The organism is Fibrobacter sp. UWB1 (assembly GCF_002210325.1).
Taxonomy (GTDB): Bacteria; Fibrobacterota; Fibrobacteria; order Fibrobacterales; family Fibrobacteraceae; genus Fibrobacter.
The window spans coordinates 1-115,343 of record NZ_MWQL01000003.1 but is presented as its reverse complement, the minus strand read 5'-3'; the positions used below and the strand labels follow the sequence as shown (position 1 = coordinate 115,343).

Sequence of the window (115,343 nt, the reverse complement as noted above, 5' to 3'; positions counted from 1 at the left end):
CAAGCTGTTCGGTAGCAAGCCAAGGACGCACTTTGGGTGTAGAAATCCCGACAAGAATGCAGCGTTCTTTTTGTGGCTTGTGTTCAATGGTCAAATCCTTCATACGAGCTACATATTAGAAAAAACTTTTTGTTATAATTGCTGTATACAATTTGATTTGCCATGAAAAAGTTTAAGTTAAAACGTTGGATGCCTTTAAGCCCAGCCATTATCGCGGTTGCGATTGCGGTGGTTATTCTTGTTGTTGTTTATGCCTTGATTGCTCGCGAAACCTATTTTAAGCAGGTCGAAGAATCGATTGTGCAAGATACGCGTCGCATGTCTTCGGAACTGACTGAAAAACTGAAATACGCAAAAAGCAGCATTAAGCTTGTTTCTCATTCCGTGTCCAAGAAAATGGATGGCCCGGAACTTCGTCGTCCGGAATCGGCGTTCTTGTCGATGATGGACGAGGTCCCTTTTTCAAGGATTGAGTATATTCGTAAAGACGGCCTAAAGCTTTCTTACGACGAGGAACCGATTGATGTTTCTGAAAGTGATTTTTTCCGTCAGGGAATCATGGGGAGGTCTGGTGTTTGGATCGATTACAAAGCCAAAACCTTCAGTGAATCTAAAATCAACGTATATACCCCTCTTTATTACAACAATTCCGTGATTGGCGTAATTTCCGGAATCTTGGGTGGTCAAAAAGACCTTTTGCCCTTGCTCAAGAATACGGTGAATGGGGAATCTACGGTGGCGCTTGTATGTGACGGCGAACTGCACATAATCACGTCAAACATTGTCGAGAACGATTACGGAAAATCTTTTGAAGAGCGTGCCCAGGATTTTTTCACGGCAGATATTTTTGACATGTTCAAAAAGAATGCCGTTCTCAAGGAACCGAAGGCTTTCAGGTTTACTACGGAATATGGTACGTCGATTGCATGCGTTATGCCGGCAAACGAACTGGGGTGGTTCGTGGTACAAATGGTGCCTTACCATGTGCTGACTGGTGTAACCAAGATTATTATTCTAAAGTCTTTCTTTGCGCTCTTCTTTGTCCTGCTCTTCTTTATCATCTATATCCATTCGGTTTACCGTACCAATCGTCGCTTGCGTAGCGAATTAGAAGGTAAGCACCTGAACGTCATCAATGCGCTTACGGATTCATATGGGAGTGCCTTCGTCATTGATTCCAAGACCGGTCAAAGCGAAAGCTATTGCATTAACGAGAATGTATCGCGCTATATGCAAGACGCTTTCGACAAGTCTCCGCATTATGACCAACTGACGTCTCTATACGTTAATCGCATGGTGCTGCTTGAAGATCGCCCGCTTTTTGACCGCGTTATCAACTTGGAACGCCTAAATCACGAATTTCTGAAGCATAACCGTTTTGAGTTCATTTACCGCATTTCCAGAGGCGGTGTTATCCATTACATGCAGGTTCACTATGTCAAGCCCTCCAAGGATCGCCCGGAATTTGTCATGGGTATCAAGCTTGTCGATGAATCCATGAATGCCGAACTTGAAAAACGCAAGGAACTGAACGAACAGCGCGTGGCGCTTGTGAAGGCGCTCGACCGCGCACAACGTGCCGACAAGGCGAAATCGAACTTCTTGTTCAATATTAGCCATGACATTCGAACTCCGATGAATGCGATTCTTGGCTATGGAATTCTTGCCCAAAAGTATTTGCTGAACTTGAACTTGCCCGAAGCTCAATCTTCGATGCTGAATTACTACATGAGGGGGATTCAGTCGGCAGGCACGCTTTTGCTCGATATGATCAATTCGGTCTTGAACCTTACGACAATCGAATCAGGCTACGAAAAACTTGAAGAACACCCGGCATTGACCGCTACGCTAAGCGAAGACCTGATATCGACTTTTGAACAGACTGCTAGGCAAAAGAGTGTCATGCTGCAGGTTTCTCGCAATATCAAGTCCCGCTGCGTGTATGTGGATAAGGTCAAGTTCCACCAGATTCTCTTGAATATCGTGAGCAACGCCATCAAGTACACCCGCGCGGGAGGACTTGTCCGTATTTCGCTACGCGACTTGCCGCACGAAACTCCGGGAATGTGCTACATCGAAATGATTGTCGAAGATACGGGCGTGGGCATTTCGGAAGAATTCCTGCCGAAGGTCTTTGAACTTTTTGAACGTGAGCAGAGTGCGCTTACCCGCGGTATCGATGGCACCGGCCTTGGACTGAGTATCGTGAAAAAGCTAGTCGACTTGATGCGCGGAACAGTGAAGATTACAAGTCGAGTGGGCGAGGGTACCCGAGTCGTGGTAGTAACTCCGCACCAGATTGCCGATGACCAGATAGAAGAAACTCCTGTCGAGGAATCTCCGTTTAAGAAATCCCTTGCAGGAAAGCGAATCCTGGTGGCCGATGATGACCCGCAAACGATTGAAATCGTTTCGAGCATGCTTGAAACAGTCAATGCCGATGTCGTCAGTGTCAATACCGGTAACGACTGCTATCGAAAAATCGATATGTCTCCGGCAGGTTCGTTCGATGTCGTGCTGATGGATATAAAGATGCCTAAGGGTGACGGCCTAGAAACGACTGCTCGAATTCGTAAAATGGAGGATCGCCGCAAGTCGAGGTTGCCTATTATCGCCTTGTCGGCAAGTGCATTTGAAGAAGAAAAACAGACTGCTTTTGATGCCGGCGTCAATGGATACGTGACAAAACCGATCGATTTCGCGCAATTGTTCGCGTTGATTATGCGATTGTTGAAGTAATGGAATTGCCTTTTAATAAATTTGTTGCATGAAAATTCGCCTGACACAAGAAACCTTGAATCGCCTGAAGCGTTTCCGCAAGAACAAGCGGGCTTTCTGGTCGCTTGTGGTGCTTGTGGTGGCGTACCTGTTGTCGCTCACGAGCCCTTGGACCGTTAACGACGAACCGCTTCTGATGCGCTACCAGGGAAAGACGTATTTTCCGGCGTTTGTCCGCTATAGTGATGCGGATTTTGGCGGAGAATACCAGACTGAAGCCGATTACGGCAAGTTGTTTGCCGCGGTGCGAGAATGCGAGGAAGATGCCGCCGAGGGCTTTACGCGTGCCGGAGGCTGCCCCGAAATCTGGACGATTATGCCCCCGATTGCGCACGACCCGCTAAAGGCGGACTTGAGCGAAGACGGAACGCCGCCCTTTGCTCCCAGTGCAAGACATTGGCTTGGAACCGACAGCAATGGCCGCGATGTGCTGGCTCGTCTGATTCATGGGTTCCGCATTTGCATTAGCTTTAGCCTGCTTTTGACGGTGCTGGGAACCTTCCTGGGCATTGTGATTGGCGGTATTCAAGGTTATCTTGGCAAGTTCTGGGACACGGGTATGCAGCGCTTTATCGAAATCTGGTCGTCGCTCCCGATGCTTTACGTGGTGATTTTGATCGGCAGCATTTATGGCCGTAGCTTCTGGCTTTTGATTTTGATTATGGCTGCCTTCAACTGGATTTCGCTGAGTTACTACATGCGTGCGGAATTCTTAAAGTTGCGCGGTATGACTTACGTGCAATCGGCCAAGGTCTTGGGCATGGGGCATCGCCATATATTCTTCAAGGAAATCTTGCCGAATGCAATGACGCCTGTGGTCACGTTGTTCCCGTTTACGCTGATTGGCGGAATCGGTAGCCTGACTTCGTTGGATTTTTTGGGCTTTGGCCTGCAACCGCCAACACCTAGCTGGGGTGAACTCATGAGTCAGGGCCTCAACAACCTTTATGCGCCGTGGATTTCTGTAAGCACGGTGGCAGCTTTGTTCGTCACGCTGCTCCTCACTACGTTCGTAGGCGAAGGCGTGCGAGATGCAATGGATCCGAAGTCGGGAGATAGATATGTCTAATTCTTTGCCGGTTTTGCAGGTGCGCGATCTCTCGGTGGCTTTCGGTTTCGACAAGAAGGGCAAACCCCGCGAAGGCGTTAAGCCGTTGCAGGTGACAGACAAGGTCTCGTTCAAAATCAGTCAGGGCGAATTCTTTGCGCTGGTGGGCGAGTCCGGTTGCGGAAAGAGTGTGACGGCCATGAGCATTCTGCGCTTGTTGCCGCAACCGAGCGCGCAAATTGTCGAGGGCTCGGTGTTGTATCGCGCAGACGAAAATGCATCGCCGGTAGATCTCGCGAAGTTGCCGCTTGCAGACTTGCAAAAAGTCCGCGGCTCCGAAATCGCATGCATCTTTCAGGAACCCATGCAGGCCTTGAATCCTGTACTGACCATCAAGAAGCAACTGCTGGAGGTTTTCAAGTTCTGCGGCATCAAGGGCGATAGTCTTGCGACTATCCGCGAAATGCTTGCATCGGCAGGCTTCAAGGATATCGACCGTGTGCTGAATTCGTATCCGCATGAACTTTCGGGCGGCATGTTGCAACGTGTATGCATTGTGATGGCTCTGCTTTCTAAACCCAAGCTCATTATCGCCGACGAACCGACGACGGCTCTCGATGTTACGGTGCAGGCACAGGTGCTTGCAGTACTCAAGGATATGGCGAACCGCACAGGGACTGCAGTGCTCTTGATTACGCACAATATGGGAATCGTGTCGCAATATGCAGACCGCGTCGCGGTCATGTACGCCGGGCGTATTGTTGAAACAGGTGCCGTTCGCGACGTGATTGATTCTCCGATGCACCCGTATACGCAAGGGTTGCTGGCTGCCATTCCCGAGAACCACAGCGATATGCGAACAATGAAGTCTATTCCAGGCTCGGTGCCGCATCCGCGCGACTTTGCGCAGGGGTGCCGATTTGCGGACCGCTGTGAAAAATGCACCGAACAATGCCGCAGCGAAGTTGTTCCGCCAAAACAAAAAGCTCCGGGCTCTTCGAACCACGAAGCAAATTGTTTTATGATTTGATTGAATTTTTTGTCACACGAATTCGAAAAAGCTAACGCTTTTTCAAAAAAAGTCTTAAATAGATTTTACGTTAGTAAAATCCCAATCGTGAGGCTCCAAAAGAATCTTGTTTCTGGGATTACTTGAATTCCTTGCACCACTTGGGCACAATTTCTGTCGCCTTGCCTTCCACAAAAACATCGGTGTACGGGTCGCTTGTCGGAACTTCCAAGTTCAAACAAGTCACCTTTGCGCCAAAACTTTTCGCAAAACTCTTGAAACCGGCGGCGGGATAGACTACGCTACTCGTGCCAATGTACACGAATTCCTTGCAATGCCTTAGGGCGTCCTGGATTTCTTCCATGTAAAGAGGCTGCTCGCCAAAGAAAACGATATCCGGGCGGCTCATGCCACCACAGAACGGACAGCGCGTATCCAGCGTTTCTTCGCCCTCGAAAATGAATTCATGCTTCGGATTTTTTTCGCAAGTAAGACGCATCAAGTCGCCGTGCATGTGCAATACGCGCTTGGAGCCCGCGCGCTCATGCAAGTTGTCTACGTTCTGGGTCACGAGCAAAAAGTCATCGCCCAAGCGTTCTTCAAGTTCTGCAAGCGCAAAGTGGGCGGCGTTCGGTTCGTGCTCCTTCAGTCCCTTGCGTAAGAAGTTGTAGAAATCCTTCACACGCTTCTTGTCGCGGTAGTAGCCTTCGGGCGTGCACACGTCGTCAATGTTTTCGTGCTCCCACATGCCGTCGTTGCCGCGGAAGGTGCGCAGTCCTGATTCAGCGCTGATGCCTGCACCAGTTAAAACGACAAGTCTTGGAAATTTGGTAGAACTCATTCGCAGATTCCTCCAAAGAAAAGGGTTTCGGCAACAATACCGTGCTCGAAGTCGGGCAGGTAAAGGCTTTCGTTTTCGCCGTGGGCGTTGCATTCGGGGTCTTCAAGCCCAGTCAGCAAAATAGGAATGTCTCCGAAGGTATTGCGGAACAGTTCTGCGCCCGGAATGCTTGCTCCGCAACCAATAAATTTGGTCTCGGTGTTGTATGCCTTTGCCATGGATTCGCTCATCTTCTGGAAGAAGGGGTGAGTGGTATCGGTCACAAAGGGGTTTGCGCCATCTTCGGTAGTGATGCTGCATTGCAGGCCGTAGGGGACTTGCGCCTGCAAGAATTCCACTAGCTGCTGGGTAGCGACATCGGCGTTCATGCCGGGGGCAAGGCGAATGCCGATGCGTGCGTAGGCAGAGTTTTGCAAAACGTTACCGGCGTTGGTACGGCTGCCGACTTCCATGGCGGTCACCACGACCGAGGGCCTGCGCCACAGTGACAAGAGAATTTCGTCTTCGGGCACTTTCAGTTTGACGCTTTCCAGAATGCCGCCGTCGTTGCGGAAAATCTTTTCGGTCATGCCGAGGCTCTTGTACGAGGCGAGTTCTGCTTCGGTCGGCGGCACCAGGGTGTCTTCGAAATTCGGAATCAAGATGTTGCCCTTGCCATCAGTCAAGCTTGCAATCATGCGGCAAAGTACTTGACCGGGGTCAGGAATCGGACCCGACCAGCTTCCGGAATGGAGCGGAGCCTTGGTTGCCTTGAGTTCCACGTTCACCGCACTCATGCCGCGGAGTGTCGTGGTAATCGAGGGGGTGCCCTTGGCGAAGTTTCCGAGGTCTGCTACAATCACGGCGTCGCATTTCAGGAGTTCGGCGTTCTTCTTCAAAATGACTTCAAAGCCGGCACTTCCGGATTCTTCTTCGCCTTCAATCAAAAACTTGAGATTCGGACCGTCGTTCTTTTTCCAGGCGCGCACCTGCTCGAGGGCGGCCAGGTGGGTCACGATGCCCGCTTTGTCGTCGGCGGTGCCGCGGCCATAGAGTCGGTCGCCTTGGTGGCTTGCTTCAAAGGGCTTGGTGTTCCAAAGTGCTTCGCGCATGGGAGGCTGTACGTCGTGGTGAGCGTACAAAAGCACTGTCGGCTTGTCGGGGCTGGTCAAGCTTTCGCCGTATACAGACGGGCGACCGCTTGGCGGCAGCAAAAATTGCACGTTGGTTAGTCCTGCGTCCAAAAAAAGCTGCTTCACGGCTTCTGCGGATTCCAGTACGTATTTTTGGTCAAAATTGTCAAAACTAATGGAGGGAATACTCACCAGATCGCTTAAGGTCTTGATGTATTCCGGCATTTTCGTGTGTATTGCCGAGACAATAGAATCAATCATTTTCTGTTCCATTTTTAGCCCTCTTTCGCCTAAACAAAATAGAAAACGAATTCCCAAATGGTCGCCCAAGGGTGATATTTTCTATTTTTTTGATATAAGTTTCGGCAAAAGGAATTCCCATGTCTTTCAACTGCGTGAATCACGAATATTACCTGAACTTTGGCGACCGTGTTTTGGCGCTCATTCGCCGCATTTTTCACAAATATCCCGAATTCCGCCACGATTCTTTGAAACATGCAGCCCGGTTTGCCCCCTACATTCCTTTTATGGGTGGTCGCCCCGACTTGAGCAAGACTCTCAAGCGCGTTATCTCATTCCCGGACCACAGCAATTCTCTGTATCTCGGTTGCCCCATCATTTTGGCGGCCGGAGCCAACAAGACTGCCAAGCGCATTTGCGATTATGCGAATATGGGCTTTGGTGGTATTACGGTTGGGACTGCGACCCGCAGGTTCCGTGAGGGCAATACGCACCGCCCGCGTATCGGTTTTTTGGAAAAAGACCGTGCTATCCATAATAGCATGGGCCTGAACAATGAAGGCGTCGAAGTCATCGCTCGTCGTGCCGACGAACAGCTGACCAAGGCCCACAAGGTCGGTCTTTGCGTAGGCGTGTCCGTGGCTGAAACTCCGGGCCTCACCGATGACGAAGAAAAGCTGAAGGACTTGCTCGAAAGTTTCGCTATCGCCTACAAGGCCGGCGACTTTATCGAAATCAATTTGAGCTGCCCCAATACCGGCGAATCCCGTGTGGACATGGACTTGTCGCTGACCGAACGTATTTTCGGTGAAATCATGAAGTACCGTAATGCGCAGGCCATCCGTAAGGCCGTGTATGCCAAGATTAGCCCGGACCTGTCGGAACGTCACCTGGTAAACGTGATGGACATGATTGTTCGTACGGGCGTGAACGGCGTGGTGGTGGGCAATACTTACCCGACCAAGAAGATTAGCGAGCTCCCGGTTGAAACCAAGTTCGAAGACTTGACTCCGCTTCGCGCCGATGGTGACTGCGGCGGCATGTCGGGCAGGCCGCTCTACGAAAACATGATGTGGAATGTAACCTACATCCGCAAGCATTACCCCCAGATTAGCGTGATTGCCTGTGGTGGCATTGACCACGGATTCAAGATTTTTGACTTGATCAAGTTGGGTGTCGATGCTGTGGAATGCTATTCGGTGGTGGCCTTCCGCTGGATGGCGGCACATGCCATGCGTAAGGAACTTGAAGCGGCCCTATTTGAAACGGGCTACAAGACGCTTGCGGACTACGACGACCACAACCCCAAGCAAACTAAAGCCGTTTAGTTTCGTTCAAGACACAAGTGCAATTTGTAATGTGAAATGTGTAGTGTGAAATTAAGATCTCATCTCACATTCCACATCTCACATCTCTCATAAAATGAAACCATTACTTCTTTTTCATAAAACCTTATTTTTCTTGCTTCTTGCAACAGGAATCTCCTTTGCAGTCCCGTGGCTCGGTGTTACCTTTAAAAAGGCGAGTTTCGAAAATCACCTCGCCTTGAACGTTATCGGCGTGCATCCGGAATCGGGCTGCTTTACGGCGGGCATGGTTGCGGGCGACCAGATTATTGGCGTCGAAGGTCAAACGCTTACCGCTATGGCTCAGATTCAGTCGGCGGTTGCTGGCCACAAGGCCGGGCAAAAGGTCAAAATCGAAATCGTGCGCGAGGGTAAAAAGAAAACGCTGACGGTCGCCCTCACAGAACGCCCCGATGACATCAGCAGTCTCACGGGCTCCGCCATCGGCAGTAAAATCGCCAAGTTTGGCGAAAACTTCTACAAGAACGGTGAAAAGCGTAAGGCAAAACCGAAGGCCACCTTGCTCGACTTTTGGGCTACCTGGTGCGGTCCTTGCCGCAAGACGCTCCCGGTGCTGGCAAACATCTATAAAAAGTACAGCGACAAGGGGGTCGAAATCATCGGTATTGCAGACGAATCTGTAGACGTGCTGAATGATTTCTACGCTCACCAGCATGCGTCGCCGTATCCGCTTTATCGTGACGCCAAAAAAGAAATGTGGATGCGCTATGGCATCCACGCTGTTCCGACACTCATGCTGTTAGATAAAGATGGTTACATCAAGCGGGTCTGGAGCGGAGCTCCGACCGAATACATGATTGAACAAATCCTGAAGGACGTTCTGGATTAATTATTCAATAGCCGCTTTTTTCTGAGAAGCGAAGATATCTTCGTATTCTTCTTTGCTGATGCGGGCGTAACCCGTGGTAATGCCGCCGAATTCATAGTAAGCGGAGTCACCCTTCACGCTCATGCAGTATGGCATGTCAAGTGTATTCTTGCCGCAAAGCTTGCCTTCTTGAATGGTGGCGGAGAGGTCTCCGTTTACGTTGCGAATCGTAAAGTCTTGGTTGTTTTCACTCAAGACTTCAAAAATCATATTGGCTTCGCCCTTCCAGCAGCCAGTATAGTTGGCGTTGTCGCCGCAGCCGAAAAGGAACATCGAGGAAATAAGAGATGCGGAAATAAGAATAACTTTCTTCATGCCCATAAAATAGTATTTTTGAAAGCACTAAAATGCAATTTTTTGTTAAACATTTGTATTTGCTTGCTCCAATATTGGCGATTCTAGCCTTATTTGGGGTATATCGACTCATTAAGGCCAATGATCGACCGATTCCGCATTACGAGCCCAAACAGGTCGAAGACACTTGGTCTGCCGAAGAATACATGCGCCATTTGAACCTGAAACCCTTCAACCAGCGCGAAGTCCATCGCTTGTTGCTCAAACGTACTCGCCAGAAAGAAGGTGTTTATCTGGAAAGCTTGCTTCCGGTCATGGATACTGCTGGTCTAGAAATCATTCGCTGCTACCATAAAGTGATGGGTGATGATTACGTGCCTGTGATTACTAGCGGAAACGATTACCCTTACCACAAGAAAAATTCAAAGCATTACAAGAATGCGGCGATGGATTTCCGTATTGTCGATATGCCTATGGACAAGCGCCGTCAGGTTGTAGAAATGGCCCAAGATAAACTCGGGCCGCGATTCAAGGTGCTCTGGGAAAAAGGTGAAATGGAGCACCTGCATGTGGAGATGACGGAATAATTTCGAACTCCGAATTCTGAAATCCGAATTTACTTACAGCACCTGAACCCTACGTTCGGGTACTGGTTCTGCGGGTAGAAACTGAACTTGTTGTCGGTGCACTTGCTTTCGTTGTTGGTGTTCCAGGCACCGCCAGCGACCAGGTACATGTTCGGGTGATCCTTGCTCGTGGTCGATGTCCATTCCCAGAGGTTTCCGTTCATGTCGTACATGCCGTACCAGCTGCGGCACTGTTCCTTACGGCCGCTGCGCTTGGCGGCTTTGGTGTTGGTGTTGCACTTGTTCTGCTTATAGCTGTCGCCGTAGCTGTAGCGCGTGTTGTCCTTGCTCTTGCAAGCGGCCTGCCATTCGGCGAGGCTGCAGAGGTGCTTGCCCTCTTGCTGGCACAAACTTGCGGCCTGTTCCTGGCTCACCATGTCGCGGGGGAGTTCGTCGGCCTTGTTCGGGTATTCGTAGGCGTCTACGCAAACGGTCTTGCCTCCGAGCGGAACGGGGTAGGCGTTCTTGCCGCAAACGTTGTCGCTGGCCATGTCGTACTTGGCTTCTTCCCAAGCGGAGCGGTTCCCCACGGAGTCTACGGCGTAGAAGAATACGCTTCCGGTCTTGTTGTATTCAATGGCTTTGCCCGCTTCTTGGGCGTGGAGCGTATCGCCAATGGAGAGGAATGTCTTGCACTTGATTTCTTCGCACTTGACCTTGAGCTTGATGGGGTCGTAGTAGCGGCCTGCGGGCGGTGCGATTTCGGCAACGGGCGGCACTTGGTCGGCGGCGCGAATACTGTCTTGAATGCGCTTCTTTTCGAGAGAGTCGGCTTTGGCTTTTTCGATGACGGCCAAGGAATCGGCGATGCGCTGCAGGCTATCCTGGCGAGCCTTTTCGATAGCGGCGAGGCTATCCTTGATGCGGTTCAGACTGTCACGTACATGGCGGATGCTGTCGCGGTTCACGTTGTTCTGGAGAGCCGCTAAAGAGTCTGCAATGCGCAGACTATCGGCGATGCGTGCGCTGTCGGCGCTAAGTTTTGCTAAAGAATCTGCCATACGGATGCTGTCGGCGCGGGCCTGTTCCAAGGCGCGCAAGCTATCAAGCGTGTGGCGGCGCTGTATTTCAAGGGCTGTCTCTTGTTCCTTCGCGAGCGCGTCTTGCTTAATTTGGTCCAGGTGGCACTGCACAATAAAAAGGGTCACCAGCAAGAGGAACATCAACACGAGAATCGCAATATTCTTTTTCTTGCGTTTATTCTTCAACTGCTCTTCGTTGTTTTTTTCAGTCATAAAATTTTCCTTAGATTCCTCATTCCTCAAAGCGAAGCGACCTCAAACCTCAGTTCCTCGCACCTTCTTCTGCAATTTCGGTCTTAGCAGACTCACGCACGTCGTTAAAGAGTTCGCCCCAGTGGCGGATAATTTCTTGCTTGAGTTCAGCAACGCTGATGTTTCGGCGCAGCGTGTTACGGTAGGCGATAGAGATATAGCCCGTTTCTTCGGACACCACGATCACGAGGGCGTCGCATTCGGCAGCCAATGCCTTGGCGGCGCGGTGACGCATACCGTAGCCCGCTTCTTTTTCGGCGTTACCCGTGGGCATGGGCAAAATACAGCCGGCGGCAATAATGCGCTTGGTGTTCATGATGACTGCACCATCGTGCAAAGCGGAATTCGGGAAGAAGAGGGCGCGCAAAAGTCTAGAACTGATTCGGGCGTCCAAGATTTCACCGGTGTCGGCGTAGTTACGCAGGCCCACGCGCTTTTCAAGCACAATCAGGGCTCCCGTGTGCGTTTTTGCCAAGTCCTGGCAGGCGCTAGCGATTGTCTTGGTGATTTCGTCGAGACCGCTGGAATGGAAAAACAGGTTGTGAAAGTCGAGCTTACTGGCGGCCTGACCGATACGGGTGAGGGCGCTTCGAATTTCGGGCTGGAAAAGAATCACAAGCGCGATAATACCGAGGGTTGCAAGGTTACTGATAAGCCACACGACGGTATGGAGTTCCCACCATTGCGCAATAATCCAGGCGAGAATCAAAAGCAAACCACCGAAAATCATCTGGGCGGCGCGGGTTCCGCGGAACAGCAAGAAGATGTAGTAGATGATAATCGAAATCAGGAGCACGTCCAGAATATCTGCCGGACGCACATCGATAATCCCGAATAGCTTAAACAGAATCATGTTCTCAGAGCCTCCAAATAAAGCAGAGATTCCTTGGCCTCTTTCACGTCATGCACGCGAATGCAGCTGGCGCCACCGAGTACGGCAACGATTCCTGCCGTAACGGTCGGAATCAGGCGGTCGCTTGTTTCGAGGCCGGGCATTTTTCCAATATAGGACTTGCGAGAGGTTCCGATGAGAACGGGGTAGCCGTCTTTCAAGAATTCTTCGGTGGATTTCATCAAATCGATGTTGTCCTGCGCGGTTTTCCCGAATCCAATGCCCGGGTCGATGCAAATTTTTTCGCGCTCGACGCCTAGGTCCAAAAGCTTTTTCACCTGCGACAAGAGTTCTTCGCGGACTTCCTGTACCACGTTCGTGTACGGTTTGAAGTCCTGCTGCATGGTGCCGAAGTTTCCGCGGATGTGGTTGAGTACTACGGCGGCCTTGGTGTCAGCGACGGTCTGGAGCATATTCGGGTCCATGGCGCAGGCGCTGATGTCGTTGATGATGTGCGCTCCGAGTTTCATGGTTTCGGCAGCAACCTTTGCTTTGACCGTATCGACCGAGATGTAGAATTCGCGTTCCTTGGCGAGTTTTGCGAGGCGTTCAACCACGGGGCACACGCGGTCCAGTTCCTCTTGCAGGCTGACTGGTGCGCTTCCTGGGCGGCTGCTTTCGCCACCGATGTCCAAGATTTCGGCGCCTTGCTCCAGGAGCATCAAGGCGTGTTCGTAAGCGGCGTCAGGCTTGTTGTGCTTGCCACCGTCAAAAAAGCTGTCCGGAGTCACATTCACGATACCCATGATTAGCGGGGTCTTGCAAGGCAGAACCTTGTTGCCGATTTTCCAGGGGAGAGAGCGGCTATGATCCAGAACTTCTTTGAACATTACGAATTTTCCTGTTTTGCGTCTTCAGAGGATTTCAGCGTTTCGGTATGGGCGTCATCGCTTGCCGGAGTCGTTCCGGCGGCGGGCGCGGGCTTGATTTCGGCTACGGGTGCATCAGTGACCGGTGCTACCGGCGGCTGTTTGCCCGGGTCAGGCGGCGGCGTATTTTCGCGCTTCTTCTTTTCTTCCATTTCTTCGAGCGCCTTGTACTGGCGACTCTTCTTGGTGCCGGTCAGTTTCTCTCCAGCCATTACGCGGTCAATTTCTTCGCGGTCGAGCACTTCGAATTCAAACAGCGCTTCGGCGAGGTCGATGAGTTTGTCCTTGTTCTCTTCGATGAGTTTCTTGGCGGCCTGGTTCAGACGCTTGATGAGGTTGTTCACCGCATTGTCGATCTTTTCGGCCATCATTTCGGACATTTCCTTCGGCTTGCTAATTTCGCGGCCGAGGAACACTTCGCCGTCGGTGCGGCTGTAGCAGACCGGCCCGATTTCGTCGTCGAAACCCCATTCCGTCACCATCTTGCGGGCAAGCTCCGTGGCGCGCTGAATGTCGTTGCTGGCTCCCGTGCTCTGGTGGTTGAAGAAGATGAGTTCGGCGAGGCGGCCAGACATCATGATCATGATGCGTTCTTCGGCGTATTCGCGGCTGTAGCTCACCTGGTCGCGTTCGGGCAGACTCATGGTCACGCCGAGGGCGCGCCCGCGTGGAATGATCGTAATCTTGTGGAGCGGGTCAGAATGCTTGCACAAGAGCGTCATCAAAGCGTGGCCTGCTTCGTGGTAAGCGGTGTGGCGCTTTTCTTCGTCGGTCATCAGGAGCGTGCGGCGCTCGGCACCCATGCTGAGCTTGTCGCGGGCTTCTTCAAAGTCGAGCATCGTGACTTTCTTGTTGTTGAAGCGTGCGGCAAGGAGGGCTGCTTCGTTCACCAGGTTTTCGAGGTCTGCACCTGCAAGACCAGGAGTTCCCTTTGCGACAGCCTTCACGTCCACGTCGTCGGCCAGCGGCACCTTGCGCTTTTTCAGGTGCACCTTCAAGATTTCTTCGCGGCCCTTCAGGTCGGGGAGTCCCACCACAATCTGGCGGTCAAAGCGACCCGGGCGCAGCAATGCCTTGTCGAGCACATCCGGACGGTTCGTGGCGGCAATCAAAATCACGCCTTCGTTGGCGGTAAAGCCGTCCATTTCCACCAACAACTGGTTCAAGGTCTGTTCGCGTTCATCGTGACCGCCACCGAGACCAGCGCCACGCTGGCGACCGACGGCGTCGATTTCGTCGATAAACAGAATGCACGGGGCGTTTTTCTTGCCGGTTTCAAAGAGGTCGCGCACGCGGCTTGCGCCTACGCCCACGAACATTTCCACAAAGTCCGAACCGGACATGCTAAAGAATGGTACTCCTGCTTCGCCTGCAACTGCACGGGCCAAAAGCGTCTTACCGGTACCCGGAGGGCCAACCAGCAAAGCGCCCTTCGGAATGCGTCCGCCGAGGGCATCGAATTTCTTCGGGTCCTTCAGGAATTCCACGAGTTCCTGCAAGTCCTGCTTGGCTTCGTCGCAGCCGGCCACGTCGTTAAAGGTGGTCTTCTGCTTGCCGTTCAACTGTTTTGCCTGGCTCTTGCCAAAGCTAAACGGACCCTTGCCGCCGCCACCCATCTGGCGGTTCATCATCAGGTAGAAGAATACAATCAGGAGAATCGCGGGCAGGAACGCGACAATCGTATCGAGCCAGGTGCTGGATTCGTGAATGACCTTGACTTTGACGCCCTTGTACATTTCCCAGGCGGTAATTTGGTCGTTGCTCACTTCGAGCATGTGGCTGCGGAAAGATTTCGTGTTGCCGTTGTCGGCCGATTTGGTGAAACGGGCGAGCGCGCTCTGGCTCTTTTTCGCTTCGGCCTTTTCTTCGGCACTCATTTCACGCTTGCCTTCAATAATCACGCCATCGGGGGTCTTTTGCAAGGTGAGTTCGGTAATCACCTTGGTGGAGTCACCCATCATGGCCAAAAATTCGGTGCGTGTAATGTCCGATTCGCCATCTTTCCCGGCGAGCGGGAACATGACGAACAACAAAAGAATCATCACCAGTAAAATGATAAAGTTCTTGCTACGGTAGGGAGGGGTCGGTTTTCCTTGACTCATAAAATCCTTTTATACGTTCACTTGCAAGATACAAATTTTAGGGCTGCCTCAACGCTTTCAAATTCGCAAATCAAGATGGTAGAGCCCTTTTTGACGATAGAACGCTTGCGGTAAGCGGCGCGTACGGGAATTTTAACATGGGCGGGCTCCGTTTGGCTGTAAAAGAAGTCAATCGGAAAGCGGAATCCCTGTTCCGAAAGCCATAAACGGAACATTTCGGAAAGGTCGGCACTGGAGTGGGCGAGCAAGATTTTGCGGAGAGCCTTCTTGTTCAAAGCGATGATGGTATGAGGTGTGAGGTCGGTCGCTTCGCTCCCTTTGAGGTGTGAGAATGGAGCCGTGTCACCCTGACCCTGAACTTGTTTCAGGGGAAGGGTCTCTTGAAACATCGCGTCGCATTCTTCAATTACTTTCGCATACGCCTTGTCTGCCAACTGGGTAATTCTGCATAATTGCATCGAGGCGCCGGGGCATTCTTTTTCTAGCTGCGGAAGGAATTCGTGTCGCACCTTGTTCCGTGCAAATTTTACGTCGGAATTGCTCTCGTCTTCACACCACTCAAGATTATTTTCGCGAGCATACGCAAGAAGCTCCGCCCGAGTCGTGTTTAGCAAAGGACGGTAGATAAAATGTGTAATGTGTGGTGCGTAATGTGTAGTGATCTCTTTTTCATTCCACATTTCACACTCCACATCGAACAATTCTCTTGTTTCTTGGATTCCTCTGAGTCCCGCAAGGGTCGTGCCGCGGCGGAGTCGCATGTACATGGTTTCCGCTTGGTCGCCTGCATGATGCGCAGTGACAATGGGGGCTCGAGGTGTGAGGTCGCAGCCTTCGGCTGCTTTGAGGTGTGGGGTATGGGGTATGGGGTCGGTCGCTTCGCTCCCTTTGAGGTATGGGGTGTGAGGTGTGGGGTGTGAGGTGTGTGGCGTGTCATCCTGGAGCCTCGCAGAGGCGATAGGATCCAGGGCAATCTCAACTAATGCTTTGTACCTGGCTTCTCGTGCGTTTTCTTCGAGCGAACCTTCGGCACTTTTCAGCGATTCGCCATCCAAACGTTTCAAGAAAAACGGGACGCCGTGCGCTTTTGCAAAAGCCTCCACAAATGCAGCATCCCTGTCGGCTGTTCCGACCCGCAGTCCATGATGTACATGCGCAATTCCCAGCCATTCAATCCCGAGCGTTTCGCGATTCTTGATGAAATAATGCGCCAGGCAAATAGAATCTAGACCGCCCGAAACTGCAAGCAACAAGCGTTTGAATCCATGACGTCGAATATTTTGCGTTAAATCAAGACTCAATCAAATAGACTCTCTAGGCAGGCGTTGAATTCTTTTTGGTTGCCTTTTGCGTAAGATGAAACATATCCATCGAAATCGTCAATTTGAAGATAGGGAAGATATTCTTCGGAACAGTATTTAGACGACTTGATCGGTGTGGTTTCCGATATTAAAACGCATTCTTTTTTATCTGTTGACAAGGCAATTTTTGTATAAATTGTTTCGTTGCTGTTTATAATTTTTGTTGTTATTTCATCAATAGACAATGTACCCTTGTCTTTAAAGCTTATGAGTGTTTTAGTGCCTGTGGAATCTATCGAGATTCCATTTTCTGCATATTTCGTGGCACGTTGTGCGGCGCTCATTTCATCGTAGATTCCTAATCTAGAATGCGAGACTTTTTCGATAAATTTGAATATTTGGTAGTTATAATCGATGGGATAGGTTAGGCTGTTATAGATGGTGTCTCTTGATATGAGATAGGAATATTTTTGAGTGCAGCTGGTATAGTCATCATTTAGGTTGTAATAGCAAAGGCGTTCCCATTCGCTTTCGAGGTTTGTATTCTTTCCGTAATAGGTCTCCTTTGCGCTGGGCTCTTCATAAGAACCTGCAAGGACTTTGTCTAAATCCACATGGTAAAGGGTGAGAGTGTCGTTGGCGATTTCGTAGAAATAGGCGTTATCAGAGGTATCTGCCTTTATGGAGAAAACATTGTTTTTATAAGTACATCTTGGTTCTGTTGTGTAAAAATAGGGCTTGCCGTCTAGTTCCCCGAATGTAGGAACTAGTTTTATGACGATTTTGTTGTCGCCGAAATCTGGAATGGCTTGATTATTTGAAGAAGACGAGGATTGTTCGTTTTCTGTACTAGAGGAACTGACTTCTTGAACGCTAGACGATGATTCCCCCTTGTCGCTAGAAGAACTTGCCTCATGAACGCTTGAAGAAGAATTCTGTTCTTCCTTTTTTTCAGAAGACGAACTGACGATTTCCTCGTCCGTAGACGATTCGATAGAGGTTTCTTCCGAAGAAGATGAAAGTTCATTGTCGTTGGCTGACGAAGAATTGTCGTCACCGCAGGCGACCATCAGTAGGGCGGAAAACAGAACGCAATATGCTTTTTTCATATCAATCCTTTGTATGTCCTAAAAATAATTTATATTTACCCCTTAAGGAGGCCCCTATGGCTAAAAACAGAGCGAAAGCGGCGGGCAAGGTTGCCGATGCCGCAACAGAAAGCGCAAGAATGCGAACGCTACGCATAGACGGCTCCCAGAATGGAGCCACCCTGCGGACTAGAATCGTCCGCGACAAAACCAAGTACTCGAGAACCCTTAAACACAAAAAGTCCCTCGCCGACGCGGGGGATTTCCCTTTTATACAGGCAGTCGCAGGTTATTTGCCCGCTGCAATCTTGCCGTAAAATTCCTTGACGTCTTCCCAGCGGTAATACGGGACGGCGGGGCAGTTCTTTACTGTTGCTGTATCGCATGTCACGGGCAGCTTCTGCTCGATTTCGTTGAGCATCACCTTCACAAGAATCGGGGTGTCCTTCTTGCTGGACTTGTAGAATACGAGCTGTACGTTGGCGGCCATCGGGCTGATTTCGTAGTCGCGCCAGACCTTGTGCAGGTTTTCCATGTCGGCAGTTTCGATGCCGGTGTTCTGCGTGCCGTTTTCTAGCTGTAAAAGCACTGCGAACGGGAAAATCACCGTATCGTGGCCGAAGCGGAGCGTCGCGGTGGTCTTTTTCGCGGGCTTTGCAGCTGTCTTTGCGGTTGCTGAGCTTGTCGAAGCGTCTGCTTTGGCGGTGTCTGCGGCGATTACTTTGTCTGCTTCGTCAAGAACATTTTTTAAGAGCGGGCGGGCGTTGTCGAGCCCCTGCTTCTTGGCGAATGGATTGTTGCCCAACACGCTGTACCACCAGGCGTTCTGCGCGTGCCAGCGGGCGGCGAGATCCTCGTCTGTCCACAGGTCGTCGAAGCTGAATTCGATTTCGGGGCTGCCTTGCAGGCTGTTGCCGATTTCATAAATCTTGCTGAAGAGGTCGCCTGCGTCTACATTCTTCTTGATGTAGTTGGAATCGTTGAAAATCGCGCGCATCATGCGGGTCGGGTCCACATGGCTGTAAAGCTTTTCGTTTTCTTTTTGCCATGCGGGTGTGTTCGATTCGCCGATGATTTTCCCGAAGTCGAGCGGGCTTATAAATGCCATCAGGTACTTACCCGATTCCTGGTGAATGTCGAGCTTGGGCTTCTGCGCGCGCAGTTCCTCGAGGAAAGCCGCCATGCTCACGACGCAGCGGGTCGAGGTGCTGGCATAGGCTTCGATGTAGGCGTTGTTCTTGAACAGTTCGGGGAAGTTCTTCACCATGCGCTTCGCGATTCCCTGGTGCTGTGCCACGCCGAGCTGGGTCAGGTCGCCAGCGCGTGGGGCGGCATATTCGTCCAGGAACTTGGCGCGTTCAAGCAGACTCTTGCCGAGGTCGGTGAGCTTGCCTGCGGAATCGGCTTTTGCGAGCGTATTGTACAGCGCATGATAGTGGTCGGCGGGCTGGTGGAAGCGGCTGCCGTGCCTGCCGTAGTGGCTCAGGTAAAATGGCTTGTAGCCTACGGGTGCCTTGGTGTATTTAGCTGTCGGAGTGGGGTAGGCGTAATAGTTGCTGCCCATCTGGTGACGGTCCTGGGCGATTCCTGAAATCGCCATTGTGAGCAACAGCGCGAGAATTTTTTTCATACTGCTAACCACCTGTTATTGGTGTGGAATGTGAAATGAGGAATGTGAAGTTTCCCATCTCACATCGCACACTACACGTTACACATTGCGGCAAAGCCGCTTACATTTCACCTGATTGTCTTACTTTTCGCACGTCTTGAAGAAGCAGCTGCGGGCGCCCGTGTGGCAAGCGACTTGCGGACCTTGCATGCGGACCTTGAAAAGCAAGGCATCGCTGTCGCAGTCGGCGGCCCATTCAACGACCGTCATCACGTTGCCGCTGGTGTCGCCCTTGTGCCAGTATTCCTTGCGGCTACGGCTCCAGAACACCATTTCGCCACATTCGTGGGTGCGGCGGAGCGCTTCCTCGTTCATCCAGGCCATCATGAGTACGTCGCCCTTGTCGGCATCCTGTACGATTGCCGGCGCAAGTGCAACACCGTCCACGACCACTTCAAACTTAATTTCTTTGATTAAATCTTCAAATTTCATAACTAGTTAGCAGTTCTTGTTTATTAAAGGAGATTCCCGTCTTCGCGGAAATGACATTTTATTCCCAAAATCCGAACTCTGAAATCCGAATTCCGAATTATCCTCTCACCTGGCCGTTGCCGCGCAAGACCCACTTGTAGGTGCAAAGGCTTTCCACGCCCATGGGGCCGCGGGCATGCAACTTGTCGGTAGAAATTCCCACTTCGGCACCGAGGCCGTATTCGCCACCGTCGGCAAAGCGGGTGCTCGCGTTCACCATCACGCTGCTGCTGTCCACGTTCGCGACAAAGTAGTCTTGAACAGAGGCGTCTTCGGCGACTATCGCTTCAGTGTGACGGCTGCTGTTCTTTTCGATATGGTCGCAGGCTTCGGCCACGTTATCGACAAACTTGACGCTTGCCTTGAGGGCCAAGTATTCGTGGTGGTAATTGCTGTCATCGCCGATGTCCTTGATACGGCTGTCGTGGCTCTGGGCGTCCTTGTTGCCGAAGAGTTCCACGCCACGGTCGGCGAGGCAATCCAGGAGTTTCTTGACGGTTGCCGCGTCAATGTGGCGGTCAATAATCACGCATTCCATCGCGTTGCACACGCCGGTGCGCTGTGTCTTCGCGTTAATCAAGATGTTTACGGCCTTGTCCATGTCGGCGGACTTGTCCACGTACACGTGGCAGATGCCGTTGAAGTGCTTGATCACAGGAATCTTGCTCTGTTCCACCACGGCGCGAATCAGGCGTTCGCCACCGCGGGGAATCACCAGATCGATACAGTCGTTACGCTGTAAAAGCATGCCCACCAGGTCGTGGCTCGTTTCGGTCACGAGCTGCACGGCGTCTTGGTCGATGCCTTCTTCGGCGAGGGCTTCGTGGAAAATGCCGGCGAGGCACTTGGCGGAATTCAGCGATTCCTTGCCGCCGCGCAAAATCACGGCATTGCCCGCCTTAAAGCAAAGGCATGCGCCGTCAATCGTCACATTCGGGCGGCTTTCGAAAATGAAGAATACGGAACCGATAGGTACCGCCACGCGGCTAATCTTGATGCCGTTCTTCAGTTCGCGACTTTCGAGCACCCGGTTCAGCGGGTCGGTAAAGGCGGCGATTTCTTCGGCGCCCTTGGCCATCGCTTCGATGCGGGCGTCGTTCAAAGTCAGACGGTCCATCTTGGCGTTGTCGAGCTTTCCGGCAGCGGCTTCGAGGTCTAGCTTGTTTGCAGCAAGGATTTCCGGCTTACGGTCGCGCAGAATCTGGGCGACGCGGTTCAGCACGGCGCTACGCTTTTCGCCCGGGAGGGTACGGAGCGCCTTGCTTGCCTTCTGGGCGTTTTTTGCCAAAAGGTCGGAGTATTCTTCCAAGTTGGAATATTTCAAATTGGAGCAAGTCATAAGCCGTTTTTATCCTTTTTTGTGCAATCCATGTGGATGTATAAATTGTTTTACATTGTAAAACTTGATTTTCATCACATTGGAGTATAAGTTAGTATCGTACAGGTTTGTTTTTACCCGCGACGAGGGTTTATAGTCGCAAGGTATCGGACTTGGGTGTTTAGACTCGGTGCAATCCTTCTCTCTCGGGGAGCACCGAGTCTTTTTTTGTTCGAATCTTTTACAGCAAATTCACGATAGTCGCGAACAGCTTGTCGGCGAGCACGTTCGTTTCCAGGCCTTCGAATACGTTGAACTGGTTGAACATGATCTTGCCGTTACCGAACGGGTAGAGCTGCAGGTCCGAACCGGTCTTCACTTCGCCATCCTTTAGCGTGACGGAGCGTGCGAACACCTTGGCGCCCGGCAGTTCGTTCAGCGAAATGCTCGGCATCACGGCGGCTGCATTGCTGTCGAGAACAGATGCTTCACCGAATACCGGTGCAAGTTCAGAACCCTTGGGCAAGTAGTGCAGGCTGAGTTCGTTTGCGCCCGTGCTCCAGTGAGATTCGATGTTGCAGTCGAACTGGTGGCTCTGGTTCATGTAGTCGATATCTTCTTGCGTGAGGTCAGACAGCAAGAGCGTCTTGCCGCCGTTCTTCACCACGTCTACAATCTTGTCCAGAATTTCATCGGGCCAGGAGCTCAGGTTTGCAGTAAAGATGACCTGTTCCGGACCCGTGAGGGCAGCGAGGGCGTCGCTCGATTCTTCGCTGTTGTCCAAGAAGCAAACCTTCCTCATGGCGCCCTTCACGTCGGCTTCGGCAATCACGATCAAGTCTTCTTCGGTCGTGTGAATCTTGTTGCCGTCGTTGATGAGGGTGACCTGCAACTTGTAGCTGCCTTCGGTGCGCGGGGCCATCATGGTGCAAATGCCCATTTGCGTAAGGCTTGTCTTGCCGGCAGGTTCTTCAGGGGAAATCTTGTCGGTGGCGAGTTCCTTGCCGTTGTCGTCAACGAGCTTGACTTCGACAGAAACGTCTTCGTAACGGCTGTTGTTGAGGAGCGTCACCTGGAAACTGATTTCGCTCTGCGGGGCAACCACGTGTTCCAGTTCGCTCACGAGGGCGCGGCTCGGGGTCGTGATCTCCTTCGAGAATTCTTCAAAACCCTTGCTTACGCGGTTTTCGTCGCACAGACCGTCAAATTCGGTGCCGCAGTCGGCCCACTGGTCCAAGAAGAAACCTGCAATCTGCGGGTTGCTCTGGAGGGCGGTAATCTGGTCGAGCTTACTCTTGATGGCGATGCGGTTTGCATCGGCCACAAAGCTCTTGTAGTCCTTCCAAATGGACATGTCGCTTTCCACGAAGGTTTCTACGGCCTTGATGGCGTTCTTGATGGCCTTCTGGTTTTTGGCGCTACGCGGTCCCTTGATGTTGGTGGCCGTTTCCGGGAGGAGAGTGTGGTTCTTGAGCGTCACCAGCATCTTGTTGTTGATGTCGCTCACTACATTTTCTTCTTCGTCCTGGAAGTGGCTGTCGCCAAGGCCAGTGTCGGGCACGGAAATTTCTTCGGCGTCGCGGTCAAAGCTGTGTGCCAAGAAGTGCGTGTAAGCGGCGTTCGGCGTCATGCGCGGGTTCATGCGCAGAGTGGCGTAAGTCGAAATCTTGTCGACCGTAACCGGCAAGAGTTTGCCAGTATCCTTGCGGAAGTTTCCTTCGTTGTCGATATAGATACTGTTCAGGTTGCTGATTACCGGGCGAGTCATGTCGACCGGGCTAATGGCGTTCAAAAGCTTGTTGCCGTTCTGTAGCAGCAGAGTTCCGTTTTCGGCACCCATGACCCATGCGCCAATGCAGGGGTGGTGGTGCTGTTCTGCCACGATGTCGTTGATCAGTTTCTTGACGATTTCAAGACCCTGGGCGGTAGACCTCATGGTGTGGATCGGGAATTCCTGGAACACGATAAGACCGAGCTTATCGCAAATGTCGAGTGCCTGGGTAGAAAGCGGAGCGCCGCAGCTACGAATGGCGTTGTAGCCGGCAGCCTTCACAGCCTGCAGGTCCTTTTCGAGCTTCGGGTTGTCGAATGTCCAGAGGCCGCCTTCGCTCCACTGCTGGTTGTAGGTAATGCCCTGGATCTTCAAAATCTGGTCGTTCAGGTAGTAGTCGCCCTTGAGGCAGTCGAACTTGCGGAAACCGAAGGTACGCACCACGGGGAACGCGTATTCGGCGCGCTTGATTTCCTTGCCGTCCTTTTCCTTGCCGGCCTTGATTTCCATCTGGAATTCAATGGCGTAAACGTTCGGGTGTTCGGGGCTCCACTGGAACTTGTGGCGCTGCTGTTCCTTGACTTCAAAAACAAAACGCTGGGTCATGTTTTCCTTGTCGAGCTTCAGGTTGTTCACGAACTGCTCATAAACGTCGCCATCGGGGTTACGCATGAGCACGCGGAGCCTGGTCTGGAAACCGCGGGGGTTGTTGAAGCTGATTTCGCAGGCGATACGCTGGGTGTCGGCATCGGGTTCGAGCTTCACGTCAGAAATGAAGGCTGCGGTACCCAAAATCAGGTCCACGTGGCCAAAAATACCGCCAAACGGGTACTGGGTCCAGGGGAGGCCGACAGGCAGTTCGCCCGGGTGAACAAAGCGGTCATCGGCGCCGTCGGCGCTTTCGCGGCCAAAGTCGATACGGCTGTTCAGGGCACCCATGTTGGCGACACGCACGCAAAGCACGTTTTCTTCGCCGAGCTTCAAGGCCTTCTGCAGTTCAATAATAAAGGGGGTGTAGGCACCGAAGTGCGTGCCCAAAAGTTTGCCGTTCAGCCAAACGGTGGCGTGGCTTGCAATGCGTTCAAAACGCAAGAAAATGCGCTTGGCAACCTGTTTTTCGTCGTCGATGGTGAAACGCTTGAAGTAGAAGGCGCAGTCGTGCGACATCAAAAGCTTGTCAAATGCCCTTTCCCAAATATGGGGAACTTGCACTGTCTGCGTGTCTTTGGGGTAAGTAGCGTACCAACGATTAGAAATACCGGCATCTTCGGTGTCCCAAATCATCTGCCAGTCGCCATCAAGGCTCAAAATCTTGCTCATTCGAGTTTCCTTTATGAAATTTTGGGTGAAAAGATAGAAAATTAGAGCTTAGAACTTAGAGTTTAGAACTTAGAAAAGCTTGTTTTTGGTGCTTGCCAAAGGGCCAACAAAGTTCTATCAACTAAGTTCTACCAACTATTTTTCCACAATCCCTTTACACCGAGTGGATTTTTTCTATATTTGGGGTCCCAATAGCAACCAAAAAAGGATTACAAAAATGTATTCTATTGTTGAAACAGGTGGTTTCCAGTATAAAGTTGAGCTGGGCAAGGCTTACAAGGTCCCCACGCTCGATGCCGCTGTTGGTTCCGAACTGGAGCTCAAGTCCGTTCTTCTTTTCGCAGGAAAAGAAGTGCAAATCGGCACCCCTGTCCTGAATGACGCCTCCGTGAAGGTCGAAATTCTTGCCCACGGCAAGTATGACACCGTCATCGTTTACAAGAAGAAGCGTCGTACTCGTTACGAACGTCGTAACGGTCATCGTCAGGGCTATACCGAGGTGCTGGTTACGGAACTTCGCTCCGGCGCAGAATCCGCAAAGGTCGACTCCAAGGTTATCGATCGCAACCGCGCTCGCGTGGCTGCCCTCGCCAAGCAGAAGGTGCAGAATGTGCCTCTGACTCGCAAGGAAAAGATTGCCCAGGGTCTCCCGAAGCCCGCCAAGGTTAAGAAGAACTCTCTGCGTAAGGCTAAGGAGGTATAATCCATGGCTCATAAGAAAGGTCAAGGTTCAGTACGTAACGGCCGCGACAGTAACGCCAAATATCTTGGTGTGAAGAAGTATGCGGGCGAAGTCGTCAAGGCTGGCAACATCATCGTTCGTCAGCGCGGTTCTCACTTCCACAAGGGCACCAACGTTGGTATGGGCAGAGACTTTACTCTGTTCTCTCTCGTTGATGGCAAGGTGAAGTTCGAACGCCTCGATGCAAAGCGTCAGAAAGTTTCTGTCTACCCGGAAGAAAACTAATCGGTTTTGAATCGTTTAGAGCCGACGGTACCACAAGTACCGCCGGTTTTTTGTTTTATCGCGCTACTGCCTACTTCCTACTGCCTACTTCCTACTATGTTTTTTGCTATTTTATGAATAATGTCTAGGTTTATGACGATTCGTTATCTGTTTGTTGGCGTCCTTTTTTCGATGGCGGCTGTTTTTTGGGCTTGTTCTGACGACGATAGCTCTGTTGAATTTAGGGTAGAACGCGAAGTTTCGGATATTTCGACCTTGTTGCAGTGCGCCAAGGGTGCCGATAGCGGCGCCTACTGCTTTATGGTCCGTTTCCGTTATCCGGACGATACGGAGAGCCTGGACAGCATTTACCTGTGGGTCGGCGACGATGTGCTGGACGATACTTCAAAGACTGTTGGTGACAAGGAAAAGTCGAAGGCGACCGATCGCTTTGCATTCCCCAAAAAGACTGAAGAACTTTTCGACACGATTGACGTGACTCCGTATATCCAGGATTACGTGGAGGAACGCGAAAGCCTGATGGTGGCGCTCTATTGCGACTATTCGGGTGGACGTCCGGGAACGGTTCAAAGAATTTATTTGTATTTTGGCGACAAGATTGCGCCGTCCGATATCAATATCTCTGATTCTACATGGACTACCGGAGCGCTTCTGGAATGGACACGTCCGACAGACCAGACAAACCACTACAAGCCGAATGAACTTTCGGGACCGATTCTTGGTTACAATATCAGAATCTATAGCGAAAACAAGAACGAGGACTTGCGCAAGCTGAAGATCCGGCTTGAATCACCGGACGGAATCGATTCTACCGGCGAAACGCTTTACTTGCGCCACAAGGGCTACCATTCCAACGTGGATTCCGTGTTCCTGCAATCTAAAGAACATGGCGACAGCCGCAAGAACGAGTTGTTCCTGGCCATTCCAGACGGCAAGGGCTACAACAACGACAGCCCCGATTCCAATATTTTCCGTTTGACGATTGAAGGCCTCAAGGCTGAGGCCGAATACAAGATTGGTTATTCGACTTGGGATACTTGTGGCAACTATACGGGTGTAGACCGTTCGGACATGCGCGCATGGCTTACCATCAATACGACGGATTCTGTCGCTCCCTTGATGCCCACCAAGATATTTACGATGAAGGATACTTTGTACCCCGAAATGGCAAGGCTTGACAGCAATAACCGCCTGCTCATTTTCTGGAGCCAAAGCGTAGACCCGTACAAGCGCGAACACGACATCGAGGTCGATACCGTTCTGACGATTCCGGATACATGCCTTGTCAACTTGTGCTACGACAAGGTGATAAAGTACAGGGTTGAATATTGGGACCGTTACACCGAACAGTGGGTGATTAGCAGCGATGTAGATACCCTGGACCGCTACACCAAACTTTACAAGCCTTCGGGCGACACCATGAAGGTTTCCGCTACGGGCAAGTTCATTTCTGACACGATCCGTTATGTCGCCCCGGGCGATACGCTTGTGCTTCGGATTATTGCAATCGATGAATCCGGTTACTGGTCTGTACCGCTGGTCGACACGATTGCGGTTTCTCCGGGAGCAATCGCAAACGAAATAGAATGCCCTGAAGGCTTTGTCGCGGTCAAGGCTTCCGATACCAATTACTTCTGCATGGAACGCATGGAACACCAGAATGATTCGGGCGAATTCATGACGAACGTTTTGCATTCCGAAGCTCTTGCAACTTGCGAAGCGATTTCGGCAAGCGGTTTCAAGGTGAGTCTGTGTAACGAACGCGACTGGGAACTCGTTTGCCTTTCGGGCGGAACGCTTGCCTATGGCGTGGTTCAGGACGATACTGTTGAAACGGCTGAATTCTTGTTCAAGTACTGCAATGTGGCGACTAACGATTCTGCATCGGCGGCCAATCCTGTCAAGCGCAGTTCCCGTTGCATGAACCCGATGGGCATTCGCGATTTGCCGGGCCAGTACCAGGAATGGGTGAGGGGCCGCTCCGAAGATACGATTGCTGTGGTCAAGGGTGGTTCTTACCGCGTGATGGGCGGGCTTGAAAGTGGCGAGTTTGGCCGTGAAACGCAGGCTCTTTGCACGAACCGCTATTTCCCGTATTTTACCCGTTTGGCCTATACGACTGATTCCGTATTCCTGTATCGTGAGGGCACCAGGGTCGATACCGTTTATACCGCCGATACTTCGAGAACCTTGTACAAGGTGCTCACCAAGAAAGATTTCAAGGACACTTTGCAGTTCTTTGATATTCAGGATTCTAGCGGAAATTCCGTGGGCACGGACTATGTGCCTTATGCAGAATACAAGCAGGGCGGCGATGAATGGCTTGAATCCATTTCCAACGGCATGAAATATGTGCCGGACCATATCGAGGTCGTGTTCCTAACGGGCGAGCGTGTCGCTTACCGCGGGGCGTCGAACTACTACAGGTCTACAAGCATCGGGTTCAGGTGCTGCGCATACAAGGAATAATTCGGATTTCGGATTTCGGAATTCGGAGTTGATTACAAATGGAAAATCAAGATTATTTAAAAGTTGCAGAGGCGCTTGCTAAGGAAGCGGGGGCTCTTTGTCTTGAAATACAGCAGAACTTGGGCGGTGTCAAGTACAAGTCCAAGAAAGATGTGGTGACCCGTGCAGACATAGCAAGCGAGAAGCTGATTGTCGAAGGACTCCGTAAGGCGTTTCCGGAACATTCCATTCGCACCGAAGAAGCTGGCGTTATCGAGGGGGTGGATCCGCGTTACCGCTGGATTATCGATCCGGTCGATGGTACCGTGAACTTTAGCCGTGGAATTCCGTTCTGGGGAATTTCGATTGCGCTTCACTTTGAAGGCAAGCCCCTGGTTGCGGTCGTGAATCTGCCGCGTCTGGGTGAACTCTATACCGCGATAAAGGGCGAGGGCGCCTTCATGAACGGCAAGCCTATCCATGTGAGCGACGAGTCGGACCCGGTACACGCGATTGTATCTAACGGCGACTTTAACGTGGGTGACGTGGCCAAAATCAACGCCCAGAATTCCAAGAATTTCGCTCGCGAGGCAGAAACTTTCGAACGTGTCAAGTGCTTTGGTTCGGCGGTGATCGAAGGTTGCTTTACGGCCTGCGGGCGCCTGGACTGCTTTGTGATGACCATGAGTTACCCGTGGGATATTGCGGCCATTGCCTTGCTTGTCGAAGAGGCCGGTGGCAAGTCGACTCATATTGACGGAACTCCCATGCAGTTCGTAGATGCCGAACAGGTTATTTTTAGTAACGGAATTTTACATAAAACGTTGATAGATACTATCTTGTAAACTTTCTTTTCGTGTGAAAAATCTTCAAAATATGCTATATTGGCTTTGGGTTTGCGGTGTGGTCAATTTTGGAGAAAGTCATGAATTGTAAAAAATACCTTTTTTCGGGTCTGGCCTTTTTGGGCTTGGCCACGACAACGGCTTTTGCAGCGCTCAGCACAGATGATTATGTAGAAGCAGCTTGGATGACCACCCGCTTTTTCGGGGCGCAGCGTTCAGGTGAAGGCCCCAACTGGATTCTGGATGGCACCAATCACCCAACCAGTTTTACAAAGGATAGCTACAACGGCAAGAATGTGAGCGGCGGCTGGTTTGACTGCGGCGACCACGTGATGTATGGTCAGTCCCAGGGCTTCGCCTCTTACGTGCTCGCTTTGGCTTACGCTGAATTTACCGAAGGTTTCTACGACCTTTATACGGGCGACTATTCCGACTACAAGGCCAGTAAGGACTATTCCATGAAGGGCGGCAAGCCTAACAAGGAACGTGACTTGCTCGAAGAACTCCGTTATGAAGCGGACTTCTGGGTCAAGGCCGCAATCGATGGCAATAACTTTGTGACCGTGAAGGGTGATGGCAATGCCGACCACCAGAAATGGGTCACCGCCGGCATGATGAGTACGCTGGGTTCCGGCGAAGGTGGCGAACCTCGCTCGATTACCGGTAATGCAAACGATTCTTACACGCCGGGTATGGCTGCCGCTATGCTTGCCGTGATGGCCCGTATGGATCCCGAAGAATCGAACCAGAAGAAGTACCTTGATGCAGCAAAGGTTGCATACGGTTATTCCAAAAACCATAAGGGCGTGACGACTTCGGGTGGTTTCTATGAATCTACCTGGTGGGATGGCCGTACACAGGACGGCGTGTTCCTTGCCGCCTTGGAACTTTACCGTACGACAAAGGACGAGTCCTACAAGAAAGACGCTGAAAAGTATTTCAATGATCTTCAATTCTTGAAGGGTATGTATACCCGATTCTCTTACAGTAACGCAGTTCCGCTTTCCGTGGTGATGGGTGCCGGTGCCCTTGGTCTTGAACCCGGTGGACAGTACAGAGATGTGGAACGTTTCCTGGAAAAGCTTTACCAGGAAAATATGTCCAATGACGTGTTCAAGGGTGAAACCAGCAATAGCGACCATTTCCATGTGCGTACCCCCTCTGGCGGCGCCTTCCTCTATGCTCTTTATTCCAAGCTGTTCGACGATGATTCCTACGATAGCATGATTGAAAAGAACGTCGCTTACTTGCTCGGCGACAACAGCAACAAAAAGTCTTATGTGGTGGGCTTTACCAAGAATGGTGCCAATGCTCCTAAGCGTCCGCATCATCGTGGCTACTATGGCAACGAAGATCCGGGTCGTGAAGTTGGCGGCATGGGCGATGCTCCTGAAAAGAACAAGTATCTGGGCGGCATGATTGCTGGAAACTTTAACGACGGCAACCACAGTGGCGATGTGTCGAACTGGCAGCTTAATGAAGTCTGCGTCGACATGAATGCTCCGATGGTGGGTGCTCTCGGCTACATCTTGAGTAAGAAGGCTCCGAAGACCGACGAAGAACTTGGTGTCAAGTCTGTTGCCAAAAAGGACACCGTCAAGAAAGATACCGTTAGCAAGGATACAGTCAAGAAGGACACCACCAAGAAAGATACCAGCGATGCAATCATCCCGCGTCTTTCTTTGACCAAGAATTTCAATCTGGCCTCGAGCGGTTCCATGGTGAGCGTTTCTCAGGTCTTGAATATGCCTTTCAGGGTGCAGGTCTTTGACCTGACCGGTAAGCTTTTGCAGGAAATCAAGGGCGAAGGTCACAACCTTCAGTTCAAGATTCAGGGTAAGGGTGTATTCCGAGTGCGGGTTATCTCGGCTCGAGCGAGCGAAATGTTCACGGTGAAGGCTTACTAGTAGTCGCGAATAGACATCGAAAATTTGCTTAAAAACCCGCCTTTTGAGGGCGGGGTTTTCCATAATGTGAAATCTAATTTCTACTAAACTTTGTAAAACTTTATTTGCATTTTATTCGAGAGCGACTAAACTTACAAAAATGTAGGTTTCGTGGTTTGCGTGCCTTGAAATTTAAAGGAAAAAGGCAATTTTGAAAACTTGCAAAATACTAACTTACAAAAATGTAAGTTTTTGAAGATTTTTGCCCGCTTTTCACTATTTGTCATGCCCCTTTGCTATCTTTACAAGCGTTAAAAACATTAACAATCAAAACTCTCAACGGAGATATATAAAATGGCAATCAAGAATGCTTACCTTCAGAAAGTCTATGACAAGGTCGTCGCCCGTGATCCGGACCAGGCCCTCTTCCATCAGGCTGTCCGTGAATTCCTCGAATCCCTCGACCCCGTCCTCGAACAGGACAAGTCCTGGGAAACCAACGGCGTGATCGACCGCCTCGTCGAACCGGAACGCGTGATTACCTTCCGCGTGCCTTGGCTCGATGACAAGGGTAACGTTCAGGTGAACCGTGGCTACCGCGTGCAGTTCAACTCCGCCATCGGCCCGTACAAGGGCGGTATCCGTCTCCGTAACGAAGTGACGCTTTCCATGCTCAAGTTCCTCGGCTTCGAACAGATCTTCAAGAACAGCTTGACCACGCTCCCCATGGGCGGCGGCAAGGGCGGTTCCGACTTCGATCCTAAGGGCAAGAGCGACAACGAAGTGATGCGTTTCTGCCAGTCCTTCATGACTGAACTCTGCAAGCACGTCGGTGCCGACACGGACGTTCCGGCTGGTGACCAGGGTACTGGCGCTCGCGAAATCGGTTACATGTTCGGTCAGTACAAGCGCATCCGCAACGAATTTGTGGGCGTTCTCACCGGTAAGGGCCTCTCCTACGGTGGTTCTCTCGCTCGTACCGAAGCTACCGGTTACGGCCTCTGCTACTTCACTCGCGAAATGCTCAAGGACCTCGCTAACGACTCCTTCGAAGGCAAGACCGTCGTGATTTCCGGTTCCGGTAACGTTGCCCAGTTCGCTTGCCAGAAGGCTACTCAGCTCGGTGGCAAGGTCGTGACCATGTCCGACTCCAACGGCTACATCTACGACCCGAACGGCATCAACCTCGACGTCGTTCTCGACCTCAAGAACGTGAAGCGCGCCCGCATTAGCGAATACGCCAAGCTCGTTCCGGGTTCTGAATACCACGAAGGTTCTAAGGGCGTTTGGACGGTCAAGTGCGACATTGCTCTTCCGTGCGCAACCCAGAACGAACTCGACCTCGAAGGTGCCAAGGCCCTTATCGCTAACGGCGTGAAGGCCGTTGCCGAAGGTGCTAACATGCCGTCTACTCCGGAAGCTATCGAAGCCTTCCAGAAGGCCGGCGTTCTCTTTGGACCTGCCAAGGCTGCTAACGCTGGTGGCGTGGCTACCTCCGGTCTCGAAATGTCTCAGAACTCCGAACGTCTCTCCTGGACCTTCGAAGAAGTGGACAAGAAGCTCGAAGGCATCATGAAGAGCATCTACGCCGCAGCTTCCTCTGCCGCTGTCAAGTACGGCCAGAAGGGCAACCTCGTCATGGGTGCAAACATCGCCGGCTTCCTCAAGGTTGCCGATGCCATGAAGTGGCAGGGCGCGGTGTAATAGTTCTGAGTAATCAGTTCTCAGTTGTGAGTAACAACTCAAAGGCCTCCGGTTCAAAGCCGGGGGCTTTTTATTTAGAATAAAAAAGTTTACGCTTATTTGTCCTTTAGGCTTTTTTGAGTATATATTGCTTGGTAAGAGGGCGAAAATGAAGATACAGGCGTTTTTATTGGTGATGTTGTTGGGCGGAGCGGGACTTGCGAGTGCGCATGTCCTGAAAATGCCCGATTTCAAGGACAAGCGCGACGGACGCGTGTATAAGACGGTGCAGATCGGAAACCAACGCTGGTTTGCCGAGAATTTGCGCTTTAACGTGAAGGGGAGCTGGTGCTACGACAGTCGCGACTATAATTGCGAAACGTATGGCAGGTTGTACAATTGGGCGATGGCGATGCGCCTGGTGGATTTTTACAACAACCATTCCATTGCGAACATTGATTTTACCCAAAAGGACTGGAAAACGTATCATGACGCCTGCCCTGCGGGGTGGCGCTTGCCGGCCAACAAGGACTGGGTGACTTTAAAGCGTTATGTGGGGCGAATCGGTAAGAGTGATGGCGTCGGTTTGAGCCTTAAGTCTCCTGAATTGTGGGAAAAGGAACTGCGCGTGCCTGCGGGTTCCGACGAATTCGGCTTTAATGCCTTGCCGGCGGGTGTGCGTAACGAGTATACCGGCTTTATGGACTTGAAGTCTTCGGCGCAGTTCTGGTCTTCGTCCGAAATTGACAACGTGGGTGCGATTTACTGGGGGCTGCTGTACGATTCTAGGTCTTTCGATAAAATCTACGCATCCAAAGACGACGGCGCCTCTATCCGCTGTATCGAAAACAAGGTGTACCCCTTTAGGGAACCGCCTCCTCCGCCACGCTCGAAGGTGATTCCGCAGGTGGTCAATGTACAGAACAAGGCCGTGCTTACGATTCATATTGGCGATCAGGTGTGGATGGTCAATAACTTGAACGTGAAGGTGCCGGGTAGCTACTGCTACGACGACAGGGAAGAAAACTGCGAACGTTTTGGACGCCTTTACACGTGGGAGGCTGCGACCAATATTACGAAAGCGGCGAAGATGAAGGACGTCTGCCCCAACGGTTGGCATGTGCCGACATCGCTTGATTTTTACAGGCTCAATATTTACCTGAAGGATATTGACGATGCGGTGGGCGTGGGTACGAACTTGCGTGCCCGAGAAACCTGGATGGAAAGCGATCTTGCTCTCATGGGTGAAAACGGTTTCGGGTTTACGGCGCTGGCCTCCGGTGTGCGCGATTCCGCTGATACTGTTTCTGCGTATTCTGGAATTGGAACCTTTACAGGGTTCTGGACGGTGAATGAACTTGATTCGTCGCGGGCAATCGTCTGGACGCTTCCGAATAACAACGATGACTTCGTGATGGATTCGAGTCTGAAGAATAAGGCGTATCCGGTACGTTGCTTGATGAATCCGCCGGACATTGATGAAATTTATGACAGTACCTCGATTTACGACAAGCGTGACGATAACCGCTATAAGACTCTAGCTGTGGGCGAAGATGTCTGGATGGCGGAAAATCTGCGCTTTGCCGCGCCGGGGAGCTTTTGCTACGAGGACAAGGATATCCGTTGCCGCAATTACGGAAGGCTTTATCCGTGGCATGTGGCGATGAGACTCCCCGAAGACTTTATCGAGAATTCGCTGGATAGCGTGTCGCAGGGGGCCGTTGTCGAAGAACATCAGGGTATTTGCCCCGATGGCTGGCATATTCCGCGGCAAGAGGAATGGATGCGACTTGGACAGTTTGCAATTAACAAACGCAAGGGCTTGGCTGCGGCCCTCAAGAGCCGCGAAGGCTGGGCGCAGGGCGACATGACCAAGAACAACAATGCGAGCGGCTTTAACGCTTTGCCGGCGGGGATTCGTTTCCGCAACGACGGCGAATACACGGAACTCGGGACGAGTGCGTATTTCTGGGCGGCCGAAGGCGGTGGTGGCTCAGGAGCCGCTTACTGGTATGTCGTGAACAGTAAAGATGATTTCAAGAACGAAGAAGATTTCGACGGGAACGCTTATTCGCTTCGGTGCGTAAAGAACAAGAAATAGGGCATGGAATTTTAATGTGGGATGTGGAATGTGTGATGTGAAATTACTCATCTCACATTACACACTTCACATTGCGCCGTAGACGCTAACATTACACATTGCGGCTTTGCCGCTAGACGTCGCCGACTTCACCTGTGGCAACAAAATTTCGCACAGCTCTTGTGATGCGCATGCTGCAGAAGTTCGGCCCGCACATGCTGCAGAAGTGGCTTGCCTTGGCCTGGCTGCCGGGGAGCGTCTTGTCGTGGAATTCCATCGCCTTCTCGGGGTCGAGCGATAGCGCGAACTGGTCGTTCCAGCGGAAGTCGAAGCGGGCGCGCGAAAGGGCGTCGTCGCGGAACTGCGCTGCGAAATGGCCCTTTGCAAGGTCGGCCGCATGGGCGGCGAGCTTGTAGGTGACTACACCTGCGCGCACGTCGTCGCGGTCGGGGAGCCCGAGGTGTTCCTTGGGCGTCACGTAGCAGAGCATCGCGGTGCCGTACCAGCCGATCTGTGCTGCGCCGATGGCTGACGTAATGTGGTCGTAACCGGGGGCAATGTCGGTGGTAAGAGGGCCGAGCGTGTAGAACGGGGCACCGTGGCACTTTTCGAGCTGGCGTGCCATGTTGTCCTGAATCTTGTGCATGGGCACGTGGCCCGGGCCTTCGATAATCACCTGCACACCGTATTCCCAGGCAATCTTCGTGAGCTCGCCGAGCGTGTCCAGTTCTCCGAACTGGGCCGCGTCGTTGGCATCGGCGAGGCTTCCCGGACGCAGACCATCGCCCAAAGAAACGGCAACGTCGTAGGCGGCGAGAATCTCGCAGATTTCGCGGAAGTGCGTGTACAAGAAGTTCTGCTGGTGGTGGCGCATCTGCCAGAGGGCAAGGATGGAACCGCCGCGGCTCACGATACCCGTGGTGCGCTTGGCTGTCAGCGGAATGTGTTCCAGCAACAGGCCCGCGTGAATCGTGAAGTAGTCCACGCCCTGTTCCGCCTGCTCAATAAGCGTGTCGCGGTACAGTTCCCACGTAAGTTCTTCGGCCTTGCCGTTCACCTTTTCTAGCGCCTGGTAGATAGGCACCGTTCCGATAGGGACGGGGCTGTTGCGGATAATCCATTCGCGCGTTTCGTGGATGTGCTTTCCGGTGGAAAGGTCCATCACGGTGTCGGCGCCCCAGCGCACGGACCAGGCCATCTTTTCGACTTCTTCTTCGATTGAAGAAGTGATGGCGGAGTTTCCGATGTTGCTGTTGATTTTCGTGAGGAAGCGGTTGCCGATAATCATCGGCTCGCATTCCGGGTGGTTGATGTTCCCCGGCAGAATCGCGCGGCCCGCGGCGATTTCGTCGCGCACAAATTCCGGCGTAATGGGGGAGCCTTCAATCTTGATCTTGCCCTGGGCCTGCAACTCGTCAAGGCGCTGGTTTTCACGTATTGCTACGTATTCCATTTCCTTGGTGACGATTCCCTTGCGGGCATAGTCGAGCTGCGTCAGGTGGTGCCCGGCCTTCGCGCGGAGCGGGTGGTGTTCCGCATTAAAGCGCAGGTGGTCGAGTTCGTGGTTTGCACGGCGGGCGCGGCCATAAGCCGACGTCATGTCGTCGAGCTGTTCGGCGTCGCCACGTTCCATAATCCATGATTCGCGGAAACGCTCGATGCCCTTCGTCACGTCGAGCTTGGCGTCTACATCGCTGTAAGGGCCGCTCGTGTCGTATACGGGAACCACCGGCGTCTCGGGGTCTTCTGTCAAAATTTCGCGCATTCCCACGCGGATGTCCGGGTACATTTTCCCCGGAACATACACCTTGCGGGAATTCATGAAGGGCTTCAGCAAAGAGTCCATTATATTATCCTAAGTGTGTCATCCTGAGCGAAGGGCGTTGCCCGTAGCCGAAGGATCTAGACACGAATTACTTTACTCCAATCAGAGACAAATCGCGCACGGCACCCTTATCTGCGCTTGAGGCCATTGCCGCATAAGCCTGCAATGCCTTGCTAACAACGCGGTCGCGGTGTTCCGGCTGCCAAGCCTTGGCGCCGCGGGCTTCCATTTCCTTGCGGCGGGCGGCAAGTTCGTCGTCGGTGAGCTGCACGTTGATGCTGCGGTTCGGGATGTCGATTTCGATGACGTCGCCCGTGTGCACGAGTCCGATGTTACCCTTGTTGGCGGCTTCCGGAGAAGCGTGGCCGATAGAGAGACCGCTCGTACCGCCGGAGAAACGACCGTCGGTAAGGAGGGCGCAGGACTTGCCGAGGTGACGGCTCTTGAGGTAGCTGGTGGGGTAGAGCATTTCCTGCATGCCGGGGCCACCCTTCGGGCCTTCGTAGCGGATCACGACCACGTCGCCTGCCTTCACCACGTTCGGGTCGAGAATGCCCTTCACGGCATCTTCCTGGCTTTCGAACACCACGGCGGGACCGGTGAACTTGAAGATGGATTCGTCGACGCCGGCGGTCTTCACGATGCAGCCGTCCATGGCGAGGTTTCCGTACAGAACAGCGAGGCCGCCGTCCTTGGTGTAGGCGTGTTCGCCATCGCGGATAGCGCCCGTAGCGCGGTCGAGGTCGTGGTCGGGGTACATGAAGTTCTGCGAGAAGGCGACCAGATTGTACTTGCGGCCCGGGCCTGCGAGGTAGCGCTGCTTGGCTTCTTCGCTCGGGTTACGCTTGAGGTCGTTCACTTCCAGAGCTTCGCCCATGGTCTTTGCGTGGACGGTCTTCGCGTCCTTGTGGAGGAGTCCCATGCGGTCCAGTTCACCGAGGATGCCCATGATGCCACCGGCGCGGTTCACGTTTTCGATGTGGATGTTGTGAACGGTGGGGGCCACCTTGCAGATGCACGGCGTGTTGCGGGAAAGGCGGTCGATGTCCTTCATGGTGAAGTCCACGCCCGCTTCCTGGGCCACGGCGAGCAAGTGGAGCACTGTGTTGGAGGAACCGCCCATGGCGATGTCAAGGCGCATGGCGTTCTCGAAGGCGTCCTTCGTGGCGATGCTACGCGGGAGGATGCTGTCGTCGTTCAAATCGTAATACTGGTGGCAGAGTTCCACGATGCGCTTACCGGCGGCTTCGAACAGCTTCTTGCGTTCGGCGTGGGTGGCAACGATGGTGCCGTTACCCGGGAGGCTAAGGCCCAGGGCTTCAGTCAGGGAGTTCATGGAGTTTGCGGTGAACATGCCGGAGCAGGAACCGCAAGTGGGGCAGGAGTTCGCTTCGATGGCAGCCACTTCTTCGTCGCTGATGGTGCTGTCGGCGGAATCGATCATGGCGTCAATCAGGTCGAGGGCGCGGTCCTTGCCGTCCTTCGTGGTCACGTGGCCAGCTTCCATCGGGCCGCCCGAGACGAAGATTGCCGGAATGTTGAGGCGCATGGCGGCCATGAGCATACCCGGAGTCACCTTGTCGCAGTTGGAGATGCACACGAGGGCGTCGGCGCGGTGGGCGTTGGCCATGTATTCGGTGGAGTCTGCAATCAAGTCGCGGCTGGGGAGGCTGTAGAGCATGCCGTCGTGGCCCATGGCGATACCGTCATCGACTGCGATGGTGTTCATTTCTTTGGCGACACCGCCGGCGGCTTCAATCGCGCGTGCGACCACCTGGCCCAAGTCCTTCAGGTGGACGTGGCCCGGAACAAACTGGGTATAGCTGTTCACCACGCAAATCACCGGCTTGCCAAAGTCTTCCACCTTGGTTCCTGTTGCGTGCCAAAGGGCGCGTGCACCGGCCATTTCACGGCCTTCCATAGTCTTGAGCGAACGAAGTTTCGGCATAATAATCCTCTTTTTGTGTCTTTAAAATCTGCGGCGTTACTCGTAAAAAATGCGGGTAAAAAGACGCCAAATTTCGGGCTAAAATGTAGAAAAAGTAGACAGTAGGAAGGAAGATGGTGTTTTTTCAAAAAAACTAAAATTAGGTTTGTGAGATTTCTCTCGGTAAAAGTACGAAAAGTGATTTTTGTCACTTCTGACCCCCGAAATTTCGCTAAAAACGGCACTTTCAAAGTAGTTTATTTGTTACAGAATGCTTAAAATTATATTAAAAACGCTTATTTTAAGCAAAAAACGGCACTTGATGAATTTTATACAACAAAACGTTGTCCAAAAACCCTTTAAACCGGTGGGGAATAAGTCTATATTAAGCCCGACTTCTAAAAAACGAGGTTGGTTTGATGGAAAAAAATATTCTCACGAATAGATTTTGTGGCGTATTTGTATGCGCTTTTATGTTGTTTGTAACACATGCTTTCGCTGCCTGGGACGGAACTTCGATGGAAGAGCCGGAAATTCAAGAGATAGAAGGCAAAAACTTTTATTTGATCAATAACGAAGCCAAATTGGCATGGTTCGCTAACGAAACCAATAAAAATCCTGGCGCTAGGTTGAACATTAATGCCAAATTAAATGCTGATTTGGACATGGGCCACAAATTGTGGACTCCGATGGTTGCCGGTAAGGGCGATGTCGCGTTCGAAGGGATCATTGATGGCGATGGTCACGTTATTTCGAATTTGTACATCAATAGCGAAGAAATTGCACAAATTAAACCGGTGTATGCTCAGAACCTTGGTTTTGTAGGTGTCTTGGGCAATGGCTCGGTGAAAAACATCGTCTTTGAAAATGTGGACATTGTAACTTCGACTAGCGCGGGTACTATTTTGTCAAACACAGCAAACCAGATTTCAGTGGGCGCTGTAGTGGGTTGGTTGGCCGATAAAAAACCGGGTGGAGTGGTATCGGCTTGCTATGTGTCTGGAAAGATTAGCGCTACTGGTAATGGCCAGGGAATTGGAGGCATTGTCGGAAACGGCAAAAATGGTACGATTGAACATTGCTTGAGTGCTGTTACGATTCAAGCTGAAGGCAATGATGCTTTTGTTGGCGGTATTATTGGTATTACGAAGGCGACCTTGTCGGTGAAATCTTGCGTGTACAATGGTGAAGGCTTGATCAATACGGGGAACGGTGCTACGGGTGCTGTTGTCGGAAACCATTTAAGCGGAGCGCTTACTACCTCTAATAATTACTATGATGAAGACTTGAAGGGTGTTGGCAAAGGTTCTGAAACCCCAAATACCAATAAAAAGGTTAATTTGGTCAATGCTGACGATATCGCTTGCGCTTTGAATGGCGGCGAAATGCTTGACGGCTATTGCACCGTTGCGTCTCCGTGGTCTGTGGGTAAAGATAATCTCGCCTTGAACGGTTATGGTGCGGAAACCATTTCTATCCTGACTGTTAAGGAGACCCATTATGGTGCTGTGACGATTACTGAATATTCCGACAAGACTGTTGCTGAAATTGATGGTGATTACACTGGTCCTGATACTATTGAAATTAAGAAGGATATCCTTGTGGATCAGGTGGTGTTCAATAGAAAGTTCACTATCGGTAAGATGTCCACGATTATGCTTCCGTTCTCGATTGATACTTCTAAAGTGAAGGGTGGAACGTTCTATAAATTCAATAGAGTTGTTGAAGAAAATGGTGTTCGTAAAGTTAAGATAGGTCTTGTTAAAACTCAACAACTGGGTGCTAATACGCCGTATCTAATTATGCCGAAAGAAGAAACGCTCACATTCAGTGGTGAGGTGACTTTTAATACCGAAACAGCCCCGATTGAACAGCTGGTTAATAATTCGTGGGAGTTCGTGGGAACCACATCATTCAAATCGTTCGATGAAGATCCTGAATTAGGTAATATTTGGGGCTTTGCAGGAACAGCTCAAGAAGGTGTGAAAGTGGGTCAATTTGTAAGAGCCGGAAGTGGTGTGACAATCAAACCTTTGCGAGCCTATTTGGTGGAACATCAGAATGTAGCATTGGCGAAGTCTGCGAGTGGATCTCTGAATTCTATGAATTGGGATGTCTCATACGAAATTGATGTGGAAATTGTTGATGAAAATGACAATGTTATAGCGTCTGGAAAGATGAATGCTGTAACTGGTGAAATTCGTATGAATAGCTGGTTTGATTTGAACGGACGTAAACTGAATGCCAAGCCCACGACCCGTGGAACATATTACCATAACGGTAAACGAGTGATTGTTAAGTAAGGGAGTGCAAAATGAATTCTGAAATGGTAGAAAAGAAAGCATATGTTTCTCCTTCTATGGAAGAAATTGATATGGAATGCCAGAAGAAGTTCTTGTGTGGCAGTGGCGAAAATAACGATGATTGTATGGATACTGAGATTGAATAATGGTTAAAACCAGTTTTAAAGAAAAAAAAGACTATTTGCCTCCTTCGATGGAGGTAGTTTCCCTTCGTCAACAAATTCCGCTGATTGCTTATAGTGGCGGAGAATTCAACTTGAACGAATCCGAAAAAAAATACTTTGCTTAATTTTACCAGGGACCGAATTCGGCCCCTTTTTTCTATCTTTGGGCCATGGGTTTAATTCTGAAGAAAACAGACAAGCTCCTGTTTAAACTATTGCAGCTTGCGCTCGATACGACGGGCGCTTTGCAGGGGCTTGAGGAGGCGCCTTCCGAAGAGGAATGGAAGGCGATTTATAAGCTTGCCAAGCGCCAGAGTGTTTTGGGCGTCGTTTTTAACGCGGTCAAGAAACTTCCGGAAAATTTCAGGCCTGCAAGGGCTCTTTTGCTGCGCTGGTCCATGGATGCCGAGGGCACCGCGGGCATGAACAAGCTGTTGAACCTGGAGGCGGCGCGCTTGACGTGGGTTTTCGAGGGCGCGGGTCGCAAAAATGCAATCTTGAAGGGCCCCGCCAATGCAAGACTTTATCCGGATCCGCTGAGTAGGCAGTGTGGCGATATCGACATTTGGGTCGAGGGCGGCCGCAAGGGTGTAACCGAATTGCTTTATAAGTTGAATTTGTTGAATGCGGAAAACGATGACCATGCCTATTCGCGGCACCATATTCACTTGCCCCAAAATAAGGATGGAGTCACGGTGGAGGTGCATTTCAAGCCTGCATCGGGAATCCCGTTCCGCAATGGGGCGCTTCAAAAATTCTTGAATGAAGAAATCCGTAAAGCGACGCTTGTTCCCGAGGGCTTTTATTCGCCGTCAATCAAATTTGCACTCGTGATGCAGCTTGCGCATTTGCAGCAACATTTTTATTCGGGCGGCCTCGGATTCAGGCAGTACACCGACTACTTGATGCTGCTCAGGCATTCTACCGAGGGCGACCGGAATGCGGCTGTCGATGTCATGAAAAATTTAAGCATGATGCGTGCTTGCGGTGCTGTAATGTGGGTGTTGCAAGAGGTGTTCGGGCTTGAACGTGAATTGATGCTTTGTGCGCCAGACCGCAAACGTGGCGAGCGACTTTTGAAACTTGCTCTTGCGGGCGGTAATTTTGGACAACATAAAGAAGTTCCTAAACCCAAGAATGTTTTTGCTCGCTGGTTCAAGGATCGTTTGCAAGCCCTTTCGTGGTTGACGTTTGATCCGGTGAATGCGGTTTTCAAGGAGCTCAAATACTGGCGTGCGACTATTTCGTTGATTCCAAAGCGCATTAAGCGCAGGAGGATTGCCCTATGATTTCTGCCGGAAACGCACGCCGTTATCAGGTGGCGCTTCATTTGTTTGAAGTTTCTCAAAATATTAGCGAGAATTTTTTTGCAGACTGCATGGACAATTATGCTCCGTTTGCTACCGAAAAAGCGGGTGAAGGGCTTTTTTTAATGCGTGTGGAATATGGCGAATCTCCTGCATATACCGAAGAACTTTGCCAAGATGAAGAGGGCCAGCAGATTGTTTGCGGACTTACCGCCGGGCAAAATTCGGTGTTTGATTTTCGTTTGCAAAAGAAAAAAACGGGTGTGCTAGTTTGTTCAAAAGACTACAAGACGGCAACCCTGTTTATACCGCAAGGTACGGCTGCGGCCTTGCTCAAGTTTGCCGTGAACAATGCGCTTATGGTGCTTTACGCGATTGCATCGGCGCCTTATAATACGGCGCTGTTCCATGCGGCTGTCGTAAATTACGAGGGCAAGGGTTACATGTTCCTGGGCAAGAGCGGTACGGGTAAGAGCACGCATGCAAGGCTATGGCTCAAGTACAACGAGGGCTCGGAACTTTTGAACGACGACAATCCTGTGGTGCGCATTGAAAAAGATGCGGAAGGGAATGGCGTTACGCGCGTTTACGGGTCGCCTTGGAGCGGAAAGACGCCTTGCTACAAGAATGAGGTTTATCCGTTGGGCGGCTTCGTGATGCTTTCGCAGGCTCCGTACAACAAGATTGAACGTTTGCGCGGCGTGCGAGCGTACGCTGCTTTGGTCCCTTGTATTTCGGGCAAACGCTGGGAATCGGTTATTGCCGATGGCTTGCATAAGACAGAAAACGCTTTGGCGATGAATGTGCCGGTGTGGTACCTGGAATGCTTGCCCGACGAAGATGCGGCAAAGCTGTGCTGCGAGACGATTTCGGGCTAACGGGAAATGAAATGCAAAAGAAAGATGATTCGATGATTCTTTCCGAGGCAATTCGCCTTGTGGGCGAAGGGCTCGAGGTGATTTTCCCGGTGAACGGAAAAAGCATGAGGCCTTTTATTGAAGGTGGCCGTGACAGTGTTGCGCTTGTTCGTCCGGAAAACGTGAAACCGATGGATGTGGTGCTTGCGAAGACAGATGACAACCGGTATGTGATTCACCGTGTTATGGAAATGGCGGGCGACCGTGTGACTTTAATGGGTGACGGCAATTTACAGGGCCGAGAACATGCTGAACGTAAACAAATTTATGCTAAAGTAACGCATGTTGTGCATCCAAATGGTTACAAAAGATCTCTTTACACGCCTTTTATACAATTTGTCCAAAAATTGTGGGTCAATTTTTTACCTTTGCGTCGTTATTTGCTTAAATTATATAGAGTCTACATTCGAATCCGGAATTTCTAGAAGGAGAGTACACCATGCACATCAAAAAAGGATTTGTTCTGCGCGAAGTTTGCGGTGAACAGGTGATTATGGGCGAAGGCGTTGGCGCTCTCGATTTCGGGAAGCTCCTTTGCCTAAACGAAACGGCTTCTTGGCTGTGGCAACGCGCGAGTGAACTCGGCGAATTTACGGTCGAGGCGCTTGCCGATGCGCTCTGTAGCGAATACGACGTTGCCGCCGACGATGCCTTGAACGATGTCAAGGGCATTGTTTCGCAGTGGCAAAACGTGAACGTAGTCGAATGAAATACCTTTCGTGGTTATGGAATAGGACGGATGGATTCCGCCTGAACATTGCGCTCCGCATTGTATTTGGCGTGGGGCGAATCTCGCTTGGGCTGTTAATGGTATGGCTCAGCAAGCGTTTTATAGATGAAACAATTCGCACGGGTAGTCAAGACGACATCGTGCAAATGATTGCACTGCTTGTGGCAACGGTCGTGGGCGCGATTGTTTTGCGTATCCTGTTTTATTATATGACGAATGTGGCGATGGTTCGTCAGTCGAATCGCTTGCGCTTGCAGGTGTTCGAAGGTTTGTTCCTGCGTAAGCTTTACGCGGGGGCAGAACTGCATTCGGGTGATGTGGCGTCTAGGCTTTCGAAAGATATCGAGTCGGTGTCGACCACGACCATGGAAACTTTGCCGCAAATGATTGTGACAACGCTACAGCTGGTGGGCGCGTTCCTTTTGATGCGCTGGTTTGACCCGCGGCTCGCTTGGGCGTTGCTGTTGCTTACGCCGGTGGCGATTGTGCTCGGCAAACTGGTGTCTCGCAAGCTCAGGAACATGACGCTTGCAATTCGTGAACGCGAATCTAAAATCCAGATGCAGGTGCAAGAGGGTGTAGAACACAATGTGCTCATGCGTTCGCTCGAAAGCGAAAGCTGGGTGGCAGGCCGCTTGGGTGACATGCAACAACATTTGGAAAGCGACGTGTTGCGCCGTACGCGGTTTACCACGCTTTCCCGTTTTGCGCTCGGGTCTGCCTTTGGGCTGGGTTATTTGCTCGCCTTTATTTGGGGTGGCCTTGGCCTGCGCGATGGAGCGATTACCTTCGGTATGATGACTTCGTTCTTGCAACTGGTGGGCCAGATTCAGCACCCGATTCTTTCGATTTTGAACATGGTGCCGCAAGTGGTGCATACGACGGCGAGCATTGACCGCTTGGAAGATCTTGAAAAATCCAAGGAGCCCGAAGTGGACGGAACGCCTGTGGCGCTTGATGGCTCGCTCGGGGTTCGACTCGAGAACCTGCATTTTGGCTATGCGGCGGGAAGGCACGAGGTCCTGGAAGGATTCAGTCACGATTTTGAGCCTGGCTCCAAAACGGCGATTATGGGCAAGACTGGTGCCGGAAAGACGACTTTGTTCCGGCTGCTGCTCGGCTTTGTAAGGCCTGATAGCGGGCGAATGCTAATTTATTCAAATTCCGAGGTGTGCGCGATTGGCAAAGAGACCCGCACGAATTTTGTGTACGTACCGCAGGGTAATACTTTGCTGAGCGGGAGTGTTCGCCTAAATTTGCAGTTGGCTAAGCCCGATGCGAGCGAACAAGAAATGATGCAGGCTTTGCACGCGGCGTGCGCCGACTTTGTGCTGGATTTGCCCGATGGCTTAGATACAGAAATCGGCGAGCGCGGTCGCGGCTTGAGCGAGGGCCAGGCGCAGCGAATCGGAATTGCCCGCGGGCTTTTGCGGCCCGGGAACGTATGGTTGTTTGACGAGGTGAGTTCTTCGCTCGATGAATCGACGGAGCGCGAATTGTTCGAAAGACTGTTTGCAACTTACCCCGACAAGACCATGATTTTTGTGACGCACCGTTCGGCAATGTCAGAAATTTGCGACGAAGTCGTCCGACTGTGAAAAACATGTGAGCGAAAATGCATCCGCTTAAACACTTTATAACGATTACGAAACACCGAAACGAGGTGATTCGGCTTTGCTTTAGGGCTGGAATCGGGTTCCAGGGATTGTTTCACGATTTGTCGAAGTACAGCCCGACTGAATTTATTCCGGGAGCCAAGTACTACATGGGTGACCAGTCTCCCAACAACGGGGAGCGCAACGACAAGGGCTATAGCTTGGCTTGGATGCATCATAAGGGCCGGAACAAACATCATTTTGAATTCTGGTATGACTATGAAATGGCGACCAAGAAGCTTGTGCCGATTGATATGCCGGACCGCTACATTAAAGAGATGTTCTGCGATCGTGTGGCCGCATCCAAGACGTACAACAAGGCGGGCTATACGCAAGAATCGCCGCTTTTGTATTTGACTAAAAGTACGGCTTGCGAAAAGATGACCGAAAAAACTTACCGCAAGTTGCTTTACTTGCTCAAGATGCTTGCCGAAAAAGGTGAAAAAGAAACGCTTGCCTTTATGCGCCGCACGAAGGTGCTGCCCGAAGCAGAAGTTTAAATTTTTGCGATAAACACGTTCAGGCTGAAACCGCCGTGGCTGGTGGCGATGCTTTTTGCGACCGGATTTTGTTGCGGGGCGAGCGCGGGGCATTCGTGCAATAAGTTTGCGGTGCAAGTGTATTTGGAGCCTGGGCGGTTGTCGTCTTTGGGAGCAAGGATTGCTACTGTGAGTTGCTTGCCGAAGGGCGTTAGGTCGCGCGAAAGTTCGGCGAGTCGGCGGCCAATTTGCGTATAGAGCTTGGGTGCGTCAAAATCAAGGCGCTTGCCGTAGGGCGGGTTCAACACGATAACGGGCGAGGCTTCGCCCGAGTTCGAATTGCAGGAACATGCGTCGGCAATTTCTTTTGCGGTGTAGCTGAAAAAGTCGCGAAGTTGGGGGGTGATTGTCGGTGAGGCGTCGTTTGGAACGATGTCTGCGAGCGGACCGCTTTCCACATTGTGCTTGATGATTTCGACGGCCTTAGGCGAAATGTCGCTGGTGAGGATGCGCGTGATTAGATTCATCGACTCCACGCCGTTCGGCGTTTCGCTCAGAATGACACGCTCTTGTTTGACGATGTGGTTCCAGGTAGCGGGTTTGAATGCGGGCTGGTGCTTGAGTGCGAAATCGCGGTTTTTCCCTGGAATGAGTCCGTTTGCCATGTAGGCGGCTTCGAGGCTGAAAGTCCCGCTGCCGGCCATTAAATCAAGTAGGCAGTAGGAAGTAGGAAGTGGACAGGCAGGTGATGGTAATGAACAGGCTTCGAACAGCATCGCTGCGGCTATGGTTTCTTTGAGGGGGGCGTCGTTCACGAACCGCTCGTGACCGCGCTTGTAAAGTTCCTCGCCGGCAAGGTCTAGCCAAATGGTGCATCGGTCATTGATAAGGGTGACGTAGAGGTTTTGAGGGGGTGGGGTATGGGGTCGGGCTTCGCCCTTTGAGCTCGCTTCGCTTTGGGCCATGTGAAATTGCGTGATTACGTTGTTCAGGCGTTCTGCGATGGCGTCGCTATGGTACAGTCGCGAATGCTTGCAGGTTACGTGGATCGTGGGGGGGGGGGCTGCGGGCAGGAACAGTTCCCAGGGAATTTCGGCGGCTTTCTTTTCGAGGTCATGGAAGTTTTCTGCCTTAAAATCGGCAATGTGCATCAGCACGCGGTTTGCAATGCGGCTGTAGGCCACAGCTTTCCAAGCTTCGGTGATTTTCGCGGTGAATTCAACCTTGCCGTCTCCTGCAATAGCAGGGGCGCCTTGGGCATCGGTAAATTCTAGCCCGAAACCTTGCAATTCGCGAACAAGAGTCTGTTCAAAACCGAGAGGGGCAATCGCCAAAAACCGGTGCGGTTTTCCGATAATTTGCCGTTTAAGCCTTTTTTCGAGGTTATTGGTAATCAAAATCGTTCGACTCGCTGTAATCGTCGTTGCCGTAAGAGTATTCTTCGTCGTCTTCGGGTGGCGGGGGCTCAAATCCTTCGGGCGGTTCGTCGCTAGACATTTGCTCGTCGGCGAATTCATCCGGAGCTTGTGACGGTGCGTTTGCAACAGGTTGAGTGCTCGGTGCCGGGATTGTCTGTGCAAGCATCGCGGACTCGGCTTGGACTGGTGCGGGGGCTGCGGCGACGCTCGGCGTAGAAATTGGAATGGGTGGCGTCGGAGCCGCAGGCATCGGTGCTCCTTGAATCACCGACTGGAACAGTATCAGTTGGGCCTTGCTGCGGACCACTTGGTCGGCGAACGCGTCGATGGTGATTTTTTCGGCGTTGAACAGGGCGTTCAACTTTTGCATGCCCTGCGTAAACTTGGACATCTGCATGCGCGTTTCGACCGCTTCGTTGCTGGTCAGCGGAATCATGTGCTTTTGTCGGTCGCAGAGCTTGGTCGAAAACACGGTCAGCGTCTGGTAAAATTCGATGATTTCCTGCGGTGTTTTCCACTTTTCTTCGGGCAGGCCTTCCAAAAAGAGCCTGAGCGTGGGCGACACGTTTTCGTACATCAGCTGCGGCGAAACGGCGCCAGTCTCGGCGTAGAGTGCAATGGCGGAATTCACGAATTCTTCGACCACCGGAGATTCAAACATGCGGACTCCGCTTGCGGCCCAGTCCATGTCAAAGTATTCCAGTGCGCGGTCCATCAGCGTCGGGTTTCGAAGCACCAGATTCGCGAATCGGATTTCCATCGGCGGAATGCTAGCCCAATCGAGTGAGGCCGTTTGCTCCAATTGCGGAATCACTTCAGGTGCTCCGGGGGCGGCTGCGTTTGCCGCTATCGGGCGGCGTTCTTCGGGGCCTTTTTGCGGCTTCAGACTTTTCACTTGGGCCAAGGAGCGGCTTGTATTGAATCGTTCCGCAATCAGTTTTACATACTGGTTTTGAAGTTCGCGGTCGGTAATGCTTTTTACGAGTGACTTGGTGTAAGTCACAAAACGGGCGCGCTCTTCAGGGCTTTGCATGTCGTGTTGGCGGGCCAAATAAGAAAGCCAGTCTTCGGATTCGCGCAAAGCGGCTCGGAATGCGTCTGCACCGCGTTCGTTTACAAAGTTGTCGGGGTCGATTTTAGTGCCATCGGGGCGCGAAAGTGCAAACACGCGGGGCGCAATTCCCTTGGGCAATACGATTTCCAAACTTCGGAGGGTTGCCTTTTGACCGGCGGCATCGCCGTCGAATACCAAGTAGGCTGTATTCGCATATCGGGCAAGAATGCTTGCGTGGGTTTCGGTCAGCGCCGTTCCCGAAGCAGCCACTACGTTTGTGACACCGCCTTGATACAGGCTGATCATGTCAAAGTAGCCTTCCACGATAATCACCGCGTTTTCTTTCGCGATGCTTTGGCGGCTCTGATGCAAACCGAATAGAATATCGCTTTTGTGGTACAGCGCCGATTCCGGGCTGTTCATGTACTTGGCGTGGCTTTTTCCAGAGAGGTCACGGCCACCGAAGGCGACAATCACGCCCGAAAGGTTCTGGATGGCGATCATCAGTCGGTCGCGGAATTTGTCCGAGATTCCGCCGTTTTCCTTTTGGATGGCAAGTCCCGCCTTGACGCAGTCTAGTGGCGAAAATCCATTCTTGGCTGCATAGCCGATAAAGCCTTCGCGTCCATCCGGGGCGTAACCGATATGGAACAGCTTGCGAGTCTCGTCGGTAATATGGCGGCTCGAAAGGTATTGTAGCGCTTTGGGCGAAAGGGCGAGTTGCTGTTCGAACCATTCGCAGGCGAGTTCATTCAGCCTGCGGACCATGGCGCGTTCTTCGGTCTTTTCGCTATCTTCGGGGGCGCCTAGCTGGGGGAGTGCAAAACCGGTAAAGTTTGCGACCCATTCCACGGCCCCCTTAAAATCCATTTTTTCGTGTTCTTGGACGAACTTGAATACGTCTCCGCCCGCGCCACAGGCAAAGCATTTATAGATGCCCAGGCTCGGGTTTACATTCATCGAAGGGCTTCTGTCATCGTGGAAGGGGCAGACGCCCAAGTAGCGGCCATTTCCGGAACGTTTCAGCGGTACAAAGTTCTCTATCACCAACGCAATATCTGCGTGGGCTTTGAGTTGCTGAATGATTTCGTTAGAGTAAAATGCCACGGCTCAAATTTAGCAAGAATGCGCCTTCAAAATTATGACAGGAATAAAAAAAAGAATCCGTTCTTGAAGAATCGGATTCTTTTTTAGTAGCGGGGGCAGGACTTGAACGCTGCGACCTTCGGGTTATGAGCCCGACGAGCTACCAACTGCTCCACCCCGCGTCGAGGTTGCACCATATATAGTAAATTTTTATAGCCTTGTCAAGGGTTTTTTACACGAATTTTTTCAGGATATGCTTGCTGGCGACGAAATAATCAATACCGCTAATAATGGTAATTGCGGTGATGACGCCCATCACAGTTTGCGGGAAAATGGCCCAAAATGCTTGATAATTGGGAATAATCGTTTCCATGGGGTCGAGGGCGCCGAGCAAAATGGCGACAATTCCGATACCCTGGAGCGCAGTTTTCCACTTGCCGCTGCGGCGAGCGGGCATAATCAGTCCTTCGCTTGCGGCGAGAGTACGGAGCGTCTCGACGCTTGATTCGCGGAAGTATATGAGGGCGACCATCCACACCGGGGCATACCCCGTAGCGATAAAGCACATGAAGATTGTCATGTTCGAAATTTTGTCGCTGAACGGATCCAGGTACTTGCCGAGAGTGCTCACTTCGCCGAGTTTGCGGGCGAGGTAACCATCCAAAAAGTCGGTCAGCATAAAGCCGAGCACCATCACCAGCGAAAGGCTCTTGAAAACGAGGCTGTTATTGCTGTAATCCAGGTCGTTGTCGTAGAAGAAAACCCACAGGAAAAACGGGGTCAGCACAATGCGGCTCATGGTGAGCTGGCTTGCAATCGAAAGCGGCTTTCTGTGAGCCGGGTCGCGGTAATACCAGTAGGCGTATGCAACGGTCGAGGCGATAATCAAGAGAATCGACGTCACCATGCAAATTTGCTGGTAATCTTCGAGATTCAACAAGTACACGCCCATCGTTACTGTAATCGCAATGTTTGACAATTTACTCCAGCGACGCTTGCGGGGGAGCGACTTGCCTTCGCGAAGCACGCCGAGGCTAAAGAGCGTGTGGGCGACAAGACGGGCCAACAGGAATACGCAACCGACGGCGAGCAACTTTTCGGCTTGGTCATTTTGCAATAAATCGCGCACAAAAATGCTGGTCATCACTGCAAACGAAAGGAATCCGTCAATCACGTTCAGCCAAAGTCTATAATAGGGCTTTTCGATTTCTTGCGAACGGAGTTGGTATAAATTAACCCAGCCCATAATCAGGGCGATTGCAACCAGGGCGGTGGCGGTTTTTGCCATTCCCATCCAGATAAAGACAATGACGGCTATAAAAACCATAGCCCTTAAAACGCTCCAAATACGCGAGCGCAGTCTAATATCGGATGTCTGTTCTTGTGTCATTTAATGCCTCTGTCAAACTTCTAAAAGTTGTCTTGCATGTTCGCGTATCGTGTCGGATTCGCCACCTAGCATGCGAGATAGTTCCTTGATACGACCTTCGTGGTCCAGTTCGACCACATGCGTATACGTGCGGCCATCGATTTCTTCTTTGCTGACCGCGAGCTGGTTCTTGGCGCGGCTTGCTACCTGGTGCAAGTGCGTAATCGTGAGCACTTGGTGGTGTTGGCCTAAATTCTTTAAAGCTTCGCCGATGCTGTTGCCGACTTCGCCGCTGATTCCGGAATCCACTTCGTCGAAAATCAAGAGGGGTACGCGGTCGAGGTCGGCCATCACGCTCTTGATTGAAAGCAGCACACGACTGAGTTCGCCGCCCGAAACCGCTTTTTGCAGGCTCTTGAAGCCTTCGCCGGGGTTTGGGGCGAGCGTAAATTCAATCTTGTCTGCGCCGTTTGGCGACAAGGACTGCATAGTAATCGATGTCGCGAAAATCGCCTTCGGCATGCCGAGCGTATTCAGGATGTCGCTTACGGCCTTGTCGTAGCGCTCGGCGGCTTCCTGGCGAGATTTCGTGAGCTTGAGGGCGGTCGCCTGCAATGCTTCCAACGCCTTCTTAGACTGCCTGGAAAGTTCTTCCAAGTCCGCATCCAAGTTCTCGAGGCTCGAAAGTTCTTCCTTGCGTTGTTCAGTCAAGGCAATCAGGCCCGCGACATCGGTGCGGTACTTACGCTTGAGTTTCTGAATCGCCGCAATGCGGGCGTTCGCGCGGTCAATATCGGCGGCGCTCATGGCCGCAGACGGACGGAGCCTCAGCAAGTCCTTGCAAACGCTTTCGTAAGGGTCAGTCACTTCGTCAAGCGACTTCAGGTAATCTTCGTAGTCCGGGAGCTTTGCTGCAAGCGAACGCAACTTGGACTGCAAAATCTGCACTTGGTCCAAGAGCCCGTTTTCGCCACCCAGCATTCCCTGGATGTCGTTCAAGTAGCGGGTTTCGGCTTCCTGCTTGCTTGCGCTGTTCACCTTTTCTTCAAGGGCTTCTTCTTCGCCTTCTTTGAGGGCTGCCTTTGAAAGTTCATCAAACTGGAACTTCAAAAAGTCCTTTTGGGCCGCCAAGTTCTTTGCGCGTTCTTCGGTAGCGCGGATTTCGTCTTGAATCTTGTTCCAGGTTGACCATTCGCTAGAATATTCAGCCAGTAAATCTCCATTTCCGGCAAAGTCGTCGAGCATCTGCGTATGCGTGCGGATGTCGCGCAGTAAGAGCTGTTCGCTTTGGCCGTGCATCTGGATCAGTTCTTCGCCCAGACGTTGCAAATCGGGGAGTGCCACCACAGCGCCGTTCACGCGGGCGCGGCTCTTGCCGTTCTCCTGGATTTCACGGCGGATAATCAGTTCGTCGTCGCTGTCGAGTTCCAGTTCTTCAAGAACCTTCTTCACTTGCGGTTCGTTAGTGATATCGAATGTGGCTTCGACGACGGCCTTTTCTTCGCCGGTACGCACCATGGTTGCTTGCGCCTTGTCGCCGCATACAATGCGAAGAGCCTTCAAGAGTACAGATTTTCCTGCGCCGGTTTCGCCGGTAATTGCAGTAAAACCATCGCGGAACGGAACTTCCGCATTCGCAATCAAAGTAAATCCACTAATCGACAGGTGCTTTAACATACGGCAAATAAATTAGCAATTTAGCTTGACACTAAGTGTCATTTTTCGAATTCCACTACGCTACGGTAGATGGGGCGACCTTCCTTGCGGTACTTCTTTTCGAAGCCGGTCATAATCCCTTCGGTAGGTTCTGCGGTATTTCGTTCCAGAATTTTGCAACCCTTGAAGTTGTCGAAAACTTCAAGCGCGACTTCGTTGTATTCCTGGTGATCGGTACCCCAGTAGAAAATGCGCTTGCCAGGCTTTAATACGCGGGCGACTTCAACCAGAAAGTCCGGGCGCAAAAGGCGGTTCTTGTGGTGGCGTTCTTTTGGCCACGGGTCCGGGAAATACATGTGGAATGCATCTACCGTATTGTCCTTCACGCAGTCTCGCAAAAAGAAGAATACGTCGCCGCGGAGCATGGTGGCATTGGCCAGAGCGCCGGCCTTGTCCATCTTGCGCTGGGCGAACTTTGCCCAGGTGTAATCCCATTCGCTACCCATAATGACGGTATCGGGGTGCTTGGGCGCATATTCCGAAAGGAATCCGCCCTTGCCGCTTCCGATTTCGACTTCTACACGGTCGCCCATGTTCGGGAACATGTCTTTCCAGTTAAAATCCAGCTTGTGGGGGAGTCCGTCAGGCGTTGCAATCGGCTTGCGGTCGCCGTGAGTACGGAACACGTAATGCCACAGTCCCTTCGATTCCGGATCTTCTTTCAAGTCGCGGTAAAATTCTGGGATTACGACTTCCTTTTCAACTTCTTCAATGTTTTCGATATCGCTCATATTCTTTATTAAAACCTCACGCTCCTAACCACTCCCAACTTCCAACTTCCAACTTCCTACTGTCTACTTCCTACTTCCTACTAAATAAACGCGACGACTCTATCCAAAAATTTCTCCGGGATTTCCTTTGCAATCATTTCGCGAATGTATTTTTCGGAATACTTCATCGAAAAATGCGCGAGGATAATCTTTTCGCATTTCACCTGGTCGCCCATGCGGTTCAACGCATCTGCAATTTGGCTAATGTGCGTGTGTCCCTTTTTGTGGCTCATTTCGTAGTCTTCGGGGGCAAGGAACGTGCATTCCGTAATCAGCACCTTCGACTGGAATACGCGCTGGTTTTCCAGCAGGCTTTCGCCCATGCAGTCACCCATAAAGCTCACCAGCGGATCATACACTTCTCGCGTAATTTCGGTGCCGCTTTCGCGCAGCTTGATAATTTCGTCGGGAGTCTTTCCCAAGAATTCATCCTTGAGTTTTTTCTTGTAATGGTACAGGGTTCCGCCCATGGCATAAATGGAATGCCTGACTTCGAACGCTTCAAATGCCAAGTCCTTGCGGTGTTCCAAAAACAGCAGGTCGCCACTATTGACGGGTACAATTTCGGGGTAACGGAACTTGGTGTCAGGCACGCCTTCGAACATGGCCTCGGCATGAATCCAGTTACGGGCTCCTTCGCAAATGCGTTCGGGCATGTAATAGGTGCTTTCGCGTTCAACACCCATCATCTTGCGCAAACTGTAATGACGCATCAGGCAACGGGCGTGATCCCCGTGGGCATGAGTCAAGAAAACGTGATTCAACGAGGTCGCCGAAAGCGGGCATTCGCCCATATCAATACAAAAATCCAGTTCCGGGAGCTGGATATAGGTCGCAAGCCCCGAAATCGAAAATCCGACAACGGACGTACACGAGGTATTCACGTGCACTTGCTTTAGGGCATTATGAATGTATCTGCTTTCAGCCATGACGTGGGAACAAATGTAGCAAAAGAACTTGGGTAGTTCGGAATTCGGAATTCGGAAATCCGATTTTAATCAAAAAAAATCGTCTAATTTTATTTAGACGAAATAGGAATATTTTGATATGAAATACGCCGTAGGCGTCAATTCCGAAATCTGAACTCCGAAATCTGAAATTACTTCGTCTTCGCGTTTTCAGCGACAAGTTTATCGAAGTCTTCGCAGCTTAACGTTTCGATATGGTTACCCATGGCGACACTACGAGTACGGGCATTACCCTTCTTTTCGGGAACGCGGAAGCAGAAATTGTAGACATTGCCCTTGTCGGTCGGGATTCCCATCTTGAAAATACGGATACGCTGGGCGCCCTTATTGTAAATTTCGTGATAATCGTAGGAATTCTTAATCTTTTCGAGGCGCTTCTGTTGGGAAAATTCAATTTCTTCAGTAATGGGGCCTTCCAAAAGAAGTGGCAGGGAGTTCTGGAAACGGAGCTCGAGTTTTCCGCCGGATCTTACGATTGAAGTTTCTTGCGGTTTAATCAGGTAACGCTGTTGCGGAATGTTCTTATAGGCCAGGGTGTGAACCGTGCGGACACCGCACATTTCTCGCATATCGGGTTGCTCAACAAAGTCAATATCGCGGCAGATAGGGGGAAGGTTCGTCGGAACTTCCAGATTATCGCCAGAGTTTGAACCGGCACAGGCGGAAAGGAGAGTAGCTATAGCGAAACCAGAGAATAGCAAGATTGTAGATTTCATGCCTTAAATATAATTTTATTATTTCGTTTTGCATTTATTTTCTTTAGAAAGTTTATTTTTTTAATCGGCAAGTGTAAACTTTTTGTATCCTTAATTGGTTTTTGGGCTGAAAAGTCGGAGTTTCGGGGGATAAAATCATCTTTACTCCCTAGTGCTGTCAAAAAAATGTATTTTTGCCGCGGATTAAGAATTGGGTATAACATGAATATTTATAGCTGGAACGTGAACGGGCTTCGCTCCGCCCTCAAAAAGGGATTTACGGACTGGTTTGCAGCAACAAAGCCGGATATCTTGTGCTTGCAAGAAGTCCGCGCCGAGGTGGACCAGATTCCCGAAGAGGTTGCGAATCCTGACGGCTACTTTGCCTACTGGAACCCTTGCCGTCGCAAGAAGGGGTATAGCGGTGTAGGCATCTATACCCAAATCGAACCTGACCGTGTAAACTATGGCTTTGACATCGAGGAATTCGATGAAGAAGGCCGTGTGCTCCAGCTCGTGTTCCCGGACTGGGTTCTCAATAGCATTTATTTCCCGAATGGTGGACAGGGCGATGATCGCCTGGACTACAAGCTGCGCTTTTACGATGCCTTCCTCGAAAACAGCAAACGCTGGATTAGCGACGGAAAGCATGTGGTAACGCTCGGCGATTACAATACTTGCCATAAGGAAATCGATATCGCTCGCCCTAAGGAAAACGAAAACATCAGCGGTTTCCTGCCGATTGAACGTGCGTGGATGGACAAGTATGTCGAAAACGGCTTTGTAGACTCGTTCCGTCTGTTGCACCCTGAAGAACGCGACCGCTATTCCTGGTGGTCGAACCGTTTCGGGGCCCGCAAGCGCAATGTGGGTTGGCGTATCGACTATGCTTTCGTAGATGAAGGCCTTGTCCCCAATATTATCAATGCCGAAATTTATCCGGATGTAATGGGCTCGGACCATTGCCCGATCAGCATTGAACTCGAGCCCCCGTTTGCACCGTTGCCAATCGCGGCTCCCGCATACGAGCAATAAAAAAACGCTCCTTTTGAGGAGCGTTCGTTTTTAGAACTTATCTTCCCTTGACGTTTTTCCAGGCGTCGTCAAAAAGCTTGACTGCGTCGCCGGGGTAGCGTAAGAAAACCATGCGGTCGATTTCTTCGCGGGTTGGGTTAATTACCCGATTGTTCTTGAACTTTTCGTCAATGAGCTTGAGTGATGCGCTGTTCGGAGAGGCGTAGTTGATTGTGGTTGCCAGCTTCGCCCCGTTCTGCGCATCAAGAATGTAGTTCATGAAGGCATATGCGCCTTCGACATTCTGCGCGCGACTGCTGAGAGTCATTGCGTCTACCCACATGAAACTGCCTTCAACGGGAATGGCGTAGCGTAGTGTCGGGTCTTCAGAAATGGCGGCCATGGCTTCGCCGTTGAATACAATAGCTGCCCAGTACTCGTTTGCAAGAATCTTGTCTTTGGCGCTTACGGATCCTTCAAAACCGGCAAAATTCGGGTCGCGCTTGATTTCGTTGATCCACTCGACGGCCTTGTCGATGTCTTCGGGCCTGAAGCTGTTGGCGTTTATGCCTTTCGCTTGCATTGCAATAGAAAGCATGGAGCGGGATTCATCAAGCAGGCTGAACTTGCCTTTGATCTGCATGGGGTTGAAAAGAGTGTTGTAGCTTACACCGCTTGGATTAAGCGTCGTGTCGCGGTAAAGAATCCCGGTGGTTCCCCATTGGTAAGGAAGCGAGTACATGTTGTTCGGGTCGTAAACAGGATTCTTGAATTGATCCGCAATGTTTACTTTGTTTGGAATCTTGTCCATGTCGATGGGCTTGATCAGTCCCAAGTGGATCATTTGCTGGATCATCACGTCCGATGCAATAATCACGTCGTATTGTTTTTCCATTGCGGCTTGCAACTTGACGATCATTTCATCTTGAGCTTCGTATTCGACCAGCTGTAGCTTGTAACCGCTTTTCATTTGAAAATCGGTAAGCATTTCAGGATCCATGTATTCGCTATAAGTAAGGACGGTGACTGTCACGGGGTACTGTTGCGACTTCTTGTCGCAACCACAAAGAATTCCTGTCGCAAGGAGGACCGTTGCAACAGCGATGTGAAAAAACAATTTTTTCATACCCTCTCCTTCAGTCTTTGACAGTCCTCCTAATCCTCGTTAGGTGTAGACTAGCTATGCAGGTATTCTATGATTGCGTCGTGGATAGTGGTGAACACGCTGCGCAGTTCGTCTTCGTCTTCTTCCAGGAGTGTCACGCGGAATCCCTTCAAATCCGTGCAGAAACTTGTACTTGGCACAACGCAGATACCCTTTGCGCCAAGCAGGTAGTACACAAAGCGATAGTCCAGGTTCGTAGTCTTGCTGCACCATTCTTCCACCTTTTTCTTGATAATCGGATTGTCAATCTTCAAGGTCTGGTGGCTGTTCAGCGTGCCTTCACGGAAGATGATGGTGTTGTAGAATGCGCCGTAGGTCGGGTTGAAATACAGTTCCGGAATGTCGGAAAGGATTTCGTTGATGATGGCGCTTCTGCGGCCAATCTTTTCGTTCAAGGCGTCGCGGTGTTCCTTGAAGCGCTTGTCGCCAAGCACGCGGGGAATCGTCATCTGCGGGAGCGTGGTCGAGCAGACTTCCACCATCTTCGCGTTATCCAAAGCGCGGCAGAAGGCGTCGAACTGTTCGTCCTTGTCGCGGTTGTAGTATTCGGCCCAGCCGCAGCGAGCGCCCGGCCACGGGTATTCCTTGGAAATGCCCTTGAGTGCGATACCCGGGACATCGCCGATGTATTCGGCGAGCGCGTAAGCGTGGGCGCCATTGTACGTAATCTTGTTGTAAATTTCGTCGCAAATAATGAACAGGTTGTAACGCTTGGCAATGTCCACGATTTTCTGGAGGATTTCAAGCGGATAGACCATGCCTGTCGGATTATCCGGGTTCAAGATCAGAATGCCCGCGATGCTCGGGTTGTACTTTACCTTGTTTTCGAGCTCTTCCAAATCTGGATACCAGTGGTTTTCCGGCTGCAAACGGTAGGTAATCGGGGCCGTGTGGGCGTGAGCCGCTTCGGCAGAACTATGGGTCGAATAGGCGGGGGCAGGTCCAATAATACGGGTCGTCATCGAAAGTAGACCGTAAATCGTAGCGATTGCGTCGCCGAGGCCATTGAAGAACAGAATGTCGTCTACGCTAATCTGGGCGCCGCCGAGCTTGTTGTTTTCCTTGACCAGGAATTCGCGGGTCTCGAGCATGCCCTTGGAGGGGCAGTAGCCGTAGCTGCGGTTAGTCTTGACGAGGTCCACCACGATGTCCTTGATCCAGTCGGGAATCTGGCACTTCTTTTCAATCGGGTCACCGATGTTTTCCCAGTGGATGGGGAGGCCGAGTGCCTTGAGCTGGTTTGCCTTCTTCACGATCTCGCGGATTTCGTAAGAGAGTTCCTTGGCACCTTCGCTCAAAAGTCTTCTGCGCATTTTATGCTCCTATGGAGTTGTCGAAAAATCACTTGTTTTACGGCGTAATTATAGAATAATAAAACAATGAAATTTCTTTAAGTTAATGGTTTTAGTTGTGTTTTGGGTACAAATTTGATGTAACGAACGAGCTGTAAAAAAATAGGGCAGCCGTTTACGGGGCTGCCCTTGAAACTTGTTGTCTGGATTTAAGCGTTATGCTTTACAGATTTTGGTTTCTCTGGACAGCCCCATAATAGCTCGGGCTGCTGCCGGGCTTGCTGCCATTGCCGCTACTGCGGTGTTCTGTCCAAAGATTTTATTCATATAATCAAATATAGTTTGAAAATAGGGAAATTGTCAAGTCTAGAGGAATTTTTTATTTTACTGAAAAAAAACACATCCCACCTCTCATCACACACTTCACATTCCACACTCCACATTCTTTCCCCAAAGTGAACGACCTCAAACATCAAACCTTATTCGACCCTATTCGCCAAAAAGAGGTGCCTGCCACGCCCGAGGAGCGCGTGCGTCAGGCGACAATCCGTTTCTTGATAGACGAGGTTAAGGTCCCTCAGAACTTGATTGCGGTAGAGTTTGCGCTTTCGACGGTGGAGCCCAAGACCGATGACCGAGTGGATTTGTTGGTGCAAGATTTCAAGGTTTCCGGTAATTTAAAGCGCCCGTGGCTCCTTGTAGAATGCAAGGCTCCCGGCGAATACACTTGGCAAGCACTACAAGTGCAGCTGAACAAGTATTTGCAGATTCTGACTCCCAAGTACGTGATGTTGTCGCTTGGCGATGCGGTGCGCTATTTTGCGTTGGATGCCGCAACCAAGCGCTTCCTGAAGATTGATTCGCTTCCTGAATTTGAATAATGTGTAATGAGTAATGTGTGATGAGTAATTATACATTGCACATCTCACATTGCACATTACTTTACAACTGACTGTACGCTGCCGTCTTTAAACCTTGTGGTCAGCGTATCGCCGGGCTTTAGCTGGCTTTTATTTCGTACAAATTTACCATTTGCATCTAGCGTAAGCGTGTAACCCTTTGCAAGCGTTGTCTCGGGGTCGGCGCTTTTCACGCGGAGTTCGATGAGGTTGAACTTTGATTTTTCAAGGTCCAGAATTTTTCGGGAACCCTGGTGCAGACCTTCGCTGTCGCGGGCGATGCGTTCTTTCTCTCCTCTGAAAATAAACTGCAAGTCTTTTTGCATGTTGCTTCTGTAGAGTGAAAGTTTCAGGGCTTCTTTCTGAATCAGAGCATTTACTTTTTGCTGCAGGCGATTGCCCGTATTCGAAAGTTCTTGTTTATAGTCGTGAAGGGCTTCTTTTGTCTGCCCTGCAATTTCTTGTGCCGTCGAAAGCATTTTATTCCAGCTGTCCGCTACGCGGTCTATCAAGCGCTTGGCGGTATCGGTCGGTGTAATGCAGGACTGGTAGGCGACTTCATCCAAAAGGCTTCGGTCAATTTCATGACCGATTCCGGTAAATACCGGTAGCGGGTAATTGGCGACGGCGCGGCACAAGGCTTCGCTATCGAAAAAGTTCAAGTCTGTCTTGCTTCCGCCACCGCGGATAATGCACACTACATCCAGTTCCGTATCCTTGGCGAGCTCTTCAAGGGCGGCGAGTACGGTCGGTTCTGTGTCTGAGCCTTGCATTTTTGCGTAAGCAGTTTTCACCTTGAAGTTAAATGGCGATTCTGCAAGCTTAGTCGTAAAGTCCTTGTAGGCGGCTGTTCCTTCGCCGGTAATAAGTCCCACGCGTATTGGTACATCGGCGAGTGTCAAAGCCTTGTTTTTTTCGAGCAAGCCGTCTAGCGCAAGCCTCTTTAAAATCGCACTCTTGGTAAGCGCAAGTTCACCTAGAGTGTAAACGGGGTCAATATCCAGAATCTGCGCCTGCAACTTGCCGTAAGGCACATACAGGTCGGCCTTAATCAAAAAGCTGACTTTGAGCTGTTCTTTAAGTTCAAACGGTTGCGGGTAATTTTCAACTTTGGCGCGAATGGCTGCGAATTTGGCAGCAAAGCAGTACAACGGTACTGTCGCGAGCGGATTTACGTTCCCTTCTTCAAAGTCCGCAATACTCAGGTAAACGATTTTTGATTTTTCGTTAATCTGGGTAATCACGCCACGCACCCATACGGCAGGGGTTGATTCCACCTTCTGCTTCAAGGCTTTCATGTATTGCGTAACGGTGTAGGACTTGTTTTCGGTTTCCATGCGCAGAATATACTATTTTTAGGGCATGTCTAAAGTAGTTTCAGCCATGGAAGTCCGCCAGAATTTTGGCTCGATGTTGAATCAGGTTTCGCTCAAGGACGAAGAAATCGTCATTGAACGCGCCGGTAAGCCCCTGGCTCGTCTTGTAAGCGTTGACGCTCCGACGGCAGGGCTCTTGGATTTTCGCGATATCGGTAAACTGCCGAACCAAATCTGGGAAGATTAGTCCGCTTTTGCAATAATCGTGATGGTAAGCGTGTCGCGCATAGAGGGGTCGGCAACGCTTTGGGCAATCAGTTCAGCCTTTTCTCCAATTCCGTCTTCGAGCGCAATCAAGTAATTCGACGAAATTTCCTGCTCCTCATCGCAAGTTTCTGACTTGTAGTTACTGCTATTGTTCAGGTAGTCAAGCGTTTTGCAAGGCATGAACCAGGCAATGTCAGAACCGATAACCTTCCAAGAAGTCTTGGAATGGGCGGTCATCGTAAAGTCAAAGTCTTCGAAGCGCATGGTGTCGCCTACGGCAAGAACCTTTTCTTTCAACGTGGCGTCTTTTTCGGAATCGTAGAACTTCATTTCTTTCAAGAGACCGGGTTGCTGGACCATGGTGTAGAGCTGCAGCACATAGCGCAGGCTGTCAGGAATGCCCTGGTCAAGCGGGTCGGAATTCAAACGAAGATAATGCAGGTAATACGGGCCTTCGGGCATGTCTTCGTTCACAGTGAAGCTTCCGCCGTATGCACTACTGATTGTTGCTTGCGATTTCTTTTTCTTGTCTAGAATTTCAATAGATACGTTCTGGAAGTTTTCGTCGTTGTAGTTCTGGATCCAGTGTTTGACGATTACGGAATCACCCTTCTTGTAGTCGCCAATCCACACGAACTGTTCTTGACGTAAGTTGTATTTGTAAGTTCCGATGTCGTCTTTGGGACGAGTGCGTTCGTAAGCTTCGCCGGGGTACATGATTGAATCCGGATTCGAGAAGTATTCGCCCTGTTCCAGTTCGCGAGCCTTGGTAATGGTTTCGAAGAATGCGTACGGGCCGGTCCAAATGCTTGAGAAAGATTCGGGCTTGATCTTGATGGACCAGTTCACGGAATCGTTCGGTACCAGCATGGTGTCGAGATTCGTTTTCGAAGAACCGAGTTCCTTGTCGCCATCGGTAAGCTTGTAGAGAATGATATTTTCGCCAACGGTGGTGAGGTTTACGCTGTAGCCTTCACTAGCGGAGAATGCGATGGACACTTCCTTGGGGGCGTTGTCAATCAAAAGAATGCCGCGCAAGGTGTCGTTCATCTTCATGGAAATCTTTTCGTCTTCGCCGGTGTACTTGTAGTAAGACGTGTCGACGAGTACTTTGAGTTTCATGCTGGACTCGTCGCTGAATTCGCCTTCGACTTCAAGGAAGTAGTGGCTGTCGTTAAAGGTAACGAAGGTGTTGGAATCCCTGAAGGTGGCAGAAGAGTCTGCGCCAAAGCTAGGAATCAAGGAATTCCTGTAAACGGAGTCCTTGCGTGCAGCCGTCTTAGGGGCAGCCTTGATTGCCTGCAGGTAGTCGCCGTATTCGCTCTTGATGCGAATCTGTTCGCTCTCGATGTTTGATGTGCTTGCGAATACCTTGATGCGGCTTCCCTTAGGGAATTCGCCCAGGTACATCGGCAAAGTCGTTGCCATGCTGTCAAGGTAGATTTCGCTTTCGTCCATCTTGGAGGAATCGCCCTTGAACAGTTCCAGGTAAATGCGGAGCGTGTCGCCGAGATTGACTGTATCCTTGTAGTCAATGTCTGCGCGAGTGCTCAGGGAACTGCTCGACTTGAACGAAGGTACCGAGGAACTGGATTCTTCGTCTGAGGCAGAAGAACTGGAGTCGTCGCCGCATGCGGTCAAGGCGACGGTTATGAATAATGCTGCACTAAGGCTTGATAATTTCTTGAACTGCATTTGGTTTCTCCTAGTTCAGGATATAGAATTGCTGCTCGGCGGTGAATGCTTCACCAATCACGCGAAGAATGTACTTGCCGGTGGGGAAGGCCATAGCCTTAAATTTGAAGTGAGTCTTCTTTTCGCCGGCGAGGTCGCGGGCGGCAACCGTTAGCATTCGCTTGCCGAATTCGTTCACGATTTCGATTTGCACGAATTGCGGGTAGCCGACGGTCAGGTCGAAGTCGCATTCCAAACTGTATATGTCGATGTTTACCTTGGTAAGCGTATAACCGCCGTCCATGGCTTCGCCGCCTACAGAGCGAGAGTTGTCGAAGTAGCCGACATAGAGCGATGGCGCGAATTCCTTGCCTGCGGCAGCGCTTGCCAAAACAGTTTCGCCCGGTTCTACAGCGGTCAAAATCAGAGTGTAAAGCTGAGAAGGATGCTTGCGCTTAAAGAATTCGGTGAAGGTCGGCGTGCGCAGGAATGCGCCGAGAGGAGCCTTCGGGTTAATGGTGATAATGCCCAAGAAATCTGCGTACTTGGTGTCCACGCCGCCACCCGAGTTCTTACGGATGTTGAACTGGCCGCCCTTTTGCTGCGGGAGGTTTGCCGGAGCGTTTTCCCAGGTGAGTTCGTAGTCAACCCAGTCAACGCCCAACTTCTGGTCGCCAAAGTTCATGTCTTTGCCTGTTTCCTTAAGGCCAAAGATGTTCAGCTGTACGGGTTTCTTGATAGAATCCTTGTTGAATTCCAGCTTGAGTGCTGCATCAAACAACGGACCCGGCAATGCGGACAAGTCGAATCGCAGATAGATCTTTCCAGCGTTTCCGGTCGTCACGTTTGCAACATGCAATTCGTGGTCGGAGTTGTGCGGGCTGAAGTTGTCGAATTCCGAAATCCAGGTGGCGGCACCCTTACCGCTCGGGAATCCGTCGCCGGTGTTGTCGAGCGTGGTGTAGTGCAAGTCGAACACGTAAACCTTACCGGTGTCAGAGCCCGTCTGGTATCCGTCGTCGGCGGAAAAGATGATGTTGTAGCGTCCGCTTGCCGTAAATGAAACGTCGGTCTCGTAAGCCATGCTGTCCGAGAACACGACCTTTCCGGGGCCAAGTCCCTTCGTCCAGCGTACGGGGTCTTCGCAAAGACCGTCGCCACGACCGTCATCGACCACGGAACCCTTCATTCTTAGGAGATTCGGCTGCACAATCACCATTTCGTCGGGAATGAACGCCTGTGGTTTTTCGTTTGCGCCAAGTTTCGGAGCGTAACCCGTAAACAGCGGAATCATTACGCCGCCGTTGGGAGTGTGCTTCAGGTCTTTCCCGTACAGCGACTTGATTTTGGATCCCTTTCTGGATTCTTCGACAATGGTGGGGTAGGCGTTTCCGCGGGTAAGCGTTTCACGGAGGCCCGTCACCGAAAGTCCGGAGTTGTCGTTAATGAACATCGGGCGGTCTTTTGCCTTGTCGCTTGCAACGATTTCGACACCGATGAGTTCGGCATGAGCCTTGTTGAAGTTCTGGAGAATGGTGTTGCCCTTCTTGGCGGTAAGGCCGAGAATCCAAATAGAACCGCCGTTATTGGTAATCTTCGGACCCTTCGTGTCGCCAATCAAGGCGACCTGGCGTCCCCACAGCTTCTGGTAGTTCAGTTGGAGGGTTCCAAGCGTCACGTCTTCGAGGTAAATGTCTCCGCCGCCGACTTCGGCAGTTTCGAGCGAACGCACCATCATGTTTTTCAATAGCAGGTTGCGCTTTGCCTTCAAGATAATTCCGCTACCGAATTCAGAGAAACGTTCAATCGTGAGTTCGTTGAATGCTCCGGCTTCAATAATGAACTTGCCTTTACCGTCAATGCGGCCTTCGATACCGATAATCTGGCGAATGCGGTTGCGAATGTAGATGTCGCGGTTGATCGTCCAGCGGCCTCCCGGCGGGAAGTACAGCGTTTCGGCACCGTCATCAATAGCGTCTTGAATTGCCTTCGAGTCGTCGGATCCCGTGTTCGATTTTCCGCCGTAGTCGCCGGCAATGGTAATCCAGTTGTCGGGCTTCTGTTCCGGGAATGCCGGAGTTTCTGCAACGGCTAGGCGCATCGACTGCTTGGGGCTGTGGCAAAGTTGCTTGGTCTCTTGTGTCGAAAATTCAATGATTTCGCCCTGGATCATTTCCTCGTTGTAGCCTTTCTTCTTGGAATTGATCATGGTCTTGTAGCGCGAAACCTTCATGGATCTAGCAAACAGGTGGCTTTCGTTCAAAATGGCTGTAGTGGGCTTGACTTTTTTATTGCCGTTGTCGAATTCAAGCAGACCGTCAAGCAAACTCATGATGGCAAAATCGCCGTGATTGTAAACAGCAGGAACGCTACCCTTGAATCTCAGGGCGCGAACAGCAAGGTTCATGTTGTCGTTTTCAAGGCCGTATTTTCTCTGGCCGCCCATGGTTACATGTTCGAGCGTTGCCGTTCCCGTTTCGCCCTTGGCGTAAATGCCGATGTTAAAGCCGTTGATTTCGACATTCTTGATTAAAAGCGGACCAATACCTTCGGTAAAGCCGAGGTCAATGCCGTACACACCCAGGGAGTCGCCGGAATGGATCTTGACATTGTGGATTGTACCTTGGTTCGATGCGTTAAATTGGATGCCGATTGCGCCCGGGTTTCCTTTACCGGTACGGATAGTCATGTCGCGGACGGCATTTCTGTACTTGGGGCCGGGGCCTTCGCCTGTGAAAATGACTGCTTTGGGAAATTCAGGGTTGTCGAAACCGTAGGTGTTGTCTGCAAGTTGCAGAATAGTCCCGCCAATGCTTTGACCTTGCAAAATAGTACGTCGGCTCGAGGATTCCGGTTTTTTGGTAACAGGCCAAGTCAATCCATCGGTAATCTTGTAGATGCCGTGGGGTAAATAAATAATATAGTCGCCATCGGGATGGTCGTTCAACGCCCTCTGAATAGCTTCGGTGTCATCGGTTTTGCCGTCACCCTTAGCGTAGTATGGGTCTTTTGTGACATTAATAATCTTGGACGCCATGGGGAATTCCACCTGGGCGCACACAGAAACTGCAAAAAAGACAATAAAAAAGAATAGGGTCCTGTACATACTAACCTCATGTATAAATATAATTACAATTTCCGAAATCGGAATTCGGAAATGAGAAAAATTTGCTATGAATAAACTCGAAAATGTCTATTATGAGATCAAAAACTCCGAAATCATAACTCTGAAATCAGAATTTACTTGCATTTTTCGTACACAAAGGGGTTGTGGTCGCCCTGCACCTTGAAAATACGGCGGTCCCGTTCGCATTCTTTGTCTGTAACGGGGTACATCTTGTCCCAGGCTTCAAATAGTTTCCGGTCTTGTTTGGACAAATTAACGCCGTAGGTCTTTTCCATGTAAAGGCTTGCTCGGGCGATAATTCCGCGGGCTTCTTCGCGTGGCTGAGCTTTTTTTAGTTTGAAATCTACAATCGTCTTGCAGCCGCCATACATGGGCTCGGGGTCGTTTGTCCACTGGCTGTACATAAAGTTGTTGCGGTCCCCGTTGACTTCGCCAATGGCGGGGTACAGGTTGTGCATGTCGCCTTCCATAATCTTGAAGGTCGTGTCGTTGGCGCTACAGTTCTTGCGGCCTCCGTCGCGCCAGCAGGGGAGGTGCTGGCCCATGTTGTGGGCGGTGACCATGTGTTCCCACTCGATGCGTTCGGCGCGCTTAAAGCTCTTGCGGTTTGGATTTTCGCGCGGCTTGAAGTTACAGCTTGAAAAGTCGACGTTCTTCTTGTCGTCGTATCGGCATCCGCAGTAGAGCGTTTCTTGCAGTTCGCCGTAGTACACGCGCCTTAGCTGCTTGCTCGCGTCGCGGTAGTTGTAATGCTGCGGGGCGGCTGTAGGGTCTACGCGCGACCACGCGATAGCGATAAAAACTGCCAGAAGCAGTATTATTCCAAAACTTTTCATATAAAAACCATGTAGTAACGAAAAGAAATATAGATAACTATTCTAATGTGTAATGTGAGGTGTGAAATGAATTGTAGACAGTAGGAAGTTGACCGTTGGCAGTGGTTTTGCCATTACACATTACACATTACACATTACACATTTTTTAAATTTGGCACATGCAATCACCTGGTATGGATTATTTGAATTCTCGGCTCATGTTCGGTATGGTTCCGGGGCTTGAATCGACTCGAAAACTTTGCAACGCTCTCGGAAATCCTGAACGCTCTTTCAAGACCATCCATATCGTCGGTACTAACGGCAAGGGCTCTACTAGCTACTACCTCGCAGGCATCTTGCAGGCCCATGGCTTTAAAACGGGGCTTTTTACGAGCCCGCATCTGGTAAGCCTTCGCGAGCGCATTCGTGTAAACGACATTCCCATTAGCGATGCGGATTTGGACCGCTTGCTTCTCCAGGTGAAGGCTGCCGCCGAGCAGCTACAGGTGGAGCCGACCTTCTTTGAAGTCTTGACACTCGTCTCGTTCCTTTATTATGCCGAACAAGGTGTCGATGTGGTCGCTATGGAAGCGGGCATGGGTGGCCGCTTGGACAGCACGGCGGTTGCATGCGGCAACATCGTGGTGCTCACGAGTATCGGACTTGAACACACCGAAGTTCTGGGCCCCACCGAAAGCGCCATTCTTAAAGAAAAGATGGCTGTTGTCGAAGCGGACCATCGCCGCAATAAGACTTTTGTCGTTGGAGGCCTTTCCGAAGAATTACTGGCAGAAGCCCGTGCTTATGCAAGCGAACTTGGTGCAGAATGTATTGTTCCTGCGATTCGGACCGACATTAAACTCCCGAATTTGGGCCGCCATTACATTGAAAACGCAAGCCTTTCTTTGGCTGCCGCTGAATGCTTTGTAAAGGGCGCCGGCCGTCCTTATGACGAAGCCTTGGCCCTCAAGACTCTCGAAACCCGCTCTTGGGCGGGGCGCATGCAGCAACTCACCGACAAGAACGGAGAAGTACGCTACATTTTAGATGGCGCTCATAATTCTCATGCGGTGCGTCGCTTGGTCGAAACCTTGGCGGAGTATTACCCCGATACCAAGTTCCACTGCGTTTTTGGTGCTCTCAAAGATAAAGATGTGGGCGAAATGCTCAAGTTGATGGCTCCATTTGTAAGTCACTGGCATATTACCAAGACACCGTACCCGCGTTTCCGTGAATTGGACGATTTGCGCTTAGAACTTTCGAACTTGGGTTTGAAGGTGGCTAGCGAAGGCGAACTCAGTCGCGAATTTTTGGATCAGGTCGCCGAGACTGCCTACGCAGATAATAAAAATGTCCCCGTTTTGGTGACCGGTAGCCTCTATATGATCGGTGAATCGGTGCAGGCCCTCAAGGACGATTTTGATGGTTTGGCGTTTTTCCGGGGCCTAGAACCCTCGACAAACGAACACCGCTAATTTTGCGTAGAAAACAAATTCTGTAATCCGTTTTGGCTCCAAAACAAATCCTGTAAATCCAAAAGTTTTTCTTGTAAACTTTAGTTTTCGCAATTTTTGCGTTTTTATCGCCCAAAACGTGATTTTTATCCATTATTTCAAAAAATTTGCCGTTTTTTTCGTCTTTTTGCCCAAATTACTTGTATATTAGTATCAAAATTTTCCCAAAAGGCTCTTTTGGTGCATTTTTTGCTATCCAAAATCCTTTGGAACGTCATTGGAGATGATATATATGGCAGAAGACTTGCAATACCTTATGGAACGCATCCAGAAAGATGCTGTCGATAAAGCAGAAACCGAAGCTGCGGCAATCATTGCCCGCGCCAAGGACAAAGCGGCAGAAATCGTAAAGGCGGCAGAAGCCGAAGCGAGCGCCAAGCTCGAAAAGGCCGATAAGGACGCCGAAGCGTTTACGGAACGCAGCGAACGCACTCTGGAACAGTCTGCCCGCGACCTCCTGCTTTCGGTAGGCAAGAACCTTGAAAAGATGATTATGGATTTGCTGAACCTCCAGGTGGAAAAGTCCCTCGACGAATCCACCGTGAAGTCCATGCTTTTGACCCTTGCTAAGAACTATTCTTCCGACATCGAAGTGGATTTCTCTGACGCCGATGCCCGCAAGCTCAGTTCCTTTGTGATGGGCGAATTTGCCAAGCAGCTTTCCGCCGGCGTTAAGGTCGAAAGCGACAAGGGTGTCAAGTTCGGCTTCCGCATCAAGCTCGATGGCGGCAAAGTCACTCACGAATTTACTGAAGCGGCCATGGCCGATGCTCTCTCGGCCCTGCTCCGTCCGCAACTTTCCCGCGTTGTAAACGCCGCTGCCCAGGCCAAGTAGGTTAGCGATGAGCTCTCCTTCTTACCTGATGGCCTCTCTTCCGATGATTGAGATGGGCGATGTTCCGCCACTCTCCATGGAAGAGTTCCGTCACCGCTGCATCGGTGTGCTGTCCGATTCGGAAATCTCCGCTTTGGACGCCCTTCTCGATGACGGTGAATGCGAAGAATGTGACGACGAATTCGTTCGTGCCTACAAGGCCCACGAAATCCAGATGAAGAACGTTTCGGGTAGGCTCCGCGCTGCGGCGTGGGGTCCCGATGTCCGTTTTACGGACAAGTCCTTCCCGGGCTACGATGTCACTTTCGCAAAGATGATTCAGGACGCGTTTGCCAAGTCGAATCCTATGGAAAAAGAGCAGGATATCGACAAGGCCCGTTTCTGGCTTGTGGACTCGCTTGCAGGTGTGGGCGAGGGTACCGTCAAGCATGTTTACGCTTATGCTATCAAGCTGAAAATTTGTGAACGCTGGGCTCGCCTGACCGAAGCTGCAGGCGACAGCGCCGTGTTGAATGTTATTAATGCAAACGATCCTGCATACGCCTCTACGGCGGAGCAGGAATGACCGGAGGTCCATTTTCAATGGCTAGTATCGGAAAAATCATCGGCGTCAACGGTAACCTGATTCGCGTCAAGTTCGAAAGCGCCGTGTCCCAGAACGAAGTGGCGTATGCCAAGCTTACTCAGAAAAACAAGGACGGCAAGTCCGAAGTTATCCCCCTCAAGAGCGAAGTCATCCGTATCCGCGGCGACTACGCCGAACTCCAGGTGTTCGAAGACACCACGGGGCTCAAGACGGGTGACGAGGTGGAATTCACCGGCGAACTTTTGTCCGTAGAACTTGGCCCCGGCCTCTTGACCCAGGTCTTTGACGGTCTGCAGAACCCGCTCCCGAAGCTTGCCGAAGAATGCGGCTTCTTTTTGCAGCGCGGTAAGTACTTGAAGGCGCTCCCGCGCGACAAGAAGTGGGCGTTTACCCCGGTCGCGAAGGCGGGCGATGTGGTGGTCGCGGGCGATACGCTCGGCACCGTGCCCGAAGGCGTGTTCACGCACCGCATCATGGTGCCGTTCCGCCTGCTCGGCAAGTGGACTGTGGAATCGGTCTCTGCCGCGGGCGAATTCACGGTAGAAACTGTTGTTGCAAAGCTCAAGAACGCTCACGGCGAAACCCAGGACGTGACCATGGTGCAGACCTGGCCGGTGAAGATGCCGATCAAGGCCTACGAAGAACGCCTGCGCCCGAGCAAGCCCCTCACCATGCAGCAGCGCATTATCGATACGTTCTTCCCCGTGATGCAGGGCGGTACGTTCTGTACGCCGGGCCCCTTCGGTGCCGGTAAGACGGTGCTCCAGCAGCTCATGAGCCGCTACGCCGACGTGGATATCGTGATCTTGGCCGCTTGCGGTGAACGTGCAGGTGAAGTGGTGGAAACCCTCCGTGAATTCCCTGAACTGATTGACCCGCGTACCGGCAAGTCCCTCATGGAACGTACGCTGATTATTTGTAACACGTCTTCGATGCCGGTGGCTGCCCGTGAAGCTTCTGTTTATACGGGCGTGACTCTCGCCGAATACTACCGCCAGATGGGCCTGAACGTGCTCCTCTTGGCTGACTCGACTTCCCGTTGGGCACAGGCTTTGCGTGAAATGAGCGGCCGTTTGGAAGAAATTCCGGGCGAAGAAGCTTTCCCGGCCTACCTTGAATCCGTGATTGCCGCCTTCTATGAACGTGGTGGCGTGGTTCGCCTCAAGGACGGCTCTACCGGTTCCGTGACGATTTGTGGTTCCGTGTCGCCTGCAGGTGGTAACTTCGAAGAACCGGTGACCCAGGCTACCTTGAAGGTGGTGGGCGCATTCCTCGGCCTTTCCCGTGAACGTTCCGACCAGCGCCGCTTCCCGGCAATCCACCCGCTGGATTCCTGGTCCAAGTACGAAGGCATCATCGACAGCAAGAAGGTGGCCGAAGCCCGTCACATCCTCGCAAGCGGCGTGGACGTGAACAACATGATGAAGGTGGTGGGCGAAGAAGGTACCTCCATCGACGACTTCGTGATTTACCTGAAGTCCGAATACCTCGACTCCGTTTACCTGCAGCAGGACGCCTATAACGAAATCGACGCCGCTTGCTCTGCTGAACGCCAGAAGTACGTGTTCGACAAGGTTTACACTATCCTCAAGACCCCGATGAAGTTCAGCGAGAAGGACGTCGCCCGTACGTTCTTCCTCAAGCTCACTCAGTCGACGAAGGACTGGAACCGCGTCAAGTTCGATTCCCAGGAATTCAAGGACCTTGAACAAAGTATTTTTGCTTCCGTGAAGGAGGTTTCCGCTAATGCATAATGTGGCATACCATCGTATTGAACGCATCGCCGGTTCCGTGATTACGCTCCGTGCCGAAGGTGTTGCAAACCAGGAACTTGCCCAGGTGACAAGCTCGTTCGGAACATCCCTTGCCCGCGTGATCCGTATTGACGGCGACATGGTGGACTTGCAGGTGTTCGCAGGTGCCCGCGGTATTTCCACCGACTCCGAAGTGCGCTTCCTTGGCGAACCGATGAAGGTTCCGTACAGCGAAGCCTTGCTTGGCCGCGTGTTCAACGGTGCCGGCAAGCCCCGCGACAACGGCCCCGAAGTGGACGGCGAACGCATTACTATCGGCGGCCCTTCCGTGAACCCCGCCAAGCGTATCATCCCGAAGACGATGGTGCGTACGGGTATCCCGATGATCGACGTGTTCAACACGCTCGTGGTTTCGCAGAAGCTCCCGATTTTCTCTATCGCCGGTGAACCTTACAACGAACTCTTGGCCCGTATCGCATTGCAGGCCGAAGTGGACGTGATTGTTCTCGGCGGCATGGGCCTGAAGCACGACGACTACTTGTACCTGAAGGACTTCCTCGAAAAGAACGGTGCCTTGAGCCGTACGGTGATGTTCATGCACACCGCCTCCGACCCGATCGTGGAATGCTTGCTGGTGCCGGATGCATCGCTTGCCGTGGCTGAAAAGTTCGCCACCGAAGGCAAGAACGTGCTGGTGCTCCTTACCGACATGACGAACTTTGCCGACGCCATGAAGGAAATCGCCATTACGATGGAACAGATTCCGTCGAACCGTGGTTACCCTGGCGACCTTTACTCTCAGCTGGCCAGCCGTTACGAAAAGGCTGTGGACTTCGAAGGTTCGGGCTCCATCACTATCCTTGCTGTTACGACCATGCCTGGCGACGACGTGACCCACCCGGTTCCGGACAACACCGGTTACATTACCGAAGGTCAGTTCTACCTGCGCAAGGGCCGTATCGAACCGTTCGGTTCTTTGAGCCGCTTGAAACAGCAGGTGAACGGCAAGACCCGTAGCGACCACCGTACCATCATGAACACCATGATTCAGCTGTACGCAAGCTACAAGGAAACTTTGGAAAAGCAGTCCATGGGCTTCAACATGAGTAACTGGGACCAGAAACTGTTGAAGTATGGCCAGCGTTTCGAAAGCGAAATGATGGACCTTTCTGTCAACATTCCGCTGGAAAAGGCTTTGGACCTTGGCTGGGAAATCCTTGCTGACTGTTTCGCACCCGAAGAAACGGGTATTCCGACCAAGATGATCAACGAATATTGGCCCAAGAAGGGGTAATATGGCGAAGGTCAAGTTAACTAAAAACGCCCTCAAGGCGGAACGCGACGCATTGAAGCGCTTCCAGCGCTATCTGCCGACGTTGCTGTTGAAAAAGCAGCAGCTGCAGATGGAAATGCGCACGCTCCAGGAGAGGGTGATGGCTAAGCGAGAAGAGGAGGACAAGCTCCGCAAGAGCATGGCTTCCTGGATTTCGCTGTTTGCCGAACCCATCGAATGGTCAAAGTACCTGTCGGTGAAGGAAGTGCGCCAGGGCGAAGGTAACATCGCCGGTGTGAAGATTCCGATATACGACGGGGTAGACTTTAATATAGCCATTCCGGATTTCTTCACCACGCCCGTGTGGCTGGATGACGGTATCAGAAGCCTCCAGGGCCTGATTTCGCTGCGTCTGGAACGCCGCGTGCTCGAAAAGCAGTACGAGCTCCTCTCGAAGGAACTGCGTACCACGAGCCAGCGCGTGAACTTGTTCGAAAAGGTGAAGATTCCCGAGGCGAAGGAAAATATCCGCGTCATCAACATCTTCCTGGGCGACCAGCAGACGTCCGGCGTTGCCCGCAGCAAGCTTGCTAAGGGTAAGGCTACCGCCCGTACCGCTGCCCAGGATGCACTCGCGAAGGAGGCCGCCGCATGATTACTCCTATGAAGAAAGTGACGGTGCTGACGGTTGCAGGTGCGGTTGAAGAGACGCTCCAGGCGCTCCGTACGCTTGAAATTTTGCACCTCACGCCTTTGCAGGCGGCAGCAGGCGCCAAGCTGAACAAGGCCCGCGGCGAAATGAACCGCGTGCAGAAGGCCTTGGAAGTGGTGCCCGAGAAGGCCCCGAAGGGTGTGACTCCCGTGAAGGAAGCCGCTCCTGCTGCAAGCCTTATCGATGAAATCCAGAACCTGGTTGCCGAAAGCAAGCAGGCGGAAATCGACAAGGAACAGGCCGAAGAGGAACTCTCTAAACTTTCCATGTTCAAGAACCTGGACCCCGCAACGGCTGCTGCCCTGCAGGCGAAGGGTATCTATGTCAAACTGTACCAGCTCCATGACGGTAAAGTCCCGTTCGAACTCGATGGCGAAGGTTCTATCGAAGAATTCGGCCAGGATGAAAATGGCAAGTATGTGGCTGTCGTGAGCAGGGGAGAAGCCCCTGTCGCCGTGAAGGGTAACTTCACCGAACTCACGATGCCGCAGAAGTCGCTTGCCGAATACCGCGAAATGGAAGCGAAAGCCAAGGAAACGCTTGCCCGCGTCGAAAAACGCCTGGGTGAACTTTCGGGCGTCAGGGAATCTATCGAGGACAAGCTCCTCGAAGTGGGTGACGACTACCGCATGGTCGAAGCCGAAGCCTCGATGGTGGGCGACAAGAACGTCGCCGCCGTGCAGGGTTTCTGCCCCGCACCTCGCGTGGGCGAACTCGAGAAGGCCGCCCGCGAGCACGGCTGGGGCCTCCTGGTGGACGACCCCGCCGAAGACGACGATATCCCGACTCTGTTGACCTACAGCAAGCTCAGCCGTCCCATGCAGTTCCTGTACGACATCATCGGCATTTCGCCGGGGTACAAGGAAGTGGATGTGTCGAGCGTGTTCCTTTGCTTCTTCAGCATTTTCTTTGCGATGATTGTGGGCGACTCGGCTTACGGCCTGTTGTTCCTCGGTCTGGCTCTCTTTGCCCGCTCCAAGATGCCGAAGGCGAACCCTGCTGGATTCCACTTTATCTACCTCATGAGCATCGCCACCATCGTGTGGGGTGTCATCAACGCAAGCTTCCTCGGACTTTCTCCGGCGCTTGCGGGGTGGACGTATTACCTGGACATCACCAACTACGGCTGGTTGCCTGAACCGCTGAAGAACGCGATGCTCTGGATCCGCACTAGTGCCCCGACTGACCCTGCGAAGTTCGAAGCCTACAAGGCCTTCGCCCAGTCGATTACGCTGCTGCCCGATAGCTTCGTGCCGAAGGCAGCGGGTGCCTCCCAGATGCAGCATATCCAGCTGTTCTGCTTCTGCATCGCCGTGGTTCACCTGAGTATCGCTCACGTGTGGAACGTCTGCGTGCGCATCAAGCGCAAGGACTCCACGTTCATGGCGCAGGTGGGCTGGCTTATCGGCTGCTGGGTGATGTTCTTCCTGGCCTGCCAGATGGTGCTCGGTATCGATATGCCGAAGTTCGTCATCCCGATGTTCATCGTGGAAGCGGTACTCCTGGTGCTCTTTACCGTGCCGCCCAAGAGGCTCAAGCAGGACTTCATCAGCATCCCGATGCTGGTGCTCGACGTGGTGAACAGCTTTACCGACGTGATCAGCTACATCCGTCTGTTTGCCGTGGGCATGTCCGGTGCGGCTATCGCCGAGGCGTTTAACGACATGCTCTCGCCGCTGTTCGGCTCCGCTGTCGGTATCGCCGGTGCAGCCTTCCTGCTGCTCTTCGTGCATGGCCTGAACATCGCGCTTGCGGTCATGGGCGTCGCGGTTCACGCGGTACGTCTGAATACACTCGAATTTTCAAATGGACTTGGCCAGGAATGGAGCGGATTCGCCTTCGCCCCCTTCGCCAAGCAAAAAAATTAAACCAAGGGATAATTCCCGCTACTTAATGAGGAAAAAACAATGGAACCGAATACAATGGTTACTCTCGCTAAAATGGGTGCTGCAGCCGCTCTTGGCATTGCGGCAATGGGCTCCGCCCTTGGTTGCGGAACGGCTGGTATGTCCGCCATCACCATGTGGAAGAAGGCTTATGCCCAGGGCAAGTCGGCCCTCTTCACCTTGCTGGTGTTCGTGGGTGCCCCGATTTCCCAGACGATTTACGGCATGCTCTTGATGAACTTCATCCTGAGCAAGGCTGCTGAATCCGGCTTTACCAACTGGGGCGGCTGCCTCGGCGCCGGTATCTTCGGTGGTCTCGGCATGATGGCTTCTGCCTGGTACCAGGGCAAGTCCGCGGCTGTGGCTTGCGACGCTCTCGGCGAAACTGGCAAGGGCATGGTGAACTACCTGATGGTGCTCGGTATCGTGGAAACCGTGGCCCTGTTCGTTCTCGTGTTCTCCATGATGGTGCTTTAATCCAGCGAGGTAACACGTATGGATCAAGCTCAACTTTTAACGCTCGCGAAACTCGGCGCGGTGGCGGCCCTGGGCCTTGCCGCGGTGGGTTCTGCGCTGGGCTGCGGGACTGCCGGCATGGCGGCCATCGGGGCCTGGAAGAAGGCGTATCTCAAGGGTAAGAACGCGCTGTTTACGCTGCTCATCTTCGTGGGCGCGCCGATTGCGCAGACAATCTACGGCATGTTGCTGATGATGTACATCCTGAACAAGTCCCAGGCGGCTCCGGCCAACTGGGCTGCATACCTGGGTGTCGGCATCTTCGGTGGCATCGGCATGATGGCCTCTGCCTGGTATGTGGGCAAGTCCGCTGCGGACGCCTGCAACGCCCTCGGCGAAACCGGCAAGGGCCTGGTGAACTACCTGATGGTGCTTGGCGTCGGCGAAACCGTCGCGCTGTTCGTCATGGTGTTCTCCATGATGCTGGTGAGCTAGTAGACAGTAGGCAGTAGGAAGTAGACAGGAATGTCATTGCGAGGAGCCGTAAGGCGACGAAGCAATCCAGTCTTGTCATTCCCGCGCAGGCGGGCATCTCCTTTTCAAGAATAGCGGGGCAATGCCCCGCACCCTTTTTTTATAATTGGACTGCGAAAAACAATTAGGATTAGACCATGGTTCAGGAATCTTTTGAATTTGTCGTGTATATGATTCACGCTTGCGCAAACAAGTGGAATCGTTTGCCGTCTTTTGTGTATCGAAAGCTGGCTGAATCAGGCTGTATTCAGAAATTCCTTGTTCCCAATTACGAAATTTTGCATACGCAGAGCACTGATTTCGTCGTCAGCGATATTGAAGAATATCTGAACGTCCGTAAGGTGGCCATATGATCGTCTATCATGGTTCGAACGTTGTTGTTGACAAGCCGGATGTTGAGCATTCTTTTCGACCGCTTGATTTCGGAAAGGGATTCTATGTCACGACGGTGCGTGAACAGGCTGTCCGTTGGGCGCACAGGAAAATCGATATTCTAAAGGATGGGAACCTGAAGCCGATATTGAATGTCTATGACATGGACGATGTCCCTGCCGCACTCTCCGTTAAGACGTTCCCCGATGATTTAGAGGAATGGATTGATTTCGTGTGCAAATGCCGCGATGGTTCCTTGGAATATGCCCAATACGATGTAATTATGGGCAAGGTCGCAAATGACAAGGTTTTCCGTGTTGTGGATATGTATCACTCCGGTATCTGGGATATGTCGCGGGCATTGAAGGAAATAAAGGCTTATCCGACTTACGACCAGATCGCCTTTATCACGCAAAAGGCTATTGATGCGGTCCTGAAATACAAGGGTTGCGAAGAGGTGTAAAATGGTAGACGAAGATGTTCTGGAAAAAGTCTATCAGGAACGCCTGGAAGAGCGCATTATTGCGCATCTTGCGCAGGTGAAGAACTGTTCGCTAGAACAGGCGATGGATATGTATTATAACAGCGAACTGGCTGACAAAATCCATCAAGGGAAAGATGGAATCCAGTATCTGGACTATAAGGTCTTGGTGCAGATACTTGTTGATATGGGAGGTTAAGCCATCTTGGAGATAATCTCTGCGAATCCGTCATTGTCCGCCAGGGCAATTTCGGAAAGAATGTCGGAAAAGGTGTCGGATAGCACGCTCGGGTACCTGAGCCCGGTAGAGTATAGGTTGAAAAGGCTGGCCGCGTAAGGAGCCTGCTTAGGCTAGACTTCGAGTTGAGTCAGTTTCCCGTTTTCCTGTTCCGCCTTGAATATGTCGTAGACATAGGGAGAACTTTCAAGGTAAAGTCCGGTTTCCAGGTCAACCAACTTGGCGAATGTTTCAGAAGCGTAGAACCTACGCATAGCCTCGATGAGAGAGAGTTTCTGGTCTTCCATCACATACGAGATGATGTCTCCCGTTATGAGTTCAGCAAGCATTTTTGGCTTAGACATGGGCCGACTCCTTCTTTTTCAACAGCGCAATCGCTTTTTCTGAGTGGAAGAGAATCACTGTATCTTCCCTCCGTTCTGCTGGCTGACTAGCGTCAGGTCGTTGATGGCGTCTTCAAATGAAAGCGTATGCTCCACATCGTAGAATTCGACAAGGAAATCCATCGCTCCGTGATTGCATAGATAATCAAAAGCCTGCTTTTCGGTGAGGCTCTTGTTTGCGGCGAACTCGTTGACGCATGCAACGGTATATCTGATCAGTTTCTTGTCCATTTCTTAGATAATATACATCTTGACATCGCCGTTGTCCGTAACGGTGAAACTGTAGTTGGCGATAATCATGTCGGCCTTGTCGGCGATTTCATTAAGCTGTTGCTCGGACATTGTCCACCTCGACAGATGTTATCGGAGGCAAGAAAATTTTCGGGTCGATGTAAAGGTCTTCAAGGATAGGGACCAGGTCGATATAGTCCTCGACGAGTTTGTCCTTGTTCTGGCTATATACGGCATCGACCACCAGGTAGCCGTTGTCCCATTCCTTCACCTTTGCAATCTTGACAAGGCTATACGGCCCCTTGAACCGTATAGTCCGCCCGTTAAAGGAGAAGGATATGTAACATCCGTCATTTGACAGGATTGCCTTAGAATTGACCATATTTGAAATGTAATTTAATTGGCGGGCTTAGTCAATAGCCTTAGGGGTCTGACTACATGCTCGCTTGCACGATTCCTGTAAAAAAGGTATATTCTGACTGGGTTTGAAAAATATTTGAAGGATTATTTTGATCGAAAGGAAGCGCTTGCTTACCGTTCAAGATGACTCTCGAGAAGACTCCGGCCCTCCGTGCTGAATTCTGGGAAAACGTCAATGTGCTCGGCTCCGAAGGTTCCTTCAACCAGAACCTCGAACGCGCCGGCCGCGTGGCCGCCTTTGTGAGCCGTAGGCGACAAATCAAAATTTGTCGTCGAAGGCGAGAGCACGAGTCGTATTGGAGGCTCTGGTCGGCGTTTAGATTTGTGCGGTCATTATAGGAACGCTTCCGCGATGCTCTTCGTCTCTGCCAAGGTTTCTCACCTCAGCTTCTTGCCCCAGGGCAAGGTCGAGGCGAAGAAGCGTGTGCTCGCCATGGTCGCCCAGATGGACAAGGAAGGCTTCGGCAACTGCACGAACCTTTACGAATGCCAGGCCGCCTGCCCGAAGGGTATCACCGTCGATTACATCGCCAAGATGAACCGCGAATACCTCGGCGCCACTGTGACCTACGCCGAAAAGGTTTATGGCAAGGACTAGTAAGTTCACTGAGCTTGCCGAAGTGAACTGAATAGTCGGTTCGGCAGGCTCACCGACCTTTCCTGTGTCATCCTGGAGAGGCGTAGCCCCGATAGGAGCCAAGGCATTAAGAGAGGACTGTCCCAAGGGCAGTTCTCTTTTTTATAGACGGGGATGAAAAATCGCTTACTTTTGATTGATTTGTGAAAAATAATGTCCGTTCGGTAAAAAAAAGATTATATTTAAATTATGAAATTATTTATTCTATCTTTATTTTTTGTGACAATCTCCTTTGCGTCAACGGATTCTCTGCGTGTTCAGGCTCCGTTGCCAGATTCGGTTGTTCAAGAGATAAAAAAAGAGCAGAGAATTGAACAATTGAATGCCCAAATCGCAAAGATGAAGAATATCTCCGAATGCAATAAGATCAAAAAGGCTAACGCAAAGGAAAAAGAGTATTGCCGTACTCGTTTTCTGATACTTCATCCGGAGATTGAAGAAGAATGAGTCGTTTTCAAAAATTTATATTATTGCTTTGCCTTGTTCCGTCTTTGGTGTTCGCCGACGACGCTTCTAATTCTTTTTTGAGATTCATTAAGCGTATAATTTCTAGGGGTCTTTCTAGCTATAGAAGCACGACAATCGCTCATAGTGAATTTGAACCATCGCAGGCATCCGGCGAAGTCGTTTCCAATGTGAATATCTTTAACGGTCAACCATATTATAGTATTCCCTTAACATCAATAAATGCTAGAGGAATTCTGTCTTGGTCTTTAAGTCTGAATTACTATGGTGGTATTCAGCCCATCCTTCAATCTTCAAATGAATCAGCCCCATCGGGAGCTTACGGCTTGGGTTGGAACCTGTCTACACCCTATGTCGCCATAAATCATCAGGGAACGGTAACGACAACCGATGATTTTATCTATTGCGACTTGGGCCCTTACGGCGGCGGACAGATTTTACAGAACGATGCCGGTGATTATTATGTATCTACAAATCCATATATAAAGGTCTTGTCGACGGTTTCTGGTAAACAGTTTTTAAAATGGAAATTCATCATGCCCGATGGCACGGTGCTTTTTTTTGGTGAATCGAGCAATGCCAGAAGAACACAGTTGAGCCGAGGGAATGTTGTTGCCGCATTCCCTGCGGATACTACGGGACTTGTACCTTTTGTTTATCGCTATGACTTGTCTAAAGTGACGGATTTTAACAATAGTACAGAACTCCATTTTGGATATTCTAAAGTCGGAGAAATTGCCGCTCCGGGAAAGTCCTACACCCGCGAAAGTGCTTTGTCCAGAATCTACTGGAAAGACGGGGACAAGACGATCGATTCCATAGCGTTTATTTACGCCCCAATGGGAGCCAGCGAATATCCTGAATATGGAACAACTGAGCCTAAGGATTCACAGCGTCTCTACGAGACTCGCTTTCTTTCAAAAATAAAGACCTTTGTCCAGGGAAACTTCTACGAGGAAATCACCTTATCTCAGGGAATTCGCCATGTCTCAAATCTTGCAGACAAGCGTTATCTTCTTTCAGTCAAGGATTCCATAATAGGTGGAGAGGCTCGCTCCTGGACTTTTGATTACAACGAATCTAATGGATTGTTAAGTCAGGTTGTTCTTCCTGATAATTCTGCCGACCATTTCAACTATTCAAATGTTGCTTTGGATTCTTTTTCTGATGCGAAGTCCCCTTCTGAACCTGACACTATGCGCAACATATCAGGGGGCCAGGTGCAGATTCCTGTTGCAGATAGGGAAAATTATCTTAATGGTGTATCCTGCTCTGAAGAATTTTGCTATGCAACATTGATTAATACACAAGCGGGGGATAATAAACAGGATCTTTTCGTGCAGATTTATCACAATGATGGAAACTATTTTTCGGACCCGTTCAATCTTCAGATGACAGGAAAAGAAGCTCCCCGTTTATTCAGTTTTTCCAACTATCTTATTATAGCCGATGCGGGTGGTCGAGATATAGATTTTTATGAATGGAATGGTTTTAGGTTCGTACAACAGGATTCTGTAGTGGGTGATTTTTTTGTCACACCTACAGAACTCTTGGGAACTATTGAAAATGTCGTAACACAGGAAAACTATTTCCTGGTTGTCGAGAAAGATGGCGACACTCGTAGAATTTATCCCGTTGTCCGTCATCCGTCAACAGGAAATTGGACTCTATTACCAAAGACAAAGGATTTATGCGGTTTTCCAAACACTTCAAACTATGGGGAGCCAATCCGTAGCGGCAGTTCCAACGCCTGTCTCGAATGGTCATATCCTATAACAGTTGATGCGTCATCAACAATGTTTATTGTTGGAGAAAGTCACAATGATGTCCTGAATGTATTCGCTTTTAAGGATGGCGATTTCGATGAACTGACAAGTTCTACATCTGTGTTTCCTGACTTTGGAATACAAAAGACAGACAATAGTATCACATATACTATGAATTTCCAAAATGGACTTGATGGTCTTACATTGTTAGGAAATACGCTGTTTGTTACTTTGAATAAGAGCGGGACGGAATATATTGTTGCCATGTATTTCGATGGAATACATTTCCAACAGATGGCGAACGAACACTGGGACGATGGGGCATATCAATGTAATGGGAATGTGTTTTGCGGGGACAAATTTGCCATTATGGATAATTATGTTGTCGAAATTTCGAAGGCAAAAAGTAACGTATTCCTCTGGAGAAAAAAAGTTGACAATGGAACTATTGTCTATGAACTAGATAAAAATGGAATTTTCCCGTTTAACGGTACAAGTAATAATGTTTTTGTATCAGTGACCAGGGATGCGCTATATCTTGAGGAACGATATGAATCAACTCGTCCTGTAATCCAGAATGGACGGTATCACAACTTGTTGCTTCATGTTCCCCGTGATCCTGCCAGCCCAGTTTTGGACCATACAAGTGAACTGGATAGCAATGTGTTCGATGTACAATTTTCGCAAAGTGACCCGATAGTTTTTTATCAAACTGGATCTACTGATGAAGGAAATCTTTGTCTCAATACAGGCGTTTGTAAAGTAGGTTCGTATAGCAGAATGCGTAATTTTGAGACAAACCTTTTTTTTAGGACATCCGCCTTTTTTGAATCGCCTCTTAATTTTTATTATATATCGATTCCTAGTTTAAGGTCCTATTCCTCGCCGAACCGTCTGATGGCGAAGACAGTCGTCGATTCTGTTTCTAGCAAAAATTTGATTGGTTTAGCCCAGTATTCCGGCCAGAATTTCTGGAAGCCACAAAATTATCCAGTGGTGGAACGCTATTGGAAGGAAAAATCAACTGATTCCACCAATCGCTACACCAAATTTACCTATGTGCAGCCGGACGGCATTGTTGAGTTTAACGCCCATACGCAGCAGGCGCAGTTTATAGCCCCTATCGTAAGTACGGTCGCATTTGTTAGTGACGATACCGTGACAAAGGCCCGTTATGATTTTATTGCAGACCTTAAGGGAATGCCTCTTGTCGGATACCAGAAGAACCTCCAGGGAACTCTTAAAAAAACTCGTCGCTACGACAGGTCGGGAGCATTGCGTAGTCTGTCCCGCAACGTGTTTGCCCTGGACTCCGGCGCCGGACGCAGCTGGCCGAACGGTCTCGTGGTGAACCTGCTGGATTCCACGATAAATGTTTTCGTCGATCCGAACGGCAACAAGATGCGCACTGTCGATAAAAACGTATTGTTAGACAACGAGTCTGGACAATTTATGGGAGCGTTAAGACAGTCGGGGCCGTATTATTTATTCAGTCAGAAAATTCTTGAAAAACAGGTGCTCGAAAGCAATGCGGACAGCATGGTCTTCAAGAATCCCGTCGCGCAGTACTCCTATGTCCCGTTCACGTCCAGTCCGTTGACGGCAATTGAGTCTTCCAATCCCGCGCAGGTGTTCCTGGCCGATAGCGTCGCATCCGCATCCAGGACGGCGTATTCAGCCAAATTCCCCGGAATGGCGGCTTCCCGCTATGTGTGGCAGGCCCCGATCCGTGCCGGAAAGTCTTTCCCGCTTTCGACAGGGTGGGAAAAGGCCGATACGGTAATTGCTACCGACAGTTACGGTCACGTGACTGAGACTGCTCAGTTGACCAATGTTGGCATGCGTTCCAGTTGCAATGTGTACGAAGGCCATCGGTCACTCTTGGCGGGAACATTCCCGGGGGCCGCCTGCACCGATGTTGCTCTCAATACGGCCGAACATGGCGACCCGAATGGATGGGAAATGGCGCAGACAGTCCTTGACAGTGTCCAGGTTTATGACGGGCTTTATTCACTCAAGGTTACGGACGGCTACGGCCCCACCAGGAATATAAGCCTGAAAGAATTCCGCCGGTACAAGTACAGCTATATAATATCCGCCTTTGCGTATTCTACGGGTGTGAAACCCATGCTCATGGCGGAATTCCGCAGGGCGGACAAGACTATCGCAAGGTCAATCGCAAGTTATAATCCCGTGAATGAATCTTTCAAGGCTAACAGGTGGCAACGCTATGAAATAGAGATTCCATATTCTGAACTGGTTGCAGACGGAATGTTTGCGGATACGACAGCCGACGACCACCTGCGAGTTTGGCTGGGAACCGGAACTCCCACAGGCAATGATTCCCGGGTTGTCTATGTGGACGATTTTATTGCCTATCCATCCTCGGCGGCATTTACCATTACATCTTATGACAAGGCCGGACTTCCTCTCTCCACGATGGGTATGGATTTCCGGAAGGCGGAATTTGTCTATGACAAGAACCATCGCCGCCGCGCCACAAGGGACTCGAAGGGTAGAATCTTCACGGACAATGCAAAACATCGTCTAAATGAAAATGCGGGAGGGACAAATGAATAAACTATTCACTCTCCTTTGTGTGCCTGTTCTTGCGGCTTTTGCCTTTGCAAACCCTCCAAAAGCGGTAGTCCTCGAGAATACGGAGCATGCCCGCGACTACGGATTCTCCTTTACGCACGGCAACCTTCTGCCGAACTGGAGTTTCGAGGACGGTTTCTATGCATGGAACGGAAAGAGGCTTTCCCGTGCGGAAATAATGTCGGCCTATGGCCAGGACATCCGGCCAGTTTCTGGCAGTTATGTTGGCGTAACATCCCCGATGGGTGGGCCGGTGTCCGACTTCGTGCCGGTTGACGGAGATTCCGTCTTTACATTGAGTCTTTTTGCATACAATGTGAATGGAACTGTCGTATCGCCGAGAATATATTTCTACTCCGACAAGAACACGCAGGCGTCGTATCTGGACGGGAAAAAATACACCCGTGCAGTCCAGTGGAGTCCATATTCCCATACATTCAACATTCCAGACGGTATCAGGTTCATCAGAGTCTCGCTTTCCGGCACATTTAATGCGACAATGCTCTTTGACGATGTTGTCCTGGAACCGGGCAAGGAGGCGAGTTCCCGCGGAACAGTCGGCATGGGAATATCCTTTTCCGATGGGCTCGGTCGTGGTCACATGTCCGAGGCGTTGGTCCACAGGGAATTCGCGAGCGAACTTTTGCCCTCGGAATGTATGAACGGCTTCACTGCCTATGCGACGGAGAAACTCGAAGTCAGGGCGAGAAGCGAATCCTTTGGGGGAAATCTTGGCTCGGGAGATTCCATATTTATAGACAACGACGTGACGATTCGCGACACGTCCCTTTCGGAACTGCGAGTTATCGCGAAAAATTCAGTGCGTATGGGAGACCGTGATTCAGTCTTTGCGATGGTCAATTACGGGAGCGGCCTTTGGACTGGCAACCAGACTTTCGTCCAGCAGTCCGAACAAAATACCGAAACCGAAGCCTGTTCGTTCCCGCCAGAAGATTTTCCTGTAGGAACATCAGATGTCTCTCTCGCCAATGATGCGGACTCGACCCTTGTTCCTGGCAAGTACGCAAACGGGTTGATTCGGGCAAGGAGCGATTTACGCCTTTCTGCGGGTGACTATTATTTCGACAGTTTCTCTGTCGAGCCCACGGCGACGCTGCGATTCGACTTGTCGCAGGGAAATGTCGTCATCCATGTCCGTTCGTCTCTTTCTATTAGCGACAATTCCATCATGTCACATGATTCCACCGCCCGTTACTTTATCGGATGGCGGCTAGGCCAGTCATCTACATTAAGGTTGGGGACAATTTCCGGCTTGGCGGGCGTATTCGTTGCACCGAATGCAAAAATTGAACTGGGACACCAGAGCGCCTTGTATGGTCTAATCTATGCGAAGAACGTGGAACTGATGCAGGAATCCAACATCATTGCACCATCGTTTTTGTTCTTTGATCCCGCTATGCGTTTTGCCGTCAAGGAATCTCGTTATGACAACCTGGGTCGAGCTTTCCAGGAAGATTATTCCTATGTTGCAGAACTGGAGCGTGAAGGGTATGTAGATTCGTCTTTGTTCCATGCAAACGACTATTTTTCGCAGGACGGCGACGGCCCCGATGCAGCTGGTTATGCCTATACCGAAAACCAGTATTCCTTGCAGGATGGCCGATTGCTCAGGAGTTCCATGCCCGGCGAGCCGTGGAAACTGGACGGTGCGCATGTAGGTTCATCCGATTACGCTTATGTTGCAGACCTGAACATTCCTCAGTCATTGAACTTTGCGAAAAACAATACCCAGAAAAATTACACTCTTTCGTACAGCCGCGATGTTGAAGGCCGTATCTCTCTTTCCTGGAAAAACCGTCTTGGACAACTAGTGCAGACTGCTTTTGCCCTGGACACGACTGGGACAAACATGCGAAACTGGCAATGGTCTGTCAAGAAATATGAATATACACGCGAAGGAAACTTGCGCCGGACAATCACTCCGCTCGACGTGGACCAGAACGATTCCGCCTTTGCCGTGGTGTCGGATTACGATGCTGCCGGGAGAAACGTTGCGTCCGACGGTCCCGATGTGGGAACGGAAAAATTCTACTACACAAAGTCGGGCAGCATCCGCATATCCGTTACGGAAGAACAGCGGGGGAGGAATGCTGTTTCCTACAAGGAATACGATGCCCAGGGTCGCATTGTCTCCATCGGCGAGAGCGTTCTTGACCTGGTTACAGATGCAAGGCTCAGGGAAATTGCTGAAAGCCGGTCGCCCGTTCCGGGAGTAAAGACGGAATATTCGGGCTCCGCATACGACAGCCTTTCCGCCTGTCTTGATAAAATCGGCAATTCTGGACTCAACGCTTATTTTGCTGGCAGAACTTTGAAAGGCACCCGTGGAAGAATGGCCTGCACCTGGGTCCGCAATCCCCTTGCCGTGAGCCGTATCGGGACGGAAGCGGCCCTGGTGGCGGACTTCTTTGGCTACGATTCCCTGGGGCGGAAGACTATCGCCTTCCGTTACACGGGTGCCGAAATCGACATGGCTCGCAAGGTGGTTTCCAAGCACTACGAATATGATGACCTTTCCCGCCTGTACAAGGTGACAGTTTTCGGTGCGGACAGCGCAATTCTGGACATCCGCAGATATGATTACGACGACAAGGGGCGTATTGATGCAATTCTTGATGGCGAAGGGCTGAACATAGTCAAATTTACCTATGACGACTTGGGTCAAGTCGCAGCGGTGAAGGTCGGGGACAGGCTGGAGACAGATTACGCCTACCACCTGCACGGACAGGCCTATGCTTTGAATGTATCGAACACTGCAACGGGCGATACGCTTTTCCGGCAGACCCTTAATTACGAGGATGTCGCCGCTTCGACAAATGAACACCCCCGTTACGACGGAATGATTGCCAAATTATCCACCACGTATGGCATTGCGGATTCTTCGGGTAACAGGGTGTCAAGCTTCCTCTATGACATGCCGGGCAATTTGGTTAAGCGGAGCGGAACTGCTCCGGAAGCAACATTTAGTTTCGACAAGAACGGTCGAACTCTTACGCAGGGGTACGATGGGAGCACACTCGGCTACAACTATTACGACGATTCTTATAGGCTAAACAGGGTCACGGGCTCTACCGCTCTCGATTCCGCAAGGAATGCTTCAAGGACAAACAACTTTATCTATGATGCGTCAGGGCGAATGATTGCGGACAGTTCCAAGAACCTGTCGGTGGAATATGACCCGTATGGAATGCCGGTTTCCTTCGTGCAGATGTCGGACTCGTCGATATGGCGCGAACTGATGGTCTATGACCCTTCCGGTTGGCGCATTGCCACCTTTGCATACGAAAATGATACGCTGCAAGCAATCCGCACCGACATCATGGTGGGCGGAAAGAAAGCCCTTGAACGGCATCGGGTATACGTTGCAAATGACAGTTCCATTGCCGAATACAAGATGATTCAGGGCAAGTCGGGAATCGTGGGCCGAGTTCTGCCCGACTCCTCGAAGGAATGGTATATCAAGGACTATCAGGGTTCACTCGTGATGACCCTAATAGATGATGGAACAGGCAATGTGTTCGCCTACGAACCTTATGGTGTTCAGAAAAAAATTCAGGAGTCTGGCGACAGTCCTGCTGAACAATATACGGGTAAGGAATATAACGAAAGAATCGGATTCTATTATTACGGAATGCGTTTCTTTGACCCTGTATTCGGGATATGGATGACTCCTGACCCAGCTAGGCAGTATACGAGCCTTTATGCTTTTGGCGGAGATCCGATTAATGCTTTGGATTTGTATGGATTATGGAAAATATCCCTTGGCATAATTACAATCGGATATGAAAATGGAGGATTTACTGCTGGTGTTGGATTTGCTTTAGATGTTGGAAACAGTAGTTTTGGAGTGGATATTGATTTTGGATATTCTCATAATTTTGGAAATGGAAGTAACACTTATTCTGCAAATGTTGGTGCTTCTGCAAATATAGGTATTTTTAATGTAGGAGCAAATTTGGGATATGCTTATAATGATCAAACTGGAGGAACATTAAGTTATGGCATCCGAGGTGGTGCCTATGGAGTTGGTGCTGGAATAGGAGGCGCACAATATTGGGACACGCATGGGGATTATCTTGGTTCAACACTTTATGTTGAAACTTATGCAGGAGCATTCGGTGCTGAGGCCTATACCGGCTATGAATGGGGCTTCAGTGGTATGGAAGGACGTGGCCTTTATACTGGTGCTAGAGCGTGGGGAGCTCATGCAGAATGGTCTTCTAATATGGGCTTTACTTGGGGTGTGCAAATGAATGCGTCTTATTCAATTGGAGAAAACGGATATACTTCAAAAAGTTTAATGAATGGATTATTTTCTCGTGAGACATGGGAAAACGGTGATTACAGAAATACTGTTTTGTGGAAAGAATGGGGGAAAATGACTTTAGGACATGGCGGGTATATGATGGATGCGGATATGATGCAGCAGGCTCAACTTCTTGATGAAAATTCCGATACCTATTATTTCTGGGGACACAGTGATGGTTACGTGATGTCGTCAGATCCAGAGGGGAAGCAAAATCGGCTGGATGCAGCTGCTTTGGCGAATCGTTTGGAACAGGGAATGTATGGCTATGATGCTCAACAAACAATTCAATTGTATGCTTGTAATGCTGGCTTATACAAAAATGGTTTTGCACAACAATTAGCTAATAATATGGGCGTTCCTATCATTGCTTCTACTATTCCTGTTGAAGTAAAATGGAATCGTAATAACGCAATGCACAAATTGACTGTTACAGATGTTAAGGCAAAATGGAAAACCTTCAATCCTTCTTATGATAATTAGATTTGTTCTATTCCTTTTTTCAATTTCTTTTGTTTTTGCTGGTGAATGGAACAAAAGAATTTCAGATTATATTTTAAAAAATGGATGTGAATTAAACCATGAAGATAGTAATATCTCTGCAGCAGGGGATGTTAATTTGAACTGCAGTAGATTTGTTTGTAAAATGGAGAAAATTGCCTATGTTGTAATGAATGATCAATGTAGGTTAAGAAAAAATGGAATCAAAAATTTTTCAAGTTATGTTATAGTACCAAATTTTCTAGTTGATTTAAAGGTGTACTGTGATTTTGTTAAGGTTGATAAGGACAAACTTATTTTTTCGCAATCTGGCATATGCCCAATAGGTATAAAAAATTATAATAGCGTTTTTAGAGATGGCGATTATGGTGTGTTGTTTTTTCAAATTTATAAAGACGGAATGTATGCAAAAAAAATACAATCTAAATTGTGGGTTAATTGTATAAATGAAGAAAAATGTTTTTTGCAGGTTTTGTCAGATAAGTTTTTTTACGGGATGGGAGAAAGTTTTGAAACATCTTTAAAAAATGTTGATATATCCTGTGACTTCATCAATGTAAGTAAAAAGTTTGACAAAAAAAAATCAATAGACTTGTACTTTAGTAATGAAGGCTATTGTGAGATTGGGGTCAAGGATTATATGCTAAATGATGCTCAAATAATACACAAGTTATGTCTACGCTCAATTCGTGATTCTGACAAATCTTTTTCTGCGTTATATACCAAGTGTCAATAGTTTTTGGCTTTTCTCGCCCTTGTATAAAGAGATTGTATGTCGAAAAAAAATGTTTTGTTCGCTTTGCCAATCGCTATGCTTCTTGCATGTTCCGAAGGCAATTCTTCGTCTCCGATGGAACCGCAAACTCTGACTTTTTCAGAGTCTGTCGGCACATCTTCGTCGAATGAAAATCCAAACTTGACTTTTAAAAGTTCCGATTCGCAGAGCAATTCTCCCACTAGTTCATCTTCTGACGCACTTCTCACAGTTCCCTCTACGTTTCCCGATTCTGTTCTCGAAGAAATGGAAAAGGAAATCCGCATTGAAAGACTAAATAAACAGATCGACAAGTTGCAAAGCGCTAATGAGTGCAGTACCATCGAGGGTATCACCGAAGAGGAGATATCCTACTGCAAGACTAGGTTCTGCCTTCTCCATCCCGAAATATGGCAAGGTTGTGAAGAGTAAAAAATAAGAATCGTTTTTGAAACCAATAGCAGATAGTTTTATACAAAAACGCGTTAGGGATTCCCCAAAGGCGTCAAATATAGCCCGACCGCACATATATGTGCGGGAATGCCCAAAGATATTTGGGGCTGGCGAAAAAATGGGTAGCTGACAATCTATATTTTTTTTGCTCAAAGGGAATACCTTTGTCTATTTTGTGGACATTTTTCAAGATTTATGCATACCAATTGTGTAAAGTCGCTTCCGCATTTGCGGGAGCGGCTTTTACATAGTGGGGGTGTTGCCTGAACTTTTGCTTTTGTTACAATGTCACTTGTGTTGAGCTGCGGGGGCAAATGTCCGGGCGGTTTTGTCACTTGAGCAAAACGGCCCGGTCTTTTGCCGGAAAGTCTTTTACAAGGTGAAGATGGTGCTTGAACATTTGGCCGAGCACCTTCACCGCTTAGGTGATGGTGCTGGGGCGTTTGCCGGAGCGGCATTTACAAAGTGAAGTTCTTGCTTGGGCGTTTGCCGGAGCGGCGTTACTACGGTGATGAAGTTGCTTGGGCTTTTGCGCGAGTGGTTTTACCACTTGTGCAAAGGTCCTCGGACAATTGCATAAGCGCTTTTTCCACTTGTGCAAAGGCGCTTGCACTTTTGCGGGAGATGCTTTTACAAGGTGAAGAAGGTGCCTGGACTTTTGCCGGGGCGTGTTGCATTCTTGTGTAAAGGGGCCCGGGCAAATGTCCGAGGGGCAACACTACTTATGCAAAGGCACTTGAGCATTTGCTGGAGCACCTTTACCGCTTAGGTGATGGTGCTGGGGCGTTTGCAGGAGCAACATTTACAAAGTGAGGGGCATGCCCAAGCATTTGCGGAAGCTGCGTTTACAAGGTGACATTGGTGCCTGGACATTTGCAGGACCTCCAACCACACTTTTGGGCCGCTTTTCGGGGCTTTTGCCCCCTTTTACCACCAGAGTTTCAGGCGAAGGTAGTCGATTGCCTGGTGCGAGAGAATCCACCAGAGCGTGCGCTTGCCCGCGAAAATCTTCGCTATCCCTGTCATGCCGGGGCGGAACCACGGGGGAGTCGCCCGCACGAACTCGCCGCGCACGGCGAAGGTGTTCTCCTGGTCCTTGACACTTGCCGTCGGGTTCATGAGCGTGGTGCGGAACCTGTACACGTAATCGGGACGGCTCTTGATGGCCATGAAGCCCTCGCCGCCAAGCCGCACGTTGTTCACTTCGAGTTCGCTCACGTCGGCCTCCATGTAGATTTCTTCGATGGATGCCAGCTGGAACAGCTCGCCGCCCTGGTTCACATGCGACCCCACGCGCTTTTGCAGGTCGCCCTCGATGACCACCGCGCTGTCCGATTCGCAGCGCACTACCGAGCGCGAGAGCTTGTAGCGCACCGTCTTTAATTTCGCCAGTGTCTGCGAGAGCTTGGCCTGCTGTATGCGCAGGTCGGCCAATTGCCTGTTCGCCTGGGCCTTCTGTATTTCGCGGCGGTTGTCCTGCTCCTGGGCCATTAGGTCGGCCTCTTCTAGCTTGAGTTCCTTCTGGTCGAGTCGCAAGAGCTCGTCGCCCTTGTACACGATGTCGCCCGGCTTCACCTTCACGCTCTGGATAAACCCGTCGAAGGGGGCGCTCAGGTAGGTGATGTGGTCGGTCTTGAGCATGGCCGGGGCGCTTACCCTGTAGGGGATGGGCACCAGTGCCGCAAAAAGCACGAACGCCGTAAGCAGGATGCCCAACAGTTTTGCCCAGGTGTGTTCGTGGCCCAGCAGCTTGGCTAACCCCTCCCGCGCGGCCCGGGCGAACCTCTTGCCGAACCAGCCGCTCTTGCGGTAGAGCTCGTCTATCCTTGCGCTAGTGAGCGTTGCTACCAGGTGGATCTGGGCGGACTCCTCGTCGTCGAAGGGGTGCGCCCCGCGTTCGCAGGTGATTACCGCGATGGTCTCTTCGCCCCGCCTTACCGGGACCGAGAGCATGTGCCCCACGCCGTAAGTCTTGCTGTAGTACTCGTGGATCCGGGTGGCGAGCGGGGTGCCGCCGTCCGGGGGCGGGTAGGCTATGCTGGCGTCCTGTTCGTAGGCCTCTTCCATGGCGCATTCCAGGTCGCGCACCACCTGCATTTTGCCCTCGAAATGGTCGGTGTGGCTTATGGCCGCGAGCACCACGTAGTCGTGCTTGACCATGCCGATGCTCACCCTTTCGGCGTGGTGGCGGTCGGCGATTTCGCCCGCAAGTGCGAGTGCCGCCGTCTTGAAAGTCTTCGCCTCGCCGACAACCCGCACGATGTCCAGGACCTCGTTCATTTGCCCGATCTTGGAACTGGTGGTGCGCAGGGCGTTCTGCAGCGCCTTGATGATGGCGCCCTGGTCGAACTGCGGCTTTTCCTGGTTCTGTGCGGTCATTGTACTGTCGGTTAGGGTGTGGTTTGGGTGGAAATAATAGTAAAAAATGCCGACATGCAGAAACCGTTTAGAAATGCTACAGTCTAAAGGCGCGTAAGAATATCTGAAGCATTTTGAAACATCTGCGGTCGCCCCAATGCCCCCAAAAGCCTGTTTTTGCGGTTGGCACGGTATTTGCAATGGAAATAGCATTTAACAACGAGAGGGGTCTTATGTCCGATCAAAAACCGTCCACGCCAAAGCTTCTATCTCTTTCGGGAGGTGGATTTCGAGGGTTCTTTCAAGCCAACATCCTTTCCTATATGGAAACCGAACTTGGCATGCCTTTAGCTCGTCTTTTCGCCTTGATTGCGGGAACCTCTATTGGGGGGATTAACGCCTTAAGCCTTGCCGCAGAAATTCCTACAGGGAAAATGATTGACTTCTATAAGGAATGGGGACCAAAAATTTTCCCAAAGATAAGGTGTCCGTTGGGCTTGGGCGGCATTATAAGGCAGAAATTTTCTGATAAGCCGTTGAGGGCCGCTTTGGAGCAACTCTTTGAGGACCGGACTATTGAAGATTTGAAGCATAATGTGTTGATACCGGCAGTTAATCTTTCTACGGGTATGCCGAAGGTTTTCAAGACGCCACATCATGACAATCTAGTTATGGATAAACAGTATCGTTTGGTCGATGTAGCCTTGGCAACAAGTGCCGCTCCGACTTATTTCCCTATACATAAGATGGATGAACTTTATGGATGGTATATGGTTGATGGGGGCTTGGTTGCGAATCATCCGGGATTGTATGCATGCATAGAGGCCGAACAGTTCTTAAATATGGGGTCGCAACCCTACAAGTTATTGCATATTGGGACAATGAGTTCTGGCATCACGGATGTATGTAATACGGTTAATTCCGGGTTTTTGACTCGATGGCGAGGTAAATTGTTTGATTTGTCAATCTCTGCACAAGAGGCGGCAACAGAGAATATCTTGAAGTTTAAGTTGGGGCCGGACCGCTATATGAAAATCGATGTAACCCCACCGAAGGAACAGGTGAAGTCCATTGCGCTAGATAAGGCGAACCCAAAGGCCCAGCAAATACTTTCACAACAAGCGCGTGACGCCTACCAAAATGCGCGCACTGCATTGCAGAAATATATGGCGGAAGGAGAATAGAGTTATGGAATGCAAAAGTTTGAATGATTGCTTCCGAGGGTACCTCAAGGAGATAGAAGTCTCGCAGGAGGTTAAGGAAACATTGGAAGACGCCCGATTGAAGATAAAGCGAGCGTTGACTGAAGGGATTGGAGAACGGACGGCACAAGAAGAAAACCGAATTGTGCCGCGTTTTATGAGACAGGGGTCTGCTGGTTATAAAACGCAAAACATGCCTTGTTGTCCACCGGCGCAACAGGTTGATTTTGATTATGGGTGCTATCTTCCGTTGTCGTATCATGAAGATGAATCGGAGCCCAGAGAAGCTGCGAATGATTTTTTTGATATGGTCGATTCCATACTTAAGCCTTTGGCTAAAGCAAATGGGTGGACCGCTGAGAAGGGGAAAAAGTCGTATTGTCTAACTCTTTCTGATGAGATTCATTTTGATGTTCCCTTGTATTCGGTGCCTGATAAGAAATTTCAAAAAATTCGGGATATGCGCCCTGTCAATGAAAGTGCGCAAGGGAGCACTTTTGCTGCTTGTGATGAACAAGAAGAAAGGGATTTGGATTGGGATGATTTGCCCACAAAGTCCATAATGCTTGCGTATCGTGAAGACAACGGTCTGTATTCCTGGAAAAAATCGGATCCACGCTTGCTGAACCTGTATTTCATGAATAAGGACGATGACGATCGCGCGATTTATAGGATTCTGAAAGGGTGGCGCGATTTCAATTTCCAAGATGGAAAGGGGCCTTCATCCATATTCCTGATGAGCCTTGCGGAAAAGGCCAATGCAGGAAAATCATTTACCGATGATATTTCGGCAGAACTTTTGAAGGTCTTGAAATTTATCAAGTCAATGTCCTTGCCCGATGATGAGGTCTCTGTAGAGAATCCGGCTGATCCAAGGGAAGGTATCAAGTGCCCGACGGAAAAGTTCAAAGTGCTACAGAGTCGGGCGGTCGGCTTTGCTTCTGCCATTGCTGGCAATATGGACCCCTCTGATGCGGCGCGGTCGCAGGCTGTGCAACGTCACCTTGGAAAGAGATTCCCCGTGATAAAGGATTCGGTACAGATAAACCGTAGAGGAGCACTGCCGTCTGTGAGAGCCGGTTGATATGAAAGACAGTCCCTGGGAAAATCTTAAGGATGCTCTCGCTGCATGGAACTTTATTCCTTGCAGAGGGAGCCTTTCTGCCGAATTTGAAGGGCCGATAGAATCGAGTACCTTTGGAACAGTAATTGTAAAGTTATTGTTTGACAATCAGTGCTGTACCGAATTTCCCAGGGCTTGCTTGGCTCGGCAATATGATGGACTTTGTTTTAGAAAGGTTCCCCATGTAGAGAAGGATGGCGGTTTATGCTATCTTCAAAAGGGAGAATTGGTCTTTGACGCATGTAGGCCATACGATATGGTTGGGGTCATCGTTGACCAAATAACAGAACGCATTCTTGATTTACCCAAGGAAAAATACGGGGAAGAATTTTCAAACGAGATGCCATCTTATTGGCCGTGTGACTACAGTGCTGAAATAAAGGATGTTAACAAAAACTCCTTGAAGATAATTGAAGGTAATTCGTCTTCGCCTAGTTATTCATGTCCTGTTTATCCTTTATCTGGTCATGTTGATATATCAGCTTTGAGATTCCCTTTTGGTTCAATGAAAGACCTGCTCCTGTTTGGCAAGGCTTCAATGGGGAAGCGAGCCTTCAAACGCTACTGGAAGACTGTTTTATGGGGATGCTATTCCTCCAAGAATTTTGCTATCGCCTTTAGAAAGAATGCAACTATCTTGGGATTGATTGTGTCGCCATCTCGCAGCGGAAATCTTAATTGTCGGTATTTTGCGGAAGAAACCGAAAATAAAATATTTTCAAGGAATGTCTCTATGGAAAATAGTGCTCCTTTAATGGATAAGAGAATTCTGGTTGTCGGATGTGGTACATTAGGGAGTAATTTGCTTCCGATGTTGGTAAAGTCCGGTGCCGGATTTAAAAATCCATTGAAAATTGTTGACCCTGATAAGTATAAGGAAGAGAATTTTTCCAGACATTATCTAGGTCTAGAATCCCAAGGAGTAAATAAGGCTCGTGCAATGAAGACTGTTTTGGAAAATCAGGTAAAAGGTGATTCAAGGGCTTTGTGTAGGAATTTTAGAATAGATGCAATAGAGGATTCCTTTGAAAAAAGTTTTAAGCCGAAACAGGATTTCCCTTTTGACATTGTACTAGATACAACAGGTGACGAGTCGTTCTCGGAATACTTGAACCGATTCCTTGCGCAATTACCAAAGATGCCTCTATATATTTGTGGATATATATACGGGCGTAGTAAGGCTGTGTGTGCATCTGTTATCGGTAGTTCTAAAAAAGCGTGTTTACGCTGTGAAAAGAAATATGTGGAAGAAAATGGAGTTTTGCCTGTGCTTGGTAAAGAAGATCAGACAAGAGGAACCTGTAATGCCGTTTTTATTCCGTTCCCTATAACGGCTTCTATTGCAGCGGCAAACTTGATGATGACAGCTTTGTTTAGGTCTCTAAAAGCAACGGAAGAAGAATCTTTGTTTTGGCTCCAAACTTGTGCGAATAATGTCTGGAATGCGATGGAGTGTGTTACTATACCCAAGGATGATTCATGCCCAGCTTGTTGCAGAAAATAGAACCAATAATGTATTTGCCATTAAAAAGAGGCAAAATGTTCAAAGTTGTTTTCTCGAATTGGATGATGAAGAGAATTGCTCGAATACAGAAATCTGTGTTGACCAATTATGAAAGTGGAGGGATGCTGTTCGGCGTGATTCGACCGGGTGAGTTGACGATTTCTTTTGCGACTCCGGCCTACCCAGATGATAAACGGTCAAAAACAGAATTTGTTCGCCGAGACAAAAGACACCTGAAAGTCTTAGACTCTGTGCAGCGTCGTTTTGGGGGAACAATCGGGTATTTGGGTGAGTGGCATTCTCACCCAGAATGTGATCCACATCCGTCCGGTGTAGATAAAAAAGGGTGGAATGCTGTTGAAAAGAAATCTGGAAAACCGATTGTATTCTTGATTATAGGAAGCGAAAAGGTATATTTGGAATGTAGAATTTAAAGGCTTTCGCAGGCATCAAAACCATCGGCGGTCAAGGAAAAAATATTCCCGTCCCTGTTTGGCTTGATTAGATTCTTTCGTACAAGTGATTTTAATGCTCTTTCATATTCTGCAATTTGACGCATGTCTTGAACAATGGTACCATTTATGTATTTTCCACCAAAAGTAGAAACCCATTGTAGAGAATGGTCGTTTTTCTGATTCATAAGTTTTAATAATTGTGTTTCATAATCAGATAATTTGCCCGAATTTGTGGGGCGATTGACACTTTGTGCTTGTGACGGTGATTCAAGCTCGTTTGAAATCAATTGAATATCGTCATTAATTATTGACTTTAATTCTTCCAAAGTTGAAAATTCTTTGTAGAAGGCTTGCTTGCGTATTTTTTCTTTGAAAGCGTCTAATTTCTTGCTTTGTTCTTCGTCAATCTGATTCCTTCGAATGGGTAAATTGCTAAAATAGATAAACGCTTTTTTCCCTTCCTCCATATGTCGCATGATTTCTTCGATAGATCCGCTAGGGTATTCTTCTGTAGGAGTGCCAATTTTATTCCAAAAGACTGCGATTACGAAATCCGCTTCCTTAAGAATTTGCTGATTTAAACTTGTCTGAGGGTGACAACCTGAATCCGGATGAGCGTTTATATCCCAACCGGACACTAAAAGGACTATTTTTCTTTTGTTAGAATTAATCTCATTCCAGTGATATATGGCTTCTTTTATGATTTTGCGTTCATCTACTACATCGGATGGTGAAACAATCATTATATTATAGCAGTTTGCATTAAACATACTTTATCCTTGAAAATTTTTTACCTTTGTCGCTTAATATACTTTTATATTTCTTAGAAAAGAGACTCTCTAGCGGGTTTAACGATGCTATCGTGACGCAAATCACGCTAATTGAAAAATGAATACGGTTATAATACGACCACGTTCCAGCGGTATACAAAAAAAGTCGGACCTCGGGGCGGGGTGTGGGGTGAATATGGGGGCATTTTACCCCCATTTGGGGTGTTTGGGGCTGGTCAAATAGCTTTCTTTATTATCTTTTTCTTAAAAATAAGAACAGATTTTGTTCCTATGAATGAATCGGATGTAAAAGTAAAAGGGCCTGGTCCCTATTCGATTGCGCGGTTGAAACCGCGATTATGGTGGATGCCTTATCCATCGAGATTTTGCTTTCAAAAAAAGTTTGATAATAGGAGTAAGAAATGAAAACGATTAAGAAAATTGGCCTGGTGAGTGCTGTCGCGTTTGCGATGTTTGCGCTTTCGGCTTGCGATGATTCGTCGTCGGCATCGAGCAACGGACCTGATGAAAATGCCGCTGTTGATTCTTCATCCTCTATTTGTAAAGATTGTGATGACGAATCAAGTAGTTCTGCTAAAAAAGTTGAATCTTCTGATAATCAGAGTAGAGATTCTTCAAGTGATGCCAAATCAAATAGTTCGTCATCAAAAAAAGAAAACACAAAAAACAGCAGTTCGTCTCAAAAGGCAGGAAGTAGTAGCTCCGAGTTTGTCTTCAAACTTTGCGAAGATGGTGATACTTCATCGACAGTTCTTGCCGGTAAAATCTATTACAATAGCTGCAAAAATGGCCAATGGAATCAAGATTCCATTGGTGAATATGTGAAACCCAAGGTTTACCCGAATATGGATAGCGTATTTGGGTCGGAGTTTAAAGCATACGGCACGTACGAAGATTTGCGTGATAACAATGTTTACAAGACTACCAAATATTATGAAAAGTTCCAGCAGAATGGTGGAACTGTAATAGACAGTTTTACCGTAATGGCTCAGAACCTGAATTACGCAGAAATAATGATTGACAGCACCACGACAGTATTTGATGACAGCAAGGTCGAAAAACGCTGCTACAAGGATGACCCCTGGTATTGCGACAACTACTTTGGTGCCCTTTACACTTGGAGCGAGGCTATGGGACTCCCCAAGGTGTGTGACAGCGTTGGTGTTGAAGAAAACCCCAAGTGTAACATTGACCTTAGTAAAAAAGTTCAGGGGGTATGCCCGACGGGTTGGCATGTGATGACGGAAACCGAATGGAAACACTTTGCCTACACAAACGGATTAAATATGAGTTATTCTCTACTATCTCATGCAGTATGGGAAAAGAAGAGAGGAAATAATCCTTATGGAATGTCCGTGCTACCAAGCGGTGATGAATACCCTTATAATAAAGTGTCCAGTTTTTGGTTCCCCTACGAAAAGTCTGAGAGTAATGGCGGAGTAGTTGATTTTACTATTGATGATTTCACAGTAAGTTCGGCAAGAAAGTATGGTTTTATGAGTATTCGATGTGTACAAGACGAAGGCGATACTTTTTTAAGGTAAAAACAAGAAAAATAAAGAACGGAGCAGACTCATGGCTAAGAAAAATCCGAACGACAAGAATCTAAACAATTACAAAATAGAGGCACTTGAGCCTCGTCTGATGATGGATGGTAACCAGTGGGGTAGTGAAATTCTGTCCAGTGGTTATGATGTTGTTGAGTCTGCTTCGGCTAGTTATGAAAAGTGGGAGTCTACCAAAATTGATACCGTAACACTTAAGGACGAAAACTCGGGTGAAATGAGTTTTGCGTCCATCAAGGATTTTCTGGATAATGAAAATATCCTTGAGAAAGGGATGAACTGGGTCAAGGATAGGGTCGCTGCTGCATGGAATCGGGTGTTGGCTGATAATAATCTCGATTCCACATCTGTTGTTTCTGCCGCAGATGTCTTTGACGAACTTGATGGAACTCTAAAAGACAAGGATGGGTGGCAATTTACAATATCTAGTGGAACGAATGATTTTACCGTAAGCGCAACATTCAACAGGTATTATGAGGTGCCAGATGACAAATTCCTTATTGCGGACTTGAAGAATTTTGCGGGCGTAGACCTTAAACTTATTCCACTGGATTCAGAAAAAGCCTTGCATGTGACGGGGACCTTTAGCTGCAAATTTGATGGGCAAAGAAGTGTTTCCTATACAACGAAACCAAATCTCAATGCAGAAATAGCCTTTAAGCAGATTATATCCAATCAAGTTGACCTAGAAGATTTGGAGGATGACTACGGCCTGGAACAGAGTTCTTCTTATTACGGAACACAGGGAAATGTGTTCAATTATTTATCATTTCCAGATTCTCCAAATGACGATGTTTCTGATTATTCTGCCAAAGTAGGAATGAATCTCGGAAGCGCTTCTCAAAAAGTAACAAAGACCCATTCTGGTGAATTGAATTTCTATATCGGGACGATAAACGATGTCACGTCACAGATTCTTAAAGGCCCCAATGAAGAAAAACTTTTCTCGAATGTCCATGTCAAATTGATATATGATGAATCGCAAGGGGTCTGGAAATGGGAAAATACTGCTATAGCAGCCTTAGAAAATTTTGATATGGGGCTGGTGCTCCGCAAACTTTCGGACCTTTCTCAATGGTTGCAATTAAATTCTACTGCAACTTCTGATAATCCGACACCTTTGCTATACGATTCCTTCAATGGAATATTGAACCAAAACGCCTCTGAAAATGCGTGTCTACCGAAACTGTTGAGTGAAGTTATTGAAAAAGCACCTTCGACATTGGTAGGTTTGTTTCAGTGTGCACAAAAATTTCACCCCGCTTATTTAACATACGATTCAACTTCGGAAAAGTTAGTTATTCCGTTTAGATTAAAGTTGCAAATGCCTGGATCGACGGACCAAACGCAACTGGTTGATGCGGAAATCGAAACAGCGGTTTCGTTGGCGACAAAGGCCCTTACCGATCGTGGTTTTGTTGTCCGTGATAATAAATCACTTGACCTGACTACAAAAAACATTATATTAAGTTTTGACCTTGTTGTTGATTTAGGAGATGTTTCGAGTAGCAAGGTGTCGAAAGATTCAAAAATCGTAGAGTTCCTGAACGAAAATGCTTTTGAAAATACTTTTGGAACGAACTGCGTCATTGCTGATAATGGGCTGGGTTTTGCATTCCCTGATAGTTCTACCTATAAAGCCAAGGATGATATCCAAGGAATTTATTTTACCGTATCGACAACTCCAAAGGATGCATATGCCTATAGTGATGCATATATTACTTTCAACAGCGATTTTTTAGCAGCTGTAAATGAAAATGAGGAAATTGAGCTGATTTTAAAGAAGAACGGTGACTCCGATGTAAAACAATCTTTCTGTTTCCATGCTTCTGGGACCATAGAAGAATTGGCTTCTGCAATTCAGGCTGAATTAGCGACTAACGAGAAATATCTAGAACATAAAAAAGCAACAGTTCGCTATGTCGGTAACTATCTTATTATTACCAATCTGGCGAAAGATTTTTATGTAGCATCTCTAGAAGTTGATGATGAGGGGGCTACAATAAATGAAGGTTTCTCGCAACCTGTATTTGTTGAAGTCTCAAAAAAAATGCCTATAGCAATTCCTTCGGCTGGGACAATAACACTCAGTATAAGTGGTGTAGATGATGTAGTAATAAGTCCAAACTTTTCAGGGGCGAAAAATGAGGAGGATGTGGTTCGTGTATTAAACCAATGTCTAAATGATTTTCAAGGAAATGATAAAAAATTTGTGGCAGAACTTAGGGATGGTAAGGTTGCGTTCCGTACAACGGAAGCCTATTGTGCAAGTCCTTTTACCGTCAGCGGCGGAAATTTAAGTGGGATTGGGTTTGTAGAAAATTTAACATCTAATAATTCATGTTTAGAAATTATTGTCGAAAGAGATAATGATAATAAAGAATTTAAGGCTGATATCAGCTTTGATGATTGGTGGTTGTCATCGGAAGGATTGTCTCAAAGGACGGTAGATGCTTTGTTAAGCAAAATATGTGGAGCATCTTTTGTTGGTAATCAAGAGACGGTATCAAATGTTTTGTCCTTTGATGAAAATACACTTAAAATTGTGGGGAAAAGCGGTTATACCATAAAGTTGATAAAAAATTGTAATGGGTTCTCTTTGGCGTCGTTGCTTGGGATTGCTGGCGAAAATACCGCCGATGCACCGGCAGACTTCACTGTGAATGTTTGGAAACTTGATGCAGAAGAATCGATTTTATACAAGAATTTCGAATTAAGTTTTGAACAGACTTTGACTGGTAATGCCGAAATAGACGCTAATCTAGGACTCATACGTAGCCAGTTTAAAAAAGACAATGTGAATTTAGAACATACGATCACATTGTCTATAAATGCGGAGCCGGGTGCTAATGAATCTTTTGAATTACCTGATTATAGAATCTCTGCTGCAAATGATTTGATTATTCAAAAAATACAGTCCGTAGGAGAACATTACAATAAATTAAATGAATTATGCTTGGCATTTAATCCAAATGAAATCAATCTTTCTATATTGAATGATTTTTCTAATTTATATAATTCTGCTAATTCGTTTATTCTTGCAATACATGATTTAAGCGAATATGTGGCAGAATTTTTGAAATATTTAAGTTCTGAAGAAAATACAAAATATGCGTCGTTTGTTGAATCTCAACAGTCATCAATAAACCAGGCTCTATCATCTTTTTCTTCCGTACGCACAGCACTTGAAAATGTTGATTTGAGTGTGTTTAGATCTTTTTTGAATAATCCTCAAAAACAAGAAAATATATTAGCAGTAACAACACAAGTAAACATCCTTAAACAGGTTGTAAATTCGCTTAATTCTTTAAATGCGTCCGATGTATTTGAGTCGATGAATACATCGTTAACCACGCTGATTCAAAGCATAAAGGATGGTTATGAACAAGGTGTTTCCGTCACCGTGTCAAAAACACAAGGCGGCACCCTAGTTCTTGAAGAAGTAGATTCGTGCGAATTGGGCTCAATTTCCTTAAATGATTTGCCATCTACTGAAGGTGTTGTTTCTGAGGCAAGTATTATATCGTGGAGCAGAATTCTTACGAATGAATACGCTTTGAAAGACTTGTCTATAACAACCGCTCATGATGTTTTGAAACAATTAGGCGACGAGTTCGGTGAAAAATTTTTAGGTAAGCCTAAAATAGGTGAGACTTCAACAACTTTTGATGGTCTTGTTTCAGAAAGTTTATTGTCTTCGAAGATTCCATTCATTGACCATTCTTTTATAGAACTTGCTGGCCTTGATACAAAATTGTATGAACTGTATAATTTGATGAACAAGGCTGATTCCCTTACTCTCCAAGATTTTGTGGAACAGTTGTCTGCTAGAACTGGTATAGGTTGTGTTTTGTCGATGATTGAATCTAACGAAACATATGCCATCGTTTTGAATTTTGGATGGTCCTATGCCATAAAGGATAAGAAAATTACACTAGGAAATCTCGGTGGTCCTTTATCCTTTATCGGAGGCGGAATTGATGTGGCTTTAAACGGTCACTTGAATTTTAATTTGCAGGCGAAAGTTGTTTGCTCGAATGGAAACGTATCAATTGTCTTCAATCAAACAAATCCGTTGGTAGATGCCTCTTTTACGATAGCACAAAATCCACTTTCTGGTAAGATTAATGTTAATATTGATGGAGAACAATCCTTGTCGCTTCTCGAAATAACGGGAGGTAGCTATATTGATGTCGGAGCATCTTGTAAATTTGGTTTTGGAACAAATACGTTCTTTGAATGTAAGGAAGCTTCCCTGAAAGTTGATGGTCTGCTTAACCTTTCTTTGCTTGGGGCGGACGCAGGTTCCATTGAGATTGGCTCAAGTTACGGGAATAATTCCATAAATCTGCTGAATTTAGGTGACTTGTCCTCGCTAACGCCACAGTTGATTTACTTAAGCGAAACGGACGAAGAAGCCGATACAATAAAAGGTAATTCTCCAATTTATGTTGATTTACATAAATTGGATATATCTCTTTCCCGTTTTAACCTGTTCGACAACCTGGCTTTGGTTGGCGATGGGCTCTCGCAACTTTTGCGCAAGGCGATTAGTGGCTTGAATAGCGAAGTCTTGCGTGATTCAATGAGAAATGTGCCTTTTATCGGGGACCGTATCATTGCCGCTGCGGATTGTCTTACCAGATTGGATTCCGATTTTGTGGAGCCGCTCCGTAAATTCCTGAATAGTACCCGAAACGTTGATGAAGTCGTGATTGCCGAGAAGTTGTATGATATTTTAAGTCAATACAATCTGTTTGCAACGGAATTAGACAGGCCTTTGGCAAATTTGGAAAATGGTGCGACAGAAACATGGGCTGACAAGGAATTTACTCATTGCTATAATGGAATTCAGTATTATAAGAATGAGGACGAGGCCGGCTGGCGCTTGCGTTTAGGTGGACAGTACGAATTGGACAGCAATGCCGATTTTGATTTAGGTTTCCCTGGATTAGGTCTCCGTTCAGAAGGAGGACTTAAAATTACCTTAGAATGGATGTTGGATATTGGATTTGGAGTCAACAAAAATACAGGAGCATTTATCCTGTTGTCCAATGGAAAAGAATTTTGGAGTGGAGAAGGTGAAAATAAGGCTCTTAACAGGTCTACATCCGGTGTCGATTACGAAGAAAATAAAGAAGGTTTAACGAATCATGTCGGTGACGACTTGAAGGTCTGGATTACAGTTAGTACGAACGATGGCTTTGAAATAGACGGCTCGTTGGGCTTTTTACAGATGACGGCGACGAGCCATAATTTTGCAGGGGCTTCTGCATACCTTGGCGTTGATTTGAATGATGGAAGGAATGACAAAACAGTAGATGCTGAGACGGATGGCAAAGATGATTATGGAAAAGACTCTGTAATAAATATCTATAGCCTCGCATCAGAACTTTCTGTAGAGGCAAACTTGCTTGCAAGTGTTAATATTGATGGTTTGGAATTAGAATTGGGTATAGGGGATGGATCGAGTGCATTTCCGAAGTTGACTGCTGAATTGAATCTTGACTGGTCTGCTTCAATTGGTGGTGGCGAAGATAATGGGCTCAAGTTGTTGTCTTTGAGTAATCCCACCTTTGATGCAGGAAGTTTTATCTCGGATACTTTTGGGTCTGTGGTCAAAAGGATTCAGAGCGTAATAGGGCCCATACAGCCGTTAATTGATTTCTTGCAGGCTGAAATCCCTGTTTTGAACAAGTTGCCTGCTGGCAAGATTCGGATTACTGTCCTTGACCTTATCAAGATGTATGGCTCCAAGAACGATATGGACTTTGGATTCTTGGATGACATAATTGCAATTAATAGAATTGTAAAATTATTCGATGAAGGCTCAAACAATAATTTGTGTAGTGATTTGCTCTTGAAGTTGCCAGATCTAATTTTATATGAAGATGCTGATGGTTATGATTCTAGTAATGGGGATAGGCAAAAAAGAACAGAAGCAAATACATCCAGCATGAATTTCCTAAATGGATTTTCGGACAATCTGGATTCGTATATACAAACTCTTCGTGAAACGTTTACTCTTTCTTCTGCAACGAATACTTTTGACTGGGGAAACTATCAAAGTAAATTTAACGCCATTATGAGTGACTTGGGTCGCATTATTAATGAAGACCATCAAAGTTCATCTTCTGCAAGCGCTTCTTTTTCAACAAGTGGTGGCGGCGGGTTTGCTTTCCCGATTCTTACCAACCCATTGACTGAAATTGTTGGTCTTTTCCTGGGTAGGGAATCTACCTTGGTGACATACGACATGTCACCGCTAAGGTTCGACTTTGACTGGAAAAATAGTTACCCGATTGTGGGACCGCTATGTGCCGACATTGGTTTTAATTTCGGGGCCTGCATTGACTTGGAGTTTGGGTATGATACACACGGATTGCGCCGTTGGAAAGAAAGTGGCTACAAGAATTATGCGGCTTTGATTGATGGCTTTTTTATTGCGGACTGGAATGATGATGGCAAGGACCTTGCCGAAGTTGTATTCCATTCCGGTGTAACGGCGGGAGCAAGTATTGCTGGGCGTGCTGGCGTCAATGTAGGATTGAATCTGGATGTGAATCTTGATTTTAAGGACCCGAATAATGATGGAAAAATCCGCCTTGGCGAAATGGCGGATATGTTGAAAACGAATCCAATAATGATATTCGATGCTTCTGCTGATATAGAAGTGGAAGCCTATGCATATTTGGATTATTTCTTTGGCCGAAAAAAATGGACTTTGTGGAGTAGCGATGCGTTTGAATTATTCGATACCGCTTCTAAAAAATCTAATACGCCAACACTTGTTTCAGACAATGGAGATTACCTTGTTGTAAATGTTGGTGATTTTGCGGCAGGCAGGAATTCTGGTAATCTGAGCGATGGCGATGATGTCGTAACGATTGAATTTACGGGTGCGAAAAAGTTTAAAGTTTCTTGGGAAAATTATTCATCCGAAGAAATCAGTCTTGACAAAGACTCAAGTAATCCCAAGAAAGGCATCTGCGTTTATGCGGGAAAAGGCCGTGACGCAATCACCATAAAATCATCAACGGAAGTATCTGCAGATGTTATAGTTTATGGTGGAGATGATAAAGATTTAATTGATGCCTCTGGGTTGACCCTTGCTGCAAATGGGAATGCCATATTAATCGGGGATAGCGGCCTTGATGTTATCAAAGGTGCTGGTGGTTTAGGCAACAACTTCATATTTGGAGAGACCGCGCGATTTGTAAAGGACGACGATAAGGTAAAACTTGCCGAGGCCTATCCCGATGTAGCTTCTGCGGAAACCAATGTTTTGTTTGGTGGAGCGGGGAAAAACTTCATCTTCGGTGGGGCTGGTAGCGATATACTCTATGCCGGGGATTTCGCTAATACCTCCAACTATCTGTTTGGCGATGGTGGTAGAATAGAATACAACGAAGACAATCTCCTCGAAGTTAGCCGTTATGATTTGTTTGACGAAGGTGGCGATGATTTAATATATGGTAGTGAATACCTGGATTGCCTATATGGTGGTGCCGGAACAGATTGGATTGAAGGTCTTGGCGGTGATGATGAAATCTATGGTGGTCAGGGTAATGACATCTTAATCGGCGGAAACGGGACCGATACAATCTACGGGTATGATGGAGCCGATGTCATATTTGGCGATACGCCTGCTGAGCCGAACATGGTGATTGCTGGTGCTGGTAATACAGTAGGTGCTCTGCCTTATGCCTATCTATCATCGGATTACAAGAATGACAAATCTTCACATCCGTTGTTTTCCAGTGCAGGATTGGTGCTAACAACGCCTCAACAGCATTTTGTTAATCTGCCTTTTGAAAAAATTAAAAGCATTGTTTATTCAGGAGAACAAATAAACGTTAATAAACTTACGGTTCTATCAAAAATACTTGGGTTAAATGAAGATGAATTAAAAACTAATGACTCATATGATACAACCAAGATAGAATCTGCAATTTTAAGCAAACTCTCCAAAGTCCAGGATAATGAGGGCCTGTCTAATTCAACGGATTACATTTACGGTGGCAACGGTTCTGACATCATCTTCGGCGATGACGGTAAGGATGAGACTGATTTGCTGGAGAATGAAATACTTGTTGGCGGCAACGATGTCATTGAGGGCGGTGCCGATAACGACTTTATCGACGGCGATGCCGGTGACGACCGCATAACGGGCGGTTCCGGCGAAGATATCGTTTACGGTGGTCAGGGTAATGACACTCTTGATGGTGGTGCCGGGAACGATATCGTGTTCGGTGATGATGGAATTAATGGATTTGCGACAGACCAGAAGGGAACTTCGGGTTTATTTGCCAATCAGGAAGATAGCGAAGCGAGAAAGAACCAGGGACTCATATTTGGAGAGAGCATCAATTCTTTCGTAAATAATTTCGGAATCAAGGCAGATGCGAAGTCGAATACAAGTGGCGGGGCCGACACGATTATTGCCGGGAATGGCAGCGACATCGTGGACGGCCAGAGCGGCGACGATTCCTACATCGTGAACATGATGGGGGGCGGCAACCGCGCCTATACAAACGTGATGGATTCGGGTGAAAATGACGCGTCCGATTCCTTGACCATCAACGGAACCGTCAATGCCGATGAATTCCTGATTCGCGCGTCGGACCTCGGCCTGGGCATGGTGGCGTCACTGCCGGAAATCCAGACAGACCCGAACAGCCCTGTAAGCAGGACCCAGATCGAGCGCGTGAACTTTTGGAACGTGGGTGGCGAAAAGACCGGTGTCGAAAATCTCGCCGTGAATGCCGGTGCCGGAGACGACAAGATTTCCATTGACGGGACACTTTCTACAATCGCTATCGATGCTGGTGCCGGTAACGATACGGTAACGGTCGGCCAGATGTTCGATTCAAAACGGACGACCGACGCAAATCTCAGCAACGTGCAGCCCAAGGATGTTTTCGGGACGACGGAGACGACCCAGGGCTACCTGAGTAACGGCGTAGAACACGCAACGTCCATTGTCGGTGGTGAAGGTAACGACACCTTCAACGTGTTGCACAACAAGGCGGCGGTGTCGCTTTCCGGTGGCCTTGGCAACGACACGTTCAATGTTGCCATGTTCCAGGAAAAGCTTGAAAACGAAACCACGTCGATTGTCGAGAACGGCCCGGTCACGCTGATTGGCGGAGCGGGTATCGACAAGATGAGCATCGCCGGAAGCGAAGGGGACGACACCTTTGTGATTTCTCACGGCCGGATTTTCGGCGAGGGGATCGATGTGCAGACGGTGAGCATCGAAGACAAGAATGTCTACGGTGGCGACGGCGACGATTCCTTCTATGTGCTTGATTCTGAAGCGAAGGAAATAACGAAGCTCTACGGCAACAAGGGTAACGACAGTTTCTACAATGGTGGTGTAGGTTCTGCCGACATGCCCGCGTTCCTGACGGCGACCGCGGTGGATTCCGGTGCCATCAATGTCGTGTTCGTGAACGCGAACGACACGACGAAGGTGCTTGACACGCCCACGGCCGTATTGCCCGAAAACGGAAGCACGGTCAATGCCTACAGGGTGAAACTTGATAGGGCTCCCAAGGCGGGCGAGACCGTTACGGTGACGGTATTCGCTCCCGGGGCGACCACGGAAGCGCATGGACGCGGCGACCGCGAAATCTGGCTTGTGGACGGAAGCGGAAAACTTTGCAAGTCAATAACGTTCAAGTTCGCCGCCACGGCGACGGGCGACGGCGTTGTCGCCTGGGATTCCCCGCAGTTGGTAAAGGTGAAGGCCATAGGCGATGCGGTGCGCGAAGGGGACGACTACTTCTCGCTGCTGCACAATGTGTCGCTGACCGCGACGCAGACGAACGTGGAAGCGTCCGTGGTGAAAACCTGCAAGAACGCGCTGGTGTTCCTTGACGAACCCGGTACGCAAACGACCGTTGACAACAAGTTCTCTGTGACGCAGGAAGTCGTCGTGACGGCTTCCACTGGGAATGAAGTCGCTGTGGACAATCTTCTGTTGCCTCCCGCTACGAGCGGGATAAATGCCTGGTATATGCAGGACGGGGCCCCCGTTTCCATTGATGCGGGGAGATTGTCTATCGATGAAGAAGTGCTGAAAATAAATATAAATTCTCTGGGATTGACGCCCGGCACGAGGATTTATTTCAACTACCAGCATAGCGAAGTCTTGCTGGATGATGAAAGTGTCGTGCAGATGGCCTACAGCACCGAGGGCATGACCGATATGCTTGAATTTACGTCTGCGGATGATGGGACGAAAAATTCCGTATGTGCCGAGAGTCTGCTTGGAACCATAGACGCGGACAATGCCAGGTATGTCTACAGGACTGCGGGTACCCAGATAATTATCCTTGACAAGGTCTCGCTCAAGCCGGTTTCCCTCAAGGGGAATGTATCATTCCAGCCGGTGGACGGCTCCATCGTTTACCCGCAGGTGACGATTTATGACGAGGAGAATTCCTTCCAGAATGTCTCCAAGGAAGAAATCGCGCAGCACATGCAGGACAACACGATTGAAAAAATCAAGGGCGCCCTGTACGAAGACGGCATGGGCAAGGAGTTCAGCCTTGGCGATGTCGGCCCCGCGATGCTCCGTTATGGAACTTCGACGACTCCGACAACCAACGACGAAAAAAATTCGGCATCTGCCGAGGACCTTGCCGCCTGGGCCGCGGCTGCCCAGACCGCAGCGCAATTTGACGAGAGCCAGAGCGTGGACCGTGTTTTCACCAACAACATGGGAAATGCCAAGGCGGGCGTAAAGAACGACCTTCAGGCGTTGGAATCTGTCGGGACCATCGACCAGTCCGTGATTCCGGTGGCGGGCGGTTCGCCGGTTATTCTCAATTCCCTGCCCGATGTGCAAAAACAGGCCGACACGGAATGGTTCAATTCGGACTCCGAGTCGCTCCGCTTTACCCATAAGGACCTGGCGGCAACCGACGAGAACCGTATCAACACTGGCAACATGGAATACGGCGAATACAACCTGGGTTCGGGCGCGGACACGGTGGATATCTACAAGTCCATCTACCGCGAGGACGGATTCCAGACCTTTACCGTGATGAACAGCGGCGAAGGTGGCGATACGATCAATGTCCACAGCTACCAGGATGGCGAAGACGACCAGCTGGTGATCAACGCTGGCGAGGGCAACGACACCGTGGATGCTTCCGGCGAGGACGTAACCAAGGAAGGCCTTATCGTGTTCGGTGGCCTCGGCGACGATACCATTGACATAGACAGCGACAGTTCCCTTGTCTTCGGCGACCGTGGCCAGGTGCTGTACCACGACGATGATGGCAACGTGGTGACACGCCTCGGCGACGACAGGACCGGTACACCCGGCGTTGATGTGGAAGATGAAGAATGGAATGCTGGCGGTTCCGACTATGCTACAGGCAAGAACAAGGATTCCGAAGCCTACTGGCAGACCGACGGTGTTCGCCGCGGCCCGAGCATTGCCCGCACGGTGACGGAAAACCAGGGCGGAAACGACGTGATAACCCTTGCCGACGGCAGGAATGTCGTTTTCGGCGGGGTGAACGCAACACGAACCGTTCCTGCGGATACTAGCAAGCATGAAAATGAGAACGAAGTCATTTCGACTGGCAATGGCAACGACCTTGTATTCGGCGATGACGGCTATGCCACCTTCGGCGGGCATGCCTCTATTGCCGAAGCCCTCGGGCAGGATAACGCCCCCGAAGTTCGCACCGAGGCGACCCTCAGTTTCAACTTCCAGGGAGCCTCGCAGACTGGGTTATCTTCGGAAGATGTCGCGGGCGCGGCAGATTTCGCGAAGGCGAACTGGAACAATGTGGGCGGGAACCTTGCGGGCACCTACGGCAACGATGACCGCGAGGTGGTGCGCTTCGACGACGGCACCCGCGCAAGCGCCGTGAGCGTGAGCTACGGTGGCATCGAGAGCCACCGCAACACGGATACCGACAACCGTATCAACCTGCAGGCCTACGGCCACAACTTCGCGAACGCCTCTACCGACGCGGATGCGGCGCTGATGAACGCGGGCCTCATGACCACGGCCCCGAACGCCCAGTGCGACAACAGGCTCGAAGTCGTGGTGGATGGCCTTGCCCAGTACTTTACGGAATACAGGGTTGTGGTCTATCTGGATATACCGGATTCCCATTCCGCGCCGGTGCATAGCGTGCGCAAGGTGAGCCTGTATGTGGGCGACTCCAGTGATGCCCTGCAGAGCTTCTATGTGGACGATGCCGAAGGCGAAAATTTTGACGGCGGCTACGAGCGTGCCACAGCCACGACGGCATCCGCGGCAACCTACGCGAACTATGCCGTGTTCACGGTATCTGCGGCCAATTTTGCCGACAACTTCCGCGTGGTTATTGAGGACGCGTTCCCCGACCAGCACCCCAACGGCAAGAACCTGCCGGGAATCGCGGCCATACAGGTGCGCGGCGACCTGCATGCGCAGGATGTGGCCGTGTCTACGCAGTTGAACCTCGGTGGCGACGATACCGTCTCGACGGGTGGCGGCGACGACATCGTCGTGGGCGGTGCCGGTAGCGACTACATGGCTACCTTCGGCGAACTTGCGGGTGGCATACGCGACAACGACCTTGTGTTCGGCGACAGCGCCTCGCTCCGGTTCGAGGATCGCCTGGGCACTGGCGATACCATGGTGTCGTCTGCCCGTAGCCTTGACCCCGCCGCGGCAGACCTTGTCCAGGGAGTCGGCTTTGACGACCGCATAGTGACTGGTGACGGCAACGATACGGTTGTTGGCGGTCTCGGCGGCGACAAGATTCTTGCGGGTAGCCAGTCCGAACTCACGCAGCTGGGCATCGCGCAGGCGTTCTTTGGCGAAGAGGCTACGGCGGAAAGCCTTGACGCCGCGAACGGCCCTGCCGCCATCCGCGACCTGGAACAGCTCAAGGATGCGACGGTGGATGGCCGCAAGGTGCTGAGCGTCAACTTCACGACCCGTGGCGCGGACGATTCCACCATGGCCTCGGGCCATGCGGGCGTTGTGCACGACACCGGATGGAACAACCTCTACCTGTACAACGGCCACCTGTACACGCACGAGGGTAACGAGAATTCCACGACGCCCGTGCTGCGCTACAGCGAAGGCGGCACGGTCACGGACAGTTCCGTCGGGATTTCTTTGAGTTCCTACGATTCGGGAACGACTGACCAGGGACAGAACGGGAGCCTCGTGTTCCGCACCTCTACCGAACTGGACGGCGACACGGCCAACAGCCGCCTGTTCGCGGGCTACACGGCCGCCCAGCAACAGCAGGACATCCATGTTTCGCTCACGAACCTTTCTTCGTTCCGTGGCGCGGGCGGTACCTGCGACGTGTATGTGTACCTGGGTGCCGACAACTCCGACACGGACGCCCACAGCCACATCTACGAAATCCAGGGTTCCGAGGATGGTAGCCGCTACCTGAACGACTGGAAGGGTCACGCCTTCGACGGCGACTATCGCGAGGCGACCTGTAGGAGCCGTAGCGATGCGCTCGCGAACCTTGCCGTGGGAGCCACCCCCATGGTGGAACTCATCGGCAACTATGTGGTGTTCCACAATGTTGCGGGCGATACTTTCGACCTGTACATCCGCAACCTGCACACGGAAGGCGGCCAGTGGCCCATGAACATGCCGGTGATTGCGGCTATCCAGGTGGTGGCGGGCTCGGGCAGGGCCGATGCCGCCGTGGGTGGCGACCATGACCGCGACCTCGTATTTGGCGACAGTGCCGCGCTCACATTCGATATGGATGTGCCGTATGCCGCCGGGGAAGACCTCGCGGACTTCGCGAACATCAACCGCGTGAACGAGGCTTCGTCCCTGGCGCTTTCCGATGGCCTTTATGCCCTCGGTGCCGATGATGCCATTTACACGGGCATGGACCGCGACGTGGTTGTGGCGGGCGAGGGGCTCGATACGGTGACACTCGGCTCGGGCGACGATGTCGCCCTTGGCGACAACGCCTCGCTGGTGCTGGAGCACAACAACCCCGTGGGCGTATTCCGCCCCGATGTGGAAACGGTGCTCGAAAGCAACAACTACCAGGCCGACAATGCGGCGTATCTCGGTTCGCCCACGGTAGATGCCTGGGATATCCAGGACAAGTTCGAGGATGGCGATGTGCCGGGCGTGACGCTCGAAGCGTCTGCAAACGGCGGCACGGATACGTTCACCGATGCGACGGACAAGGACTGGACCGTGCAGCAGGAAGTGACACCGGGCGAACTCTCTGAACCGATTGATGTTCCCGCCGCGGGCGTACCGGTGGAGTTCCGCGAGGGCGATACCGTGCTGTTGCGGATAACTCCGTCGTCCCCCTGGTACCAGCACCGGCTCCAGATTGGCACGGAAGGTGGTGGCACAATTCCTCCGCTTACCCTTGAATGGGTAGTGGACGGTGTCACCGTGACGGAGTCGGTGTCGAACCCCTACTGGAACGAAAAGGAACTACCCGCTAATCCTAACGCTGGCACTTACTACGAGATTCGCGTGACCGCCCTTGCCGCCGGTAACGCAAGGTTCACTTTCATTTAGTTTTTACTAGCTTTGGAACGCAAATGCTGAATTTTCTCGAAACTACAAATGTCGGGCCGATTAAGCGGCTGTCGGTTAGTTTTGCCAAGCGCCTGAATGTTCTTACTGGTGACAACGGTCTAGGCAAGACTTTTTTCCTTGATACGGTCTGGTATGCTATGACCCGCAAGTGGCCCGCCGAGGTTAACCAGAACCTGTTCTCGGGCCTTGTGGGTCGGCCGCAGGATCCAACTTCTGAATCCTTTATTCGGTTCAATCTGACAACCGAACACGATAACCATGTAGACTACAAGGCCACCTTTGACCGTGCTGAACAGGGGTGGGTAGGTCAGGTAGGCAGGCCCTACAATGCAGGGCTTGTTATTTACGCCCTTGCTGATGGTAGTTTCTGCGTCTGGGACCCTGCCAGGAACTATTGGAAGAAGGGGGCGACCGCAGACATTCAGGAACGCAGGCCTGCGTTTGTATTCTCTTCGCGCGAGATATGGGAAGGTCAGAAGGATGGCGACAAGTCGGTCTGTAATGGCTTGCTTGCGGATATGCTCAAGTGGCAAGACCAGAAGGGCGGTGAGTTTAGAATCCTTGAAAATTTGCTGGTGAATTTATCCCCGCCCGACTTCAATTTGAAGATTTCTGCACCGACGCGCCTTTCTGTTGACGATGTTCGCGACATTCCGACCATAGCCATGCCTTATGGGGATGTTCCTGTGCTCCATGCGTCTGCGGGTATTCGCCGGATTCTTGCTTTGGCTTACTGCCTTACCTGGGCCTATAGTGAACACCGCAAGGCGTCTCAAATTCGCGGGGTACCGACAGCTTCGCAGGTGACTTTCTTGATGGATGAGGTGGAAGCCCATTTGCATCCGCGCTGGCAGAAGAAGGTTCTCAATTCAATCCTTGCTGCTATTGGTGAAATGTATGGCGAGGGGGCCGATGTGCAGGTAATAGCCTCTACACATTCGGCCCTGGTAATGACTTCGCTCGAAGATACCTTCGACAAATCGCTTGACAAGTGGTTCGATTTCGATTCCGTCGATGGTGGCGCAATCAGTTTTGAGGAGCGTCCGTTCGAGAAGATGGGCTCTTCTGATTCTTGGCTCACGAGCGAGGCTTTTGATTTGACCTCTCCTCGTTCGCCGGAATCCGAGGCATTGCTGAAAGAAATGAACGATGCGCTGCGAGAGAATTCGGGGGCTACCCCAGAGCGAATTCGCGGACTTTATGATAAACTTTTGCAGAAACTTTCACCTTTGGACGAAGATTTATTCGTTATTCGACACATTTGCAAAAAGAAGGGCTTTATAGAATGATTCCTGTAAGGCCTCAGATAGAACCTGCCGATTTTGACGATAAAGTGCGTAAACCGGGCAATGCTTGGCTACAGGCGCACCCAGATGTGGATCCCAGCAAGTACAGAAATTTTTGGACGGCGTGTCTAGGTGAAATGGCTGATCTCTATGGCCATACCTGTGCTTACTTGGCGATATACTTTGATTCCGTATATGGAGCCGATTCTGTGGATCATTTTATCCCCAAATCAGATCCAACAAACGGAAAAAGGCTTGCTTACGAATGGAGTAATTACCGATTTTGTTGTCTTGGCGAGAATCGCAAGAAACGGACCAAAGTACCGCCTTTGGACCCGTTTGACCCGCTTATGAAGCAGGATTCGTTCTTCATCAATTTTGCGGATGGCTCCATCTACCCCAATCCCGGTTATGATGAAACCTATAAGCAGAAATGCTGGGACACGATAGAGGCTTTGCAACTAGACAGGCCCGAATGCCGCAAGATGAGAAAAAGACACTTCAAAAAGTATGCCGACAAAAAGGTCTCGCTTGATGACTTGAAAGAAGACTCTCCCTTCGTTTATCAGGAAATCGTAAGGCAAGGCCTTTAATTTGCGGTAGCCTGTTTTGTATAAATTGGTTCGGCCAATTATCCAGTTTTGCAAATTTACCCGTTTATTTCAAAAATTTCGTAAAAAAAATTTAGTCAGGATCATTAGGACTTCGGATGATGAGAGGTTCATTTATTATGCCGCCACAAATTCGACGCGGGGCAAGTTTGGCGTCCGTAAGTTCCTGCCAAATTTCTTCAATTAAGGATTCTCCTGCATCTTGCGTGAGAACTTTGCCTAAATACGTTGATTCTGGGAGCAGTGTTCCGTTGTATTCCCGAGAGAAATTATGCTTTCCGAAAATTTCATCTCTTTCGGGTGTTGTCGATTCTCCTGAATCAGAGTCGATAGAGATTAGCATCCACTGTGAGTCATTATCGTCATTGATTTTTTGGAAAATTTCTGCTGCTTTCTCCATGTAATCATCATTCCACATAGAATCTCCTTGTGCTTTGATTTGTTTATAGTATAAAGATGTCTTTTTATTGGTGTAAATCCAATAACTTTATTCAAAAAAACTTTGCAGTGTGACGTGAATCACGCTGGTTTTAAAATGGGTAGTGTCAAGGGTTTTTCGCAAAAATAGTTTGTTCCAACATCAGATCTAGGCT

General features: G+C 49.9%; 87 protein-coding genes, 1 tRNA gene and 1 pseudogene (1 of these 89 running past the window's edge). 53 read left to right on the top strand and 36 right to left on the bottom strand.

The annotated features are described in order from the left end of the window. Nucleotides 1–103 carry the 5' portion of a GTPase HflX gene (hflX, locus tag B7988_RS03690; RefSeq protein ID WP_088656872.1) on the bottom strand. Its footprint begins 1,067 nt before the window's first position, so 103 of the gene's 1,170 nt are visible here — the first part of the coding sequence; the start codon lies at nt 101–103; the stop codon falls past the left edge of the window. A gap of 59 nt (nt 104–162) precedes the next feature. Between hflX and B7988_RS03685 the strand changes: the two genes are divergently transcribed. From B7988_RS03685 to B7988_RS03675, 3 genes are read left to right on the top strand one after another with little or no spacing between them, the layout of a single operon-like run. After that, on the top strand, nt 163–2,739 hold the full coding sequence (locus B7988_RS03685; RefSeq protein ID WP_088656871.1) for an ATP-binding protein: 2,577 nt from the start codon (nt 163–165) through the stop codon (nt 2,737–2,739). A 28-nt stretch (nt 2,740–2,767) separates the two neighbouring features. After that, nucleotides 2,768–3,847 carry an ABC transporter permease subunit gene (locus B7988_RS03680; protein WP_088656870.1) on the top strand — a complete coding sequence of 360 codons (1,080 nt, stop codon included), beginning with the start codon at nt 2,768–2,770 and terminating at the stop codon, nt 3,845–3,847. Then, the gene (locus B7988_RS03675) at nt 3,840–4,856 is read left to right on the top strand and encodes an ABC transporter ATP-binding protein (RefSeq protein WP_249268830.1); all 1,017 of its coding nucleotides are present in this window, start codon (nt 3,840–3,842) and stop codon (nt 4,854–4,856) included. Before B7988_RS03680 ends, B7988_RS03675 begins: the two co-directional genes overlap by 8 nt. 118 nt (nt 4,857–4,974) lie before the next feature. Here the strand turns inward: B7988_RS03675 and B7988_RS03670 are convergent, their stop codons facing one another. Both B7988_RS03670 and B7988_RS03665 read right to left on the bottom strand, forming a co-directional pair. After that, the gene (locus tag B7988_RS03670) at nt 4,975–5,676 is read right to left on the bottom strand and encodes an NAD-dependent deacylase (protein ID WP_088656868.1); all 702 of its coding nucleotides are present in this window, start codon (nt 5,674–5,676) and stop codon (nt 4,975–4,977) included. Further along, on the bottom strand, nt 5,673–7,061 hold the full coding sequence (locus tag B7988_RS03665; RefSeq protein ID WP_249268829.1) for a M20/M25/M40 family metallo-hydrolase: 1,389 nt from the start codon (nt 7,059–7,061) through the stop codon (nt 5,673–5,675). Before B7988_RS03665 ends, B7988_RS03670 begins: the two co-directional genes overlap by 4 nt. A gap of 107 nt (nt 7,062–7,168) precedes the next feature. On the opposite strand from B7988_RS03665, the gene B7988_RS03660 reads away from it, so the two are divergent. Together B7988_RS03660 and B7988_RS03655 are read left to right on the top strand one after the other, a co-directional pair. Beyond that, nucleotides 7,169–8,356 (top strand): dihydroorotate oxidase, encoded by a 1,188-nt coding sequence (locus B7988_RS03660; RefSeq protein ID WP_073322339.1) that lies wholly within the window; start codon nt 7,169–7,171, stop codon nt 8,354–8,356. A gap of 133 nt (nt 8,357–8,489) precedes the next feature. Continuing rightward, on the top strand, nt 8,490–9,224 hold the full coding sequence (locus B7988_RS03655; RefSeq protein WP_249268828.1) for a thioredoxin-like domain-containing protein: 735 nt from the start codon (nt 8,490–8,492) through the stop codon (nt 9,222–9,224). On the opposite strand, the gene B7988_RS03650 is transcribed toward B7988_RS03655, so the two are convergent. After that, complete coding sequence (locus B7988_RS03650; protein ID WP_073322509.1) at nt 9,225–9,578, bottom strand: hypothetical protein; 354 nt, start codon at nt 9,576–9,578, stop codon at nt 9,225–9,227. A 32-nt stretch (nt 9,579–9,610) separates the two neighbouring features. Between B7988_RS03650 and B7988_RS03645 the strand changes: the two genes are divergently transcribed. Continuing rightward, a complete protein-coding gene (locus tag B7988_RS03645; RefSeq protein WP_088656866.1) occupies nt 9,611–10,144 on the top strand; it encodes a hypothetical protein in 534 nt (177 codons plus the stop codon). A gap of 29 nt (nt 10,145–10,173) precedes the next feature. Here the strand turns inward: B7988_RS03645 and B7988_RS03640 are convergent, their stop codons facing one another. The 6 genes from B7988_RS03640 to B7988_RS03615 are packed head-to-tail and all read right to left on the bottom strand — an operon-like array spanning nt 10,174 to nt 17,730. Then, nucleotides 10,174–11,418, bottom strand: coding sequence for an SUMF1/EgtB/PvdO family nonheme iron enzyme (locus B7988_RS03640; protein WP_088656865.1), 1,245 nt, complete (start codon nt 11,416–11,418; stop codon nt 10,174–10,176). Nucleotides 11,419–11,467: 49 nt separating this feature from the next. Continuing rightward, entirely contained in the window at nt 11,468–12,310 is an 843-nt protein-coding gene (cdaA, locus tag B7988_RS03635; RefSeq protein WP_088656864.1) for a diadenylate cyclase CdaA, read from the bottom strand. Continuing rightward, on the bottom strand, nt 12,307–13,179 hold the full coding sequence (gene folP / locus B7988_RS03630) for a dihydropteroate synthase (protein ID WP_088656863.1): 873 nt from the start codon (nt 13,177–13,179) through the stop codon (nt 12,307–12,309). Before folP ends, cdaA begins: the two co-directional genes overlap by 4 nt. After that, complete coding sequence (gene ftsH / locus B7988_RS03625; protein WP_170930525.1) at nt 13,179–15,320, bottom strand: ATP-dependent zinc metalloprotease FtsH; 2,142 nt, start codon at nt 15,318–15,320, stop codon at nt 13,179–13,181. The genes folP and ftsH overlap by 1 nt, the downstream gene beginning before the upstream one ends. 17 nt (nt 15,321–15,337) lie before the next feature. Next, nucleotides 15,338–16,621 (bottom strand): tRNA lysidine(34) synthetase, encoded by a 1,284-nt coding sequence (locus tag B7988_RS15250; RefSeq protein ID WP_088656862.1) that lies wholly within the window; start codon nt 16,619–16,621, stop codon nt 15,338–15,340. After that, the gene (locus B7988_RS03615) at nt 16,618–17,730 is read right to left on the bottom strand and encodes a hypothetical protein (RefSeq protein WP_088656861.1); all 1,113 of its coding nucleotides are present in this window, start codon (nt 17,728–17,730) and stop codon (nt 16,618–16,620) included. The genes B7988_RS15250 and B7988_RS03615 overlap by 4 nt, the downstream gene beginning before the upstream one ends. A 56-nt stretch (nt 17,731–17,786) precedes the next feature. On the opposite strand from B7988_RS03615, the gene B7988_RS03610 reads away from it, so the two are divergent. Next, on the top strand, nt 17,787–18,026 hold the full coding sequence (locus tag B7988_RS03610; RefSeq protein WP_141225547.1) for a hypothetical protein: 240 nt from the start codon (nt 17,787–17,789) through the stop codon (nt 18,024–18,026). Here B7988_RS03610 and B7988_RS03605 read toward each other — a convergent pair. The 4 genes from B7988_RS03605 to B7988_RS03590 all read right to left on the bottom strand — a co-directional run bounded on the left by B7988_RS03605 (nt 17,999) and on the right by B7988_RS03590 (nt 24,258). Next, nucleotides 17,999–19,339 (bottom strand): histidine-type phosphatase, encoded by a 1,341-nt coding sequence (locus tag B7988_RS03605; RefSeq protein ID WP_088656859.1) that lies wholly within the window; start codon nt 19,337–19,339, stop codon nt 17,999–18,001. The two genes, B7988_RS03610 and B7988_RS03605, sit on opposite strands and share 28 nt — an antisense overlap. A gap of 120 nt (nt 19,340–19,459) precedes the next feature. Continuing rightward, nucleotides 19,460–19,810 carry a phosphoribosyl-AMP cyclohydrolase gene (gene hisI / locus B7988_RS03600; RefSeq protein ID WP_073322318.1) on the bottom strand — a complete coding sequence of 117 codons (351 nt, stop codon included), beginning with the start codon at nt 19,808–19,810 and terminating at the stop codon, nt 19,460–19,462. Between the two features lie 97 nt (nt 19,811–19,907). Further along, complete coding sequence (locus B7988_RS03595) at nt 19,908–21,188, bottom strand: glutamate-5-semialdehyde dehydrogenase (protein WP_088656858.1); 1,281 nt, start codon at nt 21,186–21,188, stop codon at nt 19,908–19,910. A gap of 220 nt (nt 21,189–21,408) precedes the next feature. Then, the gene (locus B7988_RS03590; protein WP_088656857.1) at nt 21,409–24,258 is read right to left on the bottom strand and encodes a sugar-binding domain-containing protein; all 2,850 of its coding nucleotides are present in this window, start codon (nt 24,256–24,258) and stop codon (nt 21,409–21,411) included. Nucleotides 24,259–24,475: 217 nt separating this feature from the next. On the opposite strand from B7988_RS03590, the gene rplU reads away from it, so the two are divergent. The 7 genes from rplU to B7988_RS03555 all read left to right on the top strand — a co-directional run bounded on the left by rplU (nt 24,476) and on the right by B7988_RS03555 (nt 34,188). After that, a complete protein-coding gene (gene rplU / locus B7988_RS03585; RefSeq protein WP_072801234.1) occupies nt 24,476–24,961 on the top strand; it encodes a 50S ribosomal protein L21 in 486 nt (161 codons plus the stop codon). A gap of 3 nt (nt 24,962–24,964) precedes the next feature. Then, nucleotides 24,965–25,225: a 50S ribosomal protein L27 gene (gene rpmA, locus B7988_RS03580; RefSeq protein WP_072801233.1), complete on the top strand. Its 261-nt coding sequence runs from the start codon at nt 24,965–24,967 to the stop codon at nt 25,223–25,225. 120 nt (nt 25,226–25,345) lie between these two features. Beyond that, nucleotides 25,346–27,694, top strand: coding sequence for a fibronectin type III domain-containing protein (locus tag B7988_RS03575; RefSeq protein ID WP_249268827.1), 2,349 nt, complete (start codon nt 25,346–25,348; stop codon nt 27,692–27,694). A gap of 38 nt (nt 27,695–27,732) precedes the next feature. After that, entirely contained in the window at nt 27,733–28,518 is a 786-nt protein-coding gene (locus B7988_RS03570) for an inositol monophosphatase family protein (protein ID WP_088656855.1), read from the top strand. 80 nt (nt 28,519–28,598) lie between these two features. Further along, a complete protein-coding gene (locus B7988_RS03565) occupies nt 28,599–30,425 on the top strand; it encodes a glycoside hydrolase family 9 protein (protein ID WP_088656854.1) in 1,827 nt (608 codons plus the stop codon). 333 nt (nt 30,426–30,758) lie between these two features. Beyond that, on the top strand, nt 30,759–32,108 hold the full coding sequence (gene gdhA / locus B7988_RS03560) for an NADP-specific glutamate dehydrogenase (RefSeq protein ID WP_088656853.1): 1,350 nt from the start codon (nt 30,759–30,761) through the stop codon (nt 32,106–32,108). A 148-nt stretch (nt 32,109–32,256) separates the two neighbouring features. Next, the gene (locus B7988_RS03555; RefSeq protein ID WP_088656852.1) at nt 32,257–34,188 is read left to right on the top strand and encodes an FISUMP domain-containing protein; all 1,932 of its coding nucleotides are present in this window, start codon (nt 32,257–32,259) and stop codon (nt 34,186–34,188) included. A 112-nt stretch (nt 34,189–34,300) separates the two neighbouring features. Here the strand turns inward: B7988_RS03555 and thiC are convergent, their stop codons facing one another. Further along, the gene (gene thiC / locus B7988_RS03550; RefSeq protein ID WP_088656851.1) at nt 34,301–36,013 is read right to left on the bottom strand and encodes a phosphomethylpyrimidine synthase ThiC; all 1,713 of its coding nucleotides are present in this window, start codon (nt 36,011–36,013) and stop codon (nt 34,301–34,303) included. A 67-nt stretch (nt 36,014–36,080) separates the two neighbouring features. Beyond that, nucleotides 36,081–37,940, bottom strand: a complete 1,860-nt coding sequence (gene ilvD / locus B7988_RS03545; protein WP_088656850.1) for a dihydroxy-acid dehydratase — start codon at nt 37,938–37,940, stop codon at nt 36,081–36,083. A 398-nt stretch (nt 37,941–38,338) separates the two neighbouring features. On the opposite strand from ilvD, the gene B7988_RS03540 reads away from it, so the two are divergent. The 8 genes from B7988_RS03540 to B7988_RS03510 all read left to right on the top strand — a co-directional run bounded on the left by B7988_RS03540 (nt 38,339) and on the right by B7988_RS03510 (nt 45,495). Continuing rightward, a complete protein-coding gene (locus B7988_RS03540; RefSeq protein WP_141225546.1) occupies nt 38,339–40,222 on the top strand; it encodes a hypothetical protein in 1,884 nt (627 codons plus the stop codon). A gap of 11 nt (nt 40,223–40,233) precedes the next feature. Continuing rightward, nucleotides 40,234–40,368 (top strand): hypothetical protein, encoded by a 135-nt coding sequence (locus B7988_RS15375; protein WP_283160526.1) that lies wholly within the window; start codon nt 40,234–40,236, stop codon nt 40,366–40,368. 188 nt (nt 40,369–40,556) lie between these two features. Then, entirely contained in the window at nt 40,557–41,675 is a 1,119-nt protein-coding gene (locus tag B7988_RS03535; RefSeq protein ID WP_088656848.1) for a nucleotidyltransferase family protein, read from the top strand. Further along, nucleotides 41,672–42,571, top strand: coding sequence for a hypothetical protein (locus B7988_RS03530; RefSeq protein ID WP_212668289.1), 900 nt, complete (start codon nt 41,672–41,674; stop codon nt 42,569–42,571). Before B7988_RS03535 ends, B7988_RS03530 begins: the two co-directional genes overlap by 4 nt. Before the next feature lie 11 nt (nt 42,572–42,582). After that, nucleotides 42,583–43,035 (top strand): S24/S26 family peptidase, encoded by a 453-nt coding sequence (locus tag B7988_RS03525; RefSeq protein ID WP_163452817.1) that lies wholly within the window; start codon nt 42,583–42,585, stop codon nt 43,033–43,035. Between the two features lie 14 nt (nt 43,036–43,049). Then, nucleotides 43,050–43,319, top strand: a complete 270-nt coding sequence (locus B7988_RS03520) for a PqqD family protein (protein ID WP_073322293.1) — start codon at nt 43,050–43,052, stop codon at nt 43,317–43,319. Further along, nucleotides 43,316–44,938 carry an ABC transporter ATP-binding protein gene (locus B7988_RS03515; RefSeq protein WP_088656846.1) on the top strand — a complete coding sequence of 541 codons (1,623 nt, stop codon included), beginning with the start codon at nt 43,316–43,318 and terminating at the stop codon, nt 44,936–44,938. Before B7988_RS03520 ends, B7988_RS03515 begins: the two co-directional genes overlap by 4 nt. Before the next feature lie 17 nt (nt 44,939–44,955). Then, a complete protein-coding gene (locus tag B7988_RS03510; protein ID WP_073322289.1) occupies nt 44,956–45,495 on the top strand; it encodes a DUF5662 family protein in 540 nt (179 codons plus the stop codon). On the opposite strand, the gene B7988_RS03505 is transcribed toward B7988_RS03510, so the two are convergent. From B7988_RS03505 to B7988_RS03470, 8 genes are all read right to left on the bottom strand, one after another. After that, nucleotides 45,492–46,808, bottom strand: coding sequence for an RNA methyltransferase (locus tag B7988_RS03505; RefSeq protein WP_249268826.1), 1,317 nt, complete (start codon nt 46,806–46,808; stop codon nt 45,492–45,494). The two genes, B7988_RS03510 and B7988_RS03505, sit on opposite strands and share 4 nt — an antisense overlap. Before the next feature lie 49 nt (nt 46,809–46,857). Continuing rightward, nucleotides 46,858–49,053, bottom strand: a complete 2,196-nt coding sequence (gene dnaG, locus B7988_RS03500) for a DNA primase (RefSeq protein ID WP_088656845.1) — start codon at nt 49,051–49,053, stop codon at nt 46,858–46,860. Nucleotides 49,054–49,140: 87 nt separating this feature from the next. Next, nucleotides 49,141–49,214: transfer RNA gene (locus tag B7988_RS03495), tRNA-Met, on the bottom strand. A gap of 50 nt (nt 49,215–49,264) precedes the next feature. Next, nucleotides 49,265–50,359, bottom strand: a complete 1,095-nt coding sequence (gene pgsA / locus B7988_RS03490) for a CDP-diacylglycerol--glycerol-3-phosphate 3-phosphatidyltransferase (protein WP_249268825.1) — start codon at nt 50,357–50,359, stop codon at nt 49,265–49,267. Nucleotides 50,360–50,434: 75 nt separating this feature from the next. Then, on the bottom strand, nt 50,435–52,078 hold the full coding sequence (gene recN / locus B7988_RS03485) for a DNA repair protein RecN (RefSeq protein ID WP_088656843.1): 1,644 nt from the start codon (nt 52,076–52,078) through the stop codon (nt 50,435–50,437). Nucleotides 52,079–52,116: 38 nt separating this feature from the next. Then, nucleotides 52,117–52,848: a tRNA (guanine-N7)-methyltransferase gene (locus tag B7988_RS03480; protein WP_072799580.1), complete on the bottom strand. Its 732-nt coding sequence runs from the start codon at nt 52,846–52,848 to the stop codon at nt 52,117–52,119. An 80-nt stretch (nt 52,849–52,928) separates the two neighbouring features. Beyond that, on the bottom strand, nt 52,929–53,771 hold the full coding sequence (locus tag B7988_RS03475) for an MBL fold metallo-hydrolase (protein WP_249268824.1): 843 nt from the start codon (nt 53,769–53,771) through the stop codon (nt 52,929–52,931). Between the two features lie 215 nt (nt 53,772–53,986). After that, on the bottom strand, nt 53,987–54,571 hold the full coding sequence (locus B7988_RS03470; protein WP_212668288.1) for a hypothetical protein: 585 nt from the start codon (nt 54,569–54,571) through the stop codon (nt 53,987–53,989). Between the two features lie 201 nt (nt 54,572–54,772). Here B7988_RS03470 and B7988_RS03460 point away from each other — a divergent pair, with 201 nt between their 5' ends. Continuing rightward, complete coding sequence (locus tag B7988_RS03460) at nt 54,773–55,585, top strand: exodeoxyribonuclease III (RefSeq protein WP_088656840.1); 813 nt, start codon at nt 54,773–54,775, stop codon at nt 55,583–55,585. Between the two features lie 37 nt (nt 55,586–55,622). Here B7988_RS03460 and B7988_RS03455 read toward each other — a convergent pair whose 3' ends face one another. Next, nucleotides 55,623–56,690 carry a spermidine/putrescine ABC transporter substrate-binding protein gene (locus tag B7988_RS03455; protein ID WP_088656839.1) on the bottom strand — a complete coding sequence of 356 codons (1,068 nt, stop codon included), beginning with the start codon at nt 56,688–56,690 and terminating at the stop codon, nt 55,623–55,625. A gap of 50 nt (nt 56,691–56,740) precedes the next feature. Then, nucleotides 56,741–58,042, bottom strand: a complete 1,302-nt coding sequence (locus B7988_RS03450; RefSeq protein WP_073322273.1) for a pyridoxal phosphate-dependent aminotransferase — start codon at nt 58,040–58,042, stop codon at nt 56,741–56,743. A 485-nt stretch (nt 58,043–58,527) separates the two neighbouring features. Here B7988_RS03450 and B7988_RS03445 point away from each other — a divergent pair, with 485 nt between their 5' ends. Further along, nucleotides 58,528–58,902 (top strand): type I restriction enzyme HsdR N-terminal domain-containing protein, encoded by a 375-nt coding sequence (locus B7988_RS03445; protein WP_249268823.1) that lies wholly within the window; start codon nt 58,528–58,530, stop codon nt 58,900–58,902. A gap of 56 nt (nt 58,903–58,958) precedes the next feature. Here the strand turns inward: B7988_RS03445 and xseA are convergent, their stop codons facing one another. Next, entirely contained in the window at nt 58,959–60,257 is a 1,299-nt protein-coding gene (xseA, locus tag B7988_RS03440; protein ID WP_088656837.1) for an exodeoxyribonuclease VII large subunit, read from the bottom strand. A 25-nt stretch (nt 60,258–60,282) separates the two neighbouring features. Here xseA and B7988_RS03435 point away from each other — a divergent pair, with 25 nt between their 5' ends. After that, nucleotides 60,283–60,483 carry a type II toxin-antitoxin system Phd/YefM family antitoxin gene (locus tag B7988_RS03435; protein ID WP_073322267.1) on the top strand — a complete coding sequence of 67 codons (201 nt, stop codon included), beginning with the start codon at nt 60,283–60,285 and terminating at the stop codon, nt 60,481–60,483. Here the strand turns inward: B7988_RS03435 and B7988_RS03430 are convergent. From B7988_RS03430 to B7988_RS03420, 3 genes are all read right to left on the bottom strand, one after another. After that, a complete protein-coding gene (locus tag B7988_RS03430; protein WP_088656836.1) occupies nt 60,480–62,198 on the bottom strand; it encodes a hypothetical protein in 1,719 nt (572 codons plus the stop codon). The genes B7988_RS03435 and B7988_RS03430 overlap by 4 nt on opposite strands. 10 nt (nt 62,199–62,208) lie before the next feature. Next, nucleotides 62,209–65,283, bottom strand: a complete 3,075-nt coding sequence (locus tag B7988_RS03425) for a glycosyl hydrolase family 28-related protein (RefSeq protein ID WP_073322263.1) — start codon at nt 65,281–65,283, stop codon at nt 62,209–62,211. 134 nt (nt 65,284–65,417) lie between these two features. Further along, complete coding sequence (locus tag B7988_RS03420) at nt 65,418–66,140, bottom strand: endonuclease (RefSeq protein WP_088656835.1); 723 nt, start codon at nt 66,138–66,140, stop codon at nt 65,418–65,420. Between the two features lie 173 nt (nt 66,141–66,313). On the opposite strand from B7988_RS03420, the gene B7988_RS03415 reads away from it, so the two are divergent. The 12 genes from B7988_RS03415 (at nt 66,314) to B7988_RS03360 (ending at nt 76,721) form a co-directional block, all read left to right on the top strand. Beyond that, nucleotides 66,314–67,594, top strand: coding sequence for a folylpolyglutamate synthase/dihydrofolate synthase family protein (locus B7988_RS03415; protein ID WP_249268822.1), 1,281 nt, complete (start codon nt 66,314–66,316; stop codon nt 67,592–67,594). Between the two features lie 271 nt (nt 67,595–67,865). Beyond that, on the top strand, nt 67,866–68,468 hold the full coding sequence (locus tag B7988_RS03410; protein ID WP_088656833.1) for an ATPase: 603 nt from the start codon (nt 67,866–67,868) through the stop codon (nt 68,466–68,468). A 7-nt stretch (nt 68,469–68,475) separates the two neighbouring features. Beyond that, nucleotides 68,476–69,033, top strand: coding sequence for a DUF2764 family protein (locus B7988_RS03405; protein ID WP_088656832.1), 558 nt, complete (start codon nt 68,476–68,478; stop codon nt 69,031–69,033). A 17-nt stretch (nt 69,034–69,050) separates the two neighbouring features. After that, the gene (locus B7988_RS03400; protein WP_088656979.1) at nt 69,051–70,808 is read left to right on the top strand and encodes a V-type ATP synthase subunit A; all 1,758 of its coding nucleotides are present in this window, start codon (nt 69,051–69,053) and stop codon (nt 70,806–70,808) included. Beyond that, nucleotides 70,801–72,102 (top strand): V-type ATP synthase subunit B, encoded by a 1,302-nt coding sequence (locus B7988_RS03395; protein ID WP_088656831.1) that lies wholly within the window; start codon nt 70,801–70,803, stop codon nt 72,100–72,102. The genes B7988_RS03400 and B7988_RS03395 overlap by 8 nt, the downstream gene beginning before the upstream one ends. A gap of 1 nt (nt 72,103) precedes the next feature. After that, complete coding sequence (locus B7988_RS03390) at nt 72,104–72,736, top strand: V-type ATP synthase subunit D (protein WP_088656830.1); 633 nt, start codon at nt 72,104–72,106, stop codon at nt 72,734–72,736. Then, nucleotides 72,733–74,661, top strand: coding sequence for an ATPase (locus tag B7988_RS03385; protein WP_088656829.1), 1,929 nt, complete (start codon nt 72,733–72,735; stop codon nt 74,659–74,661). The genes B7988_RS03390 and B7988_RS03385 overlap by 4 nt, the downstream gene beginning before the upstream one ends. 39 nt (nt 74,662–74,700) lie before the next feature. Then, nucleotides 74,701–75,156: a V-type ATP synthase subunit K gene (locus tag B7988_RS03380; RefSeq protein ID WP_083532182.1), complete on the top strand. Its 456-nt coding sequence runs from the start codon at nt 74,701–74,703 to the stop codon at nt 75,154–75,156. A gap of 18 nt (nt 75,157–75,174) precedes the next feature. Next, complete coding sequence (locus tag B7988_RS03375) at nt 75,175–75,630, top strand: V-type ATP synthase subunit K (protein WP_072799628.1); 456 nt, start codon at nt 75,175–75,177, stop codon at nt 75,628–75,630. 176 nt (nt 75,631–75,806) lie between these two features. Then, nucleotides 75,807–76,022, top strand: coding sequence for a DUF3791 domain-containing protein (locus tag B7988_RS03370; RefSeq protein WP_073116476.1), 216 nt, complete (start codon nt 75,807–75,809; stop codon nt 76,020–76,022). Beyond that, the gene (locus tag B7988_RS03365; protein WP_073192085.1) at nt 76,019–76,504 is read left to right on the top strand and encodes a DUF3990 domain-containing protein; all 486 of its coding nucleotides are present in this window, start codon (nt 76,019–76,021) and stop codon (nt 76,502–76,504) included. The genes B7988_RS03370 and B7988_RS03365 overlap by 4 nt, the downstream gene beginning before the upstream one ends. 1 nt (nt 76,505) lies before the next feature. Next, complete coding sequence (locus B7988_RS03360) at nt 76,506–76,721, top strand: hypothetical protein (RefSeq protein ID WP_073054022.1); 216 nt, start codon at nt 76,506–76,508, stop codon at nt 76,719–76,721. A 152-nt stretch (nt 76,722–76,873) separates the two neighbouring features. On the opposite strand, the gene B7988_RS03355 is transcribed toward B7988_RS03360, so the two are convergent. The 3 genes from B7988_RS03355 to B7988_RS03345 form a co-directional block, all read right to left on the bottom strand. Continuing rightward, on the bottom strand, nt 76,874–77,104 hold the full coding sequence (locus B7988_RS03355) for a hypothetical protein (protein ID WP_073192083.1): 231 nt from the start codon (nt 77,102–77,104) through the stop codon (nt 76,874–76,876). 54 nt (nt 77,105–77,158) lie between these two features. Further along, on the bottom strand, nt 77,159–77,374 hold the full coding sequence (locus B7988_RS03350; protein ID WP_072801212.1) for a DUF3791 domain-containing protein: 216 nt from the start codon (nt 77,372–77,374) through the stop codon (nt 77,159–77,161). 91 nt (nt 77,375–77,465) lie between these two features. Next, the gene (locus tag B7988_RS03345; RefSeq protein WP_072801213.1) at nt 77,466–77,756 is read right to left on the bottom strand and encodes a hypothetical protein; all 291 of its coding nucleotides are present in this window, start codon (nt 77,754–77,756) and stop codon (nt 77,466–77,468) included. A gap of 161 nt (nt 77,757–77,917) precedes the next feature. Between B7988_RS03345 and B7988_RS03340 the strand changes: the two genes are divergently transcribed. The 7 genes and pseudogenes from B7988_RS03340 (at nt 77,918) to B7988_RS14815 (ending at nt 89,274) form a co-directional block, all read left to right on the top strand. Beyond that, nucleotides 77,918–78,133, top strand: coding sequence for a hypothetical protein (locus B7988_RS03340; protein WP_088656828.1), 216 nt, complete (start codon nt 77,918–77,920; stop codon nt 78,131–78,133). Continuing rightward, nucleotides 78,132–78,392, top strand: a pseudogene (locus B7988_RS03335) (succinate dehydrogenase/fumarate reductase iron-sulfur subunit); the annotation flags it as partial. The gene B7988_RS03340 and the pseudogene B7988_RS03335, both read left to right, overlap by 2 nt. Before the next feature lie 228 nt (nt 78,393–78,620). Then, nucleotides 78,621–78,878 carry a hypothetical protein gene (locus B7988_RS03330; protein WP_088656827.1) on the top strand — a complete coding sequence of 86 codons (258 nt, stop codon included), beginning with the start codon at nt 78,621–78,623 and terminating at the stop codon, nt 78,876–78,878. Continuing rightward, nucleotides 78,875–83,242 carry a hypothetical protein gene (locus tag B7988_RS03325; protein WP_088656826.1) on the top strand — a complete coding sequence of 1,456 codons (4,368 nt, stop codon included), beginning with the start codon at nt 78,875–78,877 and terminating at the stop codon, nt 83,240–83,242. The genes B7988_RS03330 and B7988_RS03325 overlap by 4 nt, the downstream gene beginning before the upstream one ends. Then, a complete protein-coding gene (locus B7988_RS03320; RefSeq protein ID WP_170930524.1) occupies nt 83,235–88,070 on the top strand; it encodes an RHS repeat-associated core domain-containing protein in 4,836 nt (1,611 codons plus the stop codon). The genes B7988_RS03325 and B7988_RS03320 overlap by 8 nt, the downstream gene beginning before the upstream one ends. After that, a complete protein-coding gene (locus B7988_RS03315) occupies nt 88,060–88,824 on the top strand; it encodes a hypothetical protein (RefSeq protein ID WP_088656824.1) in 765 nt (254 codons plus the stop codon). The genes B7988_RS03320 and B7988_RS03315 overlap by 11 nt, the downstream gene beginning before the upstream one ends. 36 nt (nt 88,825–88,860) lie before the next feature. Further along, nucleotides 88,861–89,274 carry a hypothetical protein gene (locus B7988_RS14815; protein ID WP_141225544.1) on the top strand — a complete coding sequence of 138 codons (414 nt, stop codon included), beginning with the start codon at nt 88,861–88,863 and terminating at the stop codon, nt 89,272–89,274. Between the two features lie 948 nt (nt 89,275–90,222). On the opposite strand, the gene B7988_RS15245 is transcribed toward B7988_RS14815, so the two are convergent. Beyond that, the gene (locus tag B7988_RS15245) at nt 90,223–91,011 is read right to left on the bottom strand and encodes an efflux RND transporter periplasmic adaptor subunit (RefSeq protein WP_249268820.1); all 789 of its coding nucleotides are present in this window, start codon (nt 91,009–91,011) and stop codon (nt 90,223–90,225) included. 168 nt (nt 91,012–91,179) lie between these two features. Between B7988_RS15245 and B7988_RS15240 the strand changes: the two genes are divergently transcribed. The 5 genes from B7988_RS15240 to B7988_RS03280 all read left to right on the top strand — a co-directional run bounded on the left by B7988_RS15240 (nt 91,180) and on the right by B7988_RS03280 (nt 95,916). Next, complete coding sequence (locus B7988_RS15240; RefSeq protein WP_249268819.1) at nt 91,180–91,689, top strand: hypothetical protein; 510 nt, start codon at nt 91,180–91,182, stop codon at nt 91,687–91,689. A gap of 197 nt (nt 91,690–91,886) precedes the next feature. Then, the gene (locus tag B7988_RS03295; RefSeq protein WP_170930523.1) at nt 91,887–92,837 is read left to right on the top strand and encodes a CBASS cGAMP-activated phospholipase; all 951 of its coding nucleotides are present in this window, start codon (nt 91,887–91,889) and stop codon (nt 92,835–92,837) included. 4 nt (nt 92,838–92,841) lie between these two features. Beyond that, entirely contained in the window at nt 92,842–93,939 is a 1,098-nt protein-coding gene (locus B7988_RS03290) for a cyclic GMP-AMP synthase DncV-like nucleotidyltransferase (protein WP_088656819.1), read from the top strand. A gap of 1 nt (nt 93,940) precedes the next feature. After that, nucleotides 93,941–95,482, top strand: a complete 1,542-nt coding sequence (locus tag B7988_RS03285; RefSeq protein ID WP_088656818.1) for a ThiF family adenylyltransferase — start codon at nt 93,941–93,943, stop codon at nt 95,480–95,482. Between the two features lie 35 nt (nt 95,483–95,517). Then, entirely contained in the window at nt 95,518–95,916 is a 399-nt protein-coding gene (locus B7988_RS03280; RefSeq protein ID WP_170930522.1) for a Mov34/MPN/PAD-1 family protein, read from the top strand. Here B7988_RS03280 and B7988_RS03275 read toward each other — a convergent pair. Then, nucleotides 95,913–96,707, bottom strand: coding sequence for a hypothetical protein (locus tag B7988_RS03275; RefSeq protein WP_088656816.1), 795 nt, complete (start codon nt 96,705–96,707; stop codon nt 95,913–95,915). The genes B7988_RS03280 and B7988_RS03275 overlap by 4 nt on opposite strands. A gap of 422 nt (nt 96,708–97,129) precedes the next feature. Here B7988_RS03275 and B7988_RS03265 point away from each other — a divergent pair, with 422 nt between their 5' ends. The 4 genes from B7988_RS03265 (at nt 97,130) to B7988_RS03245 (ending at nt 114,732) form a co-directional block, all read left to right on the top strand. Further along, the gene (locus tag B7988_RS03265) at nt 97,130–98,272 is read left to right on the top strand and encodes an FISUMP domain-containing protein (RefSeq protein ID WP_088656814.1); all 1,143 of its coding nucleotides are present in this window, start codon (nt 97,130–97,132) and stop codon (nt 98,270–98,272) included. 4,486 nt (nt 98,273–102,758) lie between these two features. Next, nucleotides 102,759–112,832 (top strand): calcium-binding protein, encoded by a 10,074-nt coding sequence (locus B7988_RS03255; protein WP_141225543.1) that lies wholly within the window; start codon nt 102,759–102,761, stop codon nt 112,830–112,832. A 23-nt stretch (nt 112,833–112,855) separates the two neighbouring features. Further along, complete coding sequence (locus B7988_RS03250; RefSeq protein WP_088656811.1) at nt 112,856–114,142, top strand: ATP-binding protein; 1,287 nt, start codon at nt 112,856–112,858, stop codon at nt 114,140–114,142. Next, nucleotides 114,139–114,732 (top strand): hypothetical protein, encoded by a 594-nt coding sequence (locus B7988_RS03245; RefSeq protein ID WP_088656810.1) that lies wholly within the window; start codon nt 114,139–114,141, stop codon nt 114,730–114,732. Before B7988_RS03250 ends, B7988_RS03245 begins: the two co-directional genes overlap by 4 nt. Before the next feature lie 91 nt (nt 114,733–114,823). Here the strand turns inward: B7988_RS03245 and B7988_RS03240 are convergent, their stop codons facing one another. Continuing rightward, nucleotides 114,824–115,168 (bottom strand): hypothetical protein, encoded by a 345-nt coding sequence (locus B7988_RS03240; RefSeq protein WP_088656809.1) that lies wholly within the window; start codon nt 115,166–115,168, stop codon nt 114,824–114,826. Nucleotides 115,169–115,343 lie beyond the last annotated feature (175 nt).

Bases quoted from the DNA above. Each gene is read 5' to 3' on its own strand.
- B7988_RS03685 (WP_088656871.1), top strand. From the start codon at position 163: ATGAAAAAGTTTAAGTTAAAACGTTGGATGCCTTTAAGCCCAGCCATT.
- B7988_RS03680 (WP_088656870.1), top strand. From the start codon at position 2,768: ATGAAAATTCGCCTGACACAAGAAACCTTGAATCGCCTGAAGCGTTTC.
- B7988_RS03675 (WP_249268830.1), top strand. From the start codon at position 3,840: ATGTCTAATTCTTTGCCGGTTTTGCAGGTGCGCGATCTCTCGGTGGCT.
- B7988_RS03670 (WP_088656868.1), bottom strand. From the start codon at position 5,676: ATGAGTTCTACCAAATTTCCAAGACTTGTCGTTTTAACTGGTGCAGGC.
- B7988_RS03665 (WP_249268829.1), bottom strand. From the start codon at position 7,061: ATGGAACAGAAAATGATTGATTCTATTGTCTCGGCAATACACACGAAA.
- B7988_RS03660 (WP_073322339.1), top strand. From the start codon at position 7,169: ATGTCTTTCAACTGCGTGAATCACGAATATTACCTGAACTTTGGCGAC.
- B7988_RS03650 (WP_073322509.1), bottom strand. From the start codon at position 9,578: ATGAAGAAAGTTATTCTTATTTCCGCATCTCTTATTTCCTCGATGTTC.
- B7988_RS03645 (WP_088656866.1), top strand. From the start codon at position 9,611: ATGCAATTTTTTGTTAAACATTTGTATTTGCTTGCTCCAATATTGGCG.
- B7988_RS03640 (WP_088656865.1), bottom strand. From the start codon at position 11,418: ATGACTGAAAAAAACAACGAAGAGCAGTTGAAGAATAAACGCAAGAAA.
- cdaA (WP_088656864.1), bottom strand. From the start codon at position 12,310: ATGATTCTGTTTAAGCTATTCGGGATTATCGATGTGCGTCCGGCAGAT.
- folP (WP_088656863.1), bottom strand. From the start codon at position 13,179: ATGTTCAAAGAAGTTCTGGATCATAGCCGCTCTCTCCCCTGGAAAATC.
- ftsH (WP_170930525.1), bottom strand. From the start codon at position 15,320: ATGAGTCAAGGAAAACCGACCCCTCCCTACCGTAGCAAGAACTTTATC.
- B7988_RS03615 (WP_088656861.1), bottom strand. From the start codon at position 17,730: ATGAAAAAAGCATATTGCGTTCTGTTTTCCGCCCTACTGATGGTCGCC.
- B7988_RS03610 (WP_141225547.1), top strand. From the start codon at position 17,787: ATGGCTAAAAACAGAGCGAAAGCGGCGGGCAAGGTTGCCGATGCCGCA.
- B7988_RS03605 (WP_088656859.1), bottom strand. From the start codon at position 19,339: ATGAAAAAAATTCTCGCGCTGTTGCTCACAATGGCGATTTCAGGAATC.
- hisI (WP_073322318.1), bottom strand. From the start codon at position 19,810: ATGAAATTTGAAGATTTAATCAAAGAAATTAAGTTTGAAGTGGTCGTG.
- B7988_RS03595 (WP_088656858.1), bottom strand. From the start codon at position 21,188: ATGACTTGCTCCAATTTGAAATATTCCAACTTGGAAGAATACTCCGAC.
- B7988_RS03590 (WP_088656857.1), bottom strand. From the start codon at position 24,258: ATGAGCAAGATTTTGAGCCTTGATGGCGACTGGCAGATGATTTGGGAC.
- rplU (WP_072801234.1), top strand. From the start codon at position 24,476: ATGTATTCTATTGTTGAAACAGGTGGTTTCCAGTATAAAGTTGAGCTG.
- rpmA (WP_072801233.1), top strand. From the start codon at position 24,965: ATGGCTCATAAGAAAGGTCAAGGTTCAGTACGTAACGGCCGCGACAGT.
- B7988_RS03575 (WP_249268827.1), top strand. From the start codon at position 25,346: ATGTCTAGGTTTATGACGATTCGTTATCTGTTTGTTGGCGTCCTTTTT.
- B7988_RS03570 (WP_088656855.1), top strand. From the start codon at position 27,733: ATGGAAAATCAAGATTATTTAAAAGTTGCAGAGGCGCTTGCTAAGGAA.
- B7988_RS03565 (WP_088656854.1), top strand. From the start codon at position 28,599: ATGAATTGTAAAAAATACCTTTTTTCGGGTCTGGCCTTTTTGGGCTTG.
- gdhA (WP_088656853.1), top strand. From the start codon at position 30,759: ATGGCAATCAAGAATGCTTACCTTCAGAAAGTCTATGACAAGGTCGTC.
- B7988_RS03555 (WP_088656852.1), top strand. From the start codon at position 32,257: ATGAAGATACAGGCGTTTTTATTGGTGATGTTGTTGGGCGGAGCGGGA.
- thiC (WP_088656851.1), bottom strand. From the start codon at position 36,013: ATGGACTCTTTGCTGAAGCCCTTCATGAATTCCCGCAAGGTGTATGTT.
- ilvD (WP_088656850.1), bottom strand. From the start codon at position 37,940: ATGCCGAAACTTCGTTCGCTCAAGACTATGGAAGGCCGTGAAATGGCC.
- B7988_RS03540 (WP_141225546.1), top strand. From the start codon at position 38,339: ATGGAAAAAAATATTCTCACGAATAGATTTTGTGGCGTATTTGTATGC.
- B7988_RS15375 (WP_283160526.1), top strand. From the start codon at position 40,234: ATGAATTCTGAAATGGTAGAAAAGAAAGCATATGTTTCTCCTTCTATG.
- B7988_RS03535 (WP_088656848.1), top strand. From the start codon at position 40,557: ATGGGTTTAATTCTGAAGAAAACAGACAAGCTCCTGTTTAAACTATTG.
- B7988_RS03530 (WP_212668289.1), top strand. From the start codon at position 41,672: ATGATTTCTGCCGGAAACGCACGCCGTTATCAGGTGGCGCTTCATTTG.
- B7988_RS03525 (WP_163452817.1), top strand. From the start codon at position 42,583: ATGCAAAAGAAAGATGATTCGATGATTCTTTCCGAGGCAATTCGCCTT.
- B7988_RS03520 (WP_073322293.1), top strand. From the start codon at position 43,050: ATGCACATCAAAAAAGGATTTGTTCTGCGCGAAGTTTGCGGTGAACAG.
- B7988_RS03515 (WP_088656846.1), top strand. From the start codon at position 43,316: ATGAAATACCTTTCGTGGTTATGGAATAGGACGGATGGATTCCGCCTG.
- B7988_RS03510 (WP_073322289.1), top strand. From the start codon at position 44,956: ATGCATCCGCTTAAACACTTTATAACGATTACGAAACACCGAAACGAG.
- pgsA (WP_249268825.1), bottom strand. From the start codon at position 50,359: ATGGTTTTTATAGCCGTCATTGTCTTTATCTGGATGGGAATGGCAAAA.
- recN (WP_088656843.1), bottom strand. From the start codon at position 52,078: ATGTTAAAGCACCTGTCGATTAGTGGATTTACTTTGATTGCGAATGCG.
- B7988_RS03480 (WP_072799580.1), bottom strand. From the start codon at position 52,848: ATGAGCGATATCGAAAACATTGAAGAAGTTGAAAAGGAAGTCGTAATC.
- B7988_RS03470 (WP_212668288.1), bottom strand. From the start codon at position 54,571: ATGAAATCTACAATCTTGCTATTCTCTGGTTTCGCTATAGCTACTCTC.
- B7988_RS03460 (WP_088656840.1), top strand. From the start codon at position 54,773: ATGAATATTTATAGCTGGAACGTGAACGGGCTTCGCTCCGCCCTCAAA.
- B7988_RS03455 (WP_088656839.1), bottom strand. From the start codon at position 56,690: ATGAAAAAATTGTTTTTTCACATCGCTGTTGCAACGGTCCTCCTTGCG.
- B7988_RS03450 (WP_073322273.1), bottom strand. From the start codon at position 58,042: ATGCGCAGAAGACTTTTGAGCGAAGGTGCCAAGGAACTCTCTTACGAA.
- xseA (WP_088656837.1), bottom strand. From the start codon at position 60,257: ATGGAAACCGAAAACAAGTCCTACACCGTTACGCAATACATGAAAGCC.
- B7988_RS03435 (WP_073322267.1), top strand. From the start codon at position 60,283: ATGTCTAAAGTAGTTTCAGCCATGGAAGTCCGCCAGAATTTTGGCTCG.
- B7988_RS03430 (WP_088656836.1), bottom strand. From the start codon at position 62,198: ATGCAGTTCAAGAAATTATCAAGCCTTAGTGCAGCATTATTCATAACC.
- B7988_RS03425 (WP_073322263.1), bottom strand. From the start codon at position 65,283: ATGTACAGGACCCTATTCTTTTTTATTGTCTTTTTTGCAGTTTCTGTG.
- B7988_RS03420 (WP_088656835.1), bottom strand. From the start codon at position 66,140: ATGAAAAGTTTTGGAATAATACTGCTTCTGGCAGTTTTTATCGCTATC.
- B7988_RS03415 (WP_249268822.1), top strand. From the start codon at position 66,314: ATGGATTATTTGAATTCTCGGCTCATGTTCGGTATGGTTCCGGGGCTT.
- B7988_RS03410 (WP_088656833.1), top strand. From the start codon at position 67,866: ATGGCAGAAGACTTGCAATACCTTATGGAACGCATCCAGAAAGATGCT.
- B7988_RS03405 (WP_088656832.1), top strand. From the start codon at position 68,476: ATGAGCTCTCCTTCTTACCTGATGGCCTCTCTTCCGATGATTGAGATG.
- B7988_RS03400 (WP_088656979.1), top strand. From the start codon at position 69,051: ATGGCTAGTATCGGAAAAATCATCGGCGTCAACGGTAACCTGATTCGC.
- B7988_RS03395 (WP_088656831.1), top strand. From the start codon at position 70,801: ATGCATAATGTGGCATACCATCGTATTGAACGCATCGCCGGTTCCGTG.
- B7988_RS03390 (WP_088656830.1), top strand. From the start codon at position 72,104: ATGGCGAAGGTCAAGTTAACTAAAAACGCCCTCAAGGCGGAACGCGAC.
- B7988_RS03385 (WP_088656829.1), top strand. From the start codon at position 72,733: ATGATTACTCCTATGAAGAAAGTGACGGTGCTGACGGTTGCAGGTGCG.
- B7988_RS03380 (WP_083532182.1), top strand. From the start codon at position 74,701: ATGGAACCGAATACAATGGTTACTCTCGCTAAAATGGGTGCTGCAGCC.
- B7988_RS03375 (WP_072799628.1), top strand. From the start codon at position 75,175: ATGGATCAAGCTCAACTTTTAACGCTCGCGAAACTCGGCGCGGTGGCG.
- B7988_RS03370 (WP_073116476.1), top strand. From the start codon at position 75,807: ATGGTTCAGGAATCTTTTGAATTTGTCGTGTATATGATTCACGCTTGC.
- B7988_RS03365 (WP_073192085.1), top strand. From the start codon at position 76,019: ATGATCGTCTATCATGGTTCGAACGTTGTTGTTGACAAGCCGGATGTT.
- B7988_RS03360 (WP_073054022.1), top strand. From the start codon at position 76,506: ATGGTAGACGAAGATGTTCTGGAAAAAGTCTATCAGGAACGCCTGGAA.
- B7988_RS03355 (WP_073192083.1), bottom strand. From the start codon at position 77,104: ATGTCTAAGCCAAAAATGCTTGCTGAACTCATAACGGGAGACATCATC.
- B7988_RS03350 (WP_072801212.1), bottom strand. From the start codon at position 77,374: ATGGACAAGAAACTGATCAGATATACCGTTGCATGCGTCAACGAGTTC.
- B7988_RS03345 (WP_072801213.1), bottom strand. From the start codon at position 77,756: ATGGTCAATTCTAAGGCAATCCTGTCAAATGACGGATGTTACATATCC.
- B7988_RS03340 (WP_088656828.1), top strand. From the start codon at position 77,918: ATGACTCTCGAGAAGACTCCGGCCCTCCGTGCTGAATTCTGGGAAAAC.
- B7988_RS03330 (WP_088656827.1), top strand. From the start codon at position 78,621: ATGAAATTATTTATTCTATCTTTATTTTTTGTGACAATCTCCTTTGCG.
- B7988_RS03325 (WP_088656826.1), top strand. From the start codon at position 78,875: ATGAGTCGTTTTCAAAAATTTATATTATTGCTTTGCCTTGTTCCGTCT.
- B7988_RS03320 (WP_170930524.1), top strand. From the start codon at position 83,235: ATGAATAAACTATTCACTCTCCTTTGTGTGCCTGTTCTTGCGGCTTTT.
- B7988_RS03315 (WP_088656824.1), top strand. From the start codon at position 88,060: ATGATAATTAGATTTGTTCTATTCCTTTTTTCAATTTCTTTTGTTTTT.
- B7988_RS14815 (WP_141225544.1), top strand. From the start codon at position 88,861: ATGTCGAAAAAAAATGTTTTGTTCGCTTTGCCAATCGCTATGCTTCTT.
- B7988_RS03295 (WP_170930523.1), top strand. From the start codon at position 91,887: ATGTCCGATCAAAAACCGTCCACGCCAAAGCTTCTATCTCTTTCGGGA.
- B7988_RS03290 (WP_088656819.1), top strand. From the start codon at position 92,842: ATGGAATGCAAAAGTTTGAATGATTGCTTCCGAGGGTACCTCAAGGAG.
- B7988_RS03285 (WP_088656818.1), top strand. From the start codon at position 93,941: ATGAAAGACAGTCCCTGGGAAAATCTTAAGGATGCTCTCGCTGCATGG.
- B7988_RS03280 (WP_170930522.1), top strand. From the start codon at position 95,518: ATGTTCAAAGTTGTTTTCTCGAATTGGATGATGAAGAGAATTGCTCGA.
- B7988_RS03275 (WP_088656816.1), bottom strand. From the start codon at position 96,707: ATGTTTAATGCAAACTGCTATAATATAATGATTGTTTCACCATCCGAT.
- B7988_RS03265 (WP_088656814.1), top strand. From the start codon at position 97,130: ATGAAAACGATTAAGAAAATTGGCCTGGTGAGTGCTGTCGCGTTTGCG.
- B7988_RS03250 (WP_088656811.1), top strand. From the start codon at position 112,856: ATGCTGAATTTTCTCGAAACTACAAATGTCGGGCCGATTAAGCGGCTG.
- B7988_RS03245 (WP_088656810.1), top strand. From the start codon at position 114,139: ATGATTCCTGTAAGGCCTCAGATAGAACCTGCCGATTTTGACGATAAA.
- B7988_RS03240 (WP_088656809.1), bottom strand. From the start codon at position 115,168: ATGTGGAATGATGATTACATGGAGAAAGCAGCAGAAATTTTCCAAAAA.